This is a genomic window from Nostoc sp. PA-18-2419, assembly GCF_005869855.1.
Taxonomy (GTDB): Bacteria; Cyanobacteriota; Cyanobacteriia; order Cyanobacteriales; family Nostocaceae; genus Nostoc.
Genome location: NZ_SZNH01000001.1, coordinates 115343 through 230685, shown reverse-complemented (window position 1 = coordinate 230685; position 115343 = coordinate 115343). Strand labels below are relative to the sequence as shown.

The 115343-nt window shown below is 40.8% G+C and carries 116 protein-coding genes and 7 pseudogenes (1 of these 123 cut by a window edge); 65 read left to right on the top strand and 58 right to left on the bottom strand.

What is annotated here, in order from left to right; all coding sequences use genetic code 11:
- The 8 genes from hypD to FCR06_RS01035 form a co-directional block, all read right to left on the bottom strand.
- Positions 1 to 289: the 5' portion of a hydrogenase formation protein HypD gene (gene hypD / locus FCR06_RS01070; protein WP_138497008.1), read on the bottom strand. Its footprint begins 896 nt before the window's first position; the window shows 289 of its 1185 coding nt (coding positions 1-289); its start codon is at positions 287 to 289; its stop codon lies off the left edge, out of view.
- Positions 290 to 424: 135 nt separating this feature from the next.
- Positions 425 to 685: a HypC/HybG/HupF family hydrogenase formation chaperone gene (locus tag FCR06_RS01065; RefSeq protein WP_138497007.1), complete on the bottom strand. Its 261-nt coding sequence runs from the start codon at positions 683 to 685 to the stop codon at positions 425 to 427.
- A gap of 34 nt (positions 686 to 719) precedes the next feature.
- Positions 720 to 3095 (bottom strand): carbamoyltransferase HypF, encoded by a 2376-nt coding sequence (gene hypF, locus FCR06_RS01060; protein ID WP_138497006.1) that lies wholly within the window; start codon positions 3093 to 3095, stop codon positions 720 to 722.
- A gap of 73 nt (positions 3096 to 3168) precedes the next feature.
- Complete coding sequence (locus FCR06_RS01055) at positions 3169 to 4380, bottom strand: hypothetical protein (protein ID WP_138497005.1); 1212 nt, start codon at positions 4378 to 4380, stop codon at positions 3169 to 3171.
- 255 nt (positions 4381 to 4635) lie between these two features.
- A complete protein-coding gene (locus FCR06_RS01050) occupies positions 4636 to 5484 on the bottom strand; it encodes a NifU family protein (protein ID WP_138497004.1) in 849 nt (282 codons plus the stop codon).
- Between the two features lie 158 nt (positions 5485 to 5642).
- Entirely contained in the window at positions 5643 to 5867 is a 225-nt protein-coding gene (locus FCR06_RS01045; protein WP_138497003.1) for a hypothetical protein, read from the bottom strand.
- An 8-nt stretch (positions 5868 to 5875) separates the two neighbouring features.
- Positions 5876 to 6142, bottom strand: coding sequence for a hypothetical protein (locus FCR06_RS01040; RefSeq protein ID WP_138497002.1), 267 nt, complete (start codon positions 6140 to 6142; stop codon positions 5876 to 5878).
- Positions 6143 to 6230: 88 nt separating this feature from the next.
- Positions 6231 to 7199, bottom strand: coding sequence for a hypothetical protein (locus FCR06_RS01035; RefSeq protein WP_138497001.1), 969 nt, complete (start codon positions 7197 to 7199; stop codon positions 6231 to 6233).
- 421 nt (positions 7200 to 7620) lie between these two features.
- Between FCR06_RS01035 and FCR06_RS34715 the strand changes: the two are divergent.
- From FCR06_RS34715 to FCR06_RS01015, 4 genes and pseudogenes are all read left to right on the top strand, one after another.
- Positions 7621 to 8252 (top strand): annotated as a pseudogene (locus FCR06_RS34715) (Rpn family recombination-promoting nuclease/putative transposase).
- Positions 8253 to 8565: 313 nt separating this feature from the next.
- Positions 8566 to 9528 (top strand): hydrogenase small subunit, encoded by a 963-nt coding sequence (locus FCR06_RS01025; RefSeq protein WP_138497000.1) that lies wholly within the window; start codon positions 8566 to 8568, stop codon positions 9526 to 9528.
- Positions 9529 to 9600: 72 nt separating this feature from the next.
- A complete protein-coding gene (locus FCR06_RS01020; RefSeq protein ID WP_138496999.1) occupies positions 9601 to 11196 on the top strand; it encodes a nickel-dependent hydrogenase large subunit in 1596 nt (531 codons plus the stop codon).
- A gap of 621 nt (positions 11197 to 11817) precedes the next feature.
- A complete protein-coding gene (locus FCR06_RS01015; protein ID WP_138496998.1) occupies positions 11818 to 12240 on the top strand; it encodes a hypothetical protein in 423 nt (140 codons plus the stop codon).
- A 61-nt stretch (positions 12241 to 12301) separates the two neighbouring features.
- Here the strand turns inward: FCR06_RS01015 and FCR06_RS01010 are convergent, their stop codons facing one another.
- Positions 12302 to 13021 carry a GNAT family N-acetyltransferase gene (locus FCR06_RS01010; protein ID WP_189523290.1) on the bottom strand — a complete coding sequence of 240 codons (720 nt, stop codon included), beginning with the start codon at positions 13019 to 13021 and terminating at the stop codon, positions 12302 to 12304.
- Between the two features lie 155 nt (positions 13022 to 13176).
- Here FCR06_RS01010 and FCR06_RS01005 point away from each other — a divergent pair, with 155 nt between their 5' ends.
- On the top strand, positions 13177 to 13650 hold the full coding sequence (locus FCR06_RS01005) for a hydrogenase maturation protease (protein WP_138496996.1): 474 nt from the start codon (positions 13177 to 13179) through the stop codon (positions 13648 to 13650).
- 47 nt (positions 13651 to 13697) lie between these two features.
- Here the strand turns inward: FCR06_RS01005 and FCR06_RS01000 are convergent, their stop codons facing one another.
- The 3 genes from FCR06_RS01000 to FCR06_RS00990 are packed head-to-tail and all read right to left on the bottom strand — an operon-like array spanning position 13698 to position 15819.
- Positions 13698 to 14075: a hypothetical protein gene (locus FCR06_RS01000; RefSeq protein WP_138496995.1), complete on the bottom strand. Its 378-nt coding sequence runs from the start codon at positions 14073 to 14075 to the stop codon at positions 13698 to 13700.
- An 18-nt stretch (positions 14076 to 14093) separates the two neighbouring features.
- Entirely contained in the window at positions 14094 to 15380 is a 1287-nt protein-coding gene (locus tag FCR06_RS00995; protein WP_138496994.1) for a nitroreductase family protein, read from the bottom strand.
- Positions 15343 to 15819, bottom strand: coding sequence for an ankyrin repeat domain-containing protein (locus FCR06_RS00990; RefSeq protein WP_138496993.1), 477 nt, complete (start codon positions 15817 to 15819; stop codon positions 15343 to 15345). The genes FCR06_RS00995 and FCR06_RS00990 overlap by 38 nt, the downstream gene beginning before the upstream one ends.
- A 120-nt stretch (positions 15820 to 15939) precedes the next feature.
- On the opposite strand from FCR06_RS00990, the gene FCR06_RS00985 reads away from it, so the two are divergent.
- A complete protein-coding gene (locus tag FCR06_RS00985; RefSeq protein ID WP_138496992.1) occupies positions 15940 to 16149 on the top strand; it encodes a molybdopterin-binding protein in 210 nt (69 codons plus the stop codon).
- A 475-nt stretch (positions 16150 to 16624) separates the two neighbouring features.
- Here FCR06_RS00985 and FCR06_RS00980 read toward each other — a convergent pair whose 3' ends face one another.
- The 12 genes and pseudogenes from FCR06_RS00980 to FCR06_RS00920 all read right to left on the bottom strand — a co-directional run.
- On the bottom strand, positions 16625 to 16924 hold the full coding sequence (locus FCR06_RS00980; RefSeq protein ID WP_138497164.1) for a 2Fe-2S iron-sulfur cluster-binding protein: 300 nt from the start codon (positions 16922 to 16924) through the stop codon (positions 16625 to 16627).
- Between the two features lie 110 nt (positions 16925 to 17034).
- Positions 17035 to 17409, bottom strand: coding sequence for a HesB/IscA family protein (locus FCR06_RS00975; protein ID WP_138496991.1), 375 nt, complete (start codon positions 17407 to 17409; stop codon positions 17035 to 17037).
- 112 nt (positions 17410 to 17521) lie between these two features.
- A complete protein-coding gene (locus FCR06_RS00970; RefSeq protein ID WP_138496990.1) occupies positions 17522 to 18325 on the bottom strand; it encodes a HesA/MoeB/ThiF family protein in 804 nt (267 codons plus the stop codon).
- Positions 18326 to 18335: 10 nt separating this feature from the next.
- Positions 18336 to 18653, bottom strand: coding sequence for a nitrogenase-stabilizing/protective protein NifW (gene nifW / locus FCR06_RS00965; RefSeq protein WP_138496989.1), 318 nt, complete (start codon positions 18651 to 18653; stop codon positions 18336 to 18338).
- Positions 18650 to 18865, bottom strand: a complete 216-nt coding sequence (locus FCR06_RS00960) for a CCE_0567 family metalloprotein (protein ID WP_138496988.1) — start codon at positions 18863 to 18865, stop codon at positions 18650 to 18652. The genes nifW and FCR06_RS00960 overlap by 4 nt, the downstream gene beginning before the upstream one ends.
- 161 nt (positions 18866 to 19026) lie before the next feature.
- The gene (locus tag FCR06_RS00955) at positions 19027 to 19503 is read right to left on the bottom strand and encodes a NifX-associated nitrogen fixation protein (protein ID WP_138496987.1); all 477 of its coding nucleotides are present in this window, start codon (positions 19501 to 19503) and stop codon (positions 19027 to 19029) included.
- Entirely contained in the window at positions 19500 to 19913 is a 414-nt protein-coding gene (nifX, locus tag FCR06_RS00950) for a nitrogen fixation protein NifX (RefSeq protein ID WP_138496986.1), read from the bottom strand. Before nifX ends, FCR06_RS00955 begins: the two co-directional genes overlap by 4 nt.
- 222 nt (positions 19914 to 20135) lie before the next feature.
- Positions 20136 to 21473 carry a nitrogenase iron-molybdenum cofactor biosynthesis protein NifN gene (nifN, locus tag FCR06_RS00945; protein WP_138496985.1) on the bottom strand — a complete coding sequence of 446 codons (1338 nt, stop codon included), beginning with the start codon at positions 21471 to 21473 and terminating at the stop codon, positions 20136 to 20138.
- Positions 21474 to 21613: 140 nt separating this feature from the next.
- Complete coding sequence (gene nifE / locus FCR06_RS00935) at positions 21614 to 23026, bottom strand: nitrogenase iron-molybdenum cofactor biosynthesis protein NifE (RefSeq protein ID WP_138497163.1); 1413 nt, start codon at positions 23024 to 23026, stop codon at positions 21614 to 21616.
- Positions 23027 to 23189: 163 nt separating this feature from the next.
- Entirely contained in the window at positions 23190 to 23531 is a 342-nt protein-coding gene (locus FCR06_RS00930) for a Mo-dependent nitrogenase C-terminal domain-containing protein (protein ID WP_138496983.1), read from the bottom strand.
- A 155-nt stretch (positions 23532 to 23686) separates the two neighbouring features.
- Positions 23687 to 25222, bottom strand: a complete 1536-nt coding sequence (gene nifK, locus FCR06_RS00925) for a nitrogenase molybdenum-iron protein subunit beta (RefSeq protein WP_138496982.1) — start codon at positions 25220 to 25222, stop codon at positions 23687 to 23689.
- A 312-nt stretch (positions 25223 to 25534) separates the two neighbouring features.
- Positions 25535 to 25693: pseudogene (locus FCR06_RS00920) on the bottom strand (nitrogenase molybdenum-iron protein alpha chain); the annotation flags it as partial.
- Between the two features lie 318 nt (positions 25694 to 26011).
- Between FCR06_RS00920 and FCR06_RS00915 the strand changes: the two are divergent.
- Positions 26012 to 27355, top strand: a pseudogene (locus FCR06_RS00915) (site-specific integrase); the annotation flags it as partial.
- A 126-nt stretch (positions 27356 to 27481) separates the two neighbouring features.
- Positions 27482 to 27628: a hypothetical protein gene (locus tag FCR06_RS33275; protein WP_223279999.1), complete on the top strand. Its 147-nt coding sequence runs from the start codon at positions 27482 to 27484 to the stop codon at positions 27626 to 27628.
- Positions 27629 to 27737: 109 nt separating this feature from the next.
- Here the strand turns inward: FCR06_RS33275 and FCR06_RS00905 are convergent, their stop codons facing one another.
- The gene (locus FCR06_RS00905; protein ID WP_138496979.1) at positions 27738 to 28277 is read right to left on the bottom strand and encodes a DUF2267 domain-containing protein; all 540 of its coding nucleotides are present in this window, start codon (positions 28275 to 28277) and stop codon (positions 27738 to 27740) included.
- A gap of 259 nt (positions 28278 to 28536) precedes the next feature.
- On the opposite strand from FCR06_RS00905, the gene FCR06_RS00900 reads away from it, so the two are divergent.
- Positions 28537 to 29334, top strand: coding sequence for a dienelactone hydrolase family protein (locus tag FCR06_RS00900; RefSeq protein ID WP_138496978.1), 798 nt, complete (start codon positions 28537 to 28539; stop codon positions 29332 to 29334).
- A 455-nt stretch (positions 29335 to 29789) separates the two neighbouring features.
- Here the strand turns inward: FCR06_RS00900 and FCR06_RS00895 are convergent, their stop codons facing one another.
- From FCR06_RS00895 to FCR06_RS00885, 3 genes are all read right to left on the bottom strand, one after another.
- Positions 29790 to 30437: a class I SAM-dependent methyltransferase gene (locus tag FCR06_RS00895; RefSeq protein ID WP_138496977.1), complete on the bottom strand. Its 648-nt coding sequence runs from the start codon at positions 30435 to 30437 to the stop codon at positions 29790 to 29792.
- Positions 30438 to 30529: 92 nt separating this feature from the next.
- Positions 30530 to 32734 carry an ATP-binding protein gene (locus tag FCR06_RS00890; RefSeq protein ID WP_138496976.1) on the bottom strand — a complete coding sequence of 735 codons (2205 nt, stop codon included), beginning with the start codon at positions 32732 to 32734 and terminating at the stop codon, positions 30530 to 30532.
- 278 nt (positions 32735 to 33012) lie between these two features.
- Positions 33013 to 33438 carry a hypothetical protein gene (locus FCR06_RS00885; protein WP_138496975.1) on the bottom strand — a complete coding sequence of 142 codons (426 nt, stop codon included), beginning with the start codon at positions 33436 to 33438 and terminating at the stop codon, positions 33013 to 33015.
- Between the two features lie 446 nt (positions 33439 to 33884).
- Between FCR06_RS00885 and FCR06_RS00880 the strand changes: the two genes are divergently transcribed.
- From FCR06_RS00880 to FCR06_RS34710, 4 genes are all read left to right on the top strand, one after another.
- Positions 33885 to 34220, top strand: a complete 336-nt coding sequence (locus tag FCR06_RS00880; RefSeq protein WP_138496974.1) for a XisI protein — start codon at positions 33885 to 33887, stop codon at positions 34218 to 34220.
- A 146-nt stretch (positions 34221 to 34366) separates the two neighbouring features.
- Positions 34367 to 34945: a hypothetical protein gene (locus tag FCR06_RS00875; RefSeq protein ID WP_138496973.1), complete on the top strand. Its 579-nt coding sequence runs from the start codon at positions 34367 to 34369 to the stop codon at positions 34943 to 34945.
- 17 nt (positions 34946 to 34962) lie between these two features.
- Complete coding sequence (locus tag FCR06_RS00870; protein ID WP_189523289.1) at positions 34963 to 35166, top strand: hypothetical protein; 204 nt, start codon at positions 34963 to 34965, stop codon at positions 35164 to 35166.
- A gap of 374 nt (positions 35167 to 35540) precedes the next feature.
- Positions 35541 to 35636: a hypothetical protein gene (locus tag FCR06_RS34710; RefSeq protein ID WP_138497162.1), complete on the top strand. Its 96-nt coding sequence runs from the start codon at positions 35541 to 35543 to the stop codon at positions 35634 to 35636.
- A 560-nt stretch (positions 35637 to 36196) separates the two neighbouring features.
- On the opposite strand, the pseudogene FCR06_RS00860 reads toward FCR06_RS34710, so the two are convergent.
- Positions 36197 to 36760, bottom strand: a pseudogene (locus FCR06_RS00860) (nitrogenase component 1); the annotation flags it as partial.
- Positions 36761 to 37052: 292 nt separating this feature from the next.
- On the opposite strand from FCR06_RS00860, the gene FCR06_RS00855 reads away from it, so the two are divergent.
- The 5 genes from FCR06_RS00855 to FCR06_RS00840 all read left to right on the top strand — a co-directional run bounded on the left by FCR06_RS00855 (position 37053) and on the right by FCR06_RS00840 (position 39499).
- Positions 37053 to 37289: a hypothetical protein gene (locus tag FCR06_RS00855; RefSeq protein WP_138496971.1), complete on the top strand. Its 237-nt coding sequence runs from the start codon at positions 37053 to 37055 to the stop codon at positions 37287 to 37289.
- A 276-nt stretch (positions 37290 to 37565) separates the two neighbouring features.
- Positions 37566 to 37793, top strand: coding sequence for a CopG family ribbon-helix-helix protein (locus FCR06_RS00850; protein ID WP_189523288.1), 228 nt, complete (start codon positions 37566 to 37568; stop codon positions 37791 to 37793).
- Positions 37790 to 38035 (top strand): hypothetical protein, encoded by a 246-nt coding sequence (locus tag FCR06_RS00845; protein WP_138496969.1) that lies wholly within the window; start codon positions 37790 to 37792, stop codon positions 38033 to 38035. Before FCR06_RS00850 ends, FCR06_RS00845 begins: the two co-directional genes overlap by 4 nt.
- 342 nt (positions 38036 to 38377) lie before the next feature.
- Positions 38378 to 38551: a hypothetical protein gene (locus tag FCR06_RS32330; protein ID WP_189523287.1), complete on the top strand. Its 174-nt coding sequence runs from the start codon at positions 38378 to 38380 to the stop codon at positions 38549 to 38551.
- A gap of 600 nt (positions 38552 to 39151) precedes the next feature.
- The gene (locus FCR06_RS00840) at positions 39152 to 39499 is read left to right on the top strand and encodes a hypothetical protein (protein WP_138496968.1); all 348 of its coding nucleotides are present in this window, start codon (positions 39152 to 39154) and stop codon (positions 39497 to 39499) included.
- Positions 39500 to 40025: 526 nt separating this feature from the next.
- Here FCR06_RS00840 and FCR06_RS00835 read toward each other — a convergent pair.
- The 8 genes and pseudogenes from FCR06_RS00835 to nifB form a co-directional block, all read right to left on the bottom strand.
- On the bottom strand, positions 40026 to 41432 hold the full coding sequence (locus FCR06_RS00835; protein ID WP_138496967.1) for a site-specific integrase: 1407 nt from the start codon (positions 41430 to 41432) through the stop codon (positions 40026 to 40028).
- A 98-nt stretch (positions 41433 to 41530) separates the two neighbouring features.
- Positions 41531 to 42445, bottom strand: a pseudogene (locus FCR06_RS00830) (nitrogenase component 1); the annotation flags it as partial.
- A gap of 155 nt (positions 42446 to 42600) precedes the next feature.
- Positions 42601 to 43494: a nitrogenase iron protein gene (gene nifH, locus FCR06_RS00825; protein WP_138497161.1), complete on the bottom strand. Its 894-nt coding sequence runs from the start codon at positions 43492 to 43494 to the stop codon at positions 42601 to 42603.
- Between the two features lie 352 nt (positions 43495 to 43846).
- Entirely contained in the window at positions 43847 to 44203 is a 357-nt protein-coding gene (locus FCR06_RS00820) for a group 1 truncated hemoglobin (protein WP_138496965.1), read from the bottom strand.
- A 257-nt stretch (positions 44204 to 44460) separates the two neighbouring features.
- Positions 44461 to 45360 carry a Fe-S cluster assembly protein NifU gene (gene nifU, locus FCR06_RS00815; protein ID WP_138496964.1) on the bottom strand — a complete coding sequence of 300 codons (900 nt, stop codon included), beginning with the start codon at positions 45358 to 45360 and terminating at the stop codon, positions 44461 to 44463.
- A 134-nt stretch (positions 45361 to 45494) separates the two neighbouring features.
- Positions 45495 to 46703 carry a cysteine desulfurase NifS gene (gene nifS / locus FCR06_RS00810; protein WP_138496963.1) on the bottom strand — a complete coding sequence of 403 codons (1209 nt, stop codon included), beginning with the start codon at positions 46701 to 46703 and terminating at the stop codon, positions 45495 to 45497.
- A gap of 109 nt (positions 46704 to 46812) precedes the next feature.
- A complete protein-coding gene (locus FCR06_RS00805; RefSeq protein WP_138496962.1) occupies positions 46813 to 47169 on the bottom strand; it encodes a 4Fe-4S binding protein in 357 nt (118 codons plus the stop codon).
- Between the two features lie 90 nt (positions 47170 to 47259).
- Entirely contained in the window at positions 47260 to 48603 is a 1344-nt protein-coding gene (gene nifB, locus FCR06_RS00800) for a nitrogenase cofactor biosynthesis protein NifB (protein WP_138496961.1), read from the bottom strand.
- Between nifB and FCR06_RS00795 the strand changes: the two genes are divergently transcribed.
- Positions 48572 to 48892: a hypothetical protein gene (locus tag FCR06_RS00795; protein WP_223279998.1), complete on the top strand. Its 321-nt coding sequence runs from the start codon at positions 48572 to 48574 to the stop codon at positions 48890 to 48892. The two genes, nifB and FCR06_RS00795, sit on opposite strands and share 32 nt — an antisense overlap.
- Positions 48893 to 49712: 820 nt before the next feature.
- On the opposite strand, the gene FCR06_RS34705 is transcribed toward FCR06_RS00795, so the two are convergent.
- Positions 49713 to 49787, bottom strand: a complete 75-nt coding sequence (locus tag FCR06_RS34705; RefSeq protein ID WP_223280008.1) for a hypothetical protein — start codon at positions 49785 to 49787, stop codon at positions 49713 to 49715.
- A gap of 83 nt (positions 49788 to 49870) precedes the next feature.
- Here FCR06_RS34705 and FCR06_RS00785 point away from each other — a divergent pair, with 83 nt between their 5' ends.
- Positions 49871 to 50815, top strand: coding sequence for an NAD(P)-dependent alcohol dehydrogenase (locus FCR06_RS00785; RefSeq protein WP_138496959.1), 945 nt, complete (start codon positions 49871 to 49873; stop codon positions 50813 to 50815).
- Between the two features lie 167 nt (positions 50816 to 50982).
- On the opposite strand, the gene FCR06_RS00780 is transcribed toward FCR06_RS00785, so the two are convergent.
- Complete coding sequence (locus FCR06_RS00780) at positions 50983 to 52314, bottom strand: PQQ-dependent sugar dehydrogenase (protein ID WP_223279997.1); 1332 nt, start codon at positions 52312 to 52314, stop codon at positions 50983 to 50985.
- A gap of 955 nt (positions 52315 to 53269) precedes the next feature.
- On the opposite strand from FCR06_RS00780, the gene FCR06_RS00775 reads away from it, so the two are divergent.
- The 18 genes and pseudogenes from FCR06_RS00775 to FCR06_RS00685 all read left to right on the top strand — a co-directional run bounded on the left by FCR06_RS00775 (position 53270) and on the right by FCR06_RS00685 (position 65396).
- A complete protein-coding gene (locus FCR06_RS00775) occupies positions 53270 to 55987 on the top strand; it encodes an NACHT domain-containing protein (RefSeq protein ID WP_138496957.1) in 2718 nt (905 codons plus the stop codon).
- 129 nt (positions 55988 to 56116) lie between these two features.
- The gene (locus FCR06_RS34700; RefSeq protein WP_411267972.1) at positions 56117 to 56260 is read left to right on the top strand and encodes a DUF6888 family protein; all 144 of its coding nucleotides are present in this window, start codon (positions 56117 to 56119) and stop codon (positions 56258 to 56260) included.
- Entirely contained in the window at positions 56244 to 56495 is a 252-nt protein-coding gene (locus FCR06_RS00770; RefSeq protein WP_138496956.1) for a DUF6887 family protein, read from the top strand. Before FCR06_RS34700 ends, FCR06_RS00770 begins: the two co-directional genes overlap by 17 nt.
- Positions 56496 to 56758: 263 nt before the next feature.
- Positions 56759 to 56983 carry a type II toxin-antitoxin system HicB family antitoxin gene (locus FCR06_RS00760; protein ID WP_138496955.1) on the top strand — a complete coding sequence of 75 codons (225 nt, stop codon included), beginning with the start codon at positions 56759 to 56761 and terminating at the stop codon, positions 56981 to 56983.
- Between the two features lie 53 nt (positions 56984 to 57036).
- Positions 57037 to 57281 (top strand): annotated as a pseudogene (locus tag FCR06_RS00755) (type II toxin-antitoxin system HicA family toxin).
- On the top strand, positions 57260 to 57484 hold the full coding sequence (locus FCR06_RS00750) for a type II toxin-antitoxin system HicB family antitoxin (protein WP_138496954.1): 225 nt from the start codon (positions 57260 to 57262) through the stop codon (positions 57482 to 57484). The pseudogene FCR06_RS00755 and the gene FCR06_RS00750 overlap by 22 nt, the downstream one beginning before the upstream one ends.
- Before the next feature lie 25 nt (positions 57485 to 57509).
- Positions 57510 to 57764, top strand: a complete 255-nt coding sequence (locus FCR06_RS00745) for a hypothetical protein (RefSeq protein WP_138496953.1) — start codon at positions 57510 to 57512, stop codon at positions 57762 to 57764.
- 9 nt (positions 57765 to 57773) lie between these two features.
- Positions 57774 to 58217, top strand: coding sequence for an HNH endonuclease (locus FCR06_RS00740; protein WP_138496952.1), 444 nt, complete (start codon positions 57774 to 57776; stop codon positions 58215 to 58217).
- Between the two features lie 90 nt (positions 58218 to 58307).
- Complete coding sequence (locus FCR06_RS00735; RefSeq protein ID WP_138496951.1) at positions 58308 to 58784, top strand: hypothetical protein; 477 nt, start codon at positions 58308 to 58310, stop codon at positions 58782 to 58784.
- 606 nt (positions 58785 to 59390) lie between these two features.
- On the top strand, positions 59391 to 59573 hold the full coding sequence (locus FCR06_RS32320) for a hypothetical protein (protein ID WP_189523284.1): 183 nt from the start codon (positions 59391 to 59393) through the stop codon (positions 59571 to 59573).
- Between the two features lie 599 nt (positions 59574 to 60172).
- A complete protein-coding gene (cysE, locus tag FCR06_RS00720) occupies positions 60173 to 60934 on the top strand; it encodes a serine O-acetyltransferase (RefSeq protein WP_138496950.1) in 762 nt (253 codons plus the stop codon).
- Positions 60935 to 61021: 87 nt separating this feature from the next.
- Positions 61022 to 61267 carry an Asr1405/Asl0597 family protein gene (locus FCR06_RS00715; protein ID WP_138496949.1) on the top strand — a complete coding sequence of 82 codons (246 nt, stop codon included), beginning with the start codon at positions 61022 to 61024 and terminating at the stop codon, positions 61265 to 61267.
- 283 nt (positions 61268 to 61550) lie between these two features.
- Positions 61551 to 61748 carry a DUF2949 domain-containing protein gene (locus tag FCR06_RS00710; protein ID WP_138496948.1) on the top strand — a complete coding sequence of 66 codons (198 nt, stop codon included), beginning with the start codon at positions 61551 to 61553 and terminating at the stop codon, positions 61746 to 61748.
- A gap of 484 nt (positions 61749 to 62232) precedes the next feature.
- On the top strand, positions 62233 to 63366 hold the full coding sequence (gene nifV, locus FCR06_RS00705) for a homocitrate synthase (RefSeq protein ID WP_138496947.1): 1134 nt from the start codon (positions 62233 to 62235) through the stop codon (positions 63364 to 63366).
- Positions 63353 to 63640, top strand: coding sequence for a nitrogen fixation protein NifZ (locus tag FCR06_RS00700; protein WP_138496946.1), 288 nt, complete (start codon positions 63353 to 63355; stop codon positions 63638 to 63640). Before nifV ends, FCR06_RS00700 begins: the two co-directional genes overlap by 14 nt.
- Entirely contained in the window at positions 63615 to 63818 is a 204-nt protein-coding gene (nifT, locus tag FCR06_RS00695; RefSeq protein ID WP_138496945.1) for a putative nitrogen fixation protein NifT, read from the top strand. Before FCR06_RS00700 ends, nifT begins: the two co-directional genes overlap by 26 nt.
- Positions 63819 to 63931: 113 nt before the next feature.
- Positions 63932 to 64477: a (2Fe-2S) ferredoxin domain-containing protein gene (locus FCR06_RS00690; RefSeq protein WP_138496944.1), complete on the top strand. Its 546-nt coding sequence runs from the start codon at positions 63932 to 63934 to the stop codon at positions 64475 to 64477.
- Between the two features lie 340 nt (positions 64478 to 64817).
- Positions 64818 to 65396, top strand: coding sequence for a Uma2 family endonuclease (locus FCR06_RS00685; protein WP_138496943.1), 579 nt, complete (start codon positions 64818 to 64820; stop codon positions 65394 to 65396).
- A 137-nt stretch (positions 65397 to 65533) separates the two neighbouring features.
- On the opposite strand, the gene FCR06_RS32310 is transcribed toward FCR06_RS00685, so the two are convergent.
- Together FCR06_RS32310 and FCR06_RS00680 are read right to left on the bottom strand one after the other, a co-directional pair.
- On the bottom strand, positions 65534 to 65707 hold the full coding sequence (locus FCR06_RS32310) for a hypothetical protein (RefSeq protein ID WP_189523282.1): 174 nt from the start codon (positions 65705 to 65707) through the stop codon (positions 65534 to 65536).
- A 28-nt stretch (positions 65708 to 65735) separates the two neighbouring features.
- On the bottom strand, positions 65736 to 67127 hold the full coding sequence (locus FCR06_RS00680) for a 1-acyl-sn-glycerol-3-phosphate acyltransferase (RefSeq protein WP_138496942.1): 1392 nt from the start codon (positions 67125 to 67127) through the stop codon (positions 65736 to 65738).
- 257 nt (positions 67128 to 67384) lie between these two features.
- On the opposite strand from FCR06_RS00680, the gene FCR06_RS00675 reads away from it, so the two are divergent.
- Both FCR06_RS00675 and FCR06_RS00670 read left to right on the top strand, forming a co-directional pair.
- A complete protein-coding gene (locus FCR06_RS00675; RefSeq protein WP_138496941.1) occupies positions 67385 to 69199 on the top strand; it encodes a proline--tRNA ligase in 1815 nt (604 codons plus the stop codon).
- Between the two features lie 340 nt (positions 69200 to 69539).
- On the top strand, positions 69540 to 70175 hold the full coding sequence (locus tag FCR06_RS00670) for a GerMN domain-containing protein (RefSeq protein WP_138496940.1): 636 nt from the start codon (positions 69540 to 69542) through the stop codon (positions 70173 to 70175).
- 71 nt (positions 70176 to 70246) lie between these two features.
- On the opposite strand, the gene FCR06_RS00665 is transcribed toward FCR06_RS00670, so the two are convergent.
- The 3 genes from FCR06_RS00665 to efp all read right to left on the bottom strand — a co-directional run bounded on the left by FCR06_RS00665 (position 70247) and on the right by efp (position 71890).
- Complete coding sequence (locus FCR06_RS00665; protein ID WP_138496939.1) at positions 70247 to 70594, bottom strand: ArsR/SmtB family transcription factor; 348 nt, start codon at positions 70592 to 70594, stop codon at positions 70247 to 70249.
- 62 nt (positions 70595 to 70656) lie between these two features.
- Positions 70657 to 71214, bottom strand: a complete 558-nt coding sequence (gene accB, locus FCR06_RS00660; protein WP_138496938.1) for an acetyl-CoA carboxylase biotin carboxyl carrier protein — start codon at positions 71212 to 71214, stop codon at positions 70657 to 70659.
- Between the two features lie 109 nt (positions 71215 to 71323).
- Positions 71324 to 71890 (bottom strand): elongation factor P, encoded by a 567-nt coding sequence (efp, locus tag FCR06_RS00655; protein ID WP_138496937.1) that lies wholly within the window; start codon positions 71888 to 71890, stop codon positions 71324 to 71326.
- A 295-nt stretch (positions 71891 to 72185) separates the two neighbouring features.
- Between efp and FCR06_RS00650 the strand changes: the two genes are divergently transcribed.
- Together FCR06_RS00650 and thiL are read left to right on the top strand one after the other, a co-directional pair.
- Positions 72186 to 73292 (top strand): peptidylprolyl isomerase, encoded by a 1107-nt coding sequence (locus FCR06_RS00650; protein WP_189523297.1) that lies wholly within the window; start codon positions 72186 to 72188, stop codon positions 73290 to 73292.
- A gap of 264 nt (positions 73293 to 73556) precedes the next feature.
- Positions 73557 to 74606 carry a thiamine-phosphate kinase gene (gene thiL, locus FCR06_RS00645; protein ID WP_138496936.1) on the top strand — a complete coding sequence of 350 codons (1050 nt, stop codon included), beginning with the start codon at positions 73557 to 73559 and terminating at the stop codon, positions 74604 to 74606.
- 41 nt (positions 74607 to 74647) lie between these two features.
- Here the strand turns inward: thiL and FCR06_RS00640 are convergent, their stop codons facing one another.
- Positions 74648 to 75661 (bottom strand): type I glyceraldehyde-3-phosphate dehydrogenase, encoded by a 1014-nt coding sequence (locus tag FCR06_RS00640; RefSeq protein WP_138496935.1) that lies wholly within the window; start codon positions 75659 to 75661, stop codon positions 74648 to 74650.
- 116 nt (positions 75662 to 75777) lie between these two features.
- Entirely contained in the window at positions 75778 to 76407 is a 630-nt protein-coding gene (gene nadD, locus FCR06_RS00635) for a nicotinate (nicotinamide) nucleotide adenylyltransferase (RefSeq protein ID WP_138496934.1), read from the bottom strand.
- 403 nt (positions 76408 to 76810) lie between these two features.
- On the opposite strand from nadD, the gene murC reads away from it, so the two are divergent.
- The 4 genes from murC to FCR06_RS00615 all read left to right on the top strand — a co-directional run bounded on the left by murC (position 76811) and on the right by FCR06_RS00615 (position 80790).
- Complete coding sequence (gene murC, locus FCR06_RS00630; protein WP_138496933.1) at positions 76811 to 78274, top strand: UDP-N-acetylmuramate--L-alanine ligase; 1464 nt, start codon at positions 76811 to 76813, stop codon at positions 78272 to 78274.
- A 120-nt stretch (positions 78275 to 78394) separates the two neighbouring features.
- Positions 78395 to 79393, top strand: a complete 999-nt coding sequence (gene murB, locus FCR06_RS00625; protein ID WP_138496932.1) for a UDP-N-acetylmuramate dehydrogenase — start codon at positions 78395 to 78397, stop codon at positions 79391 to 79393.
- A 273-nt stretch (positions 79394 to 79666) separates the two neighbouring features.
- Complete coding sequence (locus FCR06_RS00620; protein WP_138496931.1) at positions 79667 to 80017, top strand: YbaB/EbfC family nucleoid-associated protein; 351 nt, start codon at positions 79667 to 79669, stop codon at positions 80015 to 80017.
- 293 nt (positions 80018 to 80310) lie between these two features.
- Positions 80311 to 80790 (top strand): low molecular weight protein-tyrosine-phosphatase, encoded by a 480-nt coding sequence (locus FCR06_RS00615; RefSeq protein ID WP_138496930.1) that lies wholly within the window; start codon positions 80311 to 80313, stop codon positions 80788 to 80790.
- Between the two features lie 77 nt (positions 80791 to 80867).
- Here FCR06_RS00615 and FCR06_RS00610 read toward each other — a convergent pair whose 3' ends face one another.
- Positions 80868 to 81551: a response regulator transcription factor gene (locus FCR06_RS00610; RefSeq protein ID WP_138496929.1), complete on the bottom strand. Its 684-nt coding sequence runs from the start codon at positions 81549 to 81551 to the stop codon at positions 80868 to 80870.
- Between the two features lie 545 nt (positions 81552 to 82096).
- Here FCR06_RS00610 and smpB point away from each other — a divergent pair.
- A complete protein-coding gene (gene smpB / locus FCR06_RS00605; RefSeq protein WP_138496928.1) occupies positions 82097 to 82564 on the top strand; it encodes an SsrA-binding protein SmpB in 468 nt (155 codons plus the stop codon).
- 178 nt (positions 82565 to 82742) lie between these two features.
- Positions 82743 to 83021, top strand: coding sequence for a WGxxGxxG family protein (locus FCR06_RS00600; RefSeq protein WP_138496927.1), 279 nt, complete (start codon positions 82743 to 82745; stop codon positions 83019 to 83021).
- A 320-nt stretch (positions 83022 to 83341) separates the two neighbouring features.
- Here FCR06_RS00600 and FCR06_RS00595 read toward each other — a convergent pair whose 3' ends face one another.
- Positions 83342 to 84757, bottom strand: a complete 1416-nt coding sequence (locus FCR06_RS00595; protein WP_138496926.1) for an IctB family putative bicarbonate transporter — start codon at positions 84755 to 84757, stop codon at positions 83342 to 83344.
- Between the two features lie 431 nt (positions 84758 to 85188).
- Complete coding sequence (locus FCR06_RS00590; RefSeq protein WP_138496925.1) at positions 85189 to 86739, bottom strand: GAF domain-containing sensor histidine kinase; 1551 nt, start codon at positions 86737 to 86739, stop codon at positions 85189 to 85191.
- An 819-nt stretch (positions 86740 to 87558) separates the two neighbouring features.
- Between FCR06_RS00590 and FCR06_RS00585 the strand changes: the two genes are divergently transcribed.
- The 5 genes from FCR06_RS00585 to FCR06_RS00565 all read left to right on the top strand — a co-directional run bounded on the left by FCR06_RS00585 (position 87559) and on the right by FCR06_RS00565 (position 94678).
- A complete protein-coding gene (locus FCR06_RS00585) occupies positions 87559 to 88740 on the top strand; it encodes a DegT/DnrJ/EryC1/StrS family aminotransferase (protein ID WP_189523281.1) in 1182 nt (393 codons plus the stop codon).
- 191 nt (positions 88741 to 88931) lie between these two features.
- Positions 88932 to 89819: a cyanoexosortase B gene (gene crtB, locus FCR06_RS00580; protein WP_138496924.1), complete on the top strand. Its 888-nt coding sequence runs from the start codon at positions 88932 to 88934 to the stop codon at positions 89817 to 89819.
- A gap of 283 nt (positions 89820 to 90102) precedes the next feature.
- Positions 90103 to 90822, top strand: coding sequence for a cyanoexosortase B system-associated protein (locus FCR06_RS00575; RefSeq protein WP_138496923.1), 720 nt, complete (start codon positions 90103 to 90105; stop codon positions 90820 to 90822).
- 230 nt (positions 90823 to 91052) lie between these two features.
- Entirely contained in the window at positions 91053 to 92396 is a 1344-nt protein-coding gene (locus FCR06_RS00570; protein WP_138497158.1) for a polysaccharide biosynthesis/export family protein, read from the top strand.
- Between the two features lie 107 nt (positions 92397 to 92503).
- Positions 92504 to 94678 carry a GumC family protein gene (locus FCR06_RS00565; RefSeq protein WP_138496922.1) on the top strand — a complete coding sequence of 725 codons (2175 nt, stop codon included), beginning with the start codon at positions 92504 to 92506 and terminating at the stop codon, positions 94676 to 94678.
- Between the two features lie 169 nt (positions 94679 to 94847).
- Here FCR06_RS00565 and FCR06_RS00560 read toward each other — a convergent pair whose 3' ends face one another.
- The 3 genes from FCR06_RS00560 to FCR06_RS00550 form a co-directional block, all read right to left on the bottom strand.
- Positions 94848 to 95519 carry a rhomboid family intramembrane serine protease gene (locus tag FCR06_RS00560; RefSeq protein ID WP_138496921.1) on the bottom strand — a complete coding sequence of 224 codons (672 nt, stop codon included), beginning with the start codon at positions 95517 to 95519 and terminating at the stop codon, positions 94848 to 94850.
- A gap of 190 nt (positions 95520 to 95709) precedes the next feature.
- Positions 95710 to 96426, bottom strand: a complete 717-nt coding sequence (locus tag FCR06_RS00555) for a rhomboid family intramembrane serine protease (protein ID WP_138496920.1) — start codon at positions 96424 to 96426, stop codon at positions 95710 to 95712.
- A 91-nt stretch (positions 96427 to 96517) separates the two neighbouring features.
- Positions 96518 to 97285, bottom strand: coding sequence for an SDR family oxidoreductase (locus FCR06_RS00550; protein ID WP_138496919.1), 768 nt, complete (start codon positions 97283 to 97285; stop codon positions 96518 to 96520).
- 168 nt (positions 97286 to 97453) lie between these two features.
- On the opposite strand from FCR06_RS00550, the gene FCR06_RS00545 reads away from it, so the two are divergent.
- The 4 genes from FCR06_RS00545 (at position 97454) to FCR06_RS00530 (ending at position 100077) form a co-directional block, all read left to right on the top strand.
- Complete coding sequence (locus FCR06_RS00545; protein WP_138496918.1) at positions 97454 to 98074, top strand: hypothetical protein; 621 nt, start codon at positions 97454 to 97456, stop codon at positions 98072 to 98074.
- A gap of 98 nt (positions 98075 to 98172) precedes the next feature.
- Positions 98173 to 99087, top strand: a complete 915-nt coding sequence (locus tag FCR06_RS00540) for a hypothetical protein (RefSeq protein ID WP_223279996.1) — start codon at positions 98173 to 98175, stop codon at positions 99085 to 99087.
- An 18-nt stretch (positions 99088 to 99105) separates the two neighbouring features.
- Positions 99106 to 99453, top strand: coding sequence for an STAS-like domain-containing protein (locus FCR06_RS00535; protein ID WP_138496917.1), 348 nt, complete (start codon positions 99106 to 99108; stop codon positions 99451 to 99453).
- A 3-nt stretch (positions 99454 to 99456) separates the two neighbouring features.
- Positions 99457 to 100077 (top strand): hypothetical protein, encoded by a 621-nt coding sequence (locus tag FCR06_RS00530; RefSeq protein WP_138496916.1) that lies wholly within the window; start codon positions 99457 to 99459, stop codon positions 100075 to 100077.
- A gap of 54 nt (positions 100078 to 100131) precedes the next feature.
- Here the strand turns inward: FCR06_RS00530 and FCR06_RS00525 are convergent.
- Both FCR06_RS00525 and uvrB read right to left on the bottom strand, forming a co-directional pair.
- Positions 100132 to 100732 (bottom strand): annotated as a pseudogene (locus tag FCR06_RS00525) (Uma2 family endonuclease).
- Between the two features lie 295 nt (positions 100733 to 101027).
- Entirely contained in the window at positions 101028 to 103025 is a 1998-nt protein-coding gene (uvrB, locus tag FCR06_RS00520) for an excinuclease ABC subunit UvrB (protein WP_138496915.1), read from the bottom strand.
- Between the two features lie 249 nt (positions 103026 to 103274).
- Here uvrB and FCR06_RS00515 point away from each other — a divergent pair, with 249 nt between their 5' ends.
- The 3 genes from FCR06_RS00515 to FCR06_RS00505 all read left to right on the top strand — a co-directional run bounded on the left by FCR06_RS00515 (position 103275) and on the right by FCR06_RS00505 (position 105628).
- The gene (locus tag FCR06_RS00515) at positions 103275 to 103742 is read left to right on the top strand and encodes a hypothetical protein (protein WP_138496914.1); all 468 of its coding nucleotides are present in this window, start codon (positions 103275 to 103277) and stop codon (positions 103740 to 103742) included.
- Between the two features lie 342 nt (positions 103743 to 104084).
- Positions 104085 to 104267 carry a CsbD family protein gene (locus FCR06_RS00510; protein WP_138496913.1) on the top strand — a complete coding sequence of 61 codons (183 nt, stop codon included), beginning with the start codon at positions 104085 to 104087 and terminating at the stop codon, positions 104265 to 104267.
- Between the two features lie 722 nt (positions 104268 to 104989).
- Positions 104990 to 105628 carry a histidine phosphatase family protein gene (locus FCR06_RS00505; protein ID WP_138496912.1) on the top strand — a complete coding sequence of 213 codons (639 nt, stop codon included), beginning with the start codon at positions 104990 to 104992 and terminating at the stop codon, positions 105626 to 105628.
- A gap of 210 nt (positions 105629 to 105838) precedes the next feature.
- Here the strand turns inward: FCR06_RS00505 and mreD are convergent, their stop codons facing one another.
- The 3 genes from mreD to FCR06_RS00490 form a co-directional block, all read right to left on the bottom strand.
- Positions 105839 to 106471, bottom strand: coding sequence for a rod shape-determining protein MreD (gene mreD, locus FCR06_RS00500; RefSeq protein ID WP_138496911.1), 633 nt, complete (start codon positions 106469 to 106471; stop codon positions 105839 to 105841).
- Between the two features lie 25 nt (positions 106472 to 106496).
- Positions 106497 to 107297 (bottom strand): rod shape-determining protein MreC, encoded by an 801-nt coding sequence (gene mreC, locus FCR06_RS00495; protein WP_138496910.1) that lies wholly within the window; start codon positions 107295 to 107297, stop codon positions 106497 to 106499.
- 99 nt (positions 107298 to 107396) lie between these two features.
- A complete protein-coding gene (locus FCR06_RS00490; RefSeq protein ID WP_138496909.1) occupies positions 107397 to 108404 on the bottom strand; it encodes a rod shape-determining protein in 1008 nt (335 codons plus the stop codon).
- A gap of 369 nt (positions 108405 to 108773) precedes the next feature.
- On the opposite strand from FCR06_RS00490, the gene FCR06_RS00485 reads away from it, so the two are divergent.
- Positions 108774 to 109136 (top strand): single-stranded DNA-binding protein, encoded by a 363-nt coding sequence (locus FCR06_RS00485; protein WP_138496908.1) that lies wholly within the window; start codon positions 108774 to 108776, stop codon positions 109134 to 109136.
- A gap of 78 nt (positions 109137 to 109214) precedes the next feature.
- On the opposite strand, the gene FCR06_RS00480 is transcribed toward FCR06_RS00485, so the two are convergent.
- Entirely contained in the window at positions 109215 to 109964 is a 750-nt protein-coding gene (locus FCR06_RS00480; RefSeq protein WP_138496907.1) for an SIMPL domain-containing protein, read from the bottom strand.
- A 219-nt stretch (positions 109965 to 110183) separates the two neighbouring features.
- Between FCR06_RS00480 and FCR06_RS00475 the strand changes: the two genes are divergently transcribed.
- The 4 genes from FCR06_RS00475 (at position 110184) to FCR06_RS00460 (ending at position 115229) form a co-directional block, all read left to right on the top strand.
- The gene (locus FCR06_RS00475) at positions 110184 to 110597 is read left to right on the top strand and encodes an EVE domain-containing protein (RefSeq protein ID WP_138496906.1); all 414 of its coding nucleotides are present in this window, start codon (positions 110184 to 110186) and stop codon (positions 110595 to 110597) included.
- Positions 110558 to 111022 carry a hypothetical protein gene (locus FCR06_RS00470; RefSeq protein WP_138496905.1) on the top strand — a complete coding sequence of 155 codons (465 nt, stop codon included), beginning with the start codon at positions 110558 to 110560 and terminating at the stop codon, positions 111020 to 111022. Before FCR06_RS00475 ends, FCR06_RS00470 begins: the two co-directional genes overlap by 40 nt.
- On the top strand, positions 111000 to 112460 hold the full coding sequence (locus FCR06_RS00465) for a cation:proton antiporter (RefSeq protein ID WP_138496904.1): 1461 nt from the start codon (positions 111000 to 111002) through the stop codon (positions 112458 to 112460). The genes FCR06_RS00470 and FCR06_RS00465 overlap by 23 nt, the downstream gene beginning before the upstream one ends.
- 888 nt (positions 112461 to 113348) lie before the next feature.
- Entirely contained in the window at positions 113349 to 115229 is a 1881-nt protein-coding gene (locus FCR06_RS00460) for an N-acetylmuramoyl-L-alanine amidase (protein ID WP_138496903.1), read from the top strand.
- The last annotated feature ends 114 nt before the right edge of the window (positions 115230 to 115343 follow it).

The window sequence follows — 115343 nt, the reverse complement described above, 5'->3', positions numbered from 1 at the left end:
GCATCGCATCGCCAAATGTAGTGAAGATGACGTTAGGATTTTGAGAGATAGCGATCGCATCATCTAATTTCCCCTTTGGCATAACACATACTGGACAACCAGGCCCATGAATTAGTTCGATGCGATCGGGCAAAGTCTCTTCAATGCCATATTTAAATATAGAATGGGTATGCCCGCCGCACACTTCCATTATTTTGATTGGTTTTTCTAGTTGCTGGCATAATTTTGCAATTTCACGGCGTAAGGCTTCAGCTTTTTCTCTTTGGCGGAATTCATCAACGTATTTCATAGAAATAGAACCATAGTTTTTTCAAACGAACCGCAAAGGACTAAGTTTTAGAAGTAGTAAATTAAACTGAGTGCCAGAATTCTCTTCTTTGTCTCTGCGCCTTTGCACCTCTGCGTGAAGAAAAAAGTCTGTTATTTAAGTATTCATCTCTACTTGTACAGTTGCTAATTCTTGCAATAACTCTAATGTTTCTGCCGCTTCTTGTTCGTTAATTCGATTCATTGCAAAGCCAACATGTACTAATACCCAATCCCCAATACAAGCTTCAGGCGGATGTTGTTCGTCAACAATGCAGGCAATATTTACTTGGCGTTTAACACCACCAACATCAACAATAGCTAATTTATGATTAACGTTGGTAATTTCTATAATTTGACCGGGAATTCCTAAACACATTTTTATCTTCTTTGCGCCTTGGCGTGAGATGAATTTATCTTCTGAATTGTGCAGCCGTAATAACTGCTTGTCCTAAAGATAACCCGCCATCATTAGCTGGAACTAAGCTGTGAGTCAATACTTCTATTCCTAATGTTTGTAAAGGTTTGGTAACTTGCTCTAACAATATACAATTTTGAAACACCCCTCCTGTTAGAGCTACCTGATAAATCAGATTTTCTTGACAAAGACGTTTAGCCATTTCTACAATCGCATTGGCTAAACCTTTGTGAAATTTAGCAGCGATAAATGCTTGGGGAATTTGTTGCTGCAAGTCATGGAGCAAAGCTTGCCACATTGGACGCGGGTCTATACAGTAAATACTATCTGAAAAACTAAATTTAAAAGGATAAATTAGCGTTTCTTTATCATTATTTAAGATGTTAATATCGATTAGAGCTTCCATTGCGATCGCAGCTTGTCCTTCATAGCTACATTCATCTCTATAAATACCGATAGCCGCCGCCACCGCATCGAACAACCTTCCCACCGAGGAAGCTGGAGGAGAGTTAATTCCTTTTTCAACTAATTGATTAAGTAATTTTAATGGTTTATTTTTCAAAAATTTAACTATTTCTAAATCAGTATATTGCTGTTGGCAATCATCCCAAAGTTTAGCCGCTATTAATTGGGCATAGGTATTACGCCAAGGTTGATATATTGCTTGTTCACCGCCAATCATTGCCACTGATTTAAATGTTGCTAATCGCCTAAATTTTCGGTAATCTGCTAAAATAAATTCTCCCCCCCAGAGTGTACCATCTTCACCATAACCCAAACCATCTAAAGCAATACCTAATACTGGAAGCGAATTTACAGGAATGTTATTTTCTGCCATGCAAGCAGCAATGTGAGCGTGATGATGTTGGATTGGGTTAATTTTAATTTTATTTCTATCTGCAATTTCTTTACCAAGTTTGCTTGAGAGATACTCAGGGTGTTTATCAATCACAATTATTTCTGATTCATGTTTAAATAAATTTAAGTATAAATTTAACGTTTCTTTGTAATTATGAAAAGCCATATAATTTTTTAAATCTCCTAGATGTTGCGAAAGAATTGCTTTTTTTTCTCCCAACAAACAGAAGGTATTTTTTAACTCACTACCCATTGCCAAAATTGGCGGCACATTGTCAAATCCCGGTGGTAAACTAATCGCTGTTGGTGCATATCCTCTGGCACGGCGAATTGTTTGAACTTTCTCACTAACAACCCGTACTACCGAATCATCTACTCGATTAATAATTTCCCGATTATGGAGAATAAAATAATCAGCTATTGTTCCTAATTTTTCTCTAACTTGATTATTATCAATACATTGGGGTTCATCGGCAATGTTGCCACTAGTTAAAACAATTGGACGATTCATCCGCCGCAAAATTAAATGATGTAACGGAGTGTAAGGTAGCATAAAACCAAGATGATTTTGCCCCGGTGCCACTGAAGCTGCAATATTAAAATTCAGAGAATATCTATTCTCGGTTTCTATTCTTAGTTCCTTTCTCTGTAATAAAACAATCGGTGCAGCAGAACTTGTTAATAATTCTTTTTCCTTAGCATTTACAATACAATATTGTTCAATTACTTCAATATCTCGTGCCATTAAAGCAAAGGGTTTATGATAGCGCCTTTTGCGTTGACGGAGTTTTTGTACAACAGTTTCCTGAGTTGCATCGCAAGCTAAATGAAAACCACCTAACCCTTTAATTGCAACAATCTCACCTTTTTGCAATAGGGTACAAACAGCATCAACATCATCTAACATTGAGAACATGGAAGCTGTAACCGTTTTCCCATCGGCACGTTCCAACCAAGCTGAAGCACCACAAGCATGACAAGCTACAGGTTGGGCATGAAAACGGCGATTTTCGACATCGTGGTATTCCTTTGCACATTCCGAACACATGGTAAACGCAGACATACTGGTATTGCATCTGTCATAAGGAATTGCCCGAATAATACTCAAGCGAGGACCGCAATGAGTACAGTTAGTAAAGGGGTAACGGTAAAAGCGGCTAAAAGGGTCAAATATTTCTTTTTGACATTGTGGACAAGTTGCTGCATCAGGAGCAATTTCTGTTTTAATTGCACTATTGACACTACTAGAAATCACAAAATTATCAACGTTCAATTTACCAATGTAAGGAGTTCTTATTAGTTCATTAATTTTTGCTAACGGTGGGCATTCTATTTGTAATTTGGCAACAAATTCGCTTATTGCTTCTTCACTACCAGATACGTGAATTAAAACACCTTGGCCATCATTACAAACATCTCCACCCAAATCGTAGGCTTTAGCAAGACGATATACAGTAGGACGAAATCCTACTCCCTGAACAGTACCGCGAACTCTAATTTCTTCAATCACCATAGCAATCTGATTTTCAAAAATTATGAATTACGAATTACGTAGCTTGCTTCTCGCCAGAGGCGAGTATTACGAATTACAAATTATTAAACTGCCACAGCAAAATTCGATTATTTCCAGAATCAGCTATTACTGCCGTTTTACCACAAGTTTTTATACCGTAACACCAATTTAAACTATCTCGTTTTGCTAATCCAAAATCCCGATTTTCACCTTTACTTTGAAAATTCATTTGTCCGGTTATTCCATCTGCGGCTGCATTTTGCAGTGATAAAATTGATTGTGACTTTCTCCATCCTAACAATCGCGAATTTGCAGTATCTGCAACTACTAACCACTCCCCACCCACGCCTACACCATAAGGCATACTCAAGCTACTAGCACTAGGATAATAAACCCCTTGATTCATTTCTACGGAATCAAAGGTTTTTTGTCCTAAAACTATTGCACAAGGAGTATTATTTTCTGTGGGTATTCCTTGCCAAATCATTACACGGTTATTGCCAGCATCACTGACAACCAAATTTTCTCCCCAAAAGGTGATATCGTGACACCAACGCATACTCGCTGGGGTTGGAGAACCACCACCGTTTTCATTACGAGATATCATATCCGGTTGTCCCAAAACTAAATCAGCAGGTTGACCGTTTTCTGTTGGTAATTGATGCCAAATTAATACCCTGCGATTTCCTGTATCAGCAACAAATAGCTGTCCTTGATAATAAAAAACTCCGTAAGGCCAGTGCATTGTATCGGCAGATGCTTGTTGAGTTCCTCGATTTGGTTCATTATCCCTAAAATTTGTTTGTCCTAATACTAAATCTGCCGGTACATTGCTATCTTGTGGTAAATTTTTCCAAATCAAAATCCGATGATTCCAAGCATCTGCTACAGCTAATCCTTCGCCACAACTACAAATTCCAGTTGGTACATTTAAGGTACTTCTTCCAGTTGTACTTTTAGCATTTTGTCCTTCATAATAAAAGTCAGGTTGTCCAATTACCCAATCAGCCGGTTGACTGTCTTTAGTAGGTAAATTTCGCCATCCCAGTAATCGATGATGTCCTGTATCCGACACCCACAATACCCCATTTAACAACAAACAAGCACCACGAGGTCCAAACATTGTAATCGGACTGGGTACTACAGGCATCACTAATTGTTGTGCCTCAATAATATTACCTAAAATGACCTCGGCACCCTGAGATGATAAAGGTAAGTTTTGAGGAGTTGCTGTTGCTTCTGGCGGTAATTGTGCTAAAGGATGAATTTTAATTGGGATATCCATGAACCGGAAATAGAGGCTGATAAATATTTAAAAACATTAATATTTAACAGCATGTAACAACAGTAACATTTTGATATTTTTGAGATAAAATACTCAAGAAAATCAAGTATAATTCTTGAAGTTACAGAATATGTCTTTTAAATAAACGCTTCGGTAAAATAGATTTGTTAATAAGCGAACATTTCAAAGTCTTATTGATTGAACAACAATAAGGTTAAGAGAAGCATTTTTAGATTTTTTAAATATTTGATTTAGTTATTTGCATAGCAGTTTGACAAATACCTTATTGTCTTTAATCTTTACTGGATACGATTGAAGCGAAATATTGGGTGTAGTTAAACATTCACCTGTCTCTAAATTATACTCAAATCCATGGAAAGCACAAGTAATAATGCCATTTTCAACCTTACCCTCATCTAAAGGATTTCCTAGATGAACACAGGCATTACGGTAACATCTAAAAGTAATACCCTGGCGATATAAAATTAGCGAAGTACCAGCAAATTCTACTGCTAATACACCTAATTCCGGAACCTGCTCGATAGTTGCTACTTTTATCCAACTAGAACTTAAGTTTGGAGGGAATGGACTTATTAAACTAGAACTTTCAGCGTTAACAGTAGAGTTATTATTAATAGCAATAACTGTGGTAATTTCCGGACAATGGTTTTTGATTGCTTGTTCTACTCCCTGAGATAAAGTTAGATTAGAAGCCGGACAACTGCTGCAAGTTCCTATTAATCTAACTTCTACAGTATCTGGTGGTTTAATTGCTACTAATTCTATATCTCCGTTATGGCTTTTTAAGCCTGGTCGGACTTCTTCAAGTGCTGTCTGAATGCGCTGTGTTAGTGGTGGTTTTGGGGGTTTAACTAATTCGTGGTAAAGTAATACTGCATATACTACTTCATCAGTAACAGCATGACGTAAAGCAGACATTGATTCTTGTTTGAGACTTTTAATCAAACTAGTCAATGCTGCTTTATGTAAAGCTTCAATTGCTCTTTTTAAACCTACTGCTACACACCGTTGGCTTTCATCCCACTCGGATATAATTGCCTCAAAGCGGTTAATTTCCTGAACTAATTCTTCAAGATTAGACATGGGGCGGAACAATTTTGAGTTTGAAATTTTAGGAAAAGTTAGAGCTGAGATTTCCTCTCAAATGAACTCTTCAAAAGAGATTTTGGATTAAACAAACTAAAATTGTAAATCCTACTTTTAAGTAGAGTATTAGTTATTTACAAATGCTCAATGACGACTCACTTCATTTTGAAATCTTTGAGAAGAAATGGCATCATCATACCTGTCACTAAGCTAGATAATATTACTGGGAAGTAGAAAGGAATTTTGGCTTGTGCAAATAATACTAATATTAGCGAACCTACAGCAGTAGCAATGGCAGTTCGCTGGATAAAATATATGGGGTTGCGTAGAAGCTTTCCTTTTAAAAATAACTTGGCAGAAAACCACCCAATTTCTAACATATTTTCTCCTAATAATTTGTTAATAAATTGAGAATGACTAGTCCTAAAATGATAGCAGGAATTACCCCAGCAGGAGCAAATAATGCGCCAAGCATTGCAGAAAACTGATAACCTATATCTTTTCCAGCTAATAGCATACCACCGATAGCACCACCAACCATAGATAAGACTGTTGCCGTAACTAGCCAAACAAATTCTGTTGCTATGTTCAGGTCACCTGCTGCTAAACTTGTGAAAAAATCTCTGACAGAAGAACTTGTCAAAATATCTTGCATTCTCAGTTTTCCTTCTTAATTAAGTTGGGTGAGTGGCAAGTGAAGAGTTAGGAGTGGAAAGTTAAGTTAGATGAAAAAATCATAACTTTTAACTCTTAATTTCTGCTTCTACCTCTTGTAATGCCTGGGTTATTATTTCTGCTTGTTCCATCTGTTGGTATTTAGTAAATATTTCTAAAGCTTGTTGATAGTATGCACGCGCTTGTAAAAGATTTTTAGGATTACCGGCTTCTGGTTTTTCTGTATCATCGGGTAAGTTGAATAACGCGTTAGCTTTGTTTGAGATTGTGTTAGCATATTCAACAGGTGTATCTTTGGAATTACGTACTTTTAATGCTTCGTTATAAGCGACGATCGCCCTTAAGTTATTCTCCACAGGATGGGAACTCACTAAATATTGGAAAGCGTTACCCAAATTATTTTGCAACATTGCATATTCTCTGGGATGCTCAATCAGATTAATATGCTTTAGCGCTATCTCAAATGATTGCACTGCTAACCCTTGACGCAAGTATTCCCGTTCTGATGCTAAGGGCATGGAAAGATAAGCGATCGCAATATTATTGTATAAAATGGCGTATTCTTGTGGGTAATCCTGCCAATTAAATACTCGTAAAGCTTCATGATAGGCTTGGATACTATCAGTTATCCGCGCTAAATTATACGGAACCAGTGATTGTAATACCAGCCCGAAGTTCATCTGTGTCTCTGCCACTTCTTCAGGTAAAGCTAACTGTTGTAAAATCGGTAATGCTTCTTCATAACCGACTTTCGCTTGCAACAGCAGTTGTGTGCTTACATCCGGTATTGCCTGTAACGTTCCTGCCATCCCCACTTGCGCCCTGGCTTTGAGTAGGGGAAACTCCTCACCACACATCTCATAGGCGCGGTAATATAAGCTAACTGCATTCCGCAAATCTTGGGCTGTTTTAGGCTTTTTTTGAAAGCCTTGTGCTATTTCAATCAGCATTTGAATTTTTTCATCTGCTGAGGCTGACTCCGATGCAACAGCTGCGATCGCAGCCTTCACCGCTGAATCTGTAATGCTAGGGGTCATAACTCTGCCATACTCTAGCCAATTGGGAATTGAGTCTGTCAACACCCATGAATGATCGAAACACGCGATCGCATCTCATCACGGGCCATACTGATTTACGCAGGCTTCGAGTCCTTTAGGCGGAATTCCCCTTTTTAGTCTGAGACTAGGATTAGTGACTGGGGGTTAAGGAAGAGTTTTCCCAATCCCCAATCCCTAAAATATAAAACACCCTATTTCTAAAATTCTAGGGGGAAATTGCTAATATTAATGTCAGCTTTAAACACCTAATATTTTTTAAATGCTTTTTGTATCATCATCTTATACAATTTAAATATTTTTTATTGAATTACTGACATACATAATATTTAGTGTACTTTAAATATTCGCCACGCAATCGTCGAAGTGTAAAATATATTCATCAACTGTAAAACAAGCTCCCTTGAAAACAGACAGCATCTTCTATCGGATCTTTCAGAGTATCCCCAGCACTTTGTTTGAACTGATTAACCAACCACCCCAGCTAGCTAGTGCTTACCAATTTTCTTCAGTCGAAGTCAAACAATTAGCATTTAGAATCGATGGTGTCTTTCTCCCAAATATACCAGAATTTCCGATTTATTTTACTGAAGTGCAATTTCAATCAGACAAGAAATTCTATTCACGTTTATTTACCGAAATTTTTAACTATCTTGACAAAACCGAATTAACCAAAAATTGGCGTGGTGTTGTTATCTATCCTAACCGCAGTGTTGATACTGGAGATACTCAAAGATATACAGAATTGCTCAACTCACAACGAGTAACTCGTATCATCTTGAGGAGTTAAGCTCAATTGAGGCATCATCAATCGGCATAGAGACAGTTAAACTCATCATTGAACCCGAATCAACCACCGCAACAAGAGCAATTGAAATAGTCAACAGTGCCCGATAGCAAATTTTAGATGTTGCTACTATTAGGGAAATAATACAATTAATAGAGACGATATTAATTTACAAGTTGCCGCGATTGAGCCAGGAGGAGATTGGAAAAATGTTTGGATCAAATGAGTTAAAGCAAACTAGATTTTAGCAAGATGTTTTTGCAGAAGGTAAACAAGAAGGTAGGCAAGAAGGTAAGTTAGAACCCATACCCCAGTTATTAGGGTTGGGTTTAAATATTCAGCAGATAGCTTTAATCAAATGTGTCACATATATAACAGACATAGCTTTTAAAATAATCTTAAGATAATTTAATTTCCTGTCAATGATTAATTCTTTTTTAATGAAAGTAAATTAGATAAAAAATATCTTACCATTGATAAATAAATATTGATAAACAGGTGAGATTTTACAAGCATTATCACCTAGCTCATGCATAGGAACAATACAAAAATATCTAGCAGATGACTAACCTATTATGGCTACAAGGTGGTGCTTGTTCAGGCAACACCATGTCATTCCTCAACGCTGAAGAACCGACAGTCTGCGATTTAATTGCTGATTTTGGCATCAAGGTACTTTGGCATCCTTCCTTAGGATTGGAAATAGGCGACAACTTGCAAACACTGCTGTGGGATTGCATTTCTGGCAAAATTCCTTTAGATATCTTGGTGTTTGAAGGCAGCGTTGTTAATGCTCCCAACGGTACAGGTGAATGGAATCGTTTTGCCGATCGCCCCATGAAAGATTGGTTACTAGAACTTGCCAAAGCTGCCCAATTTATCGTAGCTGTAGGTGATTGTGCTACTTGGGGAGGAATTCCTGCCATGTCACCCAATCCCAGCGAGTCGGAAGGTTTGCAATATCTCAAACGTCAAGAAGGTGGCTTTTTAGGCAAGGATTTCGTCTCACAAGCGGGATTACCTGTAATTAATATTCCCGGATGTCCCGCACATCCTGACTGGATAACGCAGATATTAGTAGCGATCGCTACTGGACGCATAGCAGACATTGCTTTGGATGAACTGCATCGTCCTCAAACCTTCTTCAACACCTATACTCAAACAGGTTGTACCCGCAACGTTCACTTTGCTTACAAAGCATCAACCGCCGAATTTGGTCAGCGTAAAGGATGTCTATTTTATGACTTGGGTTGTCGCGGTCCCATGACCCATTCTTCCTGCAACCGGATCTTATGGAATCGTGTCTCCTCCAAAACCCGTGCCGGAATGCCTTGCTTAGGTTGTACCGAACCAGAATTTCCCTTTTTTGACCTCAAACCAGGAACCGTATTTAAAACTCAAACAGTCATGGGGGTTCCCAAAGAATTACCACCAGGAGTCAACAAAAAAGGCTACGCCTTACTCACAATGGTGGCAAAAGATGCAGCACCACCTTGGGCAGAAGAAGACTTTTTTACAGTTTAGGGAATAGTGAATAGGTGAGTATCCCCCACTCCCTACTCTTTACTCCCCCTACTAAATTAAAAGAGACGAGAAATGGGAATTCAAACATTAGATATATCGCCGGTTGGCAGAGTTGAAGGCGATTTAGATGTAAGAGTCGATATCGAACACGGAAGAGTAGTCAACGCCTGGACTCATGCCGAACTATTTCGCGGATTTGAAGTTATCTTACGCGGTAAAGACCCCCAAGCCGGATTAATTGTCACGCCTCGAATTTGTGGAATTTGCGGCGGTTCTCACTTAACTTGTGCATCTTGGGCATTAGATACAGCTTGGGAAACAGAAGTTCCCCGCAACGCAATTTTGGCAAGAAATCTCGGTCAAATTGTCGAGACAATTCAAAGTATCCCCCGCTATTTTTATGGTTTGTTTGCCATTGATTTAACCAATAAAAAATACCGCAATAGTCGCTATTATGAGGAAGCTACCAGACGTTTTGCTGCTTTCACAGGCAAATCTTACGAATTAGGCATAACAATTTCTGCCAAACCTGTAGAAATTTATGCACTATTGGGCGGTCAATGGCCTCATTCTAGCTACATGGTTCCTGGTGGTGTGATGTGCGCCCCCACCCTTACAGACATTACCCGTGCTTGGGCAATTCTGGAATATTTCCGTACCAATTGGTTAGAACCAGTGTGGTTGGGTTGTTCTCTAGAACGCTACGAACAAATCCAAACATACGATGACTTTTTAGATTGGTTGGATGAAAAGCGCAATCATCGAGATTCCGATTTAGGTTTTTATTGGCGCATGGGTTTAGATATCGGTTTAGATAGATATGGCGCTGGAGTGGGCAAATATGTCACTTGGGGATATTTAGCCCATGAAGATAAATATCAAAAGCCGACCATTGAAGGACGAAATGCGGCGATGATTATGAAAAGTGGAGTTTACGACAGCTTCACTCATACTCACACTTTAATGGATCAGTCCTTTACCCGCGAGAATACAACTCACTCCTGGTACGATGAAGGCACTGCGGATATCCATCCTGGCGATCGCACTACTAAACCCATCGCCAATAATACCAAAGACTTCGATAACGCTTATTCTTGGGCAAGTGCAGTCCTGCACAAAGACTTCGGACGTTTGGAAGCTGGCCCCTTGGCGCGTCAGTTAGTCGCAGGTGGCAAACATGGCGAATCTTGGCAACACTACGACCCCTTCATCCTCGATGTCTTTAAGCGGATGGGTGGTGCTAGTATTCATGTGCGCCAGTTAGCACGACTTCATGAAATTGTCAAGTTATATCGTCAAGCCGAACATTGCTTGCGCGAATTTAAATTAAACGACCCTTGGTATATCAAGCCCACAGAAAAAGACGGCAAAGGTTGGGGTGCAACGGAAGCAGCGCGGGGTTCTTTGTGTCATTGGGTGGAAGTAGAGGGCGGTAAGATTAAAAATTATCAAGTGATTGCGCCTGGTACTTGGAATATTGGCCCTCGTGACGGTGAAGGAATGCGCGGTCCCATTGAAGAAGCTTTAATTGGCACACCCATTTACGATTCTAGCGACCCGGTGGAAGTTGGTCATGTAGCGCGATCGTTTGATTCTTGTTTAGTGTGTACAGTCCATGCCCATGATGCGAAAACTGGTGAAGAGTTGGCGCGTTTTCGGACTGCTTAAAGAATGTTAATTACTAACTAAAAAATGGCTAATTGAATCACAATTAGCCATTTTATCTTGTAAATTTTTTACCTTAAGCTTGAGCCATCGTCTCACAGTCGTATAAAAAAGCTTAACACAAACATAACTCCAAGACCAATTGCAACAATTAAAAATAGTTTGCTACTTAAATCTAAGAATTGATTAAGAACCTCAACGTGTGGTCGCCCTGGTAGGCTGAGTTGTACACGTATATAGTTAAGCCAACGAATTAAGTCTTGATTCTGACGGGCACCAAAAGAAAAAATTTGATAAAATCCAAAGCTTAAAATAGCAGGTAGAACAAGAGCATACCTTAGGAGAAATAATCGCCCAAACAAGGTGAGGAGTCCGCTTTCCTAAGAAAAAATATATAGCCAAATCGTAAGACTTCACCATCTTAAAACTTACTAGCCAAAAATGCGATCACGCTACCAACTATTTTAACTGGGGAGTGAGCAGTAAGGAAAATGAGCGCGAAATAACCTATTCTCAATGCCTCATATTCAAAACTCGTAGCATAACACACTAAAACTAATAGAAATATTGCGTTAGGCTTGCTTTAATGCACTTGCATAAAACAGCAATTTACACGGTAAGCTTGTGTCTGATTTAGCGCTACATAATTATCTCGCTCGTGTTCCCGATGCAGCATTGCAAGAATTCATCGAATGGTGTGTTTTAGAACAGGCAAAAGCCGCAGAATGTAACTTTACTCCAGATAAAAGTAAGTTAGCTAATTTGCCGCCAGTAGATTATGTTCCCAAGCTTGTGGATCAGTTTATGAAAGTTAAACCAGATCCTATTAAAGCAGGTTTAGTAGCAGCGATCGCTGGTAAGGAAGCCGACAAACATGGTTTATCTGATTTAGCAGTCGTAGCTGATTTTGTGTCACTTTATGTGAAGTATTTAATTCCTAAAGAAGGTAACAACCCAGAAGAAGCACAAGCGGTATTAACTAAAGCATCCCAACATCAGTTGGAAAAACTTACTGAAATTGCCAAGAAACATGGTGTAGAATTTTAGTTTTCAGCTGATAATTTTTTAGAGGCTTTGTCTGTATTACTAGTCAGAGCCTCTGTTTTAATTATTTCTCATCGCCTGAATTAGAGCTTACTCGATACCAGTATTTATAAATTGGTTTATAGCCGAGTTTTTCATACAAGTTGCGAGCCGGAATATTCGCCTGCACTACCTGTATGTAAGAAAAATTAGCTCCTTTATTAATACCCCATTCAAGCAAACCCCGAATAATTGCTGTTGCATAACCGCGCCGTCTTTGCATTGGATTAGTAACTAGGTCAAAAATGCCTAAATAGCCACTTTCCAAAATACCTATTCCACAAGCAACAATTTCATCATTTTGTTTGCATAAAACAAATAGAGTTTCTGATTTCATTGCTGTTAATATCATTCTATGAATAGTTGATGGCTGTTGCCCCGAAGCTTTTAAGTTATAATAAGCAACCAACCAATCATTTAAATTTTCCTGATAAATAGCGGGTAGAATATTAAGCGATCGCTCTGATAATCTCATGCTCATTACTAGGGATGGCTCAATTAGTTGATATCCTCTTGCAGCTAGTTTTTTATCTAAAATCTCTGGGTTAGTGAATGAGAGCAAGCGAAAAATAGGGTTTTGTTTACGTGCTTGATATTCGGATTCGCAGTAAGCAATCTTTTCTTCAATGTTTAAACCAATTTCATCCAGAACTGTCACAGAATTAGCTCGTTTGGTGTAGCCATCAGCAAAACGCATTACCCAACCATGATAGTTAATAGTTTCAAAAGCGGGCCATGCTTTCAATGATATTTCTTCAATTATTTTATGCATTCAAAAGTAACAACAAATATTTACCTATTTATTCAACCACTTTTATAGGTACAGAATTCAGGATGGGTTACACCCCATTACGCTAATGGAAGTCAGAATAGGAACCAGAAAATATAAAACATTATCTCATGCTAACTATTATTGGTTGCGGAAATCTCAATCGCAGTGACGATGCTGTAGGTGTAATCATCGCCCAACGCCTACAAAAATATCTAGCCCAAAACCCTCATCCTGATGTGCGAGTTTATGACTGTGGCACTGCAGGAATGGAAGTAATGTTTCTAGCTAGAGGTAGTAAACAATTAATAATTATTGATGCAAGTTCAACTAATTCTCAGCCTGGTGCTGTGTTTAAAGTTCCAGGAAAAGAATTAGAAGCTTTACCAGAACCTAGTTATAACTTGCATGATTTTCGTTGGGATAATGCTTTAGCCGCCGGAAGGAAAATCTTTCAAAATGACTTTCCCGAAGATGTGATAGTTTATTTAATTGAAGCCGCAAATCTTGATTTAGGACTAGAATTAAGTCCTGTTGTTAAACATTCTGCCGATTCAGTTTTTGAAGAGGTAGCTGCACTTATCAGACAGAATGTTGAGGCTTGAGACTCTATTTATGGGGTATTGGACATTAGTTATTGTCCTTATCTCCCTCATCCTGCCAAATCACGGTATACAGATAATTCATCTACCCTCATTTCAAATGGTACGCCTTGACCTTCCGGGGGACAGACGCGGATTTTTGCACTGCTGATAATTTGGTTAAGTAATGTCCCCATTGGCACAATTTGTTGTAAGACACGCCAGTTGGTAACTTGGTCAGTACATTCAATTACTAATGTCATAGCGCTAGCGTGGGTTGTGACGTACCATCGACAATTAGATAAGAGATTTTGAATAGTGCGATCGCAACCATCATAAAAGTATTTACTAATAGAATACTCTAGTTGTTGCCGCAATATAATATCTGCCGATGTCGGTTGCACAGGATGCGAATCGTCACGATTTAAGTAATACATATTTCTAGTCATCTCTATTTACTTTCCTGCTTATATTCCAATCACCATTGCGTAAAGTACATCTTTATTTATTTCTAATAATTCCTGGGTTTCATCATCATAGAAAGCACCTACACCACTACATTCAATTCCCAAATAATTACTAGCTAAATAAAGCCTCTGCCCTAGAAAACCAGCTATTTGCATAGCGGTTTGGTAGTTTAAATAATCAGATACAAAAAATAAAGTTACAGCGCTATCTCTAGCAATAGCTTGATTAATACATAAGTAACCTGTCTGTTCGCTGAAATTACCTGTTTTAATCAGATATGTATCTTTATATAATCCACATAACATTCCCTCTACTCGATGTATCACCGAGTAAATATCTATCTCCTCATAATTTTCTGTTGGGATTGGCTGCTTAAGTTGCTGCATTATATATAAATAATCTTCTTGAGAAATAGACTTTTTCCGGAAACGTCTAACAGAACGTCTATTCAAAACAGTTTGATAAAATTTATCCTTGTCAAAGTTAAGTTGAGGCTGTTTGAGTTGTTGCTGACTACTCTTTTGTACAGCTGTAGCTTGATAAGTATCTTCAATGAATTGATTAGCTTCAAAGTAATCAGTACCGCAGATAAAAGGAATTTTCATCCTTAAGGGTCTGACTTTCTTTTCTTGTAATTCTCCTGACACCGCACAAGCTGTGATAAACTCTTTATTCTCAAATCCCAAAGCTAAATTGAGAGCGAGTTTATTAAAGTCAAAAATTAGTTGTATGTCCTTTTCATGGAGATAAGCTGAAGCTGCGATTGCACCTAAATGGTGTCCGCTATCTAAAAAGCAATATCTCGTGCTTCTATTTTGATATTTCCAGCTAGACCTATAATAAACACAACTAATTAAAAATATGAATCCATTGATACTTTTGTCCGGTATAATATAACTCTCTAGCCCATCATCAATCAATTCGTAGATGAGTGTTAGAGAATTATTCTCAACTTCAAAATGATATATACCATCTAGCATTCCCTGAATTTTCCGAAGCTGTACGTAAACCTCCGTAGGATACAGAGCGCCTGCTGATGGATTCACCCGCAGTTTATCCAGACTATCTTTATACACCTTTTCTAGTGTTATTGCACTGCTTAAGGATATAAAAGAATGAACAGGATTATTGAGATTTAATTTCACTCTCCGATAGAATTTTGGATAAACTTTAAATGCAGATGGTTGAGTTGAAGCATCTACATAATTTGGATCGACTTGTACTGATAAGTAAGAATGCTTGGTAGCTTCATGATAAGCTTTGCCCGATATTTTGTTTTCTGGCATTTTTGAGTATCCTTAAAACTTCTACATTGCTAGCAAAATCAAGCGCTTTATAGTCGTCTAAGTTTTTCAAATCTAAGTTAGGATGATGCTGTAAAAGTAGCTTGACGACTTCTGTTTTTCCGGCTGATGCTGCATACATTAAAACAGTTGCACCATTATCATTTTGGTTGTCAATGTTAATATTGTTAGCCAGTAGCAAGTTAATTAAATCGTAGTGATTTCCAAAACAAGCAAACCATAAAGCATTATTGCGATCGCTATTTTTAGCATTGATATCCGCACCTACATCAATCAATTCTTTAACAACTGTGTAAACACCCTCTCTGGTAGCTTTCATCAAAGCTGTATCGCCATTTGCACCTGGTTGATTTAACTGCTCAGGATTATAGCTTTTTGCTATTAACCATTGGGTTGTTGTTTGACTCAAATCTTGACTCATAATATTCTTCAGCTTCCAATACTTTCACTAATACTTATTAAGAAATCTCAAATAATTTCATTTTTAAAACCATCATTTGCTACTTTATTGAAGTATCCATAACAAAAAGACATCTGAAAAATGGAAATTAGCGCTCGTAATTCTCTCAAAGGTACTGTCAAACAAATTGTACATGGTTCGGTTAATACTGAGGTAACTTTAGAAATAGCACCAGGAGTAGAGCTAGTATCAATCATCACAAAATCATCAGCTGAAAAGCTCGAACTTGCAGAAGGAAAGCAGGCTTATGCAGTGATTAAATCATCAGATGTGATAATTGCTGTTGATTAAGAAATAGCTGCTTTACCCCTGATATTAAATTGCATCTATATCTATAAATTAGTAACCTCACTCCTAAAACTAGTTAATAAAGGAGTGAGGTCAAAAATTTATTAAAGGTTACTTCCAGTATAATAAACAATTTAAAATAAAGAATTCAGGAGAAAAAGACTTTTTGTACATAGCTATTATATTTAAATTAAATAGTTATTGAAAATTGCTTTTATCTATTTGTTGGAATCAATGTTATAATTTATTTTGGTTATTAATAAAAACAACAAAAATATTTTTCTGATTTTTAACTTATTCATCTACTAATTAAACTCAAATTTATTTTGAGGTCTCGGTGAAGCTTTCTTTGGTTTGCTTATGAATTCTTAATTATAAATTATTGATTGATAAATGATGAAGGAAAGAATGAAGTAGATTTTCATCCTTCATCCTTCATTTTTATTCAGTTGCTAAGAACAGCAATCGAGGTAATGGTTTAGACCAAATACGCTTCTTGATGTGTCTTAATTGTGCAATTAGAACGAGGATAGGTAACACAAAGTAAAGCGTATCCTTTAGAAACCTGATCGTCATCTAAGAAGTTTTGATCGTCTTGATTAATTTCGCCTTCAACAACCTTACCAACACAGCTAGAGCAAGAACCTGCATGACAAGAAGCTGGTAAATCAATATCGTTGTCATGTGCTGCTTCTAAGATAGTAGTTTCTTCGTCAACTTCAATTGTGGTATCGAGGTCTTCTTTTTTGTTGATTAATCTAACTTGGTAGGTAGCCATTTTGCGATTCTCCTCAAACGTTATACAATTAGGTTTAATTTCTGAAAATTTTGAGTCAACCTGTTCTACTGTTTGCTGTGCAACGCGATCGCTTAGCATTAAGAATGGTATTAGTTGCCGCAAGGTACACCAGTAGGCGTACACTCACCTGCTTTGAATGACTTTCCACAACCGCAGTTACCAGTTGCATTCGGGTTGATGAACTTAAAGCCGCTTTCCATCACTCCCTCAACGAAGTCAACCACAACTCCTTCTAATAAGGGCGCACTTTTGGCGTCAACATAAACCAGTACTTTGCCTTGCTGGATTACCAAATCATCTGGTTGGGGCTTGCTAGTGATATCCATTGCATATTCATAGCCACTGCAACCACCATTTTTTACAGAGAAGCGGACACCTTTAGTTGCGCCATTAGCATCGGTTGCGGAACCTCTAAGAAATGCCCGCAGATGAAATTCTGCTTTTTCTGATAAAGTTACAGTCATCAGATCTCCTGATTTATTGTTTATCCGTTGTCCGTTGTCCGTTGTCCGTTGTCAGTTGTCAGTTGTCATTTGTTTTTTTACTAATGATCAATGACCAATGATTAATGACTAATTAGCTATTGTGTGCAATACCGGTGGCTTCCATAGAATTGGGTTGAGCATATCTCCAAGGCGCACTATTACCGCATACTGGACAAGAGCGATCGCGATAAGAACGGCGCTTAGCAAATTCCAGCCGACTCAAGTCGATTGTCAGCAATTGCGACAATAAAGGCTGACTAAAGCCAGTGATCAACTTAATCGCTTCCAATGCGGTTAAACAAGCTAGTGTCCCAGAAACAGCACCAACAACTGAAAAGCCGCGCCGATCCCAATCAGGCTTTTCCGGAAACAAACAGGACAAACAAGGAGTCACACCAGGAATAATCGTTGTCAGGTAAGCTTCCATCCCATCCATTGCAGCTTCCACCATTGGCTTACGCCAGCGCACGCAAGCTTCATTTAATAAATTGCGCTCCGTAAAATTATGGGCGCAATCAAGAGCCATATCAGCGGATTGCACTAGTGCATCTACATTTTCCGGGGTGATATAATCATGAACTGCTTCTACTTGGACATCAGGATTAATCGCATCCAGAGTTTCTTTAGCTTTGAATACCCTTGGCTTACCTACCCAATCGTCTGTCATCAAAACCTGACGATTCATATCATCTAGCCGCAAGTCACCACCCCGGACTAAGATCAGCCGCCCAACGCCTGCTACTGCTAAGTAAAGCGCCGCCGTACCACCCAATCCCCCCACACCTGTAACCAAAACTGTTGCTGACTTCAAGCGCTTCTGCGCTGCTTCGCCAAAATTCGGCAGCATCATTTGGCGATGATAGCGTTCTAATTCGGTAGGCGTTAGGTTTACCAATTTATACCTCTTAATCAGAAGTGATTTCTGTCAGTGTGACTACATTTTTCGGCTTATCATTGAACACTTTGAACAACTTTTGTTCGTGGGGTGTTGACTCCATAAATACCTGATAAGCTTTTTGCAAAGCCAGAGAATATTCATTTAGTTTTTCTTCTGGACTCAAATCAGGAGAATTATCATCAATTTCCTTGATGTATTGGGAAAACTTTTTCAAAATATGTAGACGATTTATATTGACAAATTTTTGGTCGTAGGGTAAATCGAAGAACTGCAAAAATTCTTCTGTATCCACGAGTTGTTTGAATTCATCAAGAGTTCCAGTCATTTCGCATTCTCCAATTTTTTCAGCTGTTGCTTAAGTTCATCTAACTGATGAAATATTTCATAAGTTGCAGCTGCAACATCCATAAGTTGTTTGTAATCTGTTGGCAAACCTTCCGCTAAATCATGCAGATCCATCTTCATTTGACCTGCTTTGCTGTTGAGGCGTCTAATTTGTCCCTTGAGTTCCTCAATCTTTGTTTCTTCTGCCTGCACGATTAGCCACTCCTTTTTTTAGTTAGGAGTTAAGAGTTAGGAGTCAAAAGTTAAGAGTTACGAGTGAGGAGTTAATGATTTGCCTAACTTTTAACTGAGAATTCACCATTAATAACTCTTAACTAATAATTCATAACTTTTAACCCCTAACTCCTAACTTTTTACAATTTGCCTACTTCCGGGAACCGCTTCGCCAAATCAATACCTTTTTGGACGTAGCTTTCTCCCTCTTGGGCTAATTTTTCCAGCGAGTCAAAGCCAAATCTTTGAGCATCTCGCAAGGTTTTTACAGCTAGTAAAAGACGACCAGAAAAAACTAGCGCCCAGCCAAATCCTTCGTGACCTAAATCAATCACAACCTGAGATATCAAACCTGTTTCCTGTTCAATCCCAGCGGCTACAGCTCGAAAAAATGCCATAATCCGAGCTTGAGTTATAGGATCAACTTCGCCCTCAATGGAGATTTCTCGTTTCTTTTGTTTGCTGACTACAAAAGGTTTGAGAATTAATTCATCCGACCAACTACGATAAACTCCATAACTATCTTGACCCCGAATCTGTTTGATTAATACCTTGAGAAAAGGCGAGCTCAAGACTTCAGTCGTAGCAGTTCCGTTAACACTATTATTTATAGTCATACTGTTGCTTCATCTCCAACTTCATCTGTAAAGTTTGAAGGTTTTTGCTGTAAGGCTTTACGCAACCAAGGTGGAGGATTACCTTTGAGGGTTTGGACTAATTTATTTAACACTTCACTAATTTCTTCTTCTTCCGATCGCGCCTTCACTGGGGTGACCCCTTTTTTGATTAACCGAGCCGCAGCACTGCCACCAATTGCTGTTACATAAACAATTGTACAATCAGATAACGCCTCAAGTTTGGGTGTAATTTTATCTTCATTTCCATCTTCTTTGAGTTCACCTTCAAAGTTGAGGGTTTCTAAAAAATCGTATCCCTCATTGGAAATTTCATAAACATCGATTAACCTTGCCCATCCAAAGTGAGCATTAATATGAACTCGGTCAGTCGTAGTGAAGGCAATTTTCATTGTAATTCTCCTCTTTCAAGTGTTGAATAAAGAACTCAGGAGTCAAAAACTTTTAATTCAAAATCAATTTGAGTCAATTGTGGTGAAGAATAAATGTTAAAATATCACACTAAATATGTATATTTAGTGGTATTGATTTGAGAAAGACTACACCCACATCTGTATGATTGAATTCTGATTTCTGACTTCTGAGTTCCGAATTCTGACTTCTGAATTCTGACTTCAAAAATCAGCCCCCACAACTCCTACTTCTTGTAACTGCTTAACTCTTGCTTCTTCTGCCTCTAAAAAGAGGTTACCGATGCCATACAAAAGTTCCATTGTGCCTCGGTAACCAACTTTGGTAAACAGACCATTACCTAAACGGTCATAAATGGGCAGTCCCAGACGATAAAGAGGAATTGAGAGCCGTTTGGCGATCGCATTTACATTTGAGTTACCAATTAGCAAATCAGAACCAGTTGCTAAACTGTCAAAGTCTTCTAAATCACCGATGGTGACGCTTTTAACTGGGAGTTTTTCGAGTAAAGGCGATCGCGTCGTTGTCACCGCAGCATGAATCTGCGCTCCCATTGATTGGAGAAAATGCACTGTTGACCACAATAAATCAGGTTCCAGTGCTAAAGAAACTCGCTTCGCACCAAAATAAAAGTGCGTGTCTAGCATCGCATCTTGCAGCTGACGACGTTGGCGGCGGTATTTTTCCGGTACGCTGTTACCACTCAGAATCGCCAATGCTTGGAGAAACTCGTCTACTGGTTCTAATCCAGTCACTTCCCCAAACACCTCGTAAGGCGTACCAAACCTCTCTTCTAGAATCTTGGCAGCACCGCGCATACTCTCGCCTAAGGCCAAAGTGAAAGCAGAACTACCGACTTCTCGTAGCTGTTTTAAGGTAGTCCCACTGACTGTAACCGCACTATAGTTATCTTCCAAGTGTCCATCGAGAGAAGCGCCAAGGTCTGGTACAAAGATGGGCACCAAGCCAAAAGCCGTCACCATCTCTTTGATTTCCTGTACATCCCCTGGCGTGAAAGCAGAACCCGCCAAAATCGTCACTTGTTCAGTTTTGATTCCACCCGGTCGCGGGATTTCCTGAACTATGCTTTCCACAGCAACCGCAAAACCATCTTGCAACGCACCTTTAAAATCGGGAGTCGGAGCAAATATAATCGCCAAATCATTCAATTCTGGGTGACGTTTACGGATTTCCTTGAGAAAACCCTCAATGTCATCTCCCCTAGTTTCGGTCAACCCAGTAGTACATAAACCAATAATTTCTGGTTTAGCCTTTTCTACCAAAGTGAGAATAGCCTGTTCCACATTTTCTTCACCACCCAATATTGTAGTGACTTCCGTCATCGCTGTAGTAGCTAAGGGAATCGCTTCCCGGAAATGCCGTACCAGCACAACTTTAGCGAAAGCAGTACAACCTTGAGAACCGTGGAATAAAGGCATCGTCCCCTTTAATCCCAAAAAAGCTAATGATGCGCCCAAAGCTTGGCTTTGCTTGAGAGGATTAACCGTCAGTGATTTATTAGAAACAGTAACGATCGCCATTAAACTACCTTCTTGTTGCGTTCGGAAATAGCATCTACTTACAGAGGTGGAGAGGTGAAGAGGTCGGGAAGTGGGGAGGTGAAAAGTAAAGGAAGCAAACAAACGATTATTCTTCCTCATCCCCCCATCTTCCCATCACCTCATCCCATCCACGCTTCAGTTACTACATTTGAATGCAACTCAGCCTCTTCCCACGGCGCTGGCTTACGTATTTGCTCCCAAATCGGGCTATAAAGGGCTTCGTACAATTCCCGCGCCATCTCAATCATCCCTACATAACCTGCATAAGGATGGTGGCGTTCTTGGTTGATATCCAAAAAAGGAATCCGGGCTTTTAAGGCAGTGTATTGGTTACGACCTCCGGCAATCAACATATCTGCTTGAGTATCTCTAACCAGCTTGAGTAATTCCTGAGCATTGCCTTTCTCCAGCATGATGCCATCGTTACCCAGCAACTTCTTAATTTTGGCCTTATCTTCCTCAGTACTTTTTCTAGTACTGGTAGCAACAACTTCAATACCCAAGTCTTTAGCAGCCGAGATAATCGACCAACTCTTAACACCACCAGTATACAATACAACCCGCTTACCTTTAAGTCGAGCACGATAAGGAGCCAGAGCCAAATCTAGAGCAGCAGTTTCTTCGGCAATTAGCTTTTCTGTGCGTTTTTGTAAATCGGGGTCGCCTAATTTAGCAGCAATATTTCGCAGACAGCGATTCATGTCATCGATGCCGTAGAAAGATTCTTCAATGTAAGGAATGCCATAACGCTCGTCCATCTTTCTCGCCATGTTCAGCAACGCTCGCGAGCAGATCATCACATTGAGTTTGGCACGGTGGGCGTAGCGTATTTCATTGTAGCGAGCATCGCCTGTAATTTTGGACAAAATGCGGATGCCTAATTTTTCTAAAAGCGGCGTTACTCCCCACATTTCTCCAGCGATATTGTATTCACCGATTAAGTTAATATCATAGGGTGTAGTGTATTCCGGTTCTGCTGTCCCGACAACATAATCCAACAAAGATTCACCGCCAAAACGGTTGCCCAGATTTTTACTGCCAATGAATCCTGGAGCAATTACTGGGATAACTGGAGTGCCAATTTTCTCGGCTGCGGCTTTGCAAACTGCATCGATATCATCGCCAATTAGAGCAGTCACGCAAGTAGCGTAGACAAACACTGCTGCTGGTTGGTAACGTTCGTGAAGTTCCAGAATCGCTTGGTAAAGCTTTTTTTCGCCACCAAAAATGACATCATTTTCACTCAAGTCAGTGGTAAAGCCCATCTTGTAGATTTGCGGCCCCGAGGAGAGACTACCACGACTACCCCAAGAATTACCAGCACAGGCTATAGGCCCGTGGACTAAATGAGCAGCATCAGCTATCGGAACTAGGGCAATCATTGCTCCATCAAAGGCACAGCCCCCTTGAGCTGCACCAGGTTGTGCCTGTTGGCTGCAAGACTTATTTTTCTTTTCTGATTGTTTGTGCTGATTATGCTCACATCCTGACTCGGTGAGCAGCTCGTTAATTTTGCCTTGGGTGCTTTTCATCTCTCTTCTCTTATTGGATAGCAGTTTTTGTTTATCATTAGTCATTGGTCATTTGTTATTTGTCATTTGTCTTTTGTTTTGAATAACTCGTAACTGAGGAGCAATAACTAACAACTAATGACCAACGACTAATAACCAATGACCAACGACTAATGACCAATAACTAACAAATATATTTCGTGACATCTTCTCCACATACATCTGTGAGGTAAGATAAAGCACGAAAACGCAATCCGACAAACTCATCATATAAAGGATTGAGTTTACACAATGGTGGAATATCAATACACCGCCCAAATAATTTTATTTGGCGCTCAAAAGGACAACAGCAGGGAATTGTTTGGCAAATTAAATGAGCAAGGCGATTATTTTTCACCTCAATTCCATCCACGACATGACGTAAAGGATTAAGGATATTGTTAAATATCCCACGTTTTTTATAGTTAGGTGGATGGTAATTAGGATGAGGATGAGTGTGCGTGTGAGTGTGATTGATAGTTTCCATTAGTTATATACCTCGGGTAAATGCTAAATTTGGGAATGGGTATTGGGTACTGGGGAGCGGGTATTGGGTGTTGGGAAGTAAATCCCCATCTCCCCAATTCCTAATCCCCAGTCCCTAGTCACTAATCCCTAATAACTTGCGTTTCTGGGCAATTCCTAACGAATTAAGTCGTAGGAAATATCGGTCTTAGAAGGAATATTGGTGTTGCGATCAATTTCTTCAAACAGGGTATTTACAGTCCAGTTGAGGAGGTTGATCACGCCTTGGTAACCAATGGTAGAGTAGCGGTGTAGGTGGTGACGATCCATGATGGGATAGCCGATTCTCACGAGAGGAATCTTGGTATCGCGCCACAGGTACTTACCGTAGGTGTTACCAACAAGGAAGTCTACGGGTTCGGTGAACAGCAAAGAACGCATATGCCACAGGTCTTTACCAGGCCAAACAGTTGCATTCTTACCGAAGGGGCTAGAAGCAAGCAATTCTTTGATGTCTGCTTCAAATACTTCGTTACTGTTGTGAACCAAGATATGCACTGGTTCAGCACCCATTTCCAGCATGAAGCCAACTACGCTGTATACTAAATCTGGTTCGCCGTAGATAGCGAAGCGCTTGCCGTGAATCCATGCATGGGAGTCAGTCATCGCGTCAACTGCACGACCGCGTTCGATTTCCAATTCTTCAGGAATGGGCTTACCAGATAGTTCGCTGAGTTTCATCAAGAACTCATCAGTAGCTTTAATACCCCAAGGACGGGAAACTACGGTTGGTTGCTTCCACTCTTTTTCGATGTACTCGCGAGTCTTGACTGTGGAGTATGATTGCAGGAATACTGTAGCTTTACCATTAATTGAATCTGCTGCATCTTCCAGCTTTGTACCACCTGGATACATATCGAACTCACCTGTATTGGGTGAATCCAGGTAATCGCTGTTGTCAGCTAAAATAGTGTAGTCAAAGCCAAATAGGGAAGCAATCCGCTTGATTTCGCGGTTGTTACCTACGTAGGTGTCAAAACCTGGAATGAAGTTGATTTTGCCGTTGCTGGTTTCTTTGTTATGACCTGCGGTCAAGTTAGAAAGAATTCCCTTCATCATGTTATCGTAACCAGTGATGTGGGAACCAACAAAGCTGGGGGTGTGAGCGTAAGGAACTGGGAAATCTTGAGGAACTGAACCTGCATTTTTAGCGTTGTTGATGAATGCTTGTAAGTCATCACCGATTACCTCTGCCATACAGGTGGTGCAGACAGCAATCATCTTGGGTTTGTAGAGTTGATAAGAGTTTGCCAAGCCGTCAATCATGTTTTGCAGCCCACCAAATACCGCTGCATCTTCTGTCATCGAAGAAGACACACCAGAAAATGGTTCTTTGTAGTGACGGGTTAAGTGGGTGCGGAAGTATGCAACGCAACCTTGGGAACCTTGAACAAAGGGCAGAGTGGCTTCAAATCCAACAGCAGCAAAGATTGCTCCTAAAGGTTGGCAACCTTTAGCAGGGTTGACAGTTAGAGCTTCACGAGCAAAGTTCTTTTCACGATAATCCCAACCCTTCGTCCATTCTGCAACCCGCTTTACTTCTTCGGGGTCGTGACCGTTTTCAAATTCTTTCTTGTTTTGGAATAATTGTTGGTATTCTGGCTGGTGAAATAGCTCTACGTGGTCTTGAATTTTGTCTGGATTCTGAGGCATTTGTGATCTCCAAGCTTGCTGAGTTTATTACTAATCGAGGAATCGGCACTGAAGGAGCTAGTAAGTTAAAAGGTAAAAGTAGAAACGCGATTAGTCATCTCTGTACAAAAGTAAAAAGAGAAGAAAAACTTTATAAAATCTCTTTTACCTTTTGCCTTTTTCCTTTTAACTTCATGTAAGGAGTGGGAATATGACTCAAAACTCAAAATACAAAATGCAAAACATATAATTTTGAATTTTGAATTTTGAATTTTGAATTCCCAACTCCCTCCTGGGGCTAAAACCCCAGGTACTTATGTCTCTCTCATTTTTTTAGACGGTTGCTTTAGCTGTAGTTTTAGCTTCAGCCTTTTTGCTCCAGGGAGCGCCAATTAATCCCCAGGTTGGGCTGTTGAGTGCCAAATCCATATCGCGAGCAAAGATAGCAAAGCCATCATAACCGTGATAAGGGCCGGAGTAATCCTTTTTATGATTTAATTCTTTTAGAGAGCTTAACGTTTGCAATGAGCAATGTCAGAATTAAACATTGTTTGCTGATAACACATTTATTTTTAGCCTAAATATAGACTAAAGGATAATTTGTAATTTGTAATTTGTAATTTGTTTTGCTGATTTAAAATATGAATTTACTCACACACAGAGAAGTTTGAGCCGCAGAAGCCGCCGCTCAAAACTTCGGTGGTTGCTCCAATCGCAGAGAGTAAGAGCTGAGAAGAGTCGATTTTTAAACCTTATATTCAAATTCAGCAATGCCCGTAATCAAGGGTCTTAAATTACGAACTATTTTTCTATTTCACTTCAAATCTGCAATTAGACCAGCAAAGAGAACATATGAAAACAAAAGTCTTACTGGAGTTAGAAAAAGTAAATCTGCGTTTGAAGTCTGCAAAGACAAAAGTCACAATTAGAGAATCGAATGGAAGTCTGCAATTACGCGCTACATTACCAATTAAACCAGGAGACAAGGACAAAAACGGCACTGGTAGAAAGCAATACAATCTCAGCTTGAATATTCCTGCAAATTTAGATGGATTAAAGACGGCTGAGGAAGAAGCTTATGAATTAGGAAAGTTAATTGCTCGTAAAACCTTTGAATGGAATGATAAATATTTAGGTAATGAGGCAATTAAAAAAGATTTTCAAACAATTGGAGAATTACTCGAAAAATTTGAAGATGAGTATTTTCAAACTCGCAAACGCACGACAAAAAGCGAACATACCTTTTTTTATTATTTTTCAAGAACCAAGCGATTTACTAATCCTACAGATTTAGCAACTGCGGAAAATTTGATAAGTACAATTGAAACAATAGATAAGGAATGGGCTAAGTATAATGCAGCTAGAGCGATCGCTGCATTTTGCCAAGCATTCAAAATTGAAATAGACTTATCTAAATATTCAAAAATGCCAGAGAAAAATTCCCGGAATATACCAACCGATGCGGAAATAGCTGAGGGAATTAGCAAGTTTGAAGAATATTTAAATACCAGAGGCAATCAAGTTAATCAAAATGTTCAAGATAGCTGGCAACTTTGGCGATGGACTTATGGAATGTTAGCAGTTTTTGGTTTGCGACCACGCGAACTTTTTACTAATCCTGACATCGATTGGTGGTTAAGTCAAGAAAATGTAGATTTAACATGGAAAGTCCATAAAGATTGTAAGACTGGGGAGAGGGWAGCTTTACCGTTATATAAACAATGGATTGAGGAATTTAATTTAAGAAATCCAAAATCTTTGGAGATGTTAGCAACGGCAATAAGTAAAAAAGATAATACTAATTATGCAGAAATCACGGCTTTAACACAGCGAGTTAGTTGGTGGTTTCGTAAAATAGGCTTAGATTTTAAGCCGTATGATTTACGCCATGCTTGGGCAATTCGAGCGCATATTTTAGGCATACCAATTAAGGCTGCGGCAGATAATTTGGGGCATAGTGTACAAGTTCACACGCAAACTTATCAGCGCTGGTTCTCGCTCGATATGCGAAAGTTGGCGATGAATCAGGCGTTGAGTAAGAGGAATGAAGTTGAGTTGATTAGAGAAGAAAATGCTAAACTAAGGATGGAGAATGAGAAGTTGAAGTTGGATATTGAAAAATTGAAGATAGAGTTAGTTTATAAACGGAGTTAAATTTTTAATAAAATGGAAAGTATTAGGATTAAAACATTTATTAGTAATAGGTTATCAATTGCTACTTACAATAGGATGATTTAAGACTTAGGAGAGAAGCTAGCTCCCCATAATCAAGCACGAACGATGATGGATAAAACGCACAATGCAGTAGAAGAAGCTGAACGTGTATTGAATGATTATTCTGAGCATATGCTACTGAGTGTTGCGTCTCGCTATGGCAAAAATAGTGATGAGTATGGGATGGCTGGTGGAACGCGTAAGTCACAGTGAAAGAAACTACGCTCTGTGGTAAACCTAGCGGTGAAGTCTGCGGAGTGATTTATATAAAAAGTCTGTTTATGAATAATCACAAACAGACTAGACTTTTTCGGAGTTAAAATTAAGCTTGCTCCCAAAGCTGACGTACATAGTCAGGTAGCCAGCTAGCAATTTCCTGAATCCGCTCTTGGGAAAGTTCTTCTTTGGTTGCAGAAAATACCGCTTTAACTGCTTGTTCTCGGTCAACTGTTTCTGGCTTTCCACCTTCATTAGCAACTCGGAACAGGAAGCGATCCGAATCAATATTAAAGATACCTGGGCCTTTAAAGGGTGGACGAATCTTACTCAAAAATCCCACAATTGGGTTGGTATCTTTCCAGAGATCGGCGACTTCAAACTGGAGCGCTTTCTCTTTAGTAGACACAGCTTCTGTATGCAGTTCTCCCTCAACGCGATCGCTCGCTTCTGTGCTCATTACGTCACGCATGACGCGAAACACAACTTCAGTAAAGTCTCTAGCGTCATAAATGTCTGCAAATCCGCCTTTGACCATCACTTTTTCTAAGAATGAGCGATGCTCGTCTGCGATCGCAGTTCGAGTGTCTTCTATCTCGGTTGGATCAATTTCTGGAATTTCTGTTCTAAAAGCTTCATCTGGCATAGTTTTTAGTTTTACTTCTTAATTTTGAGTCTTTATGCTTACCTCTGTAAGGTCGCACAAATGCAAAACACTTAGTATCATCCATAAGTTCGAGATATTGTCTGTCCAAAAGTTATAAATTTAGCGTCAAATAATAGCAAACATCGTAGTTTGTTACTGCTGCCTAAACGCAAAAAATTAGCTTGTGGAAATACATCTCCTATCCGTGTTCAAAAACAGTCAAAATAGATAAGTTGGTATCAATTCGCTAAAAACAAAGATGGTAGAAACAACAAATATCGAAATCAACACTTCTTATATCAAAATACCTAACAATAACTTAGAAATTGATGCTTACTTAGCTCAACCAGCACATCAGGGAACCTTTGCTGCCGTTATCGTTTTTCCAGAAATTTTTGGAATCAACACTAATATTCGAGATATCACTGAACTAATAGCTAAACAAGGTTATGTAGCAATAGCTCCTGCAATGTATCAACGTATTGCTCCTGGTTTTGAGGCTGACTTTAGCCCTGAAGATATTGGCTATAGTCCTGAAAGCTATCGGCTTGGCTTGCAATACTATCAACAAGTAAACTATCAAGATATCTTAAGTGATATTCAAGCTGCGATCGCCTATCTGAAAACTTTACCTCATGTCAAAAATGATGCTATCGGTGCCATTGGTTTTTGTTTTGGCGGTCATGTTGCTTACATAGCTGCAACCTTACCCGATATCAAAGCAACCGCTTCGTTTTATGGTGGTGGAATTACCACTTCTAGTTATGGTGAAGAAACACCAACTATTAATCGCACCTCAGAAATTCAAGGTACTATTTATGCCTTTTTTGGTACAAGAGATACATTAGTTTCTCCAGAAGAAAACAAGCAAATTGAGGTAGAATTTCAGAAAAATCACATAAATTATCGTGTATTTCGATATGATGCTGGACATGGATTCTTCGCTGGATTCTTTGTAGATAAGTACCCATTTTTAGCCCAGCACCCAAGTTACAATCCTGAAGCTGCTCCTGATGCTTGGCAACATGTTCTAGAACTGTTTCAAAATCACCTGTAAAATGTAATAATTCAGCAGTTAGGAGCAGAGCCAGACGCTCGCAGATACGGCAAATCGCTACTCCTATGGCTAAAAGGCGATGAGCCGTGACTTTATCCTTTGTAATTATAAATAACGGAGGACAAGTGACCAAGGAAGGCCATAACATCACACTCTCATCCAGTAATATCATGTCCGCTCAAATAAGCGTCATTGCGACCGTAGGGAAGCAATCCCAAAAACGTTGTGATTGCATCGTTTAACTCGCAATGACATTTAATATCAAGTTTGGCTAATTACTTACAAAGGAGTTGGTATTTTTGGTAATTGGGAAAAAGGTAATTGCCAAGAGGAGAACAGTTATGTTTTTCTTCCCCATTACCCATTACCAACCCTCACAGATATCATAAGTATTCAAATATACATGATTTAACGGCTGGTTTAGCGAACATCATGTAACTACAATATTGTTGCTTTTAAACTTTTGAATTTTTCAACAGTAGTTGACAACCACACGAGAACGGGTTGGGACTTTCGATGCGATTGTCCACCAGCACTTCAACAGTCAGCTTACTGTTATAAATTAATTCGTCATAATCCATCAAGGCATTCCACTTAATTTTGTCAGTCGGGAAGCCTAGTTGTGAAGCTCCATCAGATATTAACTCTTGCCATTTCTCAACCTCTGGATCTCGTGATTTGCAGTAATCGAGAATCGCAATCAATGCACCAGGCTTGGTAACTCGTAAAATCTCCTCCATAGCACGAACAGGATCATCAACGACACACAGCGTAAATCCTGAGGCTGCTGCATCAAAGCTATTATCCGGAAAATCCAAATTGCAGATATCCGAGATTTTGAAGGTGATGTCTGCGGATATCTGCTTTTTACGTGCTTCATCAAGCATCTTATGAGAAAGGTCGATACCGACGACATGCACCCCTTGAGGATAAGCTGGAAGATTAAGACCCGTTCCCACCGCAGCATCCAGTACAGTTTGTCCTGGCTGAAGCTGCAAAGAAGCAATTAGTGGTTCGCGCTCAATGTGCCAGTAGCGCTTCATAATTGCGTCATAATCGACTGCACCGCGATCGTAGGTTTCGATTACCTGATTTATCTGCATAGGTCTCGTAACAAATAAAACTACTTACTTTAACTATCTCAGGACTTAGGTAACTAGAAGATAAAATTTGTTTGCTGGCGATCGCTAGCAATTTAAACCATCGCATGAACTTTTACCCTCAGAGGAAGCTGAATAATAAACTCGGTTCCTTTTCCAAAAGTCGAAAAGCACTCCAGTTTGCCGCCATGTTTTTGTGTGATAATTTGGTAGCTAATGGACATACCCATTCCGGTTCCTTTACCAATGGGTTTGGTGGTGAAAAAGGGATCGAATATTCGTTGCTGAAATTCTTGGGAAATACCAACTCCATTATCGGCGATCGCCACTTCTACCGACGTTGAATTCACGACTGATGTGCGAATTGTAATTTGACTGGGATTGTCCTCAATATCCTGATGGGTACGTTTAGCATCACTTTCTTCTAAGGCATCAATGGCATTTACTAAAATATTCATAAACACTTGATTGAGTTGACCAGCATAGCATTCGACTTGAGGTACACTACCGTAGTGTTTGATTACCTCAATTTCAGGTTGTTCTGCTTTAGCTTTGAGGCGGTGTTGCAAAATCATCAAAGTACTGTCGATACCCTCATGAATATCGACACTTTTAAATTCTGCTTCGTCGATGCGGGAAAAGTTCCGTAGCGACAGGACAATTTGGCGAATGCGATCAGTGCCTACTTTCATGGAAGACAACAATTTTGGCAAGTCTGACTGCAAAAACTCAAAATCTATATCTTCAGCAGCAATTTGAATTTCTGGATTGGGGTTAGGATCATGCTGCTGATACAATTGTACAAATGCTAATAAATTCTGGCTATATTCCTGGACATGGGTTAGGTTGCCATGAATAAAGTTGACTGGATTATTAATTTCGTGTGCGACTCCAGCAACTAGTTGTCCCAGACTTGACATTTTTTCACTTTGAATAACTTGAGATTGAGTGCGTTGCAATTCCTCTAATGTATTTTTGAGTTCAGTGGTACGTTCTTGTACCCGATCTTCTAGTTCTTGCTTACTTTTTTCTAGCGCCGTAAACGATTCGTGCAGTTGTCCTGCCATGTAGTTAAAAGAGTTAGACAGGGTATTAAGTTCTTGAATGCGGCTAGCTTCTACTGTCTGAGCTTGAGCTAAATTGCCAGATGCCATCGCCTTACTTGCCCAATTCAGGCGCAGAATCGGGCGTATAATCCAATGGGAGGTAAACAAGCCCATCACTGAGGCAACGACTAATGCACCAAAACAAAGGGCGAGCGTGGTCTGCGTGTTAGCGTTAATTTGCGCCATGAATGTGTTTTCTGGCACACTCACCACCAGCAACCAATCCAAGCCATATTTGTCACGCCAAGGTACAACATCGACAAAATAGCGTTTTCCTTGGATTTCAAGCTGAAAATCTGTGTCTTGGTCGATGGAGTCAAACCCTTTAAAAGTTTGCAGGTGTCTGACAACCTTCTGTATTATTGGGTCAGAGCTGTCGCTCGCGTGCAATCTTTTAACCTTTTGATTAACGAAGGTAAAGGGCTTTTCAGTGCCGGAAGTAGCAATTAATGTGCCATCACGTTCTAAAAGGAACACCCGCCCAGACTGACTAATATCCAAACTGCGTAAAAAATCGCCTAGTTTCAGGAGATGAATATCGCAGGCAATCATTCCCAGCAAGCGATTTTGCGAATCATAAATCGGACGACTGGCAGAGGCGGCGATGTATGGGCCAGTGGGATAATCTCCAGTCACAATCTTTGCCCAAATGGGTTTACCAGCAGCGATTGGTTGGGTATACCAAGATTGTTGAGAATTTACCCAATCCCATCGAGCATTGATTTGAGTTCGATCGCCTCTCTTATCAGTAGCATAAGTGTAAACATTATTGGGAAGTTTGGCAGTCCAATCATCAATAGTGATTGTCTTGCCATCATAACGAGCTGCACCCAGCCCCTCACCCGTCGTTAGTCCCATACCAATATAAGTCAGGTCATAGGCGTGCATCTGATCCCAGAAATACTTGCCAAGGGTTTGGCGATCGCGTACATTTAATATTCCCCTGTGGATAGCATCTGCGTTGATTTGATTCAGGGTTTGCGGAACAGAAAGATAAGACTTGAGATGTTCGTCCACTACGTCCCTGTTACGATCTATCAACTGTTCTGCCAGGTCATTAACTGCTCTTTGTCCATTTTTAAAGGACAAATAACCGACTAAACTGACAGCTGCAAAAATTTGAATAACGAAGGGAACAACAAGAACAATCTGTAATGGGAACGCCTTAGCTTTGCTAAAGTAGTGTCTTTTCATTGCTGGAAACTGTAAGTTAATGCTTATTTGATTTACTTCTATAGTTCCCAAGATGCCCAGATACTCATCTTTGTTTAAATTTTTTGTCAAGTCAGAGGCAGCTATGGGTGCGTTGCGCTACACGACAACACACCCTACCATCTACATGGTATTTCTTTTTAAGATACTTATGATTGATTAGTGGGTTGTGCTGCACAACTACTAACGGATAAATATTTTGTTGGATAAAACAGTATCGCAATTATTTAGACTTGACATTTTTAGTAATAGCGCCCATCTTAACTAGTCACTGCTGGTTTGTTTCCATTTTTGCCCTCTACACTGGCAACAAACTGAGGTTGCTCAGTATTAAGAATTGGTAACTCGCCTCGCAGTCCCTTACGACGCTGGTTCTTAGGAACTCCTCCCGCCATACCGTACTCTACACTGCTTTTACCATATCGAGTCCCAACTGCCATTAGCATGTGTTCTGTCATATCTCCCAACTCGTCTTCTGTTTGGAGCATTTCACGGTACAATTTATCCAAGTTGGAAAGGGCAGTGTTGTAGGCATTTTCTCTAGTTCGCATCTTCTCGATCAGGGTTGAAAAGCCAGGTAAGCTGAGTCCATTACCTAAATCTAAGTTTGGAGCAATTGAGTTGATGCCAGCTGCACGACGCACTGCTCTTTCTAACACTATGGAAGTTCTTTTTCTACGAGCCATAATCTATACCTGGTAATTTAGTACGGTTAATATTCTTTACCTTAATGAACTGAGGTATAGATTAGCCTGAGAGAATTTCGGCAAATCTGCAATAGCTTTTGCTACAAACACAATATTTCTCATGAATGCGCGAACTACTGAAATGAGAAAGTAAACTGGGGTTTGAGAAAGTCAAAGCTGATTTTGCTTGCGGAAAACACCAAAATCAGAAAGCAAACTGGGGTTTGAGAAAGTCAAAGCTGATTTTGCTTGCGGAAAACACCAAAATCAGAAAGCAAACTGGGGTTTGAGAAAGTCAAAGCTGATTTTACTTGCGGAAAACACCAAAATGAGTAAGTCAAAAGGCATTTTGAGTAAGTAAAAGCTCATTTTGTTAACTAAATTTGGCTTTTTGTATATTTTTGGGCTGTAATGACCTACGACCCAGTGAATGAGGTGATTGTGCAATGGAAAAAATAGCTAAATATCGAGAGTATATTCAGACTTTGCTTACTCGTTATGCCAGTGACGATGTTTCAAATGATGAGGTCGAGGCTCAACTCATCTTTGATACAGAGCGAGATCATTATCAGTGGATGAATGTAGGTTGGCAAGAATTTGATCACATTTATCGATGTGTCATCCATTTTGACATTAAAAACGGAAAAATATGGCTTCAGCAGAACTTAACAGATCAGAATCCTGTTAAGGAGTTAGTAAAGATGGGTGTTTCCAAAGACGACATCGTTTTGGGATTGCAGCCATCGTATAAAAGGCAATACACAGATTACGGCGTTGCTTAAGGAGTTAGCCATATATGCAGTGGTGCGTTGTTGTCCGCGCAAAGTGCCCGTCTTATACTAGCAATTTGATAATATTAACAAAGTGAGCGATCGCTTAGTTTGAGTCATAGCCAATTGCCCTCTTCAGCAAATAAAGCAAAAACATTATGGCAAAGCGTAAGAAAAGCAATCTCCAGTGGATTAAAGAAACGCTTGAACTAAAACCTGACCATCGCTGGGAATCTCCATCAGGTTATAAGATTTTTGTAGCAGATCGAGGGGCTGTTCGCTTCAATGTTCCCCAGAATTGGGTTTTTGAACCACAAGAAAAATCCTTCAAGTTTCTCGATAAAAAGCCACCCAACGATGATTGCTGCCTAGAAGTATCTTTCAATCGTCTACCACCCAATGACTGGAGCCAGTTTCCGCTCAAATCCACGTTGAAGAAAGTCCTGGAAGACGACAGCCGCAACGTCATTGAGAGGGGAGAAATTATTACCGTTAAACGTCAAACTGCCAGAATTGTCTGGACTCAAATGAAGTTCATTGACACTCAGGAAGAACCACGGGAAGCTTTTTCGCGGACTTGCATTGGTTTGGGGTCAAATGTTCAGTGCTTGATTACATTCGATTATTGGGCAGATCAAGCAGAACAACTAATACCCGTTTGGGATGAAGCAATGCGTAGTCTCACATTAGGGTTGTATATCCGTGACCCGATGACTGGTCTAGCTTTCCCAGATTGAGCCAGTGCATCGCCCAAATGGTAGCGGCAGATTTATTCAATCGTGCATCTAAACAAACAGAAATACCCGTGTATGGATGTGTGACAACAAAAAAAGTATGCCAGTTACTACAACTTTCGCAAAAAGTGGCTTTGCTTGATAAGCAAAGATATTACTTGGATAACGTAGAAGCTATTTTGGCAATTGTACAGACAATTGTTCAAGAATTCAGTAATATTTAGAAATTTAGGCAACAGCACAAGTATTGTGAGTCCTAAACATCGCTAACAAGGATTCAGTAATTTTATATATCTACTTAAATTGGTTGCGATCGCTTCCAATTCCTCTCTAAACCAATTTGGATTGTGGTAGCGCTGTCAAAAATTAATCAATTATATTACTTAGGAAGCAATTGCTTGAAAAACAATACTAGATACAGAATGCCGGAAGTGACAGAAGTTGTGCTTTTGATGTTATTAAAGGTACGATTTAAGTGCTAACCATGAGAGTTCGTGACAAATTGCTCAAATCAAAGTCTAGGTAATTGAACAAAGACTAGTCAAATTCGGGCATTTGAAACTGGGCCATTTGGAACTGTGGCATTTGAAATTCCGGTATTTGGAACTGTGGCACTTGGAATTGTGGCACTTGGAACTGTGGCATTTGGAACTGTGGCACTTGGAATTGTGGCACTTGGAACTGTGGCACTTGAGGCAATAATCCCCCTCCTAGTAGAGTTTTCATCTCTGCATCTGAGAGTTCCTCCATTTCAACTGGGTTGAAACTTAGCTCTGCATTGTTTTTTATTTTTGCCATGAGTTTCCTTCTAACGTTAAAAACACAATACATCAATCATAGATCTCGAATGGGGTTAGTGGCAGGTCTTCCTATTTTTGCACAGTAGGATTACAGGAGGCGGGTTTGTAGGCATCGCTGGCATTTTGTTCAGTGTTCTTAATGTAAAAGCAAACACATGATTGAATATAAAGACGATTCTGAGGTACAGGAAGAATTCACTACCTGTTTTCCATTATTTTAGTTATAAAAAATACTTCAGAATAATTGATGCAATCAATATCAAAGCTATAATTTAATCTAAAAAAATGTCATTTTAAATAGTCTTTTGTTTTACAGTTTTTCTGGAGACAAAATGCGTTTCAAATCTCAAAACCAGACAGAATAAGAGTTATATTATCTAAAGCATTAAAAAGATTGTTATTGAATAACCCTAAAACTTGCATTTAGGCTAAAAATTCATTCTTTTTTCTACTGCTATAGTAAAAAACTTGCCTGACTTGACTTGTAAGAGCGTTGGCGCAGGCCGCCGTTCGCGTAGCGTCTCGTAGAGAAGGCATCGCTAGGTTCGGAGTAATCCCAAGAGTGCATTTGACGGAAAGGTAGACCCATCTTTTGGAAGACGTACTTCTCTTTCACACCAGAAGCAATTAAGTCTGGCTTGAGTGCTTTCACAAATTCCTCAAATTCAAAAGCGGTAACGTCATCGTAAACGATGGTGCCGTTTTCGATGTAGTGGGTGGTACGTTTGTAATCGTCGTTATGGGCGAACTCATAACCTGTACCAACCATCTTCATGCCCAAATCTTGGAAAGCTGGAACAACGTGACGAGGACGCAGACCACCAACCATCATAGCGACAGTCTTACCTTCCAAACGGGGGCGATACTTCTCAAGAATCACATCCATTGTAGGCTGATACTTGGCGATGACTTTCTCAGCGTTTGCTTGAATCTTCTCGTCAAACTTAGAAGCAATTTCCCGTAAGGATTCAGCAATCTTGGTGGGGCCGAAGAAATTGTATTCCAACCAGGGTATACCGGAGATTAAAGCCTACAATCCTTTGATATCAACGCTTTTGGATGTCTGCGTTTCATGTGGCTTGTTTTTGTCTTAAATCTTCTGATTTAAACACCCAAAACTCTAGTGAAATGGTAATTTGATTTGCAAGTTGTGGCTTACTGGGGTAAAAGGGCATGAAAGTTTAGCTGTATGCCCAACAGAATTAGTAATCGGGCCTTAACCCTCGACAGGAGATGCAACACAGATGCTAGTTTCGTCAAAATTCGCAAGCGGATAACATATATGTTGTCCGGCAAATTTTTGTAAAAAGTTGCAAGACATCTGTCAAAGTTTATGCACTTGGTTAAAACGTGGTGTATTGGGCATGGATGTACTGGGAAGGCGAATGAGCGAACACGGAGCGTTGCACCTGATGGAGAACGAAGACCACCGTCGTGCAGTTTGGTTAACCTTGTGCGGTCGCAAGATGCGCCCAAGCGAAGCTCTACCACAAGAAAGGTTTACTGGAGATGACTGCTGTACAGTGTGCGGTCGTGCGGTCGGATGAAACGCAGCAATCAGTCATTGCACTCTCGATTAGGTACAGCATCTCAACTGCTGACATGGACGGGTTAATTTGAAGACTTGCTGCACCAAGGGTTAAGAGCAGCTTGAGCGCAGGGTTACAAATCCACTGTTAAAAACAGCAATTTTCGCGTGGTTTAATTTTCGGAAATATCTAATATGTCCCAAAGGTTTTTGAAAATTTTTGAAATTGGATTATGCAGCCTTATAGCGTTCTGCGAGGGTTAAGGTTCAATCGGGAGAGTGAGCGATCGCGCATTTGTCACCTCATCCTTTACCCTACCCTTGGCTCCATATGGGTAGATATCCTTCAGCAAAGAAAGTAACAGTTACAGTTGTTTTAACCGAAGATGAAAAGGAGAGATTGAAGCGTCTAGCAGACGCTCAAGACCGTTCACTAAGTTATTTGGCTGGTAAGTTTGTTAGAGAAGGACTAGCGCGTGCTGAGGCTGAAGAAAAGCAAGATAAAAAGGAAAGTGCAGTATGAGCGAAGTAACCCCAGACCGCCTAGACCGGATTGAGCGCATTCTTGAAACGGTGACCGCCAACCAACTGTCTCTCCAGGAAGCAGTTCGTCAAAACACCGAAGAAATTCACAGCCTCACAGATATCTTGATGCACTCCATCCAAAACGCGGAAACCGACCGCGAGGTATTCCAAGCTGAAATTCGTCGCATCTGGGAATATCTGCTAGGGCAGCAGCGCGGCAATGGTCGAAGTGAAGGATAAACCAGGGTTCTTAGGCGGCGAGGGTCAGTCAATTGTACTTTTATAAATTTTTATTATCTGGATCATCTGGATCACTGATTATTATTTAACACCTCAGAGATCGCCCCAAGGGTGATCCTTGAGGCGATCGCGTTTATTGGTTAGGGAGCGATACGAGACAAACGCAATTAAAGAATGGGTAGATGGTTGAGACTCCTTCATCCGTTAACAAAAAGTAGAGCAAAGATTTTGAATTCACTATTGAACCTTTTAGAAAAAGCAGCAGTCTAAATTGAGGCGTCAGTTAAATTACTGAAAATAAACTGCCTTAATCCAAAATAGTTGAACAAAGGAAAATCAGTTATGAAAAGGATGCTTGCGGGCATATTAGTTGCTTTGCCACTGTTGGTTGTTGCCACACCAAAACAGGCATCAGCCCTAGTAATCTTTGGGGGACATCATCATCGTCGGTGGGTTCCTGGGCATTGGGTAATAAGACATCACCACAGAGTATGGATTCGCGGTCATTATGTATAAAAAATAGTGTAAATCCGCTCCAAAAGCTATGATGCGTTGCTGCTTCTAGCTCTTATTTCCGTCATTTATGTATCAGGTGTGGGTAGGGAGTGGGAGCGATGCGGCACTACGTCTTACTTGCTCAACTAGCTACCTAAAAACTCTATCTCAGAGATCGCCTCAAGGATCACCCTTGGGGCGATCGCGTTTATCGGTTTTAAAAAAGATGCCAGTTTTCAGCGTATTCCCCTAGCCAATCTTCTCCTGCTGATGATTTTAAAGATTTGGATAAGTTATTCTCCTACTAAATTCAGTACAGTTACTCGTGCTATTGAAAATAATTTTGGTGGCATGACTTCCTGCTTTACCCTCTGGCAGAGTTAAACAAGTATATTTTGATTTGAGAAAAATAGTAGTTTTCTGGGACAGACGATCGTTTATGCATCATCTGTGAATAGTGCATTAGGGAGCGACACGACGCTACGATTTACTCGCTGTAACCCTGAATGATTTCTGATAGACATAGTATAGACTTCTATCTAGACTCAATTCAAGATATTGATAGACAGACGTATAGACATAAGATAGACTCGAAGAAGTATAGACAAGAGTCTAGATAAAATGGCAGATAAAACACTAGCCACTTTTCGGATTGAGCCTGAAAAGTGGGAATCATTCAAAGCACTAGCAACAAGTAATGACTCTACGGCTTCGGCTGTTCTTCTTCAGTTCATTGATAATTGTCTAGATGCAAAAAAGATACTTTCTACTTCTTCTACCCTTAACGCTAATTATAGTCTAGACAATATTGAAGTCTTGATAGACAAACGTATAGAAGAGATACTGACACCGAGTCTAGACAAAACTGAAGCCTTGATAGACAAACGTATAGAAGAGAGTCTAGCAGCAAGTTTAACTGAAGTGCGATCGCAACTGGAGGAACTGCGGGGAAAATTGAAAGCCCGGTAGCAGAGGAGAATAGCGCCGCTACCGGGCAAAAAAGCAATGAAGAGTTAATCCTAAGCCGCGATCGCACGCTCAACAAGCTAAAATTAGGCAAGCAATCAACGGCAGGAAAGGCGATTGACGCTTTTATTAAGGAGCTAACACGGGCGTCAATTGGCGGGTTATAACCGGTAACAAGTGCAACTCATCCCGTACACTTGAGCGTCTACACCTTACCTACAGTTTGTCTACAGTTGAGTGTTGCATGACTTAAGTCACTCACCTGTGGCACATATGACGCTCAATACCTCACCACTAATTTGTATACATATTGTCTACAATGTCTACAGTCAAATGGCGCTAAAATTCTGGGTGTAGACGGCTATATAGCGCTCTGATAAAGGTTTTTAGCGACTACATACAAAAGTTTTAATCACTTAAAAATAGCCAATTTCAGCTAATACAATGATAATTTTTGTAAGTTGCTTATTTTAATAGCAACCTTAATTTGTAGAGTCGTTCTCTAACAGAATAGTCAAAAAGATAACAGTCAGTTAGACAACACCTCAATGATTTGATGCCGTGCCAGAGCTTGCCTGAGATATTCCACCTCAGCCCTGAGCCGTGCATTCTCTTCCTTCAATGCATCAATGCCATCTTTTTTATCTACTGCCTGCTTAATTACCTTCTTCCGGTTCTCCAGGCTGAACCACTTCTGATAAATCTCAGTGTGAATCTCAACGGAATGCCCCAAATTGTCAGCAGCAGCTTTAATTGGAATGCCCATAATATGCGCTCGAATCGCCCAAGCATGGCGTAAGTCATAGGGCGTAAACGGAATATTTACGCGCCTAAACCATGATGAACAATTAATTCGAATAGTGTTGATATCTGTAAAACTGGTTCTGTCATCAGTTTGAACTTTTAACAGTTCCAAATACTCTACATTTTTTAAATCAAACAAGTAAACCCATTCAGGATGTAGCGGTAAAGCTTCTCTGTAACCAGTCTTAGTATTTGGGTGAACCTTCCATGTATTATCTTTATTTTCAGAACTCAACCACCAATCAATTTCAGGATTTACAAACAGTTCTCTTGGGCGTAGTCCATAAGTAGCAAGCATTCCATACACCCACTGCCACATCTTCCAACTGTCTAAACAATTTTTTTTAATTGTTAGGCTTCTAGTCAATGAATACTGATGAAAAGATTCATGGTATTTGATGATATCCTCATCACTAGGGATGTCTCTAGCCTGACTTTTGGGTTGTGTAGCTCTAAATTTTTCGAGGGTGAAACTAGTTAGATTAAGAGTTGACTTTAGAACTTTCAACGATTTAATAGCGCTGTATTTAGCTGAATCACTCGTTAAGTCTGCAAGCTTTTTATCAATCTCAGATTGAGTCAATAAAGTATCTAACCCAATTAGCCGTCGTAAATAGTTCTTGTAATAGAAAAAGGTGTGCTTACTTTTTTCTGTTAATTTGCGTGTTTTAAAATACTCAGTCTCAAACTCTTTCAAAGCCTCATCAACTGTTTGAAATTTTTTAGCGTCCCTAACTGTCTTACCCAAATATTTGTCAGTCCATTCAAACTGTTTACGGGCCATCAGCTTGCCTAGCTCGTTTGCCTCCTCCTCTGCTGTTTTCAACCCGTCCAAGCTTGCAGGGATATTTAGCGAAATTTTGTACTGCTTAAAACCAAGTCCTTTTATGTCGCGATCGCCGGGTTTGATTGGTAGGGATGCTTGCAACTGAATAGTTTCCCGTGCCACGACCAAACCCACCTTCACTTTAGCGGCTTTGAGCCGAGCTTTAGTGTCTGCCAAACCTTTCTCAAACTTGCGTACCAAATGCTGCCGAGTAGCCTTCATGTGTTTCTGCGTTCCTAGATAGCTGCCATCGGTAGATGCTGGCGGAGTGAAATCCTCAAAAACGTCCTGTGCCTTGCTTTCCATTGTGTCTTAAATGTGTCTTAAAATTTAGTCCATTTAGAACAATGTTTAAGTTGAGCAAAGTTAGACGTGGACTAAATCTCGGTATCAAAGACTATTAAATCATACTTCGTACAGGGTATACCATAAGCTTCTTCCATGTGACGGCTGATGTAGTTCATCGAACGGTAGCAGTGAATCAAGTTCATCTTCACGTTCGGTGTCATCAACATTTCGTTGATGGTGCCATCACCAGACCACTGAGCAACTACGCGCAAGCCCAGTTCTTCTAACAGAATCCGGCTCGCCCAAGCATCACCACCGATGTTGTAGTCACCGATAATGGCTACATCATAAGGAGTACCTTCAAACTGGAGTGTACCGTCTTTCTTAGCCTTGTCGGCTCTGGTGAATACCCAGTCACGCACCATGTCGTTAGCAATGTGGTGACCCAAAGATTGGGAAACACCCCGGAAGCCTTCGCAACGCACGGGAACAACTGGTTTGCCAATTTCCTTCGATGTCTTACGAGCAACAGCTTCGATGTCATCCCCAATTAGACCGATGGGGCATTCAGATTGAATGGAAACACCACGGTTGAGGGGGAAAAGTACATCAAGTTCTTCGATCAGCTTAACGAGTTTTTTGTCACCACCGAAGACGATATCTCGTTCTTGGAAGTCAGAGGTGAAGTGCATGGTACCAAAGGTGTCAATACCTGTGGTGCCGATGTAGTAGTTACGACGACCAGACCAAGACCAGTAACCGCAACCTACAGGCCCGTGGCTGATGTGGATCATGTCCTTAATAGGACCCCAAACCACACCTTTAGAACCAGCGTAAGCACAACCACGAGCAGTCATGACCCCAGGAAGAGATTTAATGTTAGACTTAACGCCGCAATCGGACTTACCTTCTTCGTATACGTTTAAATGCTTTTCCCGCTTTTTAGCAGCTTTTTCTGGGTAAGCGCTGAGAACTTCTTTAATTAGCTCTTTTCTTTCTTGGATAATGTTTTGATTTTCTGGAGGTGTCATATTTAGCCTCTGTGACTTGTAAGGATGGGGCATAGGGGGACTAGGAGTCCCCTCTAAGGTTAGGGGGGAGATAAAGACAGAGCCTCAAAGGTCAAAAGTAAGATAGAGAACTCTTCCTTTTTCCTTCTACTAAAGCATTATTTCTTAGCAGCGACTTATGCTACAGGAGCTTCTTCAGCAGTCTTACCAACCAACTTGGCAGCATTTTCCTCGCTTTCGAGAATACCGAATTCAATCAACAAGTCTTCTAATTCTTCCATTTCGATAGGTGTAGGAATAGCCAGATTTTTGTTGTTGATGATTTTGGTAGCTAATGTCCGATATTCGTTAGCTTGGTTGCTTTCTGGTGCGTACTCGTTAACAGTCATCCGACGCAATTCTGCGTGTTGAACAATGTTGTCACGGGGTACGAAGTGAATCATTTGGGTGTTCAACCGTTTTGCCAAGGTTTCGATAAGTTCGTGTTCCCGGTCAGTTTTACGGCTGTTACAAATCAGACCACCCAAACGCACGCCACCTGTGTGAGCATACTTAAGAACACCACGAGCGATGTTGTTAGCAGCGTACATCGCCATCATTTCACCAGATGTGACGATGTAGATTTCTTGTGCCTTACCTTCGCGGATAGGCATAGCGAAACCACCACACACAACGTCACCCAATACGTCGTAAGATACGAAGTCTAGGTCTTGGTAAGCACCATTTTCTTCTAAGAAGTTGATGGCGGTGATAATACCACGACCAGCACAACCTACACCGGGTTCTGGACCACCAGATTCTACGCAACGAACGTTACGGAAACCGGTCAGCATTACTTCTTCGATTTCGATATCTTCTACTGCACCACGTTCTGCGGCGAGGTGAAGAACGGTTGTTTGAGCCTTGCTGTGCAGCATCAAACGGGTCGAGTCAGCTTTAGGGTCGCAACCGACGATGAGGATGCGTTGACCCATTTCTGCCATAGCTGCCAAGGTATTTTGAGAGGTGGTAGATTTACCGATACCGCCCTTACCGTAGAAAGCTATCTGTCTAATATTTTCATCAGTCATGGTTCGTGTTATTCCTGCAATTGGTTGGTTGGTGGGTATGCAGCCTTTGTCTGTTGCGTTCACGCCAGTTGAGCGACAGTAGTGAGCGCGTGTAGAGCATCGTTGGTAGCGTTGGCATAAATGCCTGCTGGGGGCGATCGCTCTACAGCTAAAATTATTGAAAGCAAGTACATATGTTTCCTCGTTAAATTTTTGTTTGTCTTTTTTGTTTTCTTTTTGTCTCTAGTCATTAGTCAAATGACTAATGACTAAGAGCTTACGTAATTTACAAATACGTCATAATGTGTTTCAGCTTGCAAGACTCAATAGGACTTGATGTTGTTATTTGTCAACAATCAATGCATAAGTCCTATTACTTGTTCAAAATAGCACCCTTGAAATTTGAGACGCGCTCTAGTGCAGCTTTGGTATCTTCTGGTGACTCTCCACGCACAGCCATTGATTCACCTAAAAGCTTGGCAATCTCATCGAAGTGTTGTTGTTGTAAATTCAATCCTGCGTGGGTTTTGTCCATTGGACGACCGGCGTATTGCTTTGGCCCCTCAAAAATCTCAGCTAGGAAAGCAACTAGATGATTACGTTGCTTGGCCATATCTGTACCAGCAAAAATGGGATTGAGGAGGCTGTCTGTAGCAATGCGTTTGTGGAGTTCATCTACTATTTGTTCAATAGCTGGTTGTCCACCAAGTTTGTCGTACAATGTGCTCATATCCTGTTCCTTTGAAGCGAGTTGGATGATGAAATTTGCTTTTTAGGCGCTTAATCTATGAAGCCTATATGCTGTTAGCTGTAATAGTGGTAGGACTAATACCAATTCGTAATTCGTAATACGTAGTTCGTAATTAAGAAAGAATTGGTATGAAGCATTGAGTGGAGATAATGATTCGGTTCAAATCCTACTTTCTGTTCCTAGCTGAATGCATATTAAGGTGTATTTGTAGAGTGCGTTAAGTCCTACAGCAATTCCTAAACTGCTTCGACCACAAGGCTCTTGCTGACACGATCTTGTAGTCTGGCTTCGATCGCAATTTTTAGAGTTGCTGTACTACTAGAACAGGAACCGCAAGCACCTTGCAGCACAACTTTAACGCGATCGCCTTCTACATCATAGAGTTCTACGTCTCCCCCGTCTGCAATCAGAACGGGTCTGACTTCTTCATCCAAAACTTTTTGAATTAGAGCAATCTTCTGCACGTTGGTTAGCGCTTGTTGCTTAGAGGTGACAATTTCTGTGGCAACTTTTACGCCGTAATTGTTGAGATTGGGTGCGGCGGATTCCTGTTGCACTGATCTAATAATATCATCAATATTCGCCAAACAGGAACCGCATCCGCCACCAGCTTTCACATAATTTGTTACTTGTTCAGCATCAGTGAGATTATTTTCTAGAATCACGCGACGAATCTTAGACTCACTAATGCCGAAGCAACTACAAACTAACGCGCCTTCATCATCGTCATCGTGGGTAGCTAGAGGAATGCCACGATAATTATAAATAGCGGCTTCTAGCGCTTCTTGTCCCATGACAGAGCAGTGCATCTTCGCTTCTGGCAATCCACCCAGGTAATCTGCAATGTCTCTGTTGGAAACTTTTAAAGCTTCATCTAAGGTTAAACCTTTGATCATTTCGGTTAATGCACTAGAAGATGCGATCGCACTAGTGCAGCCAAAGGTTTGAAAACGAGCATCTAGAATCTTATCAGATTCTACTTCCACTTTCAGGTGCAATCTCAGAGCATCACCGCAAGCAATGCTACCGATTTCTCCTGTTGCAACCTTAACTCCAGTTTCGCCCGTTTCTTCAATTTCTCCCTGATTCTTGGGATCGTAAAACAGTTCTAATACTTTATCAGTGTAGTCCCACATAATGAATTTTAGATTTTAGATTTTGGATTTTAGATTAAGGATTGGGTACTGGGGATTGGGTAGTGGGGATTGGGTATTGGGTATTGGGAAAATTCTTCCCTAGTTCCTAGTACCCAGTCTCCAGTCCCCAGTCCCTAGCGGTGCGCCAGTGCTTGTTCTTGTCCTTGCAACCAACCTGCATTATCATTTTTGAAGGGTGAGAGAGCGCGTAAACGTTCTACAATACTGGGCATTACCTCTATCACTTGCTCAATTTCGGCTTCTGTAGTGTAGCGACAAAGACTGAAGCGGATGGAACCGTGCAAAGTTGTGTATGGTAAGCCCATTGCCCGCAGGACGTGGGAGGGTTCCAGAGAACCGGAGGTACAAGCAGAACCGGATGATGCACAGATACCGAATTTGTTCAATAACAGTAGAATTGCTTCACCTTCGATGTACTTGAAGCCGATATTTGTGGTGTTTGGCAATCTCTGCGTAACGTCACCATTGACTACACAATCGGGAATTTTAGCAAGTAAAGTTTGTTCGAGGCGATCGCGCAGCCTTCTTTCTCTTGTGGTCGCTTCTTCTAAGTGTAACAGTTCTAGTTGAGCAGCTTTGCCCAAGGCAATAATTCCTGGAACATTCTCTGTTCCTGCCCTACGGCCGCGTTCTTGGTGTCCCCCAAGAATAAAGGGACGGAACCGAACCCCACGCCGAATATACAAAGCACCAATTCCTTTAGGGCCATGCAGCTTGTGACCAGACAGGGTTAACATATCTACGGTGCTGGTCTTCATATTTAAGGGAATTTTTCCCACTGCTTGCACTGCATCTACGTGGAAGATAGCGCCGTATTCTTTCACCCGTAACCCAATTTGCTCAATCGGGAAAACCGTGCCGGTTTCGTTATTAGCATACATAATTGTCACCAAGGCGGTGTTACCTGTCAAGGAGGCTTCTAGCTCATCTAGATCCAACTGCCCTTGATGATTAACTGAAAGATAGGTAACACTGTAACCTTGGGTTTCCAATTGTTTGCAGACATTGAGTACTGCTGGATGTTCAACTTGGGTGGTGACGATATGTCGCTTTTCGGGTTGCGCTAACAGTGCGGCTCGAATTGCGGCGTTATCTCCTTCAGTACCACAACTGGTGTAGACAATTTCTGACTCATCGGCTCCCAAAAGGGCTGCAAGTTGTTCTCTTGCTGTTCTTACTGCTTTACCGACTTGCCCACCAAAGGTATGCATACTGGAGGGATTACCGTAATAATCTGTGAGGTAAGGTAGCATTACCTCTATAACTTCTGGGTCTACCTTAGTGGTGGCATTATTATCGAGATAGATGCAGTTATTTTGCATAGTTATTTTGGAAGGGGAAGAGGAAGTGGAAGTAAGGGAAGGGTGAATAATTATTAATGCTTTTTAACTTTTACCCTTTAACCTTTGCATTTTAAACATTTAGGTTTAATTAGACTTCTGCTGGTACTGTTTGGGATTGACGTTTTTGCAACTGATTTGAGTATTTTTGAGCATAGTTGTTAAACCAACCCTCCCAATAATCTTGTTTATTTGTTAATTTTGCAACTACGCGATTGTAATTAGCAAACCACCCTTCCCAGTAATCGCTAGGCTGCTTAACACAACCGTCGCAGGTGGGACAACCAGCTTTACACTGAGGCACGGTATGAATGCTACCAACACAGTTTGTACAAAGTTCAGGGTCAATCCAGTGTTGTCCGTCAACCACTTTAACTGCATTTGTGGGACATACAGATAGACAGAGATTGCAGGAAATACACTGGCTAGTAATAATTTTGTAAGCCATGATTATTCTCCATTTTTAAACATGGGGAGTGGTGAGTGAGGAATGGGGAGTAGTGAGTGGTAAATATTGAAATTCCCTACTCCCTATTCCCTATTCCTTATTTCCTAATTCCTTAACGTATTGCTCGTAAAAGTCCAAAGCAACCTTTTCAATCACGTCGTAAGCTTCAACAGTCTGTATTCCAGCTTCTTGCAATTTTTCTTGAGGACAGTTACCAATCTTGGAGACTAAAACTGCTTTACAATCTGCGATCGCCTTCATTATATGCTCAAAAGAAGCTTCCTCGCCGTATCCACCTTGGCAGTATTGGTCAATTTTGCGGTGACCAACAAACCGAACTTCGCTGCCATCCACTTCGTAAATTTGGAATTCTTTGGCATGACCGAAGTGCTGGTTAACCAAGCCGCCACCTTTGGTTGCTACTGCAACTAGGACTTTAGGACTGTTGGCAAATTTCTTTTTGGTTAACGCCTTGTTTTTGGCTGCTTTAATTTCTTCTTTAAACTTCTCAATGCCTTCGTGAACTTCTTGGCGTTTCTCCATGTCATATTCTGGAGTCATTTCCAAGAATTTCTCTTTGGAAAATTCTTGACTGCGGTCTTCTCCTAATAATCCGACTGCATCGGCGCGGCACTGACGACAGTGACGCATCATTTTCATGTTACCAGAGCAATTGTCTTGAACTTCTTTGAGTTCTTTTGGTGTGGGGCCGCGTTGACCGATTAAACCGAAGTGTGTGCCATGTTCTGGTGCAGAAATCAATGGCATAATGTTGTGCAAGAATGCACCTTTTTCCCGAATGACTCGATTTACTTCAATTAAGTGCTGGTCGTTAATTCCAGGAATCATCACAGAGTTGACTTTGCACAAGATGTCAGCATCTTTGAGGGCTTGTAATCCTTCCATCTGTCTTTCGTGAAGAATCTTTGCGCCTTCTAGACCTCTGTAACGCTTGCGCTTGTAGTGAACCCAAGGATAAATCTTAGCACCGATCTCTGGATCTACCATGTTAATGGTGATCGTAACATGATCTATATTTAATTGTTTAATGCGATCAATGTATTCGGGCAGCATTAAACCATTGGTTGATAAGCACAGCTTAATATCTGGTGCTTGCTCTGCAATCAACTCAAATGTACGGAAAGTCTTATCGGGGTTCGCTAGTGGATCGCCAGGGCCGGCAATTCCCACAACTGTCATTTGAGGAATCTTGCCGCCAATAACCAAAGCTTTATGTGCTGCTTGTTCTGGGGTTAGCAACTCGCTAACTACTCCAGGACGGCTTTCGTTAGCGCAGTCATATTTGCGGTTGCAATAGTTGCATTGAATGTTGCAGGCTGGAGCAACAGCAACGTGCATCCGGGCGTAGTGGTGATGAGCGTCTTCGCTGTAGCAAGGATGTTTGGCAATCCGCTCTTGGAGCTTTTCGTCCATTTCCACGGTGGTACTGCTGTCGCAGCCGCAACCACCTGATTTTGCTTGGGTTGTCGATTCCGTAGCGTTGGAGTTGAGGAGTCGTGTAGACGGTGATGTCATTGAATTTCGCAAAAGGTCGGTGGACTTGGCTGCCACTGTGGGAGATGTTGCTACTCTCTATGCCCAGGAATTGAAGTCACGGCTTGGACACTGCCTGCAAACGCTTGGATTTGAGCGACTTGTTGTCAAGGCAGGCGATGAATCTTCAGATGTTCAGCTGGTGTGTCAACGTTCGGTTCTTGGGTAGAATTTGTGCCCTGAGCTGCGACTTCTATTCACTAGAGGCATGGTGCTATGTCATCCCTCCACTTACTCTTGGCTTCTAATTTGTGTAGGAGCGTTAAGTAATTGGCGATATAAGATTTATATCAGCCGTCTCCAAGCTAAACTTTGCGTCTATCTAGGATAGAATTTATTGGATTTATTAAGCTTGTACTCAAATCAGAAAAACCCTAATTCTTTCAGTATTACAAGAATTAGAAATTTTTTTTCTGGGTAGGGGTTCTAGTATTTTTTGGTCGGGGTTCTAGTATTTATAGATGGGGGTTCAGGATTTCTTTGTACTCAGCCAAAACCTCATCCTAGCAAGGAGTTTAACTTACTTGAAACTGGGTTTTAGTTATTTAAATGTGTACTCAGATTGCCCTCAAATCCAGTCAAAAGCAACAAAAGACAAAGGATTTGGGGTAAAAACTGGAGTAGGCTACGTCGTACTACTCCAGATACGTGCGAAATTCAATTCTGTATCCAACATATCATTTTTTTGAAGCTAAAAATGCAGTTTATCTTTTTTTAATTTTTACTTTGGCAATCATATTCAATTACGCCTCTAAGTTTTAGCTGGTAAGCCATATAGTCCGATGGAAACAGATGTGTTAATGCACATATTTTGCAAAAATTTTAGCTTTTAGCTCCTTTTTTTAATTCCCAGATGAGGAGATGCTGGAAAAATTGTTGTTGCTGCTCTTGGATTTTGTGTTTTGAGCAAACAATCAACTCAAATCTAACATGACTTAGCGATCGCAATGAATTTTCTTAATTGTTCCCTACAAACTTGGCATCATTTCTCAAGCAATTGCATAACCTGTGTAGGGTCTTAACTCTGGTGGACGAAACCCCAGAACGATATGTTCCTTGTGAATTCCAGCCCGTCATAGACATCGCTACACTGTATTCATCAGCTGTCTGAGTTGATTCACGAAAACAGGGTAGCAGGAGGAATGCAATGAAAGCAGTGGTTATCCATCGGTATGGCGGTGTCCAAGTATTGCAGTACGAAGATGTGGAACAGCCGAAAATTCAGCCAACGCAGTTACTCGTGAAAGTTCGTGCTAGTAGCGTTAACCCCATTGATTGGAAAATCCGCCAAGGAATGTTGAGTTTACTTACAGGAAGCAAGTTTCCGAAGATTTTAGGGTTTGATGTGGCGGGAGATGTGGTAGAAGTTGGCTCCCAAGTGACGCGCTTTCAAGTAGGAGATGCTATTTATGGCAGTACTAGCTTCCCTGGAGGAGGTTATGCAGAATTTGCTGCTATCCCAGAAAACTTGGCGACGCTCAAACCAAGGAATCTGTCTAATGAAGAAGCTGCGGCTGTACCTCTAGCAGCACTTACGGCTCTACAAGCGCTGCGAGATACAGGAAATATTCAAACAGGACAAAATGTTTTAATTAATGGCGCTGCGGGGGGTGTGGGGAGTTTTGCAGTGCAAATTGCGTCTGCTTTAGGCGCGGTGGTGACAGGAGTTAGCAGTTCTAAAAACTTGGATTTGGTGAAATCTTTAGGAGCAGACCGCGTGATTGATTATACGCAGCAAGATTTCACTAAAGACACAATGCAGTACGATATTATTTTTGATGCAGTAGGTAAGCGATCGCTCTCTCAAACCAAAAAAGTCCTCAAACCTAACGGCGTTTATATCACTACCCTACCCAGTCCTGAAACCGTTGTCCAGAGCGTCTTAACAGCCTTGATTCCCGGTCAAAAAGCTAAATTGGTGTTTGAGAAGCCGAATGCTAAAGACTTGCTCTATCTCAAAGAATTGATTGAAGCTGGTAAAATTCGTGCAGTAATTGCTCGCACATATCCCTTACAAGAATTAGCGGCGGCTCATGCTTATAGTGAAATTGGGCGTGCAGTGGGGAAAATTGCGATCGCAGTTTCCAGTTAATTATTAGTCCCAATATCAGGAGAGATTACTAGCAAAGCTTTGGATTTCAGCCAAAATGCTGTTATTCAAAGCTTTGCTGTCTCTGGAGCAATGGTGTAGTTGAAAACGCAGACTTGGGGTGTGCTGATTAATCAGCGTTAACAGTTAACAGTGAGCTTAAGCTGTTGTCACTGTGTGTAGGAGAGTTTATAGATGGTACCACTGTAGTCATCCGAAATTAACAAATTACCTTGGCGATCAACTACCATATCTACGGGTCGCCCCCAGACTTCTTGCGTTTGTGGAACTAGCCAACCGCTGACTAAATCTATCTGAGTCTGTGGGAGGTTTCTGTTACTGTTCCAGGAAAAGTAAATTATTTTGTAGCCCGTTTTCTTCTGCCGATTCCATGAGCCGTGCAGAGCCATGACTACTCCATTTGAGTATAAGCTGGGAAAGTTCGTATTTTGTAAGAAAGTTAGTCCTAACGGAGCCGAATGCGCCTGGATACCTTTGAAAATCCTATCCATCGCATTGYAATTAACACTTCCATTAGCATTGAATTGATAGTCGCGGTCAAACGGCATATTGTAATAGCCTGTTGAGGTGTCAGGATTGGGGTTGCAGAATGGCCAACCGTAGTTACCGCCATCTCGGACTCGTGTAAACTCTTCTGGCGGATGGTTGTCCACGTAGGAGGGGATAACTCTACCGTAATTGCCAGTACTGTCCTTGAAGGGATAGGCGATATTGTCTCGGTTATTAACCGACACCCAGAGATCGTTTGTGCCAGGGACGAATGCTAATCCTTCAGCATTACGTAAACCTTGGGCAAAAAGCCGCTGATTGGTTCCATTAGCGTTGTACTGGTAAATCGCACCCCGCCGTGGGTAACTGACAGTATCTTCCTTGCAAGCATTGCATGTGGAGGCGATGGACACGTATAGTTTGTGATTGCTATCAAGTGCAATATTTTTTAGTTCGTGACCGTAAGCACCTTTGAGTTCGCGTGTGCTGCTGTCTGGTAAGCCAGTTACAACGATTTGACGATTTTTGCCGATTAGGTCTCCAGATTTGTAGGTGAAACGGTTAATTTGATTAGTCTCTGAGATATAAACGTATGTGGTCTTGTCAATCGTATGAAACACAATGTCGTGTGGTTTGCGTAGACCCACGACGAAGTTAGAAATAATTGGGTCTTTGCTGCCATTTGGCCGCACAATTAACACTTTGCCTGTACTCGGTTGTGATACTAAGAGATCCCCATTGGGAGCAACTGCCATAAACCGAGCTTGGTTTATACGAGCGTAAACAGAGATGGAGAAGTTAGGCGGTACCTTCAAGTAACGGCTGGTATTAAAGGGCTTATAGCTCATTGAACTAGGCACTTTCACCTGAGTTTGAACAGATGCGGCTGAGGGTTCGCTTAACGCTGCTTTAGGAAAAACCTCTAAGGATATCAGACCAATAACTGAGGGAATCAAACTAACTAACGATGCAGATAGTATGCGTCTGAGCATCTGTGTTGAATTTAGAGTAAACACACCCATTTTGAACTTCCTTCTAGCCTTGTAGTAGTCTATATTACACACAACTGTCAGCTAATCGATTTTTCGATAGCTCCAACAAAGCTTACTCAGTAGGAATTATTTTTGCAAATATTTCTTTAGGTGTATTTCTCTATTTATATAAATCTTAACCATTATTGTGCTACATAACAGAGAATTACCCAAATGAGTAACTGGGGGAATTTACTTAGAGTAAGTTCCCGTAATGGAGGGTAAAACTCTACTAAAGCTAAAAATGTTAAGAAAGTCTTTGTAAGTTACATAAGGAAAACACTGTGTTACAACTAACATTACTTTTAAATGTCTTTATAAGAATGAATTAAGTGTAGGAGCGTTATTGTTAGTGCTGTAGTTTTCGTATAATACACTTTAATATACTGAAATTTAGAAAAAATCTGCGATCGCTCTTTCCAATATAAATTTTATACTGAAAACTTTTTAGTAGCAAAAATTAATTGTATTGTAAATAAATATACGAATAATTATTAAAAGCATGTTAACAGCCTTTCTTGGCAGTCAAAAAGCTAAAAAGACTTGGTTTTTCTCAAAGAATTGCTTGAAGCTAGTAAATGCAGTAATCAGCTTGCAAATATCCATTATAAGAATTAGCGGCAGCTGATGGTTATAGCCAGAGTGAGCGTGTAGTAGAGAAAATTGCGATCGCCATACATCCAGATAATCTTGATTGTGGAGCAATAAGACTCAAGAGTGCCAACTCAGCACTTACTAGTTTAGTCATGCGATCGCTCAAAGAATCCAGCAACAGAAGAATAATTACAGCTAAGACTGCTGCAAAGCATCGTACCTTCTGACGAAAGGTTTATTTCTGCAATAACCCTGAAATTCGGAAACATTAGTCAAGCTAGTGTATATACTCGTAATCAAACTCTCCACAGACGCGAGTATTATGCTGAACTGGTTAGCTTTTTGGGGTGTAACACAAGCTGCTGGGTTGATTTTTAAACCCATTCTCGAAGATTTAGCCAAAGATGCTGCTAAAGATTGGGCTAAAGATTTATTGAAAGGCATCCCCGGCAGGATTGTCCAGAAGCTTAAGAAGGAAGATATAGAAATTGCTGCTGGTAAAGCATTAAAGGAGTTTTTACAACTAGTGCAGCAGCAGTTAAAGGTTCGTTGCAAACTTAGTGAAAATGAAATTAAAGATTACACTCAAGATATCCAGAAATTTCTCAGCGATAAGTCAGTTATAGAAATTCTTGGTCAGGCTTTTAATATTAATTGTGAATCTCTGGATGCTAAAAAGCTAGAAGATAGTTGGAAGAGTCTGCAACTCAAACCTTTACCACCTAAGTTTAACTGGCAATCTATTACAGAACAGTATTTTACACAAGTCCAAGAACTTCTTTTAGATTCCGAAGAATTACACCATATCTTAGAATTGCAAAAGTTATCTAATATAGAAACAAATACAAAAGAGATTACTGGTGTTATTGTAAATTTTAATTTAACTAAATATCAAGAAGGAATCCGCGAACACTATGGCAATCTCAAGTTAGATAGTTTAGATACTAGCGGCTATGCCTATAACGAACTCAAATTATGGCGGATTTTTACTGCTCAAAATGTCCGCGAAGCTCATCAAGTTTTACCACAAGTTCACGAACTACCTAAAGAACATCTTAGACGGCTGCGAGAAAGTGACCAAGTAGAAGCTGTTGAATTAGAAGAATTAGAACGCCACAAAAGAGTTTATTTTGAACAGCCGATACGTTCAGTTTTAGATGTTGTCAATAAAAAGCAAGATTATAAAAATTTTGTGATTTTAGGCGATCCTGGTTCCGGGAAGTCTACTTTGTTGCAATTTCTGGCTTTGAGTTGGGCAGAGTCTCCACTGGATAATGTTATCTCATTACCAATTCCGTTGCTAATTGAATTACGCACTTATATGCGGCGACGAGAAGATAAAGAGTGCAATAATTTTCTCGAATTCTTCCATCAATGTAGTGGTGCAATTCATCATCTCAATCAGCTTGAACTAGATAAAGAATTAAAAGCTGGTAATGCTTTAGTGATGTTTGATGGTTTGGATGAGGTCTTTGACCCTGGTAAGCGAGAAGATGTAATTACTGATATTCATCGCTTTACTAATGACTATCCTGATGTGCAGGTAATTATCACTTCTCGGATTATTGGCTATAAACCGCAACGATTGCGTGATGCTGAGTTTCGCCACTTTATCTTACAAGATTTAGACTCAGAACAAATTCAGGATTTTATCTACCGTTGGCATGAGTTAACTTTTACCGATACAGCAGAAAAAGTGAGAAAACGGGAACGGCTACAAAGAGGAATTGCAGCTTCCAAAGCTATTGCAGAATTGGCGGGAAATCCTCTGCTGTTGACGATGATGGCGATTCTAAATCGGAATCAAGAGCTACCAAGAGATAGAGCCGAACTTTATAATCAAGCATCGCGGGTACTGCTACATCAATGGGATGTGGAACGCGCTTTGACAGAAGATCAGAGGTTAGATCCCAAGACGATTGATTATAAAGATAAGCAAGCGATGCTGCGTCAGGTTGCTTATCTGATGCAAACTGGTGATAAAGGTTTGGCTGGGAATTTGATTAATGAAAATGATTTAGTCAAAGTTCTGACTGATTATCTMAAAACCATAGAATTTGATAAACCCAGAGAAGCGGCGCGGGTGATGATTAATCAACTGCGGACTCGCAACTTTATGTTATGTTTCCTGGGTGCGGATTATTATGCTTTTGTGCATCGGACATTTTTAGAATATTTCTGTGCTTGGGAGTTTGTCTGGCAGTTTAAAGAAACGCAAACGCTAACTATTGAGGAACTTAAGAATGAAGTTTTTGGCAAACACTGGCAAGATGAAAGTTGGCATGAAGTGTTGCTGTTAATTGCGGGAATGATTGAGCCAAGATTTGTTGGTGAAATTCTTGATTATTTAATGGCGCAAGATGGCGAAGAGGAAAAGTTTGTCAATCTCCTTTTAGCGGCTAAGTGTCTTCTAGAGGTGAGAAATCGCTCGGCGATTGCGTCAACGGTTAATAATTTATTTGACAAGCTTAAATACTTAACTAAATATCGCCCCTGGTACCACGATCAAGACCTCTATTACGATAAAGAAGAAACTCATCAGTTTCTTGAGGAGTTTCTTGAGGAAATTTGCACTGAAGCAGTCACAGCAATTACAACGATCAAGCAACAATCTCTTAACACAAAAACCTGGCTCAAAGAACGCGCTACCCAGGATCATGACAGTGATGTTCGAGGTGCAGCAGTTCAAGAATTAGCGAATCACTTCAAAGATGACCCCGACACCAAATCCATCCTCAAAGAACGCGCTACCCAGGATGATAACTGGTATGTGCGACGTGTAGCAGTCCAAGAATTAGCTAAATACTTTAAATATCAGCCTGAGTTGTTTGACATCTACCACAACTGCGCTATTAATGACCCCTTTGAACGCGAGGAAGAGGATGAAACTAATCCTCGGCGCATTGCACTGGAGATAATTATCAAGCAATTTCCTCAGCATCCTCAGACTTTACCACTGTTGCGCGATCGCACAGAGAATGACCCAGATGAGCAAGTGCGGGAATTTGCTCAGAAGAAGTTAAAGCAGTGGGAAGGGTAAATATAAGCTGATTTACTATTCACAGTAGAAACCGCAAAAGAAAGGCTTACTATTATCCATGTCACAATTGAGGAACAGACGATTTACCCAACATACGCACAAGCTATAGCCTGTCTACGTGTCTGCCAGATGTTATCTAATACCTATCGGAGTATTGAGCTATTTCGCTTTGATGACCAAACCGGAGTTGCATTTATTTTTGTCAATGAAGAACTCCAAATCATTGTACCCGCTAATGGAAACTGGAGGTTTTTAAATGCGACCGAATTTTGAAGCAATGACTAACAAAGAACTAATAGCTTACGCACTTGCACACCGGGAAGATGTCGAGCCTTTGCGTATTTTGTATGACCGCCGCACTCCTGATTCAGAAGCAACATGGTACGGGCCAATGGTAGCTGAAGACGGTACGCCAATAGAAGAAAATATTMGCATTGCAGAAGAAGCAATTAGGCAACGCATTGAGCAAGCAAATCAAAGCAAGCAAGATTCTCAAAGTCAAGAATAAAAGATTGACTAAAAATTATGAACAACACAGACGTTCGTTAGCAAATAAACCAATATCTAGATGTATTATCTTTAGAACGCCTACACCTGATTGCTGATTTTTTATCATATCTGGCAGATCAGGAGAGTGAAGATGCTACTCAAGAGTTACTTGATATCCCTGGATTTATTGAATCCTTTGAAAGAGGTAAAAAAGATATTGCTGAAGGTCGGGTAAAAAACTGGAGTTTAATAATTCGTAATTCGTAATTATGTTTCAGAAGAATGAAATATACAATCGTGATTCAATGGTCAGAAAAAGACCAATGTTATGTGGTTTTGCTACCTGAGTTTACGCATATAATACAGCCTTGCACTCACGGAGAGACTTACGAATCAGCTCTTAAAAATGCTCAGGAAGTTTTAGAAATGCTGATTGAATCATCCCTGGCTGATGGTGAACCTCTACCAGAGGCTAAAACGTTAGGAAAATCTTTGGAAGTTGCATAGATAAGCAAAGAGAGTATTGGTAAATCAGAGGAGTGGAAATGTAAACAGAGGCTATGCCTAAGAAAATCAGAGAACTCAAAAGCTTATTGCTGCAAGCAGGGTTTACCTCGCGTAGTGGTAAAGGTAGCCACACTAATTGGTATCATCATCTTTTACCTGGGAGGTTACTATATCAGGTAAAGACGGAAGTGATGCTAAAGCCTACCAAGAAAAAGACATTAATAATGCACTTCAAAGATTAGAAGAAATTAAAAATGCTCAAGAGGAAGAAAAAGAATGTATTCTCGCTACACAATAATTATTCAGTGGTCTGATGAAGATGAGTGTTTTGTTGTCAGTCTTCCTGAATGGGGAGAATTTTGTCACACTCACGGAGAGACTTATGAAGAAGCTTTTAAAAATGCTCAAGAAGTTTTAGAAATGCTAATTGAATCATCTTTGGCTGATGGTGAACCCCTCCCAGAACCTAAGACGCTAGGAAAATCTTTGGAAGTTGCATAAAATTTAGAAATTAAAGAGGTAATTTATGAACACATCTGTAAATACAGCCAAAGTCTACGACGAAATTATAGAGTTTATTGCTGCTGGAACCACTCCCCAAAGCGTTATCGATTTCAAACTCTCAGATGCCACCAAAGAACGTTTGGAGGATCTCGTTTACCGCGCAAAAACTGAAGGTCTTACTGGAAGTGACCAGCGAGAGTTAGATTATTTCCTGACGCTAGAGCATATTATGACTTTGGCAAAAGCAAAAGCTCGTACATACATTAACCCTCAGTAAGTATTCAAAATGTCTCGTCCATATATTAATGCAGAACTGCGGCGTTTAGTTGCCGATCGCGCCGAGCATATTTGTGAATACTGTCTCGTTTCTGAGGTAGATAGATCCTCTGGTTGTCAAGTTGACCACATCATCAGCGTTAAACACGGCGGCGCTACAACAGCAGATAATCTCTGCTATGCCTGTATTTTCTGTAACCTGCAAAAAGGGACGGATTTAGGCTCAATTAATTGGCAAACGGGCGAACTTGTGCGGTTTTTTAACCCACGCAGAGACTTTTGGGGTGACCATTTTCGACTAGATGAGGCTTTAATTCAATATCAAACAGAAATTGGAGAAGTCACCGCACGCATCCTAGATTTTAACAGCGATGAAAGGCTTGTAGAGCGACAAGCTTTAATAGAATCTGGTCAATATCCCTCAGCATCGGCGCTAAAACAGATAAATAAATAGGTTATGATGTGCGATCGCTCTTACCAATGGGAATCATACACTTAGCAACTATTGCTACTTCATCATTACAACTCCCAAGGTAAATATACGATGGCTTATCAAAATATTACAGACTCGCTTTCACCACAAGATATCCAAGAAATTAAAGCTGCACTGCAAAAAATCCAACAAAAGCTTCCCTTTTTAGTTACTCTCAGTACTGAGGAACGGCGCAAGTTAGTCAAAATGGGCGATAAGAGCCTAGCTTTTGTGAACAATAGTATCACGGCTGCTCAGTCTAACCGCGAAATTTTGCCAGCCACTTTTGATGTTGATGAACTTGTTCGGGATTATCAATTAGCCAATGTGTTGACTGAGCTTTTAATTTCAATTAAACAACTAACCGAACAGGTAGATGATACCCTAATGGCTGTTGGTAGTGAAGCTATGACTGGGAGTTTAACTGTTTATGATTACGTCAAGACTGCATCGAAAAAGACTCCAGGCTTAAAGAGTGTGGCTGAACAGTTAGGCGAACGCTTTAAGGCTATTAAAGGTAGACCTACTAAAGCTGTGTCTGGTTCTTAAGTCTTTGATACTCATTAATGAGTCTTTTAACTCCATTAATAAGTCTTTGATGTTCATTAATGAGCCTTTGAACTTCATTAATGAGCCTTTGAACTTCATTAATGAGCCTTTGAACTTCATTAATGAGTATTTGAACTCTATTAATCAGCTTTTGATACTCGTTAATGAGTATTTTAACTCCATTAATCAGCTTTTGATACTCGTTAATGAGTATCTGAACTCCATTAATGAGTCTCGATTAATTCTAGTAATTGTTATTGTGGCAGTATACAAAAATACCCTAACCTAACCCTCACTTTATAAAGGGGAGGGAACAATATTTATTATTTCCCCCGTTTGAAGGTATGAATTTAGAAAGTTTACTTTATTGTTGATTTGGGGAGGTTTGCTGTGCTATTTGCTGGACTTGTAAAATAGTCAAGTCTAATGCCTGTGCTATTTGTTCGGGGAACTCCATTAATGAGTCTTTGATACTCGTTAATGAGCTTCTGAACTCCATTAATGAGTTTTTGATACTCGTTAATGAGCTTCTGAACTCCATTAATGAGCTTCTTAACTTCATTAATAAGCTTTTGATACTGATTAATGAGTCTTTGAACTCCATTAATGAGCAATACGCTTGGGTTAAGAACAAAAGTAGGTTGGGTTGACCACAGCGAAACCCAACCCAGTCCTAAGGATGTTGGGCTTTGTGCCTCAACCCAACCTACATCTACTACTTGTGGGATGGACATCTTATCCGTCCCTGGTTATGGGCGGGCGAGACGCCCACCCGACAAGAAGAGTTAAATGTTTTTTGATTTGTCAGTGCTATTATTATTCAACTGCTATGAGAATATCTACTTATTTTACTGTTCTAAGATTTTGTGTTGACTATTTCCACACATCTATATAATAAGAAAACATCTGTCATGAGCTATGGCAATATTTGGAAAGGTATACATCCACACAGACAGTAAATCCTAAAAGAAAATAAAGAAACTTGTTTTTTGTCAAACCAAATAATAAGATACTAATAGTAATAGGATATACAGAAATTTGACTTTTATTTTCATCTCACCTATGTTTGAGTGCATTTGAGTACAGCTTAATAAATCGCAAAATATCTGGAATAAATCTTTGCAAAGTCTTACAGGTAAAGTTTCTTGTAGCGAGTACAGAAATTCTTAAACCCTGCCCCAAAAATACCAGTACCCCTGTCGTTAAACACTAGCACCCCTACCCCAAAATAAATTTTAAATTTATCTTAAGTGGGGGTTTTGGCGTTTGAGTACAACCTTAATAAATCCAATAAATCCAATCTGCATTGGGTTGTCTATCGAGTTGGAAGTGGCCTGATATAAGCATAAAAATAGTACATGGCTCTTGTAACCAGATAGAGAGTAACGATGCAACAGTCTTTAGACAGAATTACGAATCCTCAAAATCTGAAAAAAGAGGATTTAAAACCGAAATCCTTGCTCAAGACATTACTCTCTGGAGTTTTTTTTGAGCCATTATTGAGTGATTTTCGCATTATCTTTGAGCGCGACCCAGCAGCACGCAATTGGCTAGAAGTTGTGTTTTGCTATCCTGGATTGCACGCACTGTGTTTGCATCGTCTTGCTCACTGGTTACATTGTCGAGGAGTGGGTTTTATTCCCCGTTTAATTTCTCATTTGGGGAGATTTTTAACCGGAATTGAAATTCATCCTGGTGCAGAAATTGGTCAGGGTGTATTTATTGACCACGGAATGGGGGTTGTGATTGGCGAAACTGCGATCATCGGAGATTACACACTGATTTATCAAGGCGTCACCCTTGGTGGAACTGGTAAAGAAAGCGGTAAGCGTCATCCCACAGTCGGTAAAAATGTTGTGGTGGGTGCGGGTGCAAAAGTTTTAGGTAATCTGCAAATTGGCGATCGCGTTCGGATTGGCGCAGGTTCGATTGTTTTGCGGAATGTCCCTAGCGATTGTACTGTAGTCGGAGTTCCTGGTCGAATTATTTCTCGCAATCAAAGTGCCAGCCTTTCTCCTTTAGAACATGGAAAGCTACCCGATGTTGAAGCAAGCGTAATTCGTTCTTTGCTATCGCGCATTGAGGAACTGGAAAAACAACTGCAAACTTTAGAAGTCAGAACTCAGGAATCAGGAGTTAAGACTCAGTAGTTATTGGTCATTGGCCATTTGCAAATAACAAAGGACAACTGACAAAGCATAAATGACAACTGACAAAAGGCAAAGGACAAAGGACAAATGACAAATAACACTTTAGATGACCAAGTATTGCAGATTCCTTTGAGCGATCGCTGGCGAATCTATTACCGTTTGCAAGAATTAAAGATTAAAAGTTCCTGTCTTCCCGATGGTTCTTTACGGGTGCAAGTGAACAATTTGCTAGAAGCGATTCTAATTCGTAGTACAGTTATGCAATTTCTGGCTTCTCGTCATGAATTAATTGATTGGCTAGAGCGTTGTTGGTATTACAGTGATGAGTGCTAAGTCCTAAATTTTATTGAAAGACCGAATCTAGACAATATTAATCCTGAATTCATCACACAAACATAGCTCTTTGTAGGAATGCATAAATATTGAACAGGTTTAGAAGTTGAAGTTACTGTCTGCTAGCAAATTCTATTGCAAACTGAGAAGAATTCCTACAGAATGCCGGAAATACAAGAGAATTCACAATTCAGGAGTTAGGAATTCTCCCATCTACCTATACCCAAAATAGGAATTTCTGATTTTTACTTCTTTCCTAACTGAAGAAATTGAAAGTTCGACTATGCCAACTCGTAACAGAGACATTAAATTCCTCAACTTTTTGCACCATGAACTTGAACTTTCAAATGCGGATATTGCTGTAGCGCTACGACACCGTGAGTTAGAAAATGGCCCCTTACCGATGCTTCTCTGGCAGTATGGTTTGGTTAACTTAGAACAGTTAGAACAGATTTTTGACTGGTTAGCAGAACAAGGTTAGCTAATTTGTAGCTGGGCTACACTACACACCAATGCTCAAAAAAAATGAGGTGACTGAGATGATTACTAGTTTAATTGCTGGATTCTGTATTTTAGTTTTTTCCGGATACGCTAATAGCTATATTAGTTCGTTGTTGCTCGACCAAATTTACAGCAACATCAGTAAAAAAGATTAGGAATTATACCAGTTTTTGGTTCTCTGTCATACAGATGTGATGTTGCTAATTGAGCAATAATTAAGGATCATGTATCCTGCATATATATTGTGATATTTTTAGCATTTACCATCACGGAAAATTGTCGAGAGGAAGAATTCAGGATTCTGAATTCAGAACTCAGAATAGTTAAAGAATTAGGAGAAAATTTAATAAATAAATATACTAATCCTACTAGATTCTTGAGAAATTCTGACTTCTGACTCCTGATGACTGAATTCTTCCGAGAGAAAGAATATTAAGAATACTTCCAAGAGAGGGATATTTGCAATGAATCAAATCATAATTAATGACACTACATTGCGTGATGGCGAACAAGCGGCTGGTGTTGCTTTCAACTTAAAAGAAAAAGTAGCGATCGCCAAATTTCTCGACGCCATTGGTATCCCGGAATTAGAAGTTGGGATACCAGCAATGGGTGAGGAAGAAACACGGGCAATTTCTGCAATTTCTAATTTAGGTTTGCAAGCAAAACTCTTGGGGTGGAACCGCGCTATCATCTCAGATATTAAGGCTTCTATCGCCTGCGGTCTCAACCGAGTGCATATTGCCATTCCCGTCTCTGGTATTCAAATTGCCACTAAGTTTCATGGTCAGTGGCGGGTAAGTCTCCAAAAACTTAAAGACTCCATCAGCTTCGCCGTCGATCGCGGTCTTTGGGTAGCAGTCGGGGGAGAAGATTCTTCCAGAGCTGATGAAAACTTCCTCTTAGATGTAGCGCTCTCCGCCCAAGAATGGGGTGCATCCCGCTTCCGCTTCTGCGATACCGTAGGAGTTCTCGACCCGTTTACCACCTACACAAAGGTGAAGCAACTAGTTTCCGCTTTGACGATTCCCTTAGAAATCCACACCCACAATGATTTTGGTTTAGCAACTGCCAACGCCCTTGCTGGGATCAAAGCTGGTGCCACATCGGTGAATACCACAGTCAACGGCTTGGGTGAAAGAGCCGGAAATGCAGCCCTAGAAGAAGTTGTCATGGCAATCAAACGCATCTACGGGGTTGATTTGGGTATTGAAACTTCCGGTTTACTGGAACTGTCTCAATTAGTTGCTGCTGCATCAGGCGCGGACGTACCACCTTGGAAAGCGATCGTTGGTGAAAATACCTTTGCTCACGAATCCGGAATTCATGGTCACGGCGTCCTGCAAAACCCGATCACCTACGAACCATTTGCTCCCGAAGAAGTGGGTTGCGAACGACGTTTAGTAATAGGTAAACATTCTGGTCGGCATTTAGTTTCCAACTTACTACAACAGTATGGAATTTTCTTAAACTCACAAGAAACCCAGTCAGTCTTAGACGCAGTGCGCCATCAGTCAGTACAGAAAAAACGCAGCCTCACGACCGAAGAAGTGTTGAATTTGGCCAGAGAACAGAGGTATTCTCATGCAACGCGATGAATTAGAGCTACACTTACCACCCGCTTTTGAAATTGGTGAAAAAGTTAGACTTCGCAAACTAATCAAAAACGATGGTACGTTTCCTGGTAAAGAAGTCGGCCAAGTTTTAGCAAACAAAGGAGATATTGGTTACATAGCAAGTATCGGTACATATTTGCAGAGTTCCTATATCTATGCTGTGCATTTCATAGAAACAGGGTTTGTCGTCGGCTGTAAGAAAAGAGAACTAGAATCTGTTGAGGAGTCTCATGAAAGTAATGCTACGCGTGAATGATGCCGGCACTTTAGTAGTCTACGTTGCTAAAAAAGACCTAGAAGAAGAAGTAGTCAAACAAACTGATGGCAATGAAGGTAAGATTCTCACCTTAGCAAATGGCTGGGAATTAGAATTTCGTGAATTACCAGATGTAGCCAATTTACCGCAAACTGTGGAAGCTAAACGGCTTGCATAAGGGGACTGGGGACTAGGGACTGGGAAAGAGTTTTCCTAACCCAATCCTCAATACCTAGTACCCAATTTTCAATACCCAGTACCCAATATCCAATAACTAACTTTTAATCAATCATGAGTAACAAGTATTTTACGTTATCAGAATTGAACCTAGAGGGGCAGTTTTTAGGTTTTGTTGGTGCTGAACCAAAGAAATATAAATATTTGCAATTGGCAGTTCCAGACGGAACTATGCAAATTAAATTGCCAAAAGATTTACGTCGTTCTCTAAGTTTGTCGTTAGTTCCTGGCGAGCAAATTCGCGTTCTTGCTCACAGTCAGTTAGACTCGCGCACAGGTGAAATAAAAATCAAAGCTTATCGAGTAACACCAGTTGGCGGTTGTCCAATTCAAAGTTTGCCACTCGAACCCCAAGCCAAGATTATGGTGTGTCAAAAGTCAGGTTGCCTCAAGCGTGGCGGTAAAGGCTTATTATCAGAATTAGAAAAAACGTTGTGCGATCGCGGTTTATTAGACAAAGTTACCATTGAACAGACCAGCTGCCAAAAATGTTGCAGCAGTGCCCCCAACTGTGTTTTACAACTTGGGAAAAAGAAATATAAGAACATTCATCCAGAGGCGATCGCATCTTTGTTAGAAAGTCATTTAACCGAACAGTAGTAGCTTTCTCTAGCTATTCTTCAAATCATACACAACTTTTTAGGGGTAAAATTTTTATCCCTATTTTTCGTTGGTATTGTCTTTTTAGTGTCCTTGTCAAACTGCGATCAGCTAAGTTATAACTACTACAAACTTAGTAATACTAAATACAAACATCAATTAGATAAATTTTCTGTAGTCTCGTTTAACCGGACTGCAAACTTATTTCGACTTTCTTTGGAACGGTGTAAGTATAGAACCTGATAAACAAGACTTAAACACCTCACCATCATCCATCGCATGAGTTTAATCAGCTACAGCTATATTAAGATAAAAATTACTCTGCATTCTCGTAGTTGTTATGAGTCTCACCACTGGTAAACGCTTTACAATAGCTGAATATCATCGTCTAGCTGAACTCAGCTTCTTTAAAGAGAATGACAGAGTTGAGCTAATTAAGGGCGAAATAATCCAGATGACAGCTAAAGGTACACTGCACTCTGTTTGTGAAACACGCCTAGAGCGAGAATTATATAAGCTAATAGGAGAGCGTGCAATTTTGCGAGGACAACAACCAATTACTTTATCTAATTACAGTGAGCCTGAACCAGATAGAGTAATTGCAAAAAATAGAGATGACGATTATTTAGCAAATCATCCCAGTCCATCTGATATTTTACTCTTAATTGAGATTGCTGATTCCTCCTTAAAATATGACCAGGAGGAAAAGCTACCTATTTATGCAGAAGCAGGTATTTTTGATTATTGGATATTTAATTTAGTAGATAATTATCTAGAATGTTATAGCGAATTTTATCAAAGTTTACAAGGTAAATTTGGTTATCGACATAAGTTTATTTATCTGCCAAATGAATCAGTTAATCTGCCATCTTTTCCTGATTTAGTTCTGGATTTATCTAAAGTATTTCCAGACTATTAAATTAAGATTGATGTGAGTAAGGATGCACGTTTTGTTTCAGCTTTCCTTCGCTAAAAAATTTATACAAACTAAGCTTTCTATTTTTATTGAAAAAATTAATAAAAATATTGGTCAGAGTTGTTGATACTATATAGCTCTCAACCCGCTGCAAATTCCGGATCTATCTGGATTAGAGATGCTGTGTGAGTATTGTATCTCTGATTATAGATGAGTTTGATGTCTTCTAAAGCCAGACGCACGTCTTCTCTGCCTCGAAAACCTTCTAGGCGATGACAGACGATTCCCTTTTTCACCATAATGAGAGTAGCCAATTGAGAAATTTGGAATATTATTTTCCTCTCAAATCAAAGCCTCTAACGCGTGTTGTAAATCATTCGTCACATCAGCAACAGCTTGTCTAGCACCCAAACGATTCTCTTTATATGTTGGGTAACGTTCAGAAATAGATATGGGTTCACCCACAGTAAGTTTTACATTTTGTTTTCCCAATTGCGGACGCTTGACAACTTTATAACCTTCAATCTTAGCAATCATATTCCATAAAATTAGAGTTGTTTCCGCAAACCTTTCTACTGTTGGTTTTTCTTTAATATAGTTACCAGAAACCGCCACGAAACTTTCTACTAAACGCATATGCCACATCCGCGCATTCGCTTCTTCAGCAATCCGATCGCCTAAAGCTTTTTCAACAGCAGATACTCCTTTAACATCTTTAAATTCTTCTCTAAATATATAATTCCAGCCAGCTTGTTCTACTCGCCGACAACGGTCACTCAAAGTACCTTTAGACTGCAAATCAAAATACTGTTCTGATATTAACAGTGCTGCATTCAATAAAGCTTGTAAACGAACTGCTAACGCTTGATTTCTATCTGGAATTTGTTCGGCGACAATCTTCGCATCTGGCAGCTTTTGATGATAGAAACGCGTGTAAAATACTTCCATCAGTGAAAGTAAATGTTCTGCTAAAGTTAACAAACGAGGATAAAGCGATTCTATAGAAGTAAGATTACTTGGTTGTTGTGGATTCACAGGTAAACCACTAGCCGCTTCCAATTCACTCAAAAGATTGGCGATCGCATCCCAAGGAGCATCAACGTAACTATATTTAATCCCAACTGGTACAATTAAAACCTGTTCCTCACGTCCAGCTTTTTGCAAATCCTCAGCACACCAAAAGCCTAGCTGGGCAATACCAGGTTCCAGGGGGCTAATAATTTCTGATAAACCATTGGTAGCACCTTCTGGCGCCGCAGCCATTGGGAATTTTCCATTAGCAAATAAGTCACGCGCCGAACGTAACCCCGTCCAGTCAGCCTTACCCCGCTGAATCGGAGTACCACCTAGCTGAGACAAAATCCAACCAACGTGGGCACCTGCCCATAGAGGAATGCCGCGATCATAGATAAAATGAGCGTGAATCGGAAGTTGTAGCGCTGTGCCTTGCGATCGTGCTACCTTTGGCACGAGTTGAGACAGCAAGTACCCCAAACCAAGCGGATCGTCAGTTTTAGGATGGCGAAAAGCCAATATAAAACGGATCTTTCCCTCCTGAAACTGGCGATAGAGATCTACCAGAACTTCTACATTGTCTGCTTCAATTTTGGTAATAGGTGTTTGCCAATTTATCCAACTGGGTAACAACAGATGCACAACTCGTAGAAATAAAGGGTTGAACGCTGGAGGAATAAATTCTAAAGGTGGCTGTGCTTGATAAATTACATTAGACAAGGTATTTTTCTCCTAAGGTGACTGGGGAATGGGGACTGGAGGAGATAGAAAGATGGGGAAGGTGGGGCCCCCTCTGGGGATAAGGGGTAATGGGGAGGTGGGGAGATAGGAAGATGAAGGAGAAAGTAATTCTTCTTTCCCCCATCTTTGCATCCCCTTATCCCCCCATCCTCTTCCCCAGTCCCTTTGTACTTTATCCTTGATAATTCAAACTTGAGTTGACATAGAAATTAGTGATTTTGGAAAGGTAATAAACGATGCGACTATCACAAATGTTATTCGTTACACTGCGGGATGATCCAGCTGATGCTGAGATTCCTAGCCATAAATTATTACTGCGTGCAGGTTACATTCGTCGCATCGGTAGTGGTGTCTATGCTTATCTCCCGTTGATGTGGCGGGTACTGCAAAAGGTTTCTCAGATTGTGCGTGAAGAAATGAACGCTACAGGTGCCCAAGAATGTCTTTTGCCACAATTACAACCCGCTGATTTATGGAAGGAATCGGGACGTTGGGATACTTACACCAAAGCTGAGGGGATTATGTTTTCCCTAATTGACCGCCGCGAGCAACAATTAGGATTAGGCCCCACCCATGAAGAAGTGATTACAGCGATCGCTCGTGATATGATTCGCTCCTATCGCCAATTACCTCTGCATCTCTACCAAATTCAAACTAAATTCCGCGATGAAATTCGTCCCCGTTTTGGTTTGATGCGCGGACGAGAATTCATTATGAAAGACGGCTACTCTTTCCATGCCGATGAAGCTAGCCTCAAAGAAACTTACCAGGATATGTATCAAGCTTACAGCAATATGCTGCGGCGTTCTGGTTTAGCTTTTCGGGCAGTGGAAGCTGATTCTGGTGCTATTGGTGGTTCTGGTTCCACAGAATTTATGGTGTTGGCGGAAGCTGGGGAAGACGAAGTTCTCTACACTGAAGATGGTAAATACGCTGCTAACGTAGAAAAGGCAGTTTCTTTACCAGCTGATATTGAACCCTCACGGTTTACAAGCTATGAGAAACGCGATACACCTGGAACAGACACGATTGAAACAGTCTCTCAATTCCTCAAATGTTCTCCTACCCAGGTAGTGAAAAACGTCCTTTACCAAACAGTTTATAACAATGGTATAACGGTGTTGGTTTTGGTGAGCATCCGAGGCGACCAGGAAGTTAATGAGGTCAAGTTACAAAATGAATTGACCAAATTAGCTTCTGACTATAAGGCTACAACTATTATTAGTTTGAGCGTACCAAATTCCCAAGCGCAGCAAACATGGACGGCGAAATCTCTGCCTTTAGGCTACATTGCGCCAGACATCGCAGATGATTATATTGCCGCCAATCAACAAATCCATCCCAAATTTTTACGTTTGGTAGATCCAACAGCTGTTGATTTAAAAAACTTTGTTACAGGGGCGAATGAAACTGGCTCTCACGTAGTCGGTGCTAATTGGAATGAGCAATTTAAATTACCCGAGCAAGTAGTGGATGTGCGGAAAGCTAGACCAGGCGATCGCGCTATGCACAACCCAGAACAAGTCCTACAAAGCACTAGGGGAATTGAAGCAGGTCACATCTTCCAATTAGGCACTAAATATTCACAAAGCATGGGAGCAACTTATACCAATGAACAGGGTGAAGAAAAGCCATTAATCATGGGTTGTTTTGGTATAGGCGTATCGCGTTTAGCCCAAGCTGCCGTCGAGCAATCTTACGATAAAGATGGGATTATTTGGCCTGTTAGCATCGCACCTTACCACGCGATTGTCACAATTCCTAATATTAATGATGCTCAACAAGTCGAAATCGCCGAAAAACTTTACACCCAACTCGAGTCAGCCGGAATAGAAACCTTACTCGATGACCGCGATGAACGAGCTGGAGTGAAATTCAAAGATGCAGACTTGATAGGCATACCATACAGAATTGTCACCGGGCGAGCGATCGCCAATGGTAAAGTCGAAGTTGTAGAGAGAGCTACGCGTAAATCTCAAGAAATACCCATTGATGAACTTACAACCACACTTCATAAGTGGATTACCACCGGAATAGAGGTGAAAAATTAAACATCATTCGCGCAGAGGTTCGCAGAATTACTTCTTCACTTAGGACTTTTGTCATATTTCCTTTGCATTCCTTTGCGTTATCCTCAGCGTTCCTCTGTGTTGTAAATTCAATATTAAATCATCTCCAGCAAGAATGAGATTTACATAATTTGGCAGGTGACGGATTAGAAGTGTAAATTCTAAAATCGGATTAAGGACTTGCAAAATTAAAAATAATCGGATTTTGAGGCATCAAACCTCCTCTAAATTGCAGGAAACTCTCCACTTGCCCGTATCGTCTTTAACCAGGCTGCTCCTCACATAACTACCATCTCAGCCCTCAGTCAGGAAGGTTTTGAACATGAAAGACCAACAAGGATCTAATCGTATTTCTCCAGGCATAATTGCAGCTGTCTCAGCAGCGGTTGTAGCGGTGGGTGGCGGCGTGGCTTGGTTAACTACACAATCTAATAATGCTCCTACACCAACCAAACCCTCTGAACGTATCCAACAACCAGCACAGCCATCAACTAGGCAGCCAGTCAATGAGCAAACTGCTAATGTTTATTGGCTTAGACCAAAGGATAAAAATATTGCTTTAGTTCCCCAGCCCGTAAGAGTAGCTAGAGTAGCTGCTGTACGACCCAACCAAGCTTTAGAAGCTGCTTTCCAAAGCTTGTTAGCAGGGCCAACACAAGGGACAGATTTAGAAGGAAAAGATTTTACAACTATCCCTAAGGGAACCAAATTATTGGGGCTAAAAGCGGACAATGATGAAGTTCGCGTTAATTTATCTGAAGAATTTACCAGTGGTGGCGGTAGTGCCTCAATGATCGGTCGTGTGGGACAAGTTGTTTATACTGCAACAACTTTAAATCCCAAAGCCAAAGTGTACATTGACATAAATAGTAAACCTTTAKATGTTTTGGGCGGTGAAGGTKTAGAGTTAGAACAACCACTAACTCGTGAAAGCTTTGACAAAAACTATCCGCTTTAGTCATTAGTCATTGGTCATTGGTCATTAGTTTGTGACAAAGAGCAAATGACAAAAGACAAATAACAAAGGACTTACCGTTTACTATTCAAGACACGAAAGTTACGGGCTTGCTGTTCTAACCTTGTGGCGAGGCGATCGCAAACCCGATTACACAACTCAAAAATCATTTGGTCTTCTACTCTATAATAGGCGCAAGTTCCTTCACTGCGGCGGCTAAGGATTCCTGCTTGCCACATTACCTTCAGGTGTTTTGACACATTTGCCTGAGAAGTCTGTGTTGCCTCTACCAACTCTTGCACGCATTTTTCTTCATCCTGTAGTAAGTGTAGCAGCCGCAGACGCATTGGCTCACTTAACAGGCTGAAGTATTCAGCTACTTGTTGCACCACTTCTGGTGGTAAAGGCAACGTTTGTTTCATCAGGATTAACCCGTAAGGTTTGAAAGTTTTAACGATGAGTCATTTGATATATAGATTAATACTTAATCAGGGTTAATTCGCATCAAAGGTTGACCATATTCTACTGGCTCACCATTTTGCAGCAGAATTTCCATCACTTGCCCAGAGACTTCGGCTTCGATTTCATTCATCAGCTTCATGGCCTCAATGATACAGACTGCTTGACCCTTGCGGACGCGATCGCCCACTTCCACGAATGGTGCTTCACCTGGTGCAGGAGCGCGATAAAATGTCCCTACCATCGGGGAAGGCACTTCTACTAATCTCTGGTCAATGGTTGAGGGGGGATTGACTGACAACTGTAATTGTGTTCCAGGTGCAGCATTTTCAAACATCCGACCTGTCGCCACCTCTGTTACCTGACTTGTAGCCATCTGGTTTGCTGTAGGAAAACCCGATGATAAGCCCGAACCTACTACACCACTTGAGGTCGCTTGACCTACCGCCAACAGATGATTACTGATGCTCACAGCCTTACGTACTGTTAGTTCAAAGTCATTGCTCTTGAGCGTGACTTCTGCAATGTCAGTTTGTGCAATAGTTACCAGTAGTTGGCGGATTTCATTAAAGTCCAATGGCACAGTTTTTATTACCTCGACCTATCCGTAAATTAGCATTTTTAAGTGTGGCAGGGATTTAATCCCTAAATAGGGATTGAAATCGGGATTTGTTTGAGATTGGAATCCAAACTTATTCCTTACCTTCCCTGCCTAAATATTTATCATCACGGGTATCAATTTTGATGCGTTCTCCTTGGGAAATAAACAAAGGAACCATCACAGTTGCACCTGTTTCTAGAACAGCTGGTTTAGTACCACCTGTGGCAGTATCACCTTTTACACCTGGATCTGTTTGCACGACTTCTAGAACTACAGAGTTGGGCAGTTCCACTTCTAGGACTTGTTCCCCCCAACGAATGACGTTAGCTTCCATACCTTCTTTGAGGTATTTTACGCGATCGCCAATTTGTGCTGCACTCAATCTGCCTTCTTCATAGGTTTCCATATCCATAAAGACAAACTCATCGCCTTCTTTATAGGTATGCTGCATTGTGCTTTTTTCTAAAGTGGCTTGGGGTACTGTTTCCCCTGCCCGGAAGGTTTTTTCCACCACACTCCCGTTCTGAACATTTTTCAGTTTAGTTCGTACAAAGGCGGAACCTTTCCCTGGCTTAACGTGGAGAAATTCTACCACTCGCCATACAGATCCATCTAATACAATTGAGACACCAGGTCGAAAGTCGTTGCTGGAGATCATGAAACTTTCAAGTTTTGGAAGACAATCGGCATTTATTGTACCCTTCAAGCGGAGTAATTAGTCATTAGTTGTTCGCTATTTAATCATCGGCATGGAGCATTGTGATTGCCCAGTGCTGATTAAGAGTGAGGAGTTAGGAGTGGTGGGCGTAGTTTCGCTCATTTGACTCATCTACCTCATCTGACTCATTTTTTCACTCAGCACTCAGTATTAGGCAGTGGGTACTCCTACTGTGGGAAGATTATTGATGGGCTACGTCCAGTCAACAATATCAATGCTGCATTTGAGTTATTCCATGCTTAACTTATTAAAATCCTGGCTGAAGAACAGCCTAATAGCAATACTGCTGGTAACAATATTTTTAGGCATAACTACAGCTGGGTGGACTCCCTCTAGTAGCGCCGCGCTGCCAGCTGGCAATGCAATTACTGACGGTAATGCTTTGTTGCGGTATGCACTCCCAATAGATAACAAACCTGTGCGGCAACTACAAGCTAGTTTAGAGGACATCTCTAGCCAACTGCGGGCAAATCGGCGCTGGGGTGCTATTTCCAAAGACATCAGCCAAGCATCCCGCATTCTTGATAAACCCTCCCAAATCCTAGCAAGTGTTCCCCAAGAACGCCAACCCCAAGCAGAAGCTTGGATTAACGAGTTGAAATCTGGTGTGGCTAACCTGCAAGAATTGGCGAACAGCAAAGATAAACAACAAATTTTGCAACAGAGAACTAAACTGCTGAATCTGATCACTGAGCTAGAACAGTCAATGGTGAAGGAATTTCCCTTTGAAGTCCCAGCTCAGTACAGTAACTTGCCACAACTTAAAGGTCGTGCCACAGTGGATTTAAAAACCAATAAAGGCAACCTCACCGTTGTAGTAGATGGTTACAGCGCCCCTGTCACTGCTGGTAATTTTGTGGATTTAGTGCACAAGGGTTTCTATAATGGCTTAGAATTTACCCGTTCTGAAGAATCTTACTTTCTGCAAACTGGAGATCCACCTGGAAAAGAAGTGGGTTTTATTGACCCAAACACAGGCAAATACCGCGCCATTCCTTTAGAAGTCTTGGTTGAAGGAGACAAAGAGCCTACCTACGGCGTTACTCTAGAACAAGCTGGTCGTTACATTGATATGCCAGTTCTACCTTTTTCTGCTTTTGGTGCAGTAGTGATGGCTCGTCCCGAAAGTGAAGTGAATGGAGGTTCTTCGCAGTTTTTCTTCTTTTTGTTTGAACCAGAACTTACTCCTGCCGGACGTAACCTATTAGATGGTCGCTATAGCGTTTTTGGCTATCTTACCGAGGGGAAAGAAGTTTTAGATAAACTCAAAGCAGGCGACAAAATTGAATCAGCAACCGTGGTTCAGGGCATAGAAAATTTGGTTGAGCCGCAAGCCGCATAACAGAGAGTAGGGGAAGATGGGAGAGATGAGCTAGATGAGTGGAGATAAAACTTCTAATTTCTAACTCTTAAATTCTAAATTCCCCTAACTGAAGATTGCCAGCGTTAAACACTTTATCGGGTGCGATCGCTATTTCTGGAAAAGTCCGCGATCCAATTTGCTGGTCGCCACTAGACACAGTCTCTTCGTAAAATCTGGGGAAGGTGGGGCCCCTGTGGGGATAAGGGATAATGGGGAGGCAGGGGAGCAGGGGGAGAACAACTAATGACTAAAGTCAAAGATATTGGTGAACAAGGTCTTTTAGCAAGATTACACCGTTTCTGTTCCCCAGAAATTATTGGTGATGATGCAGCTGTGTTGGTGACGGAACCAGAACAATCTTTAGTCGTCACAACAGATATGCTGGTTGACGGTGTGCATTTTAGCAACCTCACCACTTCCCCAGAAGATGCGGGTTGGCGTGCCGCGGCTGCAAATTTGTCAGATTTGGCAGCGATGGGTGCTTTCCCACTGGGGATTGCTGTTGGACTGGGACTTCCGGGAGATTTGAGCGTGAATTGGGTCGAAAGTTTATATCAGGGAATGACAGAATGCCTGCAAAAGTACAATACCCCGATTGTCGGGGGTGATGTAGTGCGATCACCTGTGACTACTTTGGCAATTACTGCTTTTGGTCAAGTTCACCCCAGTCAAATTATCCGTCGTTCTGCCGCTGTTGTGGGAGATGCGATCGTCGTTACAGGTGTTCATGGAGCCTCAAGAGCTGGCTTAGAATTGCTCTTGCATCCTCAATCAGGACAAAACCTTAACGCCGAACAAAAGACGGCTCTAATCAACGCACATCAGCGTCCACAGCCACGATTAGATGTCTTACCCATCCTCGAAAAAATCTTAAATTCCCAATCCAAAGTCGTTCGACTGAGCGAAACCGAAGTTTCAAATCTCAAATCCAAAATTCCTGTTGCTGGTATGGATAGCAGCGATGGTTTGGCAGATGCAGTAATCCAAATTTGTCGCGCCAGCAGCGTTGGTGCGGTATTAGAACTCAGACAAATTTCCTTACCAACAGCTTTTGACCATTGGCTGACACCAGAGCAAGCGCTGGAATATGCTTTATACGGTGGCGAAGACTTTGAATTAGTACTGTGCTTACCACAACAACCAGCATCAGCTTTAGTAGAACATCTTGGTGAAGGTGCTGCGATCGTTGGCAGAATTACACCAGATTCCACAATACTATTGCACGACGAACAAAAAAAATTCCCTGACCAAGTTCTCACTCTTAGTCAGGGATTTCAACATTTTGGTGATTAGTCCTTTCTCATTTGTCTTAAACTAATGACCAATGACTAAATTTATTGCCACTTCTCGGCGACCAATTCCGCTAAATCCAAGACTCGTTGGCTGTAACCCCACTCGTTGTCATACCAAGCCATGACTTTTACTAAGTCATTACCCATAACCAAAGTCAAGCTAGCATCAACAATTGACGAGGCGTCAGTACCTTGATAATCTGACGAAACCAGTTGTAGTTCGCTGTAATCCAAAATCCCTTTGAGTGAACCTTCAGAGGCATCTTTAAGGGCTTGGTTAACTTCTTCAGTAATAGTACGCTTCTCAACTTGAACTACGAAATCTACCATTGAAACGTTCGGGGTTGGTACACGCAAGGCAACGCCATTTAGCTTGCCTTTAAGTTCTGGGATTACTAGCGCCACTGCTTTTGCCGCACCAGTAGAGGTGGGTACAATGTTGATGGCTGCGGCTCTCGCCCGTCGCAAATCCCGGTGAGAAGCGTCTAGTAAGCGCTGGTCACCTGTATAGCTATGGGTGGTGGTCATCGTACCTTTAATGATGTTGAATTTATCGTTCAACACTTTGGCAATGGGAGCCAAGCAGTTGGTAGTACAACTGGCGTTACTGATAATGTGGTGTACGTTGTGGTCATAGTCATGATGATTCACACCAACCACGAAGGTACCATCCTCATTTTTCCCAGGAGCGGTGATCAGAACTTTCTTGGCTCCAGCATTTACATGTTTAAGCGCTCCTTCTTTGCTGGTAAATACCCCCGTTGCTTCGATAATTAGGTCAATTTCCCAATCTTTCCAGGGCAAGTTTTCTGGGTTGCGATCAGATACGCACTTAACGGTCTTACCGTTAATGATGATGGAGTTATCATCAGCAGTAATGTCAACATCCTTTAACTTCCCTAGCATTGAGTCGTACTTTAACAGGTGAGCATTGGTTCTAGGGTCTGATGTGTCATTGATTGCTACAAGGTCGAGCTTACTATTCTCTCTACCCACCCAGCAACGCGCAAAGTTACGTCCAATACGTCCGAAACCGTTGATTGCAACTCTAATCACAGTGTCTTGCCCTCTGTATTTATGCCTATATGTTAATATCGTTGACCCCAATCATATCGCAAAGGGGGGGACTAAATATAACAATAAAGTGTTGGATAAATAAAAAAACACATAATTTATTCAGATTTACTGGAGTAGAGGTTCTTGTTGGCAATAATATATGATCTCACAGATTCCGGGACTAGATAACGAATTGACTGATGTTCGCGACAAAATTTCCGAATTAGACTTGAGGAAATTCCTACTAAAGGTGTATTCATTAATTGCCAATCAATAGTAGATGCATGTTCATTTATTTGTTCTTCGACTTGCTTGCAGATTAACTCGCTTTGAGTTATAGTCTCACCACCTAGCAGTCGGGGTGCAATTAACCAATCACACATTTGTGCTAATTCGTATCCAYGATACCAATGAGGTAAGGTTTGGAAAGTATCCAAGCCAACAATCCAGTACCAGCGAGTATTTGGGTAACAAGCAGATAAGTCCATCAGGGTGTCAATGCCATAGGAAGTACCAAAGCGTTTTTCCTCCACTGGTGAGACAGTAAACGCTGGGTTATCTTTTATAGCTAATTGCAGCATTTCTACACGATGCTTAAACAAAGTCACTTCTTTGTGAGGAGGATTTAAAGATGGCACCCAAATTACCTTTTCAAGGGATACTTGATGCAAAGCTGTCTCGGCTACGAGCAGGTGTCCCCAATGAATTGGATTGAATGTGCCACCAAAAATTGCTAGTTGCTGCATCCAGTTACGCCTGGTTTTATGAAATTCAAAAATAGTTTGATTGCCAATGTACTATTGTAGTCAATTCTCGCGTAGACTTGATGCAATTTAAAATCAGTTTCACTAACAATGTATTATCGTAGTCAATTCCAGTAAGGTAGCAAAAAATATGTATTTGTCATTACAAGAATTTCTTTCCCGATGCAGCCAAAATTTTGCGAATAATCTTAAGAACAGTTTAGAAATAGCAAAAACCTCCAACCAAGGTAAAATCATTCTGAACTCGCAAAACCAGAGCAGAAACCTCATCCAGGTATCAGGCATGAACATAATACAGCAGTAATTATGGTAAAAATCAAATTCCTGTTATGATACGCGTGTCATTTGTGATTTATGGTGTGGTGTGGTGTAAGAGGAGCAAGAAATGAGTAATTCTGTTGATTTTAGTGGTAGACCATTTCATTTTATTGGCATCGGCGGTATAGGTATGTCTGCTCTGGCATACGTTCTCGCTCAGCGTCAATTTCCAGTATCAGGTTCGGATCTACGTCCAAACCATATTACGCGCAAGTTAGAATCTATCGGCGCTCATATTTTTGGTAAACAAGAGGCAAGTAATCTCGAATTCTTTCGCCCTCAAGAATTGCCTAACTTCGTAGGATTAAATTCGCTAGAAAAATTAGCTGTTGCTACTAACTCAAAACTGCCTCAAGTCATTTGTTCGACAGCAATTAATACAAATAATTTAGAATACAAAGCAGCTCTTGAATTAGGTTGTCCGATTTTACATCGTTCAGATGTACTAGCAGCCTTGATTGCTGATTATTATAGTATTGCAGTGGCAGGAACGCACGGCAAAACTACAACTAGTAGCATGATTGGTTATATGCTGCTCCAAGCAGGTCTAGACCCAACTATTTTAGTAGGTGGTGAAGTCAATGCTTGGGAAGGCAATGCTCGACTGGGACAAAGCCAATATTTGGTAGCTGAAGCAGATGAATCAGATGGTTCTTTAGTAAAACACGCTCCAGAAGTTGGCATCATTACCAATATTGAACTTGATCATCCTGACCACTACGATACACTAGAAGAAGTAGTTGACATCTTCCAAATGTTTGCCAAAGGTTGCAAAACATTGGTAGGTAGTATTGACTGTGCTACAGTGCGCGATCGCTTGCAACCAACAATCAGCTACAGCTTACACTCAGATACCGATGCTGACTACACTGTTACTAATATTGACTATCGTGCTGATGGCACCACAGCTTTAGTTTGGGAGAGAGGCAAAGCCTTAGGCGTCTTGAACTTACAACTGCTGAGTCGGCACAACCTTAGTAATGCTTTAGCCGCAGTTGCTGTTGGTCGTGTCTTAGGCTTAGAATTTGGAGAAATTGCCAAAGGAATCGCCACCTTTGAAGGAGCAAGACGCCGTTTTGAGTTCCGAGGTGAAGTCGATGGTATTACCTTCATCGATGATTATGCTCATCATCCTAGCGAAATTCGAGCTACTCTGGCTGCTGCACGTTTACAGGCAAGACCAGGACAAAGAGTAGTTGCCATCTTCCAACCCCATCGCTACAGCCGTACACTTACTTTTTTAGAAGAATTTGCCCAGTCTTTTACCCATGCTGATTTAGTTGTGCTGACTGATATTTACAGTGCAGGCGAACCCAATTTAGGGCAAATCAGTGGTGAACATCTAACAGCGGAAATTGTCAAGCAACATTCCCAGGTAGTTTATCAACCAACTTTATCATCAGTACGTGAGTTTCTACTACAAACACTGCGTCCAGGAGACTTGGCGCTGTTTTTAGGTGCTGGAAACTTAAATCAAGTGATTCCTGAAGTAATTGCAACGCTTTGTGAGCATGCTAAAGCCACATCATAAGTGAGGATTTTGCGAAGTTCCATTTTTGACGAAAGCGCCAATTTCATCAGGCTTTCATAGTAAATATAATACCGTATTTATACGGTAAATAAATGTAAAAATTTACCAAAAAAAGTAAAAATGAGCATTTCCCAAGCAGCTGGAAACGTCTGCACAGCTTCTGCTTTGAATACAAAGAAACAAACAGCTAATCCGGTGGAGAACGAGGGAATTTACTTACCTAACACTGATTGTGCGATCAAGTCCCAGGCTTCCTTGTCAGCGTTTACTTCTTATAGGGTAGGGGGGGCAGCMCAATGGTACGTTGCCCCTCGAAACTTAGAAGCACTGCAAGCAAGTCTTAAATACGCAAAAGAACATGATTTAAGAGTGACAACACTGGGAGCGGGTTCTAACTTGCTGGTAAGCGATCGCGGGATATCAGGCTTGGTGATTGCCACTCGTCATCTCCGCTTCAGCTACTTTGACCACGAAACAGGGCAATTAACCGTTGCTGCTGGAGAATCAATTCCCAGCTTAGCATGGGAAGCCGCATCACTCGGATGGCAAGGATTGGAGTGGGCTGTTGGCATTCCTGGTACAGTCGGAGGGGCTGTAGTAATGAATGCAGGGGCGCATAATAGCTGTATCGCAGATATGTTAATTAGCGCTCAGGTACTTTCACCCGATGGGAGGCTGGAAACTCTTACTCCTAATCAACTAGGTTATAGCTATCGGACTTCATTATTGCAAGGCGGCGATCGCATAATCACCCAAGCCACCTTACAACTCACACCAGGTGCAGACCCTGCAAAAGTTGTAGCAATTACCAAAGAACACAAAAAGCATCGCCTAACTACTCAACCGTATAATTTCCCCAGTTGTGGTAGTGTGTTCCGCAATCCCAAACCATACAGCGCTGGTTGGTTAATTGAGCAAACTGGTCTTAAAGGATACCAAATTGGTGGAGCGCAAGTCGCCCAACTCCATGCTAACTTCATCGTTAATCGCGGTGGGGCAAAAGCTAGTGATATCTTCTGTCTGATTCGCCACATCCAACATCAAGTACAAGAACGTTGGTCTATTCGCTTAGAACCAGAGGTCAAAATGCTGGGAGAATTTCAAGCTGCTTGTGGATAGAGAGTGGAGAGATGAGCGGGATGATAGATCGGCACAATAGGGGACACACAAGGAGAATAACTCCTAACTTAGCACTCTCAATTCTTAACTCGTAACCACTAACTCAGCACGGGCTAAACACCCCAAAGAAAGCTAACAGCACTCCTTGTTTGGCCCATACCCTACTTTACTATTCCAGAATGCATTAATTATTGGTAAAAAAAGAGGCAAATTACTTACCGCATCTATAATTGAATTTGATTTGTTATTCAACGCATACGCGTAAAACCAATTATGACAGGTAAAGGACAAGGGTTCGGCTTTGGCTTGGGAAAAATGAAAGAATTAGCTGAAGCTTTTAAGAAAGCACAGCAAGTTCAAGAAGGCGCAAAGCGACTCCAAGAAGAATTGGAGCAAATGGAGATTCAAGGAGAATCTGGTGGTGGTCTGGTCAAGGTAATTGTCAGTGGTAACCAAGAACCCAAACGGGTAGAAATTTCTCCAGATGCTTTAGCTGAAGGTGCAGATGTACTTTCTGACCTCGTAACAGCAGCAATGAAAGAAGCATATAACAAGTCAACGGCAACAATGCGGGAACGCATGGAAGACTTAACCAGTGGACTTGAGCTTCCTGGATTTCAATAGTCAACGGTCGTTAGTCATTGGTCATTAGTCATTGGTCACTATTAAAAAGAAAAAAGATAATCCCATAAATAAATTTAGGAAATTTTATAAGAACATATTGTTAGTCGCGGCACTTGACGCTTGAAACAAATGTTTTTATTTCGTTCGTAAATAAATTTCGGGGCTTGTGACCATTTTCTTTTTCTTTAGGGGTGCCTTTTAACTTTTTACTTTTGCCCTATTCGGTCATTAGTTTCAAACAAAGGATAAAGACAAAGGACAAATGACTATTGAACAAAGGACAACGAATATTTATGTCTTACAAGTTGCTGTTTGTCTGCTTAGGTAACATCTGCCGATCACCATCGGCAGAAAATATTATGAATTATCTAATTGAGCAGGCTGACTTGAGGGAGCATATCTTCTGTGATTCCGCTGGTACATCTAGTTATCACATTGGTAGCCCACCTGACAGACGTATGAGTGCGGCGGCTGCTATAAAGCTGGGAATTAAATTGCGTGGTCAGGCACGCCAATTTGAAAAATCAGACTTTCAACACTTTGATTTAATTTTGGCGATGGATCGAGAGAATTATGAGGATATTCTGACTCTCGAGCCAACTAGGCAGTATCACCATAAAGTGCATCTGATGTGTGATTTTTGCTCCCGACACAGCCTTAAGGAAGTTCCAGATCCTTATTATGGCGGACAAGAGGGATTTAATCAGGTGATTGATTTACTGATTGATGCTTGTGAAGGTCTGCTCACCTACATTACCAAGCAAAACCAATAATCTAAGTTAAGAGTTAGGAGTCAGAATTTAGGAGTTAAATTTTTAATTACTCACTGCTCACTCTTAACTCATCATTTTTATTCCACTAAATCATGCTTAATTGCAAAACGTACTAATTCAGCTCGGTTGCTGGTTGAAGTTTTTCTTAATAAGCTGCTAACGTACTTTTCCACTGTTCGAGAACTCAGATGTAGCTGATGGCCCATTTCAGCATTAGAAAGACCATGAGTTAATAGTTCTAAAACTTCCTGTTCTCTATGAGTTAGAGATGAGTGCAATTGGGATTTGTGAATTTGAGTGGACAGAGAATTATCAGCGTCCGCCATTTTTGTAGGAGACGAAATGTTTAAACCGTCTTTATGAGAAAACCGATACTCTGATTGAATGATTTGTGATCGCTCCAAAAGATTGCGAATTGCTGCTGCTAACTCTTCCAGTTCAAAAGGCTTGGGCAAGTATAAATCGCACCCTGATTGATAGCCCAAAATCCTTTCTTGGGTCTTAGTTCGTGCTGTTAATAAAATTACAGGTAATAAACGGAACATTGGTTGTTGACGCACTCGGCGCACTAGTTCATAGCCGTTCATCTGTGGCATGACGATATCCGTGACAATCAAATCAGGATGATACTCATCCACCATTAGCAAAGCTTCTTGACCGTCATTAGCTGTGATTACACAATAGCCAGACAGTTCAAGATAATCGCTAACAGACAGACGAGTGCCCAGATCGTCATCCACTACAAGGATCTTCAAGGGCATGGACAGTACACCCCTAGCATTTTTTACTGAGAAATTTGCTTTTACAGTTCCATCAGTGAACACAGGCAATAATAGTGTTCTTATGTTTCATACTATGACAGGATTACCAGCTAATGACTGCCTCAGGGTTGATATTATAAAGAAAATATGAAATCCTGAGGAAGGGTTAACGAAGTGTAACTCAGCTTCTACTCGCTACACTTAGAAGACTATAGATAGCTTTGTAATTTGTAACAACTCATCAATCAGGCACAGTAAATACTCTCTATTATGTAAATTAATATTAATTTAATCAATAATTTAGTTATTTTCCATTTGTGATTTATTTATGACCGCCAATAATCAATGCCATATACTTCACGCCTAACAATAGATGATTAAAATCGAGGAAACTTAAAGTTACCAGAAAATTTTTAATTAAGAAGTTAAAAAAGCTAAATTAGTAAAATACAGTTTAGCATTTATAGAGGTTATAAAATACACCTGACAATTTATAAACCAATCTAAATAATTTTTTAGGTACATTTAAAGCACACAAATTATCAATGAGTGACAAGAACGAAGGTTACAAAGTTATTAGCGACAACCGTCAAGCCCGTTATTTGTATGAAATTCTAGAAACTTACGAAGCTGGAATTCAGTTGACTGGAACCGAGGTGAAGTCGATTCGTGCAGGTAAAGTCAATCTCCAAGATGGCTATGCTTTGCTTCGCGATGGCCAAGCATGGCTAATCAATGTGCATATCTCACCTTATACAGCTAGTGGACAATATTTTAATCATGAACCACGGCGGACACGCAAGTTGTTGTTGCATCGTCAAGAACTCCGTAAGCTAATCGGCAAGGTAGAACAGCAAGGTTTAACCTTAGTCCCTTTGAAAATGTATCTCAAACGAGGTTGGGTAAAAATCAGTATAGCCCTTGGCAAAGGTAAAAAGTTACATGATAAGCGAGAAGACTTGAAACGTCGCCAAGACCAGCGTGATATACAACGGGCGATGAAAAACTATTAACAGTTGCTATTGCTGAACTACCACATCCGAGTGATAAACTCACTGCGGTGAAAAGCATGTTGTATATCTACAGCGTGAGTTCTAAAAATGCCTAGTTATAGCCGCAGATTGATTTTGCTCATGTTAGGACTCGATACATTGGTGAGTAAGTTTGGATGGCATGAGAGATTTTTATAGTATGAAAAGTAACTTAGTTACATCTGTTGGCGCTGGCATTCTCACCTTGAGCATGGGAATTTTGCCTTTAACTCTATCTGCACAAGCTCAAACAACTACTGATCCTGGAGTTAATACTACTCCAAGGACAACCACTTCTGAGCGCAATGATTTTGATTGGGGTTGGTTGGGATTAATTGGTCTATTTGGTCTAGCTGGTTTGGGTGGGAGAAAGCGTGATGAGGAACCAGCACGTTATCGCGACCCTAATGCTCCTGGGGCTACTAGCTACAGAGACTAAGACCATTTTTGATTTTAGATTTTGCAAAAAGTCCAGCTAGTGCACTCTTGCGGGTTTTCCAACTTGAAGCAGCTGGCGTCATGGCTGCGGCTTGAGCTGGTCTGTTAGCACTGCGTTAACAATGCAGAAGCGTTACTTCTCAAGACAGATTTTGAATTGGAAATCATCTTCTATCTCTGTGTTTTGTAAATCCATCTGTGAGAATAATTTTTTAAATTGGTACAAGCAACTCAAAATACTTTTAGTAAGTTGCTATCGGTTTACAAAATTCCAAAATTGTCAGTTGTTATGAACAAAAACAACTGACAACTTAATTTATATTAGTTTGGAGCTAATTGTGAGTTAGTTGAATTTGTTTGATTTTGAGCTAAAGGTGTCCAATAGCTAGCAATTAAGGCAACTATCAGCCACCAGAGGGTATTGACTTCAGGACGATACCAGACAGTGTCTACGGTGCCGTGAGCTAGCATACCCAACAAAATAGCGATCGCTCCAATTAACCAAAATCCTTCTACATTTCTAAGTTGTCGCAATCGTGCCATTTGCATAAATGCTGTATTAAATGTCACAATTATCAACCATAGAAAACAGGCTAAACCAACAAAGCCAGTTTCTACAGCCACTTCTAGGATAATCGAATAAGCACTTAAAGCAGTGTAACGAGGATGTTGGTAAAGCGGGTAAACTTTATTAAAAGAGTTGTGACCAGGGCCGATGCCGAAAATTGGGCGATCGCGAATCATCTCAAACACAGCATCCCACACATTACGGCGAAAATTATTACTGCTATCTTGACGATCAACAAAAATACTAAGTACCCGCAAGCGCACTGGCTCTACAAATATCACTCCTAGTAGCAAGACCCCAATCAAGCCTCCCAAGACGATGGGTAGCGACCAAGTACGCCAAAAGGGAGGCATTTCTACACTCTTCCAATAAACTAGCAATGCCATCGCAGCTAAAATTGCCACCACCAGTCCAATCCAACCACCACGACTAAAAGTCAGAATTAAACAGGCAGTATTGACAATAAACATTGTTAATGCCAGAGCTTTTTTAAGCCAGCTTTGCCATACAAAAATTGCCACTAAGCTAAAAATTACTGCTGGCAACAAGTATCCAGCCAACAAGTTAGGATTGCCTAAATAACTGTAGACCCTTGTAGTCTTAGACAGAGGAGATTCTGGATCAACCCAAGTTGCCAGTGCTGTGGCTCCAAAAAACCATTGTCGCAAACCATACACACTGACAATTAATGAGACGTGGAGGTAAAGGATGATAATCGCAGACCGAAGACGAGGCGACCTTAATACCCTCGCACAAAGGACAAATAGTAGCAAATACAGGCTTAAGGTTGCCAAATCGTTAAGTGCTGCCTTTTTGACTGGTGATAAGGCTGTTGCTACTGCGGCAATTCCCCAGTACAGCAATACCAACAGGTGAATCGGGGTAACTGAGGAGACATTTGTCGTTGCTTGCTCGGATAAAGTCAACAGTAGCCAAAATCCTGCACAAGCTACCAGCAACAAACCAACCAAGGTACTGGAACTAAAAGGTGCAAGGGCATACACTAAGCACAGTAAAGCAGCTGCTATCGGATCTCCCCACTGGATAAAGACGCTGGTTTGCCGCCAAGAACTCAACATTCCTACCACAGAACGGTGGACATAACTGGTAGCTAGATATTCTTTAAGCGGTAAAGATGATAAGGTAAATCGTTGCCAGACTAAATTCATAAAAAACATTGCGATCGATTAGCCTGCCTACGCAGAACTTGGAATCAATCATAATGTGTATAGTCATAAAAAGGTAATAATGTAGATTATAAATGAGTGATGGCACTCTTATTCATTGCCATCAGTTTCACCTTTAATCCCAAAGCCTTCTGCTAATAGTAATAAAAGATAGCTGTTGATTAACCCTTCATGTATTCCATATCGAACTTTTATTTGATTTTTGAAAAAACCCTGTACAACTGGAAAAACCTAATCTAATTCTCTACTCCCAAACACCACTTGACGGCAGTTGCTCATGAGGGCGACCTTTGTCCCCCCAGTGGCTCCTCCCTGCCACAAGTAAATAATTTCAAAAATCAAAACGAATTACTATAGACAATAAATTGATTGAAAATATTTCTTTTCTAATCTTCAATCCCCATTGCTTGAAATCAAATCTCGCTAATTGCTTGTGAGGGAGTCGCCAGTTGTAGTGGCAAAGAAAGTACATAACGGTATCCTGATTCTGATGAACCTTGAATCAAAATTTGTCCACCATGCAACTCTGCCAGTTGACAACTTAGCAACAGACCTAAGCTTTCGCGAGAAAGACTTCCATTTCCTTTAGTTAAATTTATACCTGAAGTAGAAGTAAATAGACTTAAGTAGGAATCACTTAAGTTTTTTAACTTATCCAGTGCTACTGGTGAAATATCTGGTTGTTCCTGGCTTTCTTTACCAGAATTATAACTTGCTACCTCACCTGTCAATTCCAGTAACGACAGAGAATTGAGGCGGAAGTAAGGATCGACCTCAGTAATACCATCTCCCAACCAGGGATGGGAAACCCAAATAGTAATGTTGAGAGTATCTTCTTTATATGAGACATGAATGCGAACAACACTACCTGTAGCTGAAAGTTGAATCACACTGAAAACCAGGTGATACAGAATTTGCCGTACCTTATCTTTATCTAAAGGCCAAATCCGATTGCGTCCCGGTTCTATCGAGAGACGAATATCTTGGTCGCGGCGAGTAGCTGCTTCTTCTAGGGTATTGATAGCTTGTTGACAGAGCATTTCAATATCCACAGGAGCTAGATTTAATACAGTTAAGTTATCATCCATAGTTCCCAGTTCGGTAATTTCGTTTACTAGAGAAAGTAAGTACCGACCACTGTGTTGGATAATTTCTAAATATTCTCTTTGTTTAGTTGTCAAAGGCCCGTAAATTTCGCGTCCGAGAACACTAGCCATCCCAAGTACAGATGTTAAGGGTGTGCGTAACTCCTGAGTTAGCTGTTCCAAAAGTTGCAGTTTTAGTTGCTTGGTAGAAACAGAGTCACTTTCTAAAATGGGTGCAGTGATTTTAATTTCAGTGTTACGTTCGTCGTTGAGTGAAAATATAGGAGCTGCGGGAGTGCTTGATTCGAGTCTCGCTTGCAAAAGTCGGTTGCGCTCAAATTCACTCATACTCCAACGAGCAATAATTTGTAAAAACTCAATGTCTCGGTTTGTAAAATTGCGCGGTACTAGATCCATCACCGCTAATGCACCTAAACAATGTCCTGAAGCATCAATAAGTGGCGCTCCCAAATAAGCACGAATGCCATAATCCTGCACTAACTTGCTATTAGCCAATATCGGATCTGTAAGTTTATGTGTATCATTAATTACGAATATTTGAAAACTCTCTACTACCTGGGTGCAAAAAGATTCTGTGCGTGAAAGTTGGCGGTTTTGTGCCAAATGATTCATTAGTCCCAGTCTAGATAAACCCACTGCTGACTTAAACCAGTGGCGTTCTCTATCCACAAATCCCAAAATGGAAATTGGTGCTTCCAAAAAGTGGGCAGCAGTTTGAGTGGCTTCTTCAAAAACCGGAATTGTTTCTGGTTGTCGTAAACCCAGATCTGACAAAGCTTTGAGGCGTTGTTGTTCTCTTGTTTCCTGAGAAGTCCAACCATCCTTTAGGGCAAATAATTTGTTTTCAGGCTCTACCATTGCCACTGCTACCTTAATAATTTCTCGATAATGTAAATTGATATATGCCCTATTTCTGGGTTATCAATTGCTATTTTTAAGCATTCCCTAATTTTGCCTCTGACAAACAAGTCAGAGGCAAAAAATTTTTACCTCTTCCATAAGTCGGCTACGGAGTCTGTGCTAGTTACTATTTACTGGTACTGAATGTTCTCTATCGAGCGCTGATGTAGTCTCTATTACTTCAAATTTTGCAATCAGACTGCGTTAGATTTTGATTAAGCTAGGGTAACCTAACTTTAAGGATACAATAAAAGACCTATGATTCTTGATGTACAAAACGGAAAATTTTTGTTAGGATATTTAGCGTATTTTTACTTAAAAAAAGTTATTTTAATGTAATTATTAGTAACAAAAATTCCTGGTAATAGCTAGTACCGTTGCGCCAATTTCATAATTAAAAATTTGTTTAGCAAATTTGAGATACTACATTGGAGAGCCAGTTATGTCTTTTTGGCTTGCACAAATGACCGACTGAAGTCTAGACTTTTGACTCAAATCAAGTGGCATCTGAATATTTAGAAACTAACTTACCCTGCTCTAGGCAAGCTACAGAGTTTTTGCAATTTAAAAAATTCATATTTTTTAGGTGGAAGGTAGTTATTTAGACTAAACAAGATAAGTAGTTTCTATAAATAGATTAAAACTATTATATTCTAATAGAGAAAATCAATTTATTATAAATAAAAATAAAAATAAATTATATAAAATAGTTCTAATTTTATTTTTAAATAACCCGAAATAAATACAAACAAGTAGTGAATTAGAGGACAAACAATAATGAATAAAATGGCTATTAGAGTTCCTTTTGTAGACCTAAGGTTACAACACGAACCAATTCAAGCGCAGCTGCAAAATGCAATCCAATCTGTTTTGGATCGGGGTGATTTTATTTTAGGGCAAGCACTCTCAGATTTTGAAGCAGCATTTGCGGCAGTGTCTGGGGCAAAGTATGGAGTTGGTGTGGCATCAGGAACAGATGCGATCGCCTTGGGATTACAAGCGTGTAATATTGGTGTTGGCGATGAAGTGATTTTACCGGCAAACACTTTTGTCGCAACCTTGATTGGAGTCTTACGCACCGGTGCAAAGCCAATTTTAGTAGATTGCAATCGCCAAGCTTTAATCGACTTAAAAGCAGCAGCAAAGGCAATTACACCTCATACTAAAGCAATTATTCCTGTGCATCTTTATGGTCAAATGGTATCACCACAGAATCTATTCGACTTTGCTGATACCTACAAACTACTAATTTTTGAAGATGCAGCACAAGCACACCTCGCCCAAAGAGACGGATATCACGCTGGTTCAGTCGGAATAGCAGCAGCTTTCAGTTTCTATCCCAGCAAGAATTTGGGAGCATTTGGAGATGGGGGAATGCTACTGACACAAAATTCAGATGTAGCTCAGAAGATGGCACGCTTGCGAAATTATGGCGCATCGCAAAAATATTTTCACACGGAACCAGGCACAAATAGCCGCCTAGATACTTTGCAAGCGGCTATCTTGCACCAGAAACTACCATATTTACCACAGTGGAATCGCGATCGCTTAACTATCGCCGAGGAATATGATCGAGAATTAGCACCTTTAGCAACTTTTGGTATTATTCCACTAGAAAACCAAAGTGATACAGGACATGTTTATCATCTTTATGTGATTAGAGTTGATGATTCCTGCCCTATAGAACGCCAGCAACTCCAGGAAGAACTAATAGTAGCGGGAATTCAAACTGGTATTCATTATCCCATTCCTTGTCATCTCCAGCCAGCATTTACCTATTTAGGCTATCAGCCTGGAGATTTTCCCCAAGCAGAAAAGTTATCGAAGCAAATATTATCATTACCTATGTATCCTGGTTTGAGCAGTAGCCAAATCAAAGAAGTTGTAGCAGCAATTGCCAATGCAGTTTCAAAGGATTCTGAGCTAGATAAATCCTACTCTGTAAATCTTAGTCGTTAGTCATTGGATATTGGCCAAACAGAGCATAAGGCATTAGTTTTAAATAAATGACAAATGACTAATGACAAAGCGCAAAGTTGAGCCACTGCTACCTCAGCGCCCTGTGTCCCAAAGCAAGTGGCGTTGAGCAGAGGCTTCCTTTGCTCGTAACTTTGTAACAAAGGACTAATGACCAATAATTAATTAAAATCATGGCACTCCAGCAACAAATTAGAAATAGAAACGTGTCAGGCTTGTTAAATTTAGCCATCTTAGGCGTTTTGCTGCTGCTTTATGCTCCTATATTGCTACATTGGCTGGATGGTTGGCTAAACAAGAATATTAGTACAGAACACGAATATTTTAGTCACGGGATTATTGGTCTACCATTTGCCGCTTATTTGGGCTGGTTGAAGCGGAAACAGTGGGCACGTTTACCAGATACTACCCATCCTTTAGGCGGTATTTTGTTGTTATTAGGAGGAGTATTTTATCTGAGTGGTGTTAGAGAGTGGGTTAACCTTTCGCTGCCCGTTATCCTAGCAGGATTATGCTTGTGGTTTAAAGGAATATCAGGTTTGCGATTACAAGCATTTCCGTTGCTACTGGTATTTCTGGCAACCCCGACAGCAGTACCCTACCTGATTGCTCCTTATACCTTGCCTCTTCAAAGCTTCATTGCCGGCACCGCAGGCTTCATACTCAATCAGTTTGGTATGGAAGTAACTGTAGATGAGATAAATCTCTACGTAGGAGGACGAATTGTGGAAGTCGCCCCCTATTGTGCAGGATTAAAAATGTTATTTACTACTCTCTATGTCGGCTTGATGTTGCTTTATTGGACAGGCGCGTTATCTTCACGTCGCACAACTATATCGTTTTTATCTATTGGTGTGATTGTTAGTATTACTGCCAATATTATTCGTAATACCTTACTGACTTTCTTTCACGGCACAGGTCAAGAAGCGGCTTTTAAATGGCTTCATGAGGGTTGGGGCGGTGACCTATACTCTGCTTGTATGCTGGTGTCATTAGTGCCTTTACTTAATTGGATTAATAACTATTTCTCTGCATCTGAAGAAACTGAGGATGCGGTATAAGGTATCAGGTATTAGAAAAAATATTCTTAGTTCCTAGTTCCTCATCTTTGCGTAGGGGACTGGCAAATAAAAAATATCCCACTGTTGAGTGTCAACAACAAGCCAGTGCATTGCGGAGGTTCCCCCCGTTGTAGCAACTGGCGTTCATTAGTCATCAGTCAACAGGGGAGCAACTTCAAACGGGATAATTTATTTGTTGGAGTTCCCTAAGTCCTAAATATCACCGAACTCATAGTGTGATTTTTTAAAGTAAAATTTTGCCTAAGTATTGCAAATTTTACTGATGATTTCCTTCTCTAAATTTTTTAAACAAAACCAATTGAGTCAGGTAGCAGCACTTTTGTTATTGCTAGTACTGTTGGTGATGGGAGGGGTTCCCGGATACCTAACAGGACACTGGCAATGGAAACAGCCGCCACCCGTGGCTAATCTCAAGGAATTAAGGCAAATCCGCAAGACTGGGTTAACTATTCCTGGTTGGCAAACTATTGAACAAACAGAACAGCAAATAGGCGAACATAAATGGTCTTTGCAGGTAATTAAAAAAGTAGGCTCCGAAACTCAGGCAATTCTACTTTTGTTGCCGCAAAACGGTCCTATGGATCAACCAGAGGTAGAGTGGACAGAGGTTAACGGTTGGGGAAGATTACGTTGGGGAAGATGGGACGTAGCTCAATCTCGTGGTGCTGAATTTAGTGTCAAACCGTCTTTGAAGTTGGCTTCTAATGCTGAAACGAAAGTAAAAGCTAGGTTCTTTCGCGCCTCCACACAACAGGAAACCTTTGCTGTCTTACAATGGTATGCTATGCCAAACGGTGGAAATCCATCACCTTTAAACTGGTTTGTCGCAGACCAATTGGCACAATGGCGTAAGCAGCGCACTCCTTGGGTAAGCGTGAGTATTCTAATTCCAATGGAACCTTTAGGACAAGTAGAAACATCTTGGCCTTTAGCTGAGTCTATTGGTGAAACGGTGCAGGCTGCATTGATGACTTTTATGTAGATTATGTCACAGTTACATTTGTGCAGAAACTCAAAGAAGTATTTGTGCGATCATTATATGCCTGAAACTGAGTTAAAAGATGTTTAAAATATGAAGTTAGAAATTAAAAATGACACAAGTTTTCGGCTTTTTCTTGGTAAATACTTGCAGACAAAAGAGACATTGAGAACATTTTTAGGTAAAATAACGAATGGGCGCGACCATATTCTTACATGAGTTTTCCTGCACAGATGTTGATAACTGCTAACTCTTATACGCGTGCATTCAGCGCCCTGTGTTTTGTCAGTCTTCAAGTAGGGGTTTTGTTAACAGCACCTACCCAAATTGTTGTTGCTCAGCCTTTCCCATCTCAAGGGCAACCCCCTTTGCCTGTGCCGGGTACTGAGGACGTTATACCTCCAAGTGCAAATAACGAAACTTCGCCTCAACTGAACCGCTACTTTTTAGGACCAGGAGATACCATTGGCGTTGTGCTTCAACGTCCTCCTGGTCCTTATCGCTTAGGAATCGGAGATGGAATTAGCGTTTCGGTTCAGCGCTTCCCAGAGTTAAGCTTTCAAGCTGTAATTAATCCAGAAGGTAACATTGTGGTACCGTTACTGGGAACGGTATCATTACAAGGTTTAACTTTAGAAGAAGCTCAAGAAAAAATTCGCTTGGGTTTAAATCGTTATGTTGTCGATCCGGTAATAGTTTTAGCCCTAGCAAGCCAGCGTCAAGACTTTGCTTTTCAAGCTGTAATTAGTCCAGAAGGCAACGTTGTAGTGCCGCAAGTCGGAACGGTATCATTACAAGGTTTAACTTTAGAAGAAGCTCAAGAAAAAATTCGCTTGGCTTTAAGTCGAATTTTTGTAGATCCGATCGTGGTAGTATCCTTGCTAGGAGCGCGACCAGTCCAAGTTACGATTAGTGGGGAAATATTTCGACCAGGAATTTATCCAATTAATTCACCAACACCCCGCATTGCTGATGCTTTGTTAATATCTGGTGGTTCAACGGTGAATGCAGACCTGCGACAAGTGCAAATACGCCGCAAGTTAATTGATGGTTCAGTGGTTTCGCAAACTATTGACTTGTATGCAACACTGCAAAATGGTGGTTCAATCCCTAATTTACGCTTACAAGACGGAGATGCGATCGTTGTACCTCGTCGTGAAGTCGGCAATGATGACGGTTATGACCGCAATCTGGTAGCACGTTCGTCCTTAGCCACACCACAGATTAGAGTCAGAGTTTTAAACTACGCGGCAGGAGGTCTTTCTACTCAAGCCCTACCCAATGGCAGTACATTTGTAGATGCTTTGGGAGGAGTAAACGTTGACACAGCTAACCTCCGCGATATCGCCTTGGTTCGCTTTGATCCTGAACGAGGTAAAGCTGTTACCCAAAAACTTGATGCTAAAAAAGCTCTGGGAGGCGATGCATCTCAAAACGTGCCACTTCAAGATAATGATGTTATTGTTGTTGGTCGGAACCTGATCGGTAGAATTACTAATTTCTTGAGTACCATTACTCAACCGTTTTTTAATGTCCAGTCCTTTCTCCGATTTTTTGATGACTTCGGCGGACGTTAAAATTAGTAACTAGGGAGTAAGGAGTGAAGAGATTAGGGAGATGGGAAAAATAACCAATGCCTCATGCCCAATGACTAATGATAAATGACTAACTATACGCCTCTGCCATGACCCCACCAATTGTTAAACGCTATCTTATTGCTTTTGAAAAATACAAGTGGATTGGACTAGCTAGTTTTGGTTTAATTGTAGCGGGGTCAACGGTGGTGGCTATGCAACCAGAACCACCTCCTAGTTACATAGCATCTGCTGCCCTTACTTATGCTGGACCACCAGTTACTTTCTCTGCAACTGGTAGTGAAATTCAACAGCAAGGAAAGGAACTAAATGAGGAAGTTTTATTATCAAACCAGATAATTGCAGCAGTAGCAGAGAGAGTAAATATCAAACCTAAACAACTCGGTGCAAGTGTTGTCCTTTCTTTGCCTAAAAAAAACGCTAGGACTGGAGACTTAGAATCTACTACCTTTGAACTGAAATATGTAGATACTGATCCCAAACGAGCCATAGAGGTGTTGGCGGAATTGATGCAATCAATGATCAAGTTGAGTAATGACATCAATACTGGGCGATTACAAGCAATTATTGAAAAAATTAATGATCGCTTACCACAAGCTAAACGGGAATTGCAAATTGCTGAAAAGAAGTTAGAACAGTATGATCGCATCGAGCGCACGGCAATATTAGCAGCTGAAAATGGCAGTTTGCTCAGTGGCGTTACTACTAGCCAAAATCTCCAACGGCAAATTCAATTAACCATATCTGGGGTTGATGGACAAATTCGCAGTTTACAAAATAAGTTAGGTTTAACAGTCGCACAGGCTTATATTTCTTCGGCTTTGAGTGCCGATCCGATTATTGCCAACTTGCGATCGCAAATTTATCAAAGCGAGTCGCAAATGGCTTTGCTAAGGAAAGATTTACGACCCGAACACCCAACCATGATTCAGTTGCAGCGTCAAAAACAAGCTGCTGAAGAATTACTGCAACAACGTGCTGCTGAAGTGTTAGGTGGTAATGGGATGGCGGCTCCACTTCGGGGTAATGTTGCTGGTATTCGCACTTCATCAAGCTTAGATCCAGCCCGCCAACAGTTGGCAAACCAAATGGTGGCTTTGCAAACCCAACGGGAGACACTCCAACAACAACTAGCTCAAGAAATTCAACAAGAGGCGCGACTTCGACAAGAGTATTCTTTAATACCCAATAAGCAATTAGAGCGAGGGCGTTTGGAACAGGAGGTTGGACTTAAAAAAGCCATCTATGACCAAATGCAGGCGAAGCTAACGGATGCGAAAACCGCAGAGGCAGAAACTACCAGCAGTCTCAGCGTTGCCAGACGGCCGACAGTTATTCCCGACATCAAACCGCCTAAGAGTGTGCCTATTACCTTAGCTGTAGGTACTTTCTTGGGTATATTGGTTGGTGGCGGGGTGATATTTTTATTAGGGTCATTGGAAGGGACTTTCAAAACCAGAGAAGATATCCGCGAGAGCCTCAAGCAACGCGAAGTCCCACTGTTGGGAGAGTTGCCTTTAATGCTAGTTGACGATCTGGATAAAGAAGCAGTACCAGTGGTACTTTCCCCAGATTCTCCTTATCTAGAGTTTTATGAAAAGTTCCGTAGTAATCTGCGGCGGATTGGTAGTAATACCTTAAAGGTAGTGTTAATTACTAGTACCAGTAGCCTAGAGGGTAAAACGGCTAGTGCTTATAACTTGGGTATTGCTTCTGCTCGTGCTGGGAAAAGAACTTTAATCATTGAAACAGATTTGCGATCGCCTTCTCGTTGTGCATCCCTGAAAGTAATTCCCGATCCTGAGACTACCATTGAACCCCTGCGTTATTACGCTGACTTAAGTGAATGTATTCGTTTAGTTCCTGATGTAGAAAATTTATACATTATTCCMAGCCCCGGCCCTGTGCGGCAATCCGCTGCTATTCTCGAATCAAGCGAAATCCGGCGGCTGATGGATGATGTCCGCGAGCGTTTTGATTTAGTGATATTAGATACTAGTCCGTTGAGTTTATCTAATGACCCATTGTTAATCCAACCCTACAGCGATGGCATGGTACTAGTGGCGCGACCACATTATACAGAAGAGAATATGCTGGGCGAAGCAATCGATCAATTGGTTGAGTCGGAACTGGGGTTATTAGGAGCGATTATTAATGGTGCTGATATCATCGTTTCTCTGCCTGCACCTACGTTTCCATCTGAAGTAGAAGCAGAAAATGTTGAAGAATCAGAAGAAGTTTCAGCAGGTGCGAGGAAAACATAGAAAAAATAGGGAATGGGGGAGATGGGAACAATAACTAATGCCAAATACCCCGTCCTGATTCACAAATAGACAAAGCGCAAAGTCACGACTCGGAGCAAACATCCGAACAGAACTTTGTAACAGAGGACAAATGACTTTTAACTTTTGACTTCCCCGCAGGGAGTGACCATTAATCACGTCTAAACAATCCAAATACCGGAGCAAGAATTATTCCAAAAACAAAACCACCGATGTGTGCCCAGTAAGCAACTCCACCAGTTTCCACACTCATATGGGCGGCTGTTTGCAGGCTTGCAAGTCCGGATATCACATTTTGTACAAAGAAAAGTCCAATTATCACTAGTGCTGGAATTCTAATGGTGGTGATGAAAATCCCCAAAAATACTAAAGTCATTACTCTAGCGTGGGGAAAGCGAATAATGTACGCACCCAAAACTCCAGAAATTGCCCCACTTGCTCCCAAAGAAGGAATCTCAGAATTGACGCCAATAAACCATTGGCACAATGCAGCTAAAGCACCACATGTCAAATAAAAAATTAAATATTTAAAATGACCTAAACGATCTTCAATATTGTTGCCAAAAACCCAAAGAAACACCATATTTGAAATTAAATGCCACCATCCCCCGTGTAAGAATTGTGACGTAATTAGCGTTATCCATTCCCCAGATAAATTGGTGGTTAACTCTTGAGGGATTACTGCATACTGACTTAAAAACTGATTTAATTGGGTATTTGACAGACTTACCTCGTGAATAAAAACTAAAACATTCATGCCAATTAACCCGTAGGTGAAATACGGGGTGATTCGCGTGGGATTTTCATCGTAGAGAGGAAACACAGGTGTTTTTCCTAAATTATTGATTAACTGCAATATAACTTGTATGACTAGCAGTTGTTGAGTTTAAGTATTTTAACTCAGAGTAGTTTGGCAAAAATATCTCGACAGTTACCCTAAAGGACAAATAATACAAAATCCCCCCCTTTGTAGGAGTGGGATGAGCTTAAAAATACAAAACTACTGAGAACTACTATGACCAAGATTCTTCTTCAGATTTATCACTAAATAAACCTAATAATGGACCGAGAATTGCCCCAAAGATAAACCCGCCTGAATGCGCCCAGTAGGCAATACCGCCGCTTTCCATACCGATGTTGGTAGGTGCTTCCAAACTAGCAAGTCCGTAGAATGCTTGCTGGAGAAACCAGAATCCCAAAAAGAAATATGCAGGGACGCGGAAAGTCGGGAAGAAAAACCCTAAAGGCACTATACCGAGAACTTCGGCTTTGGGAAAACGAAGAATGTACGCTCCCATCACACCTGCGATCGCACCACTCGCACCCAAAGAAGGAATGCTAGAATCTTGAGCGAAATACCACTGGGTCAATGATGCCAAAATACCGCAAGCTAAATAAAATACTAAATATTTAGCATGACCTAATTTATCTTCAACATTATTACCAAAAATCCAGAGGAACAACATATTACCAGCTAAGTGCAAGAAACCGCCGTGTAAAAATTGTGAGGTAATTAAAGTTGCCCACTCTGGTACTGGTTGATGTAGAGAGGTACCAGCAAAGCTTAAGGTAAGTTCTCGTGGGACTACAGCTGCAAGGTGTAAAAACCCATTTAATGCTCGTGGAGGTAAACTTGCTTCATAAAGAAATGCGAATACATTGACAGCAATCAGTCCATAAGTTACATAAGGGGTGATTTTTGTCGGATTATTATCTCTAATGGGAACCACGGGCGTTTTTCCTGACTTTAAGACCAAACTTTACATTACTGAATTGTGCAAGTAGTTTCTTCTACCTCGTGGATAGATTTGACTTTAAGACTTAAAAACCGAAAGCCAAAAATCCACCATCGACAGTGATACATTGTCCAGTAATAAAAGATGCTCCAGGCATACAAAGAAATGCTACTAAACCCGCTACTTCTTCCGGTTGACCAACCCTTCCCATAGGTGTTTGGGACAGAACTAATTTCAGAAAATCTTGGTTATCGAGTACAGACTCAGTTAGAGGCGTGCGAATAGCCCAAGGTGCTACGGTATTTACTCTAATACGATCTGAAGCCCATTCAACTGATAGCGATCGCGTTAATTGATTTATAGCAGCTTTAGTCATACCATAAGGAGCGCCTGTACGATTCGAGACTAAACCTGCCACAGAACTGATATTAACAATGCTGCTGTTCTCGCCATTTTGCAGCAGAGGGTAAAACAGACGGCACATCTCAAAAATTGATGCCTGGTTTGTCTGGATAATGAACTGATACTCAGCTAGTGTGTACTCTACGAGTTTTTTACTAATATTGGTGCCAAMATTATTGACCAGGATATCTAATTTATCCCAGGTTTTGCTAACCTGCTCAAAGATGGCTTGACACCCATCAGTAGTTGAAACATCTGCTGTAATCCCATAAGCAAGTAATTCTGTCTGTTGCCAGATACTTAGTTGTCGAGCGACATCTTGAGAATTCCGTGCCACAATTGTGACTTCCGCACCCAGAGATAACAATTCATTGGCAACAGCTAGTCCAATGCCTTTAGTGGCACCTGTAACCAGTGCTTTTTTTCCTGTTAGTGTCCAGCGATTGCTCATTTGAATTATACTGATTTTTTCTTTTCAAGCTATCAATAACCATTCGAGTTTATCTTGCAGATGTGCAATGCGATCGCCTTTTCTCGTAATCTAGGTAATTACAACCCCATAAACCATTCACCGCATCTTGTTTGAATTCAACAGCTGACTAAACCCACTTATTAACTCATGTTTTTTGCAAATTCTCTAGAAAATCAACTCCAGCGCTGGAACGAAACCATTCGCAATCAACCCCAAAATCTTAATGCTTACATTCGTCGAGGGATGGTTAACTTTCAGATGGCCAAAATTGATGAATCTATTGAAGATTTTGATATGGCAGAACAATTAGATGCCGGTGTCAAGCCCTACCTCTGGCAACGTGGATTATCGTACTATTATGCAGAAAGATTTGCTGAAGGCGCTCAACAGTTTGAAATAGATTTGACTGTGAATGCTCAAGATGTAGAAGAAACAGTGTGGCGATATCTCTGCATAGCTCGTTTGTCAGGTGTTGAAGAGGCACGTAATTCCTTACTAACTATGAAAAATGACCCTCGACGGGTGATGCAGCGCGTATATAATTTGTATGCAGGAAATTGTACGCCAGATGATGTTTTAAATGTTGGGCGATCGCAAGGGATAAATGGGAATTTTTACAGTCATCTTTATTTAGGTTTATATTACGAAGCTAAAAATAATCTCGATTTAGCTCAGGAATATATAGTTAAAGCTGCTGATAATTACAAGATTGATGATTATATGTGGTATTTAGCGCAGGTACATAAAAAACTGCGAGGATGGATCTAGTCAACTATTAGTGTTCTAGAGGATGCCTTCTTAAGCTTGGAGTATTATTTATATAAATTACTCACAATTATAGAGAATAAATATTATTTGGAGTTGCCTTGCTTTTACTTACCAAGACTCAGCCCCCAATTCTCTATGTACGTACAATCTACGACCATCCTCGTTATGTTGATAGACTTTTTAGAGACTGGTATGACATTACGCAACTTCCTAAAGACGACTTAAAAGTTACAGTTAATTTTAACTATTGCAAATTTCTGGGACACATCGGTGTTGCGTTTCTAGGAGGAATGGTTCGCCTGCTTGAAGCTAATGGTGGTGATGTGACTTTCGACTGGAATACACTTACCGATAAAAAAATTCGTACTAACTTGGCTCAAAATGGTTTTTTATGCGATTTTGGCTACAATTGGGAACCTTGGGATGGTAACTCTATCCCTTTTAGGAGCGATCGCCAGCATGACCCTATAGCTATAGCTGACTACCTACGATACAAGTGGCTAGGCAAAGGTTGGGTCAATATCAGTCCTAGATTACAGGAAGCAATTACAGGAAAAGTTGTAGAAATATATCTCAATGCCTTTGAGCATAGCCAGTCTGCAATAGGCGTGTTTAGCTGCGGTCAAAACTATCCCAAAGCAGGTATGCTCCAGTTAACGGTCATCAACTTTGGTATTGGTATCCCTAATAGAGTTCGCACTTTACCTGAAAACTCAACCATGACTGCTACTGAGGCTCTAGAGTGGGCATTTCAGCCGGGAAATAGTACAAAACAGAATGGTGTTCGACAGGGTGAAGGTTTATATTTACTACAAGAATTTGTCAAAAAAAATCATGGAAACTTGATGATTTTCAGTAATGACGGGTATGTCACTATAAGGGATAATGGAATCATATATGAAAACAAATGTACTAGTTTTTCGGGGACGCTAGTTAATATTACCCTTCGATGTGATGAGTCCTACTACTGTCTAGCTTCTGAAGTTCCTCAACTCAAGAAGCGAATATTCTAGAGAGCGGGAGATGGAGAAATGGTATACAAAATTTACGATATTGTTGGAGAATATGCCATCACTGCTGATGGCGGACAGAAACTATATGACCAGATTCATCCACTTTTGCTAGCTGGCGAACCTGTAGAGTTGGATTTTACAGGCGTGAAAGTTTTTGCGTCTCCATTCGTGAACTTCGCCTTTGGTCAATTGTTGAAGGACATTCCAGCAGAGAAACTGAACCAGCTAGTTGAATTCACTTCTCTCAACGCTGATGGGTGGGATGTTCTGGAACATGTAATGGCTAATGCCAAACGATATTACTCTGATGAAAAATATCGTGCTGCTGTGGATACAGCGATCGCAAATATAGCTGTAACTCCTTGAGGTATGGCGATTAAGCTCAACATCCGAGCTGATGTCATCAACATCACAACTGATACTTCACAGCAAGGTGATATTTTCTTCGTAGATACGAACGTCTGGTTTTGGTACGCTTATGCAAATGCTGCGTTTAGCGCTAAATCTTACCAACTCAACAATTATCCCAACTATCTCAACCAAGCACTTTCAAACGGAGCTACTCTAACCTACTCTGGACTTACTTTAGCAGAGCTTGCTCATATTATTGAGAAAACCGAATATGAGATTTATATCCAATCTCATGGGTGGCTACCAATCAAAGAATATCGGCATAATGACCCAATAGAACGGGCGAATGTCGTTGCTGAAGTTCAGTTTACTTGGCGTCGGGTTAAAGCGATCGCTGTTCCTATTGATCTAACAGTAAATGATGCAACAACTGATGCAGCCATCAAGCGATTCAAAACTCAAGCTGTTGATGGCTATGACCTACTGCTCCTAGAAGCGATTAGTAGAGCAGGAGCAGGACAAATTCAAATCATCACAGATGACATAGATTATAATGTTGTTCCGGGTATTCAGGTTTTTACAAGCAACAACTATGTCATTCAGGAAGCTGCTTCACAAAATAAGTTAGTGGTGCGCTAATTAGGTTTAGCGTTCCAGCTATTTTTTCCCGCAAATGCTGAATGCGATCGCCTCTTATAGAAAACTTTCCGGTTGCACCCGAACAAAATTATCAGTGGCTTCGGTTTCAAACTGCACTTGGCGATACAAATCAGCGTAGACGTAGCCCGTCGTAGACATCGCTATTTCCACATCCACTGATTCCAGGCGCAATATTTCATCTAAATTATACTCTGACAGCACCCATTTTCCTTGTTCGCTGCGCCGAAACACTTCTACATAAGGTTGCTCTACTTGTACTAAGATTCTTGCAAGGTTGGAGATTGACGATATTTGGCAAACTTTTTCCCCTATCAACTGCTTCTGTTGAAGGTGATAGCACTTCGATAATTAAACAGGGAAATTGTATTAATTGTGGATTGGTATCGCGCTCGTCGCAAGTCACCACCACATCTGGATAAAAATACTTTTGTGCCGATTCTACCTGCACTTTCACATTTACAATGTATACTTCACAAGAGCGATCAGCTAAGACATCATCTAGAAGCTTAAAAAAATTTGCACAAACCCGATTATGGTTGCGCGTACCACCGCTCATCACTACAACTTCCCCATCCCAATATTCATAGCGTTGCTCTTAAGTGGGTTCCCAAACTAGATATTCTTCTGCACTCATCAAAGTGCGATCAGAGAATAATTTACTTTTTTAGAATAACGAAAACAGGACATCTCTTTTAGTATGACCTCTCGAAAAGGAGAATCTGAGCAATACTGTTGTTCGTCTGTTAGTATCATTACCAAAATATTTAGTTCGTCCAATCTAGTGAGGTAAGTGGTTATGCAAAATTATTCTATGTCATTGCGTTTGGTTTCTCTACGAAACACTTTGCATATCTTGCTTCTCCGTAGGAGTATGCTACACTTGCAATGACAATGTATATTTAATTTTGCATTACTACTTATTAGACTGTTTAACGTCCTAGCATTTTATCCCGCAACTGTTTAATGCGATCGCGCAATTTTGCGGCTTCTTCAAATTCCAATTTTTTCGCTGCTTCTTTCATCTGCGTTTCTAACAAAGTAATCAATTCTGGAATCTGTTCTAAAGGTAATTCGTCTAGATGTTCATCTACAACTTTTAAATCAGTTGCATTCAACCGCCGAGATACATCTAAAAATGACAAAATTGCATTACTTGATTTTTTGACAATCGGTTGCGGTGTAATTCCGTGGATTTGATTGTATGCCATTTGAATCCCGCGCCGTCTGTCTGTTTCATCAATCGCTTTAATCATACTATCCGTAAGATTATCAGCATACAAAATTGCTTGTCCCTGGACGTGACGCGCAGCTCTACCAATAGTTTGAATTAAGGAACGTTCGGCTCGCAAGAAACCTTCTTTGTCTGCATCCATAATTACTACTAAGGAAACTTCGGGTAAATCCAAACCTTCTCGCAGCAAGTTTACTCCCACTAAGACATCAAAGTTACCTTCGCKCAGTTTCTGCAAAATTTCAATTCGCTCAATTGAATTAATCTCAGAATGTAAATACCGCACTCGAATACTGTGGTCTTCCAGGTATTCGGTTAAATCTTCAGCCATCCGCTTAGTTAATGTCGTAATCAGTACTCGCTCGTGGCGGTCAACTCTATCTTTAATTTCTCCTAGCAAATCATCAATTTGTCCTTCTGTTGGACGTACAGAAATTTCTGGATCGATCACTCCAGTTGGTCGAATTACTTGTTCTACTATATGACCTTCAGAGACTTCTAATTCCCAATTTCCTGGAGTCGCGGAAACAAAAATACACTGGCTTGCTTTTTGCCAGAATTCTTCTGCTTTCAAAGGACGATTATCAGCAGCACTAGGAAGCCGAAATCCATGATCGATTAAAACTTTTTTTCTTGCTTGGTCACCGTTATACATGCCGCGAATTTGAGGCACGGTCACGTGAGATTCATCGATAACTAATAGCCAATCTTTAGGGAAATAATCAATTAAACATTCTGGTGGTTCTCCAGCTTGTCTTCCTGCTAAATGACGAGAATAGTTTTCGACACCATTACAATAACCGACTTCCCGCAGCATTTCTAAGTCGTAACGTGTGCGCTGATCTATGCGTTGCGCTTCTAATAATTTCCCGGCTTGTTCTAAGTCGGCTTTTTGCTGTTTTAATTCGGCGGCAATATCTTGACAAGCTATTTCTAGCCGTTCTTCTGGGGTAACAAAGTGACGTGCAGGGTAAACATTTACGGCTTCTAAACTTTTGATAATTTCACCCGTTACTGGGTCGATATAACGAATCGCATCTATTTCATCACCAAAAAATTCGACGCGAATTATTCGGTCTTCGTATGCTGGGCCAATTTCTAAAACATCACCCCGGACGCGAAATTTTCCCCGACCCATTTCTATGTCGTTGCGGCTATATTGCACGTTTGTCAAATCCCGTAAAATTTGACGTTGATTTACTTCCATACCTATCTGGAGAGGGATGGCAGCTTTGAGATATTCTGCTGGCATTCCTAAACCGTAGATGCAACTAATGGAAGCAACAACAATCACATCACGGCGTTCAAAAAGCGATCGCGTCGCTGAATGCCGCAACATATCTATTTCATCATTAATTGCCGCCGTTTTTTCGATATAAGTGTCGGTAACAGGAATATACGCTTCTGGCTGATAGTAATCGTAGTAGCTGACGAAATACTCTACTGCATTGTTAGGAAAAAACTCTCGCAGTTCGTTACAAAGTTGTGCAGCTAAAGTTTTATTATGCGCCAGGACTAAAGTAGGCTTGCCAATTTTCTCAATCACTGCTGCTACTGAAAATGTCTTACCTGTTCCTGTAGCACCTAGTAAAGTTTGGTAACGATTGCCAGCTTGGATACTAGCACTGAGTTCGGCGATCGCTTGCGGTTGATCGCCTGTCGGACTAAAGGGAGCTTGAAGACAAAATTCTGTCATACAGTTTTGCTGGAAATACCCTGTCTGATGGTAACGATTTCACCCTTTATCTATTGTAGCTGGGTAATCAAGCCATTAAATAGCAATATTACTTTACAAAGATTTACTATTTTAATTTACTTATGTATCAGTTTTAAAGATATTTATATCTATATGAGGTTTTTTAAGGTTAAACTCTCATATATAGGAAAAAATTTATCTTTCCTTAAGTATTGTAAAATTCAATTAATAAACAAGAGGCATTCGGTTATGGCTATTAGCAGCAGTTCCAAAACAATCGGTTCTCGGCAAAACTATGCAAAGCTGAAAGGGGAAACTACAGTGGAAGTTGAAAATCATCAAGCACAAAGCTTGAATGGAGATCGAGTTGATCTGGTTAGCGAAACCTCAGGGCCGGAAACTGCTGGAACATTGGCCATTGCTGGAACTCGTCCCATAGGTAGTAGCGACTTGGAAGTTGCTGAAAAACTTTCAATCGCTGGGGTGCGTCCTGTTAGCACCAGTAAGTTAGAAGTTGTTGAAACTTATAATGCAATGGGTATTCGTCCAATTGGTGCAAATCACATTCAAGTCGTTGAAAATATTAACCTTTCTGGTATTCGTCCAGTTAGCTCAAGTTCACTAGTAGTAGCTCAAAGCTATTCAGTATTCGGTAACCGTCCAGTAGCATCAAATGATATTGATGATTCTACAAACCTCATGGGTTTTCTAGATTAGACAAAAAAATATTTCTATAACTTTATTAACCCAGTCTCTCTATGGAACTGGGTTTTTAGTTTCAATAATCCAAAGATATTTGTTTTTGTTCTATGTCTTTTAGCATAGGTAACTAACCTTCTTGTATCTAAATTTTCAGCTACTTAATAGCCAGGATGCTTACTGGCATCACTTTTCTTAATTTTAAATTGTAAATTTACCACATCTAATTTTTTTAATATGTCTTGTGGTGGAAGGCTTTAGTAAAAGCTTTAAGTTAGCGTGTATGAGTAATAACAAAGGATTTCAAAGTTAGTTTATAGCTTTGAGATAAACTTTAATCTAAGTAAACAGGAGTATCAAATGAGTTTAGAAGATCGCGCTAAAGCTACTGCTAAAAATGTCGAAGGTAAAGCTCAAGAAGTAGTAGGAAACGTTACTGGAGATCCAGAAGACCAAGCTGAAGGTAAAGCTAAGCAAGCTGAAAGCGAAGTGCGTCATGGTATTGAAGACGTGAAAGACAATATCAAGAAAAAAGTTGACTAGATTTGATATTTTTTTGCAAAAGGTATAGGAAAGACAACCATGGTGTGTCGAATTTTGCAAAGTTAATATGAGATGTTTAAAAATCAAGCTTAAATCATTTTTCACTCCCTGAGCAAGGATAAGAAAGATATTAGCTTGACTAATAAAAATAATGTAGAGACGTAATTAATTACGTCTCTACAATTCATATAATCCACTATTTTTCTAGTCAGAAATTCATCTCTAACAAATTCAAACCTGATAAATTCAATTAGCTAAGATTACTAGCTATTTTATTTATTATTCAAGGTTAGCAACGAAAAAATAATTATAGCTTAGCATATTTGCAAAATATTGATGACTTAGTTTAAGTAGTGCTGATAACATTAGCAAACTCGCGTCCTCAGTTAATCATAATTATCTAAATATCTTTACGTAAAGTATTAACACCTCAACAAGTTATTATTAAGTTTTTGAGTAATATTCTAGTAAAAGTACTATTTCAATTACAACTCATAAGTGGTTAAGTAGTTGCAAATAAATTCTCAATTATTATAGCAGATTTCAATAAGCGTGAAGTAAACTATCTAGATCTGGTAACTAAGTCCAGAGTCGGTTCTAATTCTCAATTCTGCTGTAATTTGTTGTGTTGCTTAACAAAGTATGGTGGGCATAGCCCACCCTTTTTTAACTAGTGCCAGCAAAAATTAGGTATAAAAAAGATATGTAGTTGCGTTGATAGTATGAGCCTAACTCTTTATTTCCTCCGTCACGGACAGACAGAATGTAGTCGGAATAATTCCTTCTGTGGTTCTATAGACTCAGAACTTACCCCGGAAGGCTTGGAAATGGCAAAAGCTTTTGCCGATGCATATAATTCTACACATTGGACAGCAATCTTTTGTAGTCCAATGCGGCGAACTATGGAGACTGCAAAACCTTTATATCAAACCATAGCGATGGAACCACAACTTAGGGATGGTTTGAAGGAAATTGATTATGGGAAGTGGGAAGAAAAAACCCCAGAAGTAATCAGCCGTGAATATCACGATGATTATATTCGCTGGTCAGCAGATCCCGCTTGGAATGCGCCAAATGGTGGAGAAATGGCAGTTACAATTGCTTCTCGCGCCATGCAAGTAATTGAAGAAATCAAGCAAAATTACAGTAGTGGCAATATTTTAGTAGTTTCTCACAAAGCAACTATCAGAATTATTTTATGTAATTTATTAGGAATTGATGTCGGACGCTTCCGGTTTCGTTTGGGATGTCCTGTGGGGTCGATAAGTATTGTAGAGTTTACCTCACATGGCCCGTTGTTGAAAGCTTTGGCAGACCGTACTCATTTGGATGAGCGTTTGCGAAATTTGCCAGGAACGTGAGGAAGTTAAAAGTTAAAAGTTCGGAGTTATTATTCTTGTCTCCCTTGTTCTTTTGACTCTAACTGTGGTTGAGAGACCATTTATAAAGTAAATATTAACTTTTTTACCTGCGTTATAGCGCAGCACAATGCACCATTCATCTGTGCGTTTTGACTTTTAAAGCAGTTGCTACAAATCTACAAATCTGCTTTCCGTCATCCCTCTAACTGACTATTGCTCTAATAATTTCATCTGCTGCCACCAAAGATTCAGGGGATAATAGACCACAGGTGCCCAGAGACTACTAAGAATTGCAGAAGCAAGAGCGACACGTTGGTAATATGTCCAAATATCTGCAAGGCGTAGACTCTGCCCACCGTAGGCATCACTCATGAAAGTTAATTGCAACCCAAAGATAGTTTCTCCTAAAATTGCCATACCAAAAACAATCACAGCAATAGAAATAAAATCTTCTTCCATGAAGCGCTGTTTCTGAAGTAAACCTGTGAGAATTCCAACTATACCTAAACTCAGGGCATGAGTAGGATGAGGTGATGTCATTCCATCTTGAAGTAGCCCCAAAACTATACCTGCCAATGCTCCAGTAAATATTGTGCGCTTCACACTCCAAGCTACCACCCAAATTAATAGCCAGTTTGGCCCAATTCCCAATAATTCCATACCTGGGAGGCGGGTTGGCAATAATAGTAAACATAACAGCACAGACCCAACTGTCACCATCCAAGCCGTCAACTGACGTACAGTAGGATGCCAACGAGAAAGCGGTGGAATTTTGATTTTCGATTTTCGGTTTGGCGATTTTGGCTTTTTCTGTCTGCTGCCAACAAATGCAGGAATCTTCATTTTTCTGTGGATTTTATCGAAGAATTTACTTAGACTTTTGATCTGTCGATTTTTGGCTTTCCAAATCTGGGTTTTCTAATTTTGGATAGACTGCTACCCAATCTAGAAAGCGTATTGGCGGAAAAAGCTCAACTTTTGCCACTGAAGCTGGGAGTTTCTTTAAATCTAGGGACTTGATTCGTCCTATTGCTAAGCCGGATGGAAATTTCTGACTATAAGTAGATGTGGAAACTAAATCTCCTACTTTTACATTTGGGACTTTTTCATAAAACTCTAGTACAGCTTCGGCAGAAGAATCTCCTCGCAAAACACCTTTAGCAGCGGTGCGGCTAATTGTTACACCTACTTGACTCTTAAGGTCGCTGATTAACAAGACGCGGCTAGTATTGGGAGTTACACTTTCCACTAGACCCACTAATCCGCCATCTGCTTTGACTATATAGCCTTGCTCAATTCTAGAATTCGCACCCCGATTTAGAGTAACTTGTTGCCACCACTGGTCAGCACTACGTCCTACCACCCGTGCTGGTATTGGTCTTGATGCTAGTGGCTCTTTTTCTACATAGCCCAATAAATTTTGTAACTTTTTATTTTCACTTTCCAAATCTACTATCCGAGTTTGCAACTCTAATGTCCGGGCATTTGTAAGACGTTCTTCTGGAGTTGGCCCTGACTGTAACATCTGCAACGGACGGGTAATTGCATAGTATGTCTCAAGCACCAATTCACCTTGAGTCTGTCGCACTATCCAAGCACTACCAGCTACTAGAGCTAACAGCCCGATTTGTAACCCCTTATGATCCCACCAACGCCGTACTGTAACCATATATACCTTTATATACTTAATAAATTAAGTTCTACCTGGATTCTATTTATATAAAACCCAAATAGAACTCAAATAGAACTCAAGTCTGATATTTTTTCGCTACATATTGCGAGAGCGAGCGCTGAATACTCGTTCCATCTGCTTAAAGTTTTCTAACACACGACCTGTCCCTAGCACAACACAGCTTAAAGGATCGGCGGCAATGTGGGTCACAATACCTGTTTCATGGCTAATTAGGGTATCTATACCTTTGAGCAAAGCACCACCACCAGCCAGCATAATACCTCTGTCAATAATATCTGCTGCTAGTTCTGGAGGCGTGCGTTCCAATGTCCGCTTCACAGCTTCTATAATTACCGATAACGGTTCGAGCATACTTTCACGGATTTCTGGGCCTTTGATTGTTACAGTTCGTGGCAGACCAGAAAGTAAATGTAAGCCCCGAACTTCCATCATCAGATCGTTATCATCGTTAGTGGGATAGGCAGAGCCAAGCCGAATCTTAATCTCCTCGGCAGTACGTTCACCAATCACTAAGTTGTGCATTTTCTTTAGGTACTGAACGATTGAGTCAGTGAGCTCATCCCCAGCAATGCGTACTGATTCGCTCAGTACCGTACCTTGAAGGCTTAGCACTGCAACTTCTGTGGTGCCGCCACCAATATCAATGATCATGTTACCAGTAGGTTCAGTAACAGGTAGTCCAGCACCAATTGCCGCCGCTACAGGTTCATCAATTAAGTAAACTTCTCTTGCCCCAGCTTGTTGAGCTGCATCCATCACAGCTCGTCTTTCTACTCCTGTGACACCACTAGGAATGCCAATGACAATCCGGGGTAAAATTAGGGATCTACCTTCATTTACACGTTGAATAAAGCTTTTGAGCATCAGCTCGGCGACCTCGAAGTCAGCGATTACACCATCGCGCAGGGGGCGGAGAGCAATCACATTTCCAGGCGTCCGACCGAGCATTTTCTTGGCTTCTTCCCCCACAGCCAAGGCTACCTTTTCATTTTGATCGATGGCAACCACCGAAGGTTCTTGGAGTACAATACCTTTACCAGATACATAAACAAGGGTGTTAGCAGTACCGAGGTCGATACCCATATCCCATGATGTGCGAAAGTTCCTGAAAAGACCCACGCGTCTCTAAGCCCCCTATATGTTACTTTTTGACTACAACAGTAAGAGTTAATAGTGTTATATGCTATTCGTTTGTATCCTGAGTCCAGTAAACTAGACTATATTTTTATATAATTCCCAGCAATATTTACTATGTCTCAGGCATTTATTTTTTGATATTCTCTCGTGAAGTTAGTATATCCGTATACTTTTATGTGTTTCTCCAAGTAGTATGTATCATTTTTCAATTCAATTATATTGTTAACTGTTTAACACATTATTTTCAATAGTTTGACAATTCGCTATGATAAGAGTCTAGAACAGTCAGTACGCTTGTACTAAAAGGTAGGGCACATGAGTATCAATATTGTCACCCTTATTGGTCGTGTAGGTGGCGACCCAGAGATTAAATATTTTGAGTCTGGTAGTGTCAAGTGTAAATTGACGCTAGCAGTTAATCGTCGTACAAAAGAAGGCGAACATACCGATTGGTTTAATTTGGAACTATGGGGAAAAACGGCTGAGGTGGCAGGTAATTATGTACGTAAAGGCAGGCAAATTGCCATCAAAGGCTCTTTAAAGTTTGACACATGGAGCGATCGCCAAACAGGAGCAAACCGTTCCTCACCAGTTATCCAAGTAGACCAATTAGATTTATTAGGTTCTAAGCGAGATGCAGAAGGTGGTATGGCAGATATGTCTTCAGAACATTTTTAATCGGTCAGTAGTCATCAGTCCTTTGTCAGCACAAAGGACTAATAACTATAGTACAGACAAGGGTTAATCGCGTCTCGATTAATAACTAATTTGCAACGTCACCGATGCTTCTACTTGCTGTTCGCCACCAATCACAGGGGTGGAAGCGTCAGCTTGTTGAGCTAACTTGCCAGCCTCAGCACGGTATAACACAGGTGTTGGGGGCGGACTGGCATTATTAACTTGAATGCTTACTACTTCTTTGGGTGACAAACCCAAGGCAGTGAAAACAGCATTAGCTTGCTGCCTAGCGTTTTGAGTGGCTTCTGCTAATGCTTCGTTTTGTGCCCTAGCGATCGCTTCATCATTCGCAACAAAACTAATACCATCAATTTGTGTTGCACCAGCTTTCACAGCACCATCTAATAATGTACCAGTTTGCTCAACGGAAATACGAAAACTTACGGAGTTATTGGCAGTATAGCCTGTAAGCCGTTGCACATTATTGGTGTAGCTATAAACTGGGTTGAGTCGGATACCAGTAGTTTGTAATTTGTCCACGTTTTGGTTTTTCAGAAACGCAACTACAGCCGATGATCTACGGGCGGCTTCTTGCTGTACCTCTTGGGCAGTTTTACCTTGAACTTCCACTCCTAAACTGACTTGCGCTATGGTTGTGGGAATTGCTTCCATTCCACGACCATTGACAGTCAGGGTTCGCCACATTTTCTCCTTTTCTTGTGCTAATGCAGGTAGTGTAAAAGTTGTACATAAAAGTAAAGTTAAAGACAGTATTTTCCACAAATTTCCCGATGGAAATGCAGAACCGGGTAAAGCGGCTCTAGTCATCAGATTTGCACTCCTCACAACAGATGTTTTAATCAGCGTATATAGCAATCCTGTGGTAGCTGTTCAAAGTTAACAGCTATCACAAGTTTTTCATAATTCAAATGCGATCGCTAGATACGATTTGTATGTTTATACTTTGACACTGCCAGAATCAAAAGCGGGAATGGTTACGTTTTTGGAAACTAAAAAAATTACATTAATCTATTTGGAAATTTGGGTATGGCGTATTGGTTGCTGAAAACTGAACCAGAAAACTATTCTTACTTCGATTTGGAACGGGACGGCAGTACAATTTGGGATGGAGTTAACAATCCTCTAGCGCTCAAACATATACGTACCATGCTGATTGGTGATTTGGCGTTGATTTATCACACAGGTAAAGAACGACAACTCATCGGCGTAGCAGAAATAATTAGTCAACCTTATACTGATCCAGCACTCAACGATAGCAAACGGCTAGTTGTGGATGTGCAGGCAGTACAAAGAGTAAAGCAACCCGTCACCTTAGCCCAAATCAAGCAGGATGAAAAATTTACGGATTTCGACTTGCTGCGACTTCCTAGACTGTCTGTAGTCCCGGTTTCTCAAGACTATTGGCAGCGCTTGATGGATTTACTGGAGAGTGGGGACTAGGGACTGGCGATTGGGGAGTAAAATTTGAACTTGAGCTTCTGAGGGTGAAAGTTGAGCTTCTGAGGATGAACGTTGAGCTTCTGAGGGTGAAAGTTGAGCTTCTGAGGGTGAATGTTGAGCCTCTGAGGGTGAAAGTTGAGCTTCTGAGGGTGAAAGTTGAGCTTCTGAGGGTGAAAGTTAAGCTTCTGAGGATGAAAGTTGAGCTTCTGAGGGTGAATGTTGAGCTTCTGAGGGTGAACGTTGAGCTTCTGAGCGTGATTCTTAAAGTTTTAACTCTCTTTCACTCCTTTCTCCCCAATCCTGAGTCCCCAATCCCTTTCAAAAGCTGCAAATATCATATCGAAAGACAGATGTTTTTCAGAAACACGTCAGAATCAAAGAGAAGGATTTTCACACAACCCAATGCATTTGTTAAATCCAAGTAACTTCTTTTTTCCTCTGCTGGCTAGCGCAACACAAGCCGCAGACAATTCAATGGTAGTAGCAGCAGTGCTACTCAGTTTAGTAGTCATTTACCTTGCCAGCAAACTTGGTGGGGAGTTATCAAACCAAGTGGGTTTTCCGCCGGTTTTAGGAGAACTCGTAGGTGGCGTGGTAGTAGGTATCTCTGTTCTCCATCTTTTGGTATTTCCAGAAGGCGGCACAGACAGTTCTAACTCTTTGATTATGACTTTCCTGCAAACTACAGCTGGTTTATCTCCCGAAGCCACTCCAGCAGTGTTTGCAGCACAGTCAGAAGTCGTTTCCGTTTTGGCAGAATTGGGCGTGATCATCCTGCTGTTTGAAATTGGTTTGGAGTCGAACTTAAAAGACTTAATGGCAGTGGGTATCCAAGCCAGCGTTGTTGCAGTGGTGGGGGTGGCAGTACCCTTTGCCGCTGGTACTGTAGGATTGATGACTTTGTTTGGTATCAGTGCTGTCCCCGCAATTTTCGCAGGGGCGGCTTTGACTGCTACTAGTATTGGGATTACTTCCAAAGTGCTGTCAGAACTGGGGCGACTCAATTCTAAAGAAGGGCAGATTATTCTCGGTGCTGCTGTAATTGATGATGTCCTGGGAATCATCGTCTTAGCAGTAGTTGCCAGTTTAGCTAAAGATGGCGTGGTGGATGTTGGCAAAGTCATTTATTTGATTATCAGTGCCACTGGTTTTATTTTGGGAGCAATCTTGCTAGGCAATGTTTTCAATAAATCCTTTGTGGCGATCGCTGATAAACTCAAAACACGTGGCGGATTGGTTATACCAGCATTCATTTTTGCTTTTGCAATGGCATATCTAGCTGCTGTCATCCAGTTAGAAGCAATTCTGGGAGCTTTTGCCGCAGGTTTAGTCCTAGAAGAGACAGATAAGCGCAAAGAACTACAAAGACAAGTCTGTCCGATTGCTGATATGCTAGTGCCAATTTTCTTTGTGACTGTTGGTGCAAAAACGGATTTGGGAGTCTTAAACCCAGCGATTCCTGATAATCGCGAAGGTCTAATTATGGCAACTTTCCTGATTACAGTAGCCATTCTTGGTAAAGTAATCACAGGTTTAAGCGTGTTTGGTCAACCAGAAATCAACCGTTTAGCGATCGGTGTGGGGATGATTCCAAGAGGTGAAGTCGGGTTAGTATTTGCTGGTGTCGGCGCTGCTAGCGGCGTTCTCTCGAAACCATTAGGAGCAGCAATCATCATGATGGTTATCTTAACCACCTTTTTAGCTCCCCCCTTGTTACGATTCGTATTTCCAGAACCAAAAACTGTGGATGCAGGCTCAGAGCAACTGATTTTAGACGGTGCTTCTGGGACATCGTTGGTAATTGAACCACCTCAGTCGAAGGTATCAGTGTCAGAAGTAATTCCAGAATCTGAGGATAGTTAATTACTGGGGTATGAGGCATTGGGAGTCAGGAGTTTAAAGTTCTTCTCCCTCATCTCCCTCATCCCCGCGTCAGAGCGTCTCTTAATCCCCTCGCTTCTCAAGTGGAAACTTCTGTCCTTAAATTTCCGTCCCTTGTGATTATAAAATTGTCGTTTGTTTGTAATTTCTACTAGTATTTGGAATGTTACTTATTTCCAGTTTTCCTCTCCTCTTCATACCAATTTGCATCCTGAAGCGTAATTTATAAATTTCTCTTGTTCAGTCTCTACCCCTCTAAAGTGAAAGTTACGATTTAGAAAGTAGATTGATATCACTCTTCATTTGAAGATTTTTTAAGTAATTGGGGAGTAACATCTATAAATTTTGCTAGCTCAACTGAAAGTAGTAGGAATTATTTACTCAGTGCATCAATGGCAACAAACAACAAACAGTTATTTGTCAAGAGTTATCAATCATCAGTTATCTAGCTTTCTTGGGAGTCAAAGTCCCCCACTTTTTGAGATAGAAGTTTTTACACTGGATTGAAATTCCAGTATAAAACCTAGCAATTGTTAACTGATAACTAATATTGATTTTAGTGTGTCTTTATACCAAATTAACAATCAAAAAAGGCATCAAAACTCAAGTTTAGGTGGTGACGGTGTGATATACCAAAGAGTTAAATATTGACTCAAGCATTGCTCAGCAACGAATCTAAGTCATAAATTAAATAAAGCAGATTAAAAACACTCATTGAGTCGCAATTTAATCTGGGGGTTACAACAATATGAGAAGTTAAGAACTTGAAGTTCTTTAGATCTGAACTTCTTTCAAGGGCGAAGGGCAACTCAAAACTTGCAACTTAGCACTACTGAAGACTCCCATGAATGTGAATTAGGAGAAAGGACTGTGAAATTAGACTGGTTACTACCCAGCACTATTGGAACTATCTTGATGCTATCGTCGCCAGCAATGGCTGGGAGACTAGAATCGTGGCGCTTTGATGCCAATCAAAATAAGTTGGAAATTAATACTTTAGGCAATGTTCAACCCCAAGCACAACTAATTTTCAACCCGACTCGTTTGGTAATTGATTTGCCAGGAACCACGTTTGGGCGTCCTCAGGTCACCCAGCAGGTAGGTGGTGGTATTCGTTCTATCCGTGTTGGGCAGTTTGAGAGCGAAACAACGCGCATAGTCGTCGAATTGACTCCTGGTTATACTTTAGACCCCAAGAGAGTGAAATTTGTGGGCATAACTGGCGAGCGGTGGACGGTGCAATTACCTAGACCAGAAGTCGATAAAGTAGCATCACCTCCAAGAAATATTTATAGTGTAGTAACTCCAGATTCTAGTCCTAGACCCAATCTTTCAAGGGTCGCCACCACTCCCCAGGCGGCGACTCAAATTGAGAGCCTACAAGTCACAGGCGATGGGTTTTTCATCCGCACCAGCGGTGCTAATCCTCCAATTCAAGTAATTCGTAGCCGCGATCGCGCTAGCATCTTCATGGACATTTCTGGCGCATCTTTATCACCACGGTTGATACAGCAAAATAATCAGTCTGTTAACAAGTTTGGGGTTAGTCGTGTTGAATTCACCCAATTACAAACTCAACCCCCTGGTGTTCGTTTAACTTTGCGAGTCAATAAAAATAGCCCAGATTGGCGAGTAAGTACCAGTAATAGTGGTGGTTTGGTGGTTCTGCCTACTCGCATTGTCACATTACCTACAAGTAATAATTTTGACAATCAGTCTGAATCCGTTTCCTTTCCCAGCACACCATTAGCTAACAACTCGCCAGCCACAATTGAGTCGGTGGAACTGGCTGATAATGGCACACAACTGCTGATTAGAACTGACCAAACTGTATCTGCTAGGGGAGTCTGGGATAGAAGCTCTGGTTTATTCCGCCTCACAATTGGCAATGCAAAGTTAGCTCACAGAGTTACAGGACCTACGTTTGCTGCCAATAGCCCCATTCTCCGAGTACGCCTGCAATCACAACAACCTAATACAGTTATCGTTTTAGTTCAACCAGCACCGGGAGTCCAACTTGGCCAACCAAATCCAATCAGTGATCGGCTTTTGGCTGTCCCGATACAAGGCTCTCGTCGAGTTGTCACACTTCCTGGCAGACCTCCCTATACTATACCTCCGCTACCACCAATCAACCGAGGCTCATTCCCAGACCCAAATAATTCCAACCCCCGACCTGTAACACAACCACAACGCCGAGTCAGCAATGGGCGACTGGTAGTCATTATTGACCCCGGACACGGTGGTAAAGATTCTGGAGCAATTGGTATTGGGGGGGCACGCGAAAAGGATGTTATCTTGCCTATTGGTAAAAGGGTAGCAGAGATTTTGCAGCAAAATGGTCTACAAGTTATTATGACTAGGGATTCTGACTATTTTGTTACCCTTCCTGGACGAGTAGAAATGGCAGAAAGAGCTAATGCTGATGTGTTTGTTAGCATCCACGCTAATTCAGCCGGTGCGAGTCGTCCAGATGTGAATGGCTTAGAAGTCTATTATTATGACAGCGGTTTGAGTCTAGCTCGTGTTGTCCGCACTAACATTCTCCAAAGTATTGGTACTCTCAAAGACAGGGGAGTGCGGCGAGCTAGATTTTATGTACTCAGAAAAAGTTCTATGCCCTCAATTCTGGTGGAAACAGGTTATATGACTGGTCGAGAAGATATGGCTAGGCTCAGAACCTCAGCTTACCAAAATAGAATGGCAGAAGCGATCGCTCGTGGCATCCTTCAGTACCTAAAGAGAAGATAAGTAATTTTGTCTAAATTGTTGAGTAAATACATTTAAATGATTACTAAATTTATACAATTTAATAGTAATTCTAATGAGTTATTGCTGGTGCTGAGAACAAATTTACCTGAGTTG

Excerpts from the sequence above, each read along its gene's own strand:
- FCR06_RS00760 (WP_138496955.1), top strand. The coding sequence starts at position 56,759 with ATGAAATATACAATCGTGATTCAATGGTCAGAAAAAGACCAATGTTAT.
- FCR06_RS00785 (WP_138496959.1), top strand. The coding sequence starts at position 49,871 with ATGAAAGCAGTGGTTATCCATCGGTATGGCGGTGTCCAAGTATTGCAG.
- FCR06_RS32320 (WP_189523284.1), top strand. The coding sequence starts at position 59,391 with ATGAGCAATACGCTTGGGTTAAGAACAAAAGTAGGTTGGGTTGACCAC.
- FCR06_RS00890 (WP_138496976.1), bottom strand. The coding sequence starts at position 32,734 with ATGAAAAGACACTACTTTAGCAAAGCTAAGGCGTTCCCATTACAGATT.
- nifW (WP_138496989.1), bottom strand. The coding sequence starts at position 18,653 with ATGACTGGAACTCTTGATGAATTCAAACAACTCGTGGATACAGAAGAA.
- FCR06_RS00975 (WP_138496991.1), bottom strand. The coding sequence starts at position 17,409 with ATGACTGTAACTTTATCAGAAAAAGCAGAATTTCATCTGCGGGCATTT.
- FCR06_RS00620 (WP_138496931.1), top strand. The coding sequence starts at position 79,667 with ATGACAGGTAAAGGACAAGGGTTCGGCTTTGGCTTGGGAAAAATGAAA.
- FCR06_RS00835 (WP_138496967.1), bottom strand. The coding sequence starts at position 41,432 with ATGGAAAGCAAGGCACAGGACGTTTTTGAGGATTTCACTCCGCCAGCA.
- FCR06_RS00650 (WP_189523297.1), top strand. The coding sequence starts at position 72,186 with ATGCTTAACTTATTAAAATCCTGGCTGAAGAACAGCCTAATAGCAATA.
- FCR06_RS00870 (WP_189523289.1), top strand. The coding sequence starts at position 34,963 with ATGGTAGCGGCAGATTTATTCAATCGTGCATCTAAACAAACAGAAATA.
- FCR06_RS00980 (WP_138497164.1), bottom strand. The coding sequence starts at position 16,924 with ATGGCTACCTACCAAGTTAGATTAATCAACAAAAAAGAAGACCTCGAT.
- nifE (WP_138497163.1), bottom strand. The coding sequence starts at position 23,026 with ATGAAAAGCACCCAAGGCAAAATTAACGAGCTGCTCACCGAGTCAGGA.
- FCR06_RS00685 (WP_138496943.1), top strand. The coding sequence starts at position 64,818 with ATGAGTCTCACCACTGGTAAACGCTTTACAATAGCTGAATATCATCGT.
- FCR06_RS33275 (WP_223279999.1), top strand. The coding sequence starts at position 27,482 with ATGATGGATAAAACGCACAATGCAGTAGAAGAAGCTGAACGTGTATTG.
- hypF (WP_138497006.1), bottom strand. The coding sequence starts at position 3,095 with ATGGTGATTGAAGAAATTAGAGTTCGCGGTACTGTTCAGGGAGTAGGA.
- FCR06_RS00900 (WP_138496978.1), top strand. The coding sequence starts at position 28,537 with ATGGTAGAAACAACAAATATCGAAATCAACACTTCTTATATCAAAATA.
- FCR06_RS00570 (WP_138497158.1), top strand. The coding sequence starts at position 91,053 with ATGTTGATAACTGCTAACTCTTATACGCGTGCATTCAGCGCCCTGTGT.
- FCR06_RS00465 (WP_138496904.1), top strand. The coding sequence starts at position 111,000 with ATGCATTTGTTAAATCCAAGTAACTTCTTTTTTCCTCTGCTGGCTAGC.
- FCR06_RS00575 (WP_138496923.1), top strand. The coding sequence starts at position 90,103 with ATGATTTCCTTCTCTAAATTTTTTAAACAAAACCAATTGAGTCAGGTA.
- FCR06_RS01005 (WP_138496996.1), top strand. The coding sequence starts at position 13,177 with ATGCTAACTATTATTGGTTGCGGAAATCTCAATCGCAGTGACGATGCT.
- FCR06_RS01025 (WP_138497000.1), top strand. The coding sequence starts at position 8,566 with ATGACTAACCTATTATGGCTACAAGGTGGTGCTTGTTCAGGCAACACC.
- FCR06_RS00845 (WP_138496969.1), top strand. The coding sequence starts at position 37,790 with ATGAGCGAAGTAACCCCAGACCGCCTAGACCGGATTGAGCGCATTCTT.
- FCR06_RS00665 (WP_138496939.1), bottom strand. The coding sequence starts at position 70,594 with ATGAAACAAACGTTGCCTTTACCACCAGAAGTGGTGCAACAAGTAGCT.
- FCR06_RS00545 (WP_138496918.1), top strand. The coding sequence starts at position 97,454 with ATGTTTTTTGCAAATTCTCTAGAAAATCAACTCCAGCGCTGGAACGAA.
- FCR06_RS00745 (WP_138496953.1), top strand. The coding sequence starts at position 57,510 with ATGAACACATCTGTAAATACAGCCAAAGTCTACGACGAAATTATAGAG.
- FCR06_RS00490 (WP_138496909.1), bottom strand. The coding sequence starts at position 108,404 with ATGGGTATCGACCTCGGTACTGCTAACACCCTTGTTTATGTATCTGGT.
- FCR06_RS00690 (WP_138496944.1), top strand. The coding sequence starts at position 63,932 with ATGAGTAACAAGTATTTTACGTTATCAGAATTGAACCTAGAGGGGCAG.
- nifX (WP_138496986.1), bottom strand. The coding sequence starts at position 19,913 with ATGAAAATTGCCTTCACTACGACTGACCGAGTTCATATTAATGCTCAC.
- FCR06_RS01050 (WP_138497004.1), bottom strand. The coding sequence starts at position 5,484 with ATGTCTAATCTTGAAGAATTAGTTCAGGAAATTAACCGCTTTGAGGCA.
- FCR06_RS00610 (WP_138496929.1), bottom strand. The coding sequence starts at position 81,551 with ATGCCCTTGAAGATCCTTGTAGTGGATGACGATCTGGGCACTCGTCTG.
- FCR06_RS00740 (WP_138496952.1), top strand. The coding sequence starts at position 57,774 with ATGTCTCGTCCATATATTAATGCAGAACTGCGGCGTTTAGTTGCCGAT.
- FCR06_RS00990 (WP_138496993.1), bottom strand. The coding sequence starts at position 15,819 with ATGAGTCAAGATTTGAGTCAAACAACAACCCAATGGTTAATAGCAAAA.
- FCR06_RS00475 (WP_138496906.1), top strand. The coding sequence starts at position 110,184 with ATGGCGTATTGGTTGCTGAAAACTGAACCAGAAAACTATTCTTACTTC.
- nifB (WP_138496961.1), bottom strand. The coding sequence starts at position 48,603 with ATGGACGAAAAGCTCCAAGAGCGGATTGCCAAACATCCTTGCTACAGC.
- FCR06_RS00710 (WP_138496948.1), top strand. The coding sequence starts at position 61,551 with ATGCCAACTCGTAACAGAGACATTAAATTCCTCAACTTTTTGCACCAT.
- FCR06_RS01045 (WP_138497003.1), bottom strand. The coding sequence starts at position 5,867 with ATGTTAGAAATTGGGTGGTTTTCTGCCAAGTTATTTTTAAAAGGAAAG.
- mreD (WP_138496911.1), bottom strand. The coding sequence starts at position 106,471 with ATGAAGATTCCTGCATTTGTTGGCAGCAGACAGAAAAAGCCAAAATCG.
- nifU (WP_138496964.1), bottom strand. The coding sequence starts at position 45,360 with ATGTGGGACTACACTGATAAAGTATTAGAACTGTTTTACGATCCCAAG.
- FCR06_RS00485 (WP_138496908.1), top strand. The coding sequence starts at position 108,774 with ATGAGTATCAATATTGTCACCCTTATTGGTCGTGTAGGTGGCGACCCA.
- cysE (WP_138496950.1), top strand. The coding sequence starts at position 60,173 with ATGCAACAGTCTTTAGACAGAATTACGAATCCTCAAAATCTGAAAAAA.
- FCR06_RS00700 (WP_138496946.1), top strand. The coding sequence starts at position 63,353 with ATGCAACGCGATGAATTAGAGCTACACTTACCACCCGCTTTTGAAATT.
- FCR06_RS00880 (WP_138496974.1), top strand. The coding sequence starts at position 33,885 with ATGGAAAAAATAGCTAAATATCGAGAGTATATTCAGACTTTGCTTACT.
- nifS (WP_138496963.1), bottom strand. The coding sequence starts at position 46,703 with ATGCAAAATAACTGCATCTATCTCGATAATAATGCCACCACTAAGGTA.
- nifV (WP_138496947.1), top strand. The coding sequence starts at position 62,233 with ATGAATCAAATCATAATTAATGACACTACATTGCGTGATGGCGAACAA.
- FCR06_RS01035 (WP_138497001.1), bottom strand. The coding sequence starts at position 7,199 with ATGACCCCTAGCATTACAGATTCAGCGGTGAAGGCTGCGATCGCAGCT.
- FCR06_RS00480 (WP_138496907.1), bottom strand. The coding sequence starts at position 109,964 with ATGACTAGAGCCGCTTTACCCGGTTCTGCATTTCCATCGGGAAATTTG.
- FCR06_RS00895 (WP_138496977.1), bottom strand. The coding sequence starts at position 30,437 with ATGCAGATAAATCAGGTAATCGAAACCTACGATCGCGGTGCAGTCGAT.
- FCR06_RS00885 (WP_138496975.1), bottom strand. The coding sequence starts at position 33,438 with ATGGCTCGTAGAAAAAGAACTTCCATAGTGTTAGAAAGAGCAGTGCGT.
- efp (WP_138496937.1), bottom strand. The coding sequence starts at position 71,890 with ATGATCTCCAGCAACGACTTTCGACCTGGTGTCTCAATTGTATTAGAT.
- crtB (WP_138496924.1), top strand. The coding sequence starts at position 88,932 with ATGGCACTCCAGCAACAAATTAGAAATAGAAACGTGTCAGGCTTGTTA.
- FCR06_RS00735 (WP_138496951.1), top strand. The coding sequence starts at position 58,308 with ATGGCTTATCAAAATATTACAGACTCGCTTTCACCACAAGATATCCAA.
- FCR06_RS00585 (WP_189523281.1), top strand. The coding sequence starts at position 87,559 with ATGAATAAAATGGCTATTAGAGTTCCTTTTGTAGACCTAAGGTTACAA.
- FCR06_RS00875 (WP_138496973.1), top strand. The coding sequence starts at position 34,367 with ATGGCAAAGCGTAAGAAAAGCAATCTCCAGTGGATTAAAGAAACGCTT.
- FCR06_RS00930 (WP_138496983.1), bottom strand. The coding sequence starts at position 23,531 with ATGGAAACTATCAATCACACTCACACGCACACTCATCCTCATCCTAAT.
- FCR06_RS32330 (WP_189523287.1), top strand. The coding sequence starts at position 38,378 with ATGAAAAGGATGCTTGCGGGCATATTAGTTGCTTTGCCACTGTTGGTT.
- FCR06_RS00590 (WP_138496925.1), bottom strand. The coding sequence starts at position 86,739 with ATGGTAGAGCCTGAAAACAAATTATTTGCCCTAAAGGATGGTTGGACT.
- murC (WP_138496933.1), top strand. The coding sequence starts at position 76,811 with ATGAGTAATTCTGTTGATTTTAGTGGTAGACCATTTCATTTTATTGGC.
- FCR06_RS00955 (WP_138496987.1), bottom strand. The coding sequence starts at position 19,503 with ATGACTATAAATAATAGTGTTAACGGAACTGCTACGACTGAAGTCTTG.
- FCR06_RS00600 (WP_138496927.1), top strand. The coding sequence starts at position 82,743 with ATGAAAAGTAACTTAGTTACATCTGTTGGCGCTGGCATTCTCACCTTG.
- thiL (WP_138496936.1), top strand. The coding sequence starts at position 73,557 with ATGACTAAAGTCAAAGATATTGGTGAACAAGGTCTTTTAGCAAGATTA.
- FCR06_RS34700 (WP_411267972.1), top strand. The coding sequence starts at position 56,117 with ATGTTATCTAATACCTATCGGAGTATTGAGCTATTTCGCTTTGATGAC.
- FCR06_RS01000 (WP_138496995.1), bottom strand. The coding sequence starts at position 14,075 with ATGACTAGAAATATGTATTACTTAAATCGTGACGATTCGCATCCTGTG.
- FCR06_RS00820 (WP_138496965.1), bottom strand. The coding sequence starts at position 44,203 with ATGAGCACATTGTACGACAAACTTGGTGGACAACCAGCTATTGAACAA.
- nifH (WP_138497161.1), bottom strand. The coding sequence starts at position 43,494 with ATGACTGATGAAAATATTAGACAGATAGCTTTCTACGGTAAGGGCGGT.
- FCR06_RS00840 (WP_138496968.1), top strand. The coding sequence starts at position 39,152 with ATGGCAGATAAAACACTAGCCACTTTTCGGATTGAGCCTGAAAAGTGG.
- FCR06_RS00510 (WP_138496913.1), top strand. The coding sequence starts at position 104,085 with ATGAGTTTAGAAGATCGCGCTAAAGCTACTGCTAAAAATGTCGAAGGT.
- FCR06_RS00805 (WP_138496962.1), bottom strand. The coding sequence starts at position 47,169 with ATGGCTTACAAAATTATTACTAGCCAGTGTATTTCCTGCAATCTCTGT.
- FCR06_RS01040 (WP_138497002.1), bottom strand. The coding sequence starts at position 6,142 with ATGCAAGATATTTTGACAAGTTCTTCTGTCAGAGATTTTTTCACAAGT.
- FCR06_RS00515 (WP_138496914.1), top strand. The coding sequence starts at position 103,275 with ATGGCTATTAGCAGCAGTTCCAAAACAATCGGTTCTCGGCAAAACTAT.
- FCR06_RS00715 (WP_138496949.1), top strand. The coding sequence starts at position 61,022 with ATGACAAATAACACTTTAGATGACCAAGTATTGCAGATTCCTTTGAGC.
- FCR06_RS00535 (WP_138496917.1), top strand. The coding sequence starts at position 99,106 with ATGGTATACAAAATTTACGATATTGTTGGAGAATATGCCATCACTGCT.
- FCR06_RS00615 (WP_138496930.1), top strand. The coding sequence starts at position 80,311 with ATGTCTTACAAGTTGCTGTTTGTCTGCTTAGGTAACATCTGCCGATCA.
- FCR06_RS00905 (WP_138496979.1), bottom strand. The coding sequence starts at position 28,277 with ATGCCAGATGAAGCTTTTAGAACAGAAATTCCAGAAATTGATCCAACC.
- nifT (WP_138496945.1), top strand. The coding sequence starts at position 63,615 with ATGAAAGTAATGCTACGCGTGAATGATGCCGGCACTTTAGTAGTCTAC.
- nifN (WP_138496985.1), bottom strand. The coding sequence starts at position 21,473 with ATGGCGATCGTTACTGTTTCTAATAAATCACTGACGGTTAATCCTCTC.
- FCR06_RS00530 (WP_138496916.1), top strand. The coding sequence starts at position 99,457 with ATGGCGATTAAGCTCAACATCCGAGCTGATGTCATCAACATCACAACT.
- FCR06_RS00995 (WP_138496994.1), bottom strand. The coding sequence starts at position 15,380 with ATGCCAGAAAACAAAATATCGGGCAAAGCTTATCATGAAGCTACCAAG.
- FCR06_RS00505 (WP_138496912.1), top strand. The coding sequence starts at position 104,990 with ATGAGCCTAACTCTTTATTTCCTCCGTCACGGACAGACAGAATGTAGT.
- FCR06_RS00985 (WP_138496992.1), top strand. The coding sequence starts at position 15,940 with ATGGAAATTAGCGCTCGTAATTCTCTCAAAGGTACTGTCAAACAAATT.
- FCR06_RS00750 (WP_138496954.1), top strand. The coding sequence starts at position 57,260 with ATGTATTCTCGCTACACAATAATTATTCAGTGGTCTGATGAAGATGAG.
- FCR06_RS01065 (WP_138497007.1), bottom strand. The coding sequence starts at position 685 with ATGTGTTTAGGAATTCCCGGTCAAATTATAGAAATTACCAACGTTAAT.
- FCR06_RS01055 (WP_138497005.1), bottom strand. The coding sequence starts at position 4,380 with ATGGATATCCCAATTAAAATTCATCCTTTAGCACAATTACCGCCAGAA.
- FCR06_RS00595 (WP_138496926.1), bottom strand. The coding sequence starts at position 84,757 with ATGAATTTAGTCTGGCAACGATTTACCTTATCATCTTTACCGCTTAAA.
- mreC (WP_138496910.1), bottom strand. The coding sequence starts at position 107,297 with ATGGTTACAGTACGGCGTTGGTGGGATCATAAGGGGTTACAAATCGGG.
- smpB (WP_138496928.1), top strand. The coding sequence starts at position 82,097 with ATGAGTGACAAGAACGAAGGTTACAAAGTTATTAGCGACAACCGTCAA.
- nifK (WP_138496982.1), bottom strand. The coding sequence starts at position 25,222 with ATGCCTCAGAATCCAGACAAAATTCAAGACCACGTAGAGCTATTTCAC.
- FCR06_RS01020 (WP_138496999.1), top strand. The coding sequence starts at position 9,601 with ATGGGAATTCAAACATTAGATATATCGCCGGTTGGCAGAGTTGAAGGC.
- FCR06_RS00675 (WP_138496941.1), top strand. The coding sequence starts at position 67,385 with ATGCGACTATCACAAATGTTATTCGTTACACTGCGGGATGATCCAGCT.